Raw genomic sequence first — 115,343 nt, 5'->3', positions numbered from 1 at the left:
CACCCTCAACGGGGAGACTCTCGACAACCCCGCGGAGCGCTTCGACGGCGCTCGCGTCCAACTGCCGGCCCTCAAGGTCGGCGAAAACATCATCACCATCCGCGCGAACGGCGCCTACATGAACACGGGCGAAGGCCTGCACCGCATGGTCGACCCCGTCGACGACGAGGTGTACCTCTACACCCAGTTCGAGGTATCCGACGCACGCCGCATGTACGCGAACTTCGAGCAACCCGACCTCAAGGCCACGTTCGCCTTCACGATCACGGCCCCCGCCCACTGGCGAGTCATCTCGATCGCCCCGACTCCGCAGCCCGTCCCGGCCGGGGAGGATTCCGACGGTCAGCCGATCGCCACGTGGACCTTCGAAAAGACGCCGAAGATTTCGACCTACCTCACGGCGCTTATCGCCGGTAAATACGAGGGCTACGAGGGCACGATCAAGTCCCGCAGCGGCCGCGAAATTCCGGCTGGCGTGTACGCGCGCGCTTCGCTCGCCGAGTACCTCGACGGCGAAAACATTCTGAAAGTCACCCAACAGGGCTTTGACTTCTACGAAGAGAAGTTCGACTGCGACTACCAGTTCCCCACCTACGACCAGATCTTCGTACCCGAATACAACATGGGCGCGATGGAGCACCCGGGCGCCGTGACCTTCGTCGAGCGCTACGTGTTCCGCAGCGCGGTCTCGGACGCGATCCGCGAGCGCCGCGACCTCACGATCCTCCACGAGCTCGCGCACATGTGGTTCGGCGATCTCGTGACGATGAAGTGGTGGGACGATCTGTGGCTCAACGAGTCGTTCGCCGAATACGCCTCAACTCTCTCCTCGGCGGAGGCCACTCGCTGGACGAATGCGTGGACGACTTTCGCGGGATCAGAGAAGGCATGGGCCTACAACCAGGATCAGCTCCCCTCGACGCACCCGATCGTCGCCGACATGGTTGATTTCGATGCGGTCGAGACGAACTTCGATGGCATCACCTACGCGAAGGGCGCCTCGGTTCTGCGCCAGCTCGTCGCCTACGTGGGCGAGGACTCGTTCTTTGAGGGCCTGCGCGCCTACTTCAAGAAGTACGCCTGGCAGAACACGGAGCTGACCGATCTTCTCGACGAACTCGAAGCAACGAGTGGCCGCGACCTTCGCTCGTGGAGCAAGCTGTGGCTCGAGACCGCAGGCGTCAATACTCTCCGCCCGGAGATCGAGCGCGACGCGGACGGCACCATCACGTCGTTCGCGGTTCTGCAGTCGGCAGCTCAGGATTACCCGACGATCCGCCCGCACCGCCTCAAGATTGGCGGCTACAGCCTCGAGGGCGGCACCGTGAAGCGTACGGTGAGCGTTGAAACCGATATCGACGGTGAGCGCACCGAGATCGCCGAGCTCGCGGGCACGAAGGCGGATTTGTGGCTCATCAACGACGAGGACCTCACCTACGCGAAGGTCCGCCTCGACGATGACTCACTCGCCTTTGCTCTCGAACACCTCCGCGATATTGACGACGAGCTCGCGCGCACGCTCGTGTGGAGCGCGACATGGGACATGACGCGCGACGCGGAGCTCCCGAGCCGCCGTTACCTCGAGCTTCTGCTCAAGAACATCGACCGCGAGAAGGACTCTTCGGTTCTGCGCACGCTACTCGGGCGCCTCGACGCCGTGGGCACGCGGTACGCGGCACCGGCGGATCGCGAGGAGCGCGAGAAGAAGGTCGCCTCGGCACTGTGGGAGCTCACGCAAGGGGCCGACGGAGGCAGCGATCAGCAGCTCCAGTTCCTCGAGACGTACCTGCAGTTCGCCGGCAAGGCCGATCTCGACACCGTGAAGGGCCTCTTCGACGGCTCGGTCACGCTCAAGGACCGCGAGATCGACACCGACCTCAAGTGGCAGATCACCATCGCCCTCGCCGCTCTCGGCGCTATCGACGAAGCCGGAATCGACGAGGTGCTCGCGAGCGACGACACGCAAAATGGCCGCAAGAGCGCCCTCACGGCGAAGGCCGCGATCCCGACCGCCGAGGCGAAGGCAGATGCGTGGAAGAGGACCGTCGAGGAAGACACTCTCGCGAACGAGCACCTCTCCTCGGCTGTGATCGGCTTCAACCGCGCGAGCGAAGAACTCCGCGCGCCGTACATCGAGCCGTACTTCGAGATGATCGAAAAGGCATGGGCCTCGCGTTCGAGTGAGATCGCGAACCGCCTCATCCAGGGGTATTTCCCGAGCCAGTACCCGAGCGAAGAGATCGTCCGGAAGGCCGATGAATGGCTCGCTTCGCACGAAGACGCGATCTACGGCATGCGTCGTCCCGTCCTCGAAGGCCGCGATTCGGTGGCCCGCGCGGTGCGCGTGCAAAACGCCGATAAGTAGTCCGTTTACGGGGCTGCGCTGAGGGCGCGGCAACCGTCGGACATTCTGGGCGGCCTCACTGAACGGTGGGGCCGCCTTCTTCATGTGCATTCAAGGTTTCCCGCCTACGGTTGTGGCATGAGTCTTTTGGCAGATACGACGACCCAAGAAGCGCTTTCGCTTATGGATCGCATGGGTGAGTGGCTGCTCTCGAACGGAATCACGATTCTCGTGATTATCCTCGTCGCCATCATCGTGCGGTTCGTGGCGGGAGTGCTCATCAATCGAGTCTTCACGACCATGTACCAATCGGGCTCACGCATCTCTCGCATGACCAACGTGGTGGTGAAGAAGAATCCCGATGCGGGGATGGCCGCCGCGAATGAGGAACGGCGCAAGCAACGCGCGGATACGCTTTCGACCGCGTCGAAAAACGTCGCGGGTGTCGTCATCTGGTCGATCGCCTTCGTCATGATTCTCTCGCAAGTGGGCGTCAATATTGCGCCGATCATCGCCTCTCTCGGTGTTGCCGGACTCGCCGCCGGTATCGGCGCGCAGACGCTCATCAAGGACGTTCTCGCGGGCGTCATCATGTTGTTCGAGGATCTCGTGGCCGTCGGCGATTACGTCGACCTTGATTTCGCGGAAGGCACCGTCGAAAACGTTAACCTACGAGTGACCCAAGTGAGGGGGCTCAACGGCGTGCTGTGGACCGTTCGCAATGGCGAGATCATCACGCTCGGAAACTATTCGAGGGGGCTCGGCACCGCGTTTGTCGTGCTCGATATCGATTCGGCGGCGAATGATGAAAAGGTCACGGAGGCGATCCACGACGTATTTGACGCTCTCAAGGCCGATCAGAAGTGGGTGAAGCTCATTGTGGGCTCGCCCGAGGCGAGCGGCATTCTTTCGGTGGACGGCGCACGCTATCAGCGTCGAATCACGGCCGATACGCTTCCCGGCAAGCAGTGGGACGTTGAGCGTGAGATCCGCAAGCGCCTGCGTGTGGAGTTCGATCAGCGCGGCATCGAGTTTGCGCTGCCTCGCTTCCAGGAGTCGGCTTAACGCCCCTAGGCGCGCCTAAAGGCCAACGGTGCGTCCTTGATGCTCGCGAGGGCCGTGCGCAACTTTTCGGGCACGCGCACGGCCGTTCCGTTTGCCGCGTCAACAATCACAATCACTGTGCGTGCCTTCGCGTAGGGGCGAGTAGGCTCATCGGCCGTGAGAATCTCGTAATCGAGATCGAGGGAAGCGCCGCCGAGCTTCGAGACCCACGTGCGCACGATCACGCCATCGCGGCGGTAGCCAAGCTGGCGTGTGTACTCGATCGTGTGTGCCGCGACGAGCGTGTTAAAGGGCCCTCCAGGAGAGAGCTCCGGTAGAGCGGTGGGATAGGCGGGCGCTCCATTCGCGAGTTCGGTTTCCGACGGTTGCCAAAACGCCCGCGTGCGGGCTTCTTCGAGGAGCCGCAAGTACGCCGTGTTGTTGACGTGCCCGTACCCGTCGAGGTCACTCCACCTGACGGGTACGGGGATGTCGAGGTATGTCACGGACAGCCGGTCTCTACGAGGCCCTGTGATCGAACGTCCCATGAACACCGACGCTTTGAATCATGCTCGTGGTGGGCGCGGGTTCGCGGTGGCGGAAGGCAAGCGCAACGATGATCGCGCCCGCGAGCGTCAAGATGAGCGCGACCCACCACGAAAAGCCCGCCAACACGAGGGCTGGGAGCGTCGCGACGGTCGCGATGTCCACGAAGCCGATCGGGATGTAGGCAATGCCGTAGTAGTCGAGGGTCTTCGACTTCATGTCGGGATCGACGATGCGAAGGAGCGCCATGCCCATGCCCGCGGTGCCGGTGTTCCAGCCCCACGTGAAGATTCCCTGCTCGACCTTGTGGTCGGCGAAAAGTTTCTTGGAGACGAACACGTAGTAGGCGAGAACGAAAAGGATGCCGATCACGAGGAGAATGGCGAGCGGCTGCCAGTAGGAGGCGACGACCTTCGGGTCGATCGAAGCGACACCGAACGCGACGAGGAGGTCGGTCGACATGCCGCTTCCGCGCTCGAAGATTTTCCCTTCGAACACGTTCTCGGCTTTGAACGCCTTGAGGATGAACAGCACGACGTAGCCGAGGAGGAACGCGACGCTGAACGTGGGGACCGAGAGCCACTCGACCTGGCCGTTGACCCACGAGGTGAACATGTAGGCGAACGCCGCGATCATGAAGAGCAGGCCGAGGTGATAGGTGATCGGGTCAAGGCTCGTCGAGGAGACCGGGGAAACACCGATCGATTCTCGCTTGTCCTCGTCAATGATGCCGGTGCGAAGGTCTTGCGGGAGGTCGCTGAAGTCCTTGAGGTAGGCGGTGTTACCGCGCATCGATTCGACCTTAATGATCGCGATACCGCCCACGACCGAGACGATGATGCCGATGGTCGCGGAGGTCATGGCGAGTGAGCCGGACTCAGGCCACGCGCTTCCAAAGCCGTCAGCGATCGCCGCGGCCACACCGTGCCCGCCCATGAATCCGGCTGCGAGAAGCAGGCCGAAGCCGTCGGGCAGGTCTTTGAAGATGAGGGAGAGAATTCCGAGGGAAACGATCAACCCGAAACCCCACTGAAGGAGCGAGATTGCTTGGGAAACCGACCACATCGTGCGCACGGCTCGGAAGACGTTGCCGAGCCCCGCGATCTTCGAGGTGAATGGGAGCGCCGCGAAGACGACCGCGATGAGGATTGACGAGTAGACCGGAATTGAACTACTGAACGGAATGATGTTCAGGACGTTGGGGCCAAAAACAAGGCCGAGGAGGCCGGCAATGAGGCCGGCAGGCAAAAAGAGAGACTGGATGGGCTTGACCCACGCGCGCAGAAGCACGCCGATGAGGATCAAGAGGCCCATCCAGCCGAGGTCGGTAAAGACATCCCACGCGCTCATGGTTCACATCCTTTGACTCGTCTCGGGGATACAAGGAAACGAGTCACGGTACCACGGGCGAAGGCACCTGAGTCACGTTCAGGTAACGGGAAGCACCAAGTGGGACTTAGTCCGCGAGTTCACCCATCAGGCCCCAGCCATCACCGTCAATCTCCCTGGAGATGATTTCGGGGGTTTCGGTGAGAAGGGGGCGCATCGTCTCGAGCCCGGGCTGGAAGTGCGCGGAGTTGACGTGCTTCTCGCCGGCTTCGGCATCGCGGTACATCTCCACGAGGAGGAACTCGTTCTCGCGCTCTGTGCTGCGGTACCACTCGAAGAAGAGGCAGCCTTCTTCCCCGCGGCACGCGTTCGTGTATTCCGAAAGCTTGTCGAGGAAGGTTGCGGTTTCTTCGGGCTTGACCTGGTATTTCACGTTGATGAAGATCATGCCTCTACCGTAACGCTCGAACCTGCATGTGCACTTGCCGCGATTTCAGCAGGTGCGCGCGCCTTCATTGAGACCGCCGAGGATGTTCTCGACGACGTCCTTCGCAGCGGGCTCAATGCTCGCGACTATGCCGGCTTCGTCATCGCCGAGCTGTTCGAGGGTCGCAAATTGGGAGTCGAGGAGCGAGGCGGGCATGTACTCGTGGTGGCGGTGGGCGATGCGGCGCGCGATGAGATCGCGGTCTCCGGCGAGGTGGACGAACTGGAGGTCGGGAGCGTAGGAGCGGAGTTGATCGCGATAGCGGCGCTTGAGTGCCGAACAGACGATCGCGCACGTCACCCCCCTCTCGCGCTCATCCGCGATCGTCTGGCCGATGGCATCGAGCCACGGCGCACGATCCTCGTCCGTGAGCGGCGTGCCAGATGCCATTTTTTCCTTATTCGCGGCCGGGTGCAGGTCGTCCCCGTCAATGAACGAAAGGCCCAACCGTTCGGCGAGGGCTTTTCCGACGGTGGACTTCCCCGTTCCCTGCACGCCCATGATGATGAGCGGGGTTTGGCTCACGACAGGTCTCCTTTTGACAGTGCGGCGGCGAAAGTCTTCTTCCCACTCTAGAGGATCGACCGCGACGCTCACCTCTAGAATTGAGGGAACGAAAGGAGCATCATGCCATCCTCGAGCAACCACCACCTCACCCTCGCGATCGCCGTCGACCTTCCCGAAGAAGAATGCGCCTTCATCCACGAGCGCGAGCCCCGCGTCAAGGTCGTGCCCACGGGGCATCTCGCACGGCCTCGTCGTTACAACTCCGACTGGGTGGGCGATCCCGACTTCACGCGCTCCGAAAGCGAGGAGCGTCGATACCGCGAGATCCTCGAGAGTGCTGATGCCGTGATGGGAGTGCCCGACGATAGTCCCGAGACCCTCGCCGCTCTCGTGCGAGCCAATCCGAAGCTTCGCTGGGTCCACACGATGGCCGCGGGCGGAGGCGCGCAGGTCAAGGCCGCAAAGCTGAGCGCGGATGAGCTCGCGCGCGTAACGTTCACGACGTCAGCGGGCGTGCACGGTGGCACTCTTGCCGAGTTTGCGATCTTTGGCCTGCTTGCGGGCGCGCAGGATCTGCGCCGCCTTGAACGCAATCAACGTGCGCATGCGTGGCCAACGATTCGCGTACATCCGCGCCACCTGGATGAGATGAGGGTGCTCGTGCTCGGCCTCGGCGGCATCGGCAAAGCCGTGGCCTCGAGACTCAAAGCCTTCAACGCCGAAGTCTGGGGAACTTCCCGTTCGGGCCGCGACGTCGACAACGTTGATCGCATCGTGCCTCTCTCGCAGCTGCATGGCGCACTTGGCAAGGTCGACGCCGTCGTCGTGACACTCCCAGGAACTGACGAGACGCGCCACATGCTCAACCGCGACGCTTTTGCCGCGATGAAGAAAGGCACGATCCTTGCGAATGTTGGTCGCGGAAGCGTGATCGACGAAGAATCGCTCCTCGACGCTCTCGATAATGGCACGGTCGATTTCGCGGCGCTCGACGTGGTGGAGCGCGAGCCGCTACCGGATGAAAGCCCCCTGTGGGATCACGAGAGGGTTCTCATCAGCCCCCACTCCGCGGCCCTGAGCTCACAAGAAGGAAGGCGCATCGCCGCGCTCGTCGCCCGCAACGCAACGGCTCTCCTCGACGACGAGCCCCTCGCGAATGTCGTGGATACGCTCAATTTCTATTAGGAGGTCGTTCATGCGTTCTTCGTTAAGATGGGCGCATGTCGATTCCTGAGCCAGAAGCCGTAACCCGCAGCCTCCTCAACCTCTTTGAGATTCGGGAGGTCCAGGGCCCCGAAAGAACGTTCGAGGGCGCTTCTCTCCCCCAGCCCGGCGGGCACGTGTTTGGCGGGCAGATGATGGCGCAAGCGCTCATCGCCATGGCGCGCACCGTGCCGGAGGGCCGCCGCGTCCACTCGACGTACGCGACGTTCCTCGAGCCGGCCCGCGCGAACGAGCCGCTGCACTTCACGGTGCGCACCCTGCGCGACGGTGGCTCGTTCTCGAGCCGTGCCGTAGATGTCACACAGCGCGGAAACCTCGTGCTCATCGTGAATGGCTCGTTCCAGGAACGCCAAGAAGGTGTGCACCATGCGGACCAGGTGGCGTCGGAATCCTCCCCCGATTCCCTTCCGAGCACGCGCGACGAGTTGGGCCAGGTCAACCACCCACTCGCGCAGTTCATGGCGCACCAGCGCCCCGTGGATATCCGCAGCGCTACCGGCTCGCTATACTTCACGCCCGACCCTGAAAAGCGCGCAGAGCAGGCCGTGTGGATGCGCGCGCTCACGCCCACCGGGACCAGCGACGCCCTTACCCACGAAGCGTTCCTCACCTACGCGAGTGATTACACGCCCTTCGAGCCAACGATCCGCCGCCAGGGCCTCACGTGGCTCACGCCGGGTTTGCGCGTTGCGACCCTCAACCATTCAATGTGGTTCCACTCGGAGGTCAACGTCGACGAGTGGCTGCTGTACGTGCAGCGCTCCCCCGCGGCGACCGGCGGGCGTTCGCTCAGCGTCGGCCAGATCTACACGCGCGAAGGGAAGCTCGTGGCGACCGTGAATCAGGAGGGGATGTTCCGCATCCGCACGGAGGTGAAGGACAGTGACCACCCCGCCCTTTGACCCGAACGCACGCGTTGAAAAGGTCGCGACCGGCGCCTCGTGGGCGGAAGGACCGCTGTGGTACCCGCACGAGAAGGTCGTGCGCTTTAGCGACATCCCGAACAACCGCATCATCCAACTCGATCCCGCGACTGGCGACACGATCGTGTGGAAGAGCAATGTCAATTACACAAACGGGCGCGCCCACCATCCCGACCTGGGCGTCGTGGAATGCAATCACGGCACGCGCTCGGTCGACAAGGCACCGCTTGTGCCCTTCATGGACGCGGAAATGCTCATCGACTTTTTTGAAGGTGGGCGTCTGAACTCGCCAAATGACGTCGCCGTGCATCCGATCGAGCACACGATCTGGTTCACCGACCCGCCTTACGGAATCCTGAGCGAGGGCCAAGGCCAGCCAGGCGAAATGGAGTATGGGCGCTCATACGTGTTCAAGCTCGACCACCACGGCGACCTCGCCGCTGTCGTCACGGAGCTCAGCCGCCCGAACGGCATTGCCTTCAGCCGCGACGGCAAGCGCCTCTATGTCACGAACACCGCCGAAAATCCCGACAAGCCTGAGGAAAACGCGCCCGAATCGGTCACTGACGCCGAGGGCCGCCACCACATTTGGGTGTTCGACCTTGATACCGACAACAACGTCAAAAAAGGTAGCGGCCGCCCGTTCGCGTGCCCCGCTCTCGGGGTTCCCGATGGCATCGCCGTGGACGAGGAGGATCGCGTGTGGTCTTCTGGCGGGGATGGCGTGAGTGTTTTCGGGTCCGACGGTTCCCTGATCGCCCATGCGCCCGTTCCCGAAGTCGTGTCTAATCTCTGCTTCGGTGGCGAAGACGGGCAAGATCTGTTTATGACGGCGACAACGAGCCTCTATCGGCTGCGCACGAACACGCGCGAGCCGTGGAGCTTCGCCTAGATAACGACAGCTCTCGACGCAAGTACAAGGGAGGCAGCGCCACTGCGCTGCCTCCCTTCCCACGTAGAACTCGCCTACGGCGAATCGACGCCTCAGGCCATCGCGGCATTGCCCTCTTCTTGCGCCTTCTTCACGCCTTCTTCAGCGGAGAGATTGCCCGCGAAGATCTCCTGGAAGACGGGCATTACGGCATTAAGGCCGGCGAGAGACTTTGCGCCGGTATCCGCGGGGCCGGGGTTCTTCGCCGCTTCAATGAACTGCTCGACGTCGACGCCCTGCTCTTTCCAGAAGTCCACGAAGGACTGCTGCGCATCCACGTGGCCGGGGAACGAAATTCCCTGCTCGCCCAGGGGCAGCTGCCCCTCCTTCGAGCCGAGCCATTCGAGAAGCTTCACAACCGACTCCTGGTCCTCACGCTTCGCATTACCCGCGGCAACCACGCCGTGCACGAGCGACTTCGCACCCTTCGGGCCCGCCACCATGGGGGCTATAGCCCACTCGAAGGCGCCGTCGACCGAATCGTGGATCGTCTTGAGGCTAAACGGGCCGCTCTGGAAGAGGCCGAGCTTGCCCTGGATAAACAGGTCACGCGCGAAATCGCCGTTCGTATTGGTGTCAGCGGCCGAAGGCGCAACCTTGAGTTCGTTGACGAGCGCAGCGAGGTAGGAGAACACCTGGACACCCTGCTCTGAATCGAACGCGTACATATCGTTGGCATCCTGCCACTCGGCACCGTTCGAGCTCAGGAAGGGGCCAATGATGGACTGGCGATCGCACGCCGCATTGAAACCGAACACGCCATCCTTCGTGAGCGCGGTTGCGGCATCGCGAAGGGCATCCGAGCCGGCGGTGGGATCGAAGGCGAGAGTCGTGGGGTCCACGCCAGCGGCGTCGGTGAGGTTCTTGTTGTAGAAGAGGGCGATCGAGTCCCAGACCTGCGGAACACCCCACAGCGAGCCATCGCGGGTATACAGGTCAACGACAGCCTTCTCCCAGTCCTTCACGGACCCGCCGAACTTCTCCGAAATATCGACGAGCGCTCCGGCCTGCTGGAACTGTGTGAAGCTCGCGGAGTTCAGCCAGAACACATCGGGGGCGCTATCCGAAGCGCCGTCAGAGAGATCGAGAGGCAACTTCGTCCAGTAGTCATCCCACGGAACAACCTCGACCTCGACCTTGATCCCCGATTCCTCGGTGAACTTCTTGAGCGACTCCTCGTATGCCGCCTTCGCCGTGCTATCCCAAATGCGGAACTTAAGCGCCCCGGCGTCGGAACCCGAGCCCTTCTTCGCGGACGAGCCCGAATCTGACGGCGAGCACGCGGCGAGTGCCGCGGCCGCGGAGGCTACGAGTCCACCGGAGAGAACTGTGCGACGTGAAACCATGTGATGGCCTTTCTTCAACGGTCGTGCGGGCACCCTCGTGCCCTGCACATTGTTAACGCAAGAGCATACCGGATATTTATGGATGCCATAAGCGATGTTTATCGCAGTTCGGTTCCACCGATCGACTGCGCCACCTGCTTCTGGAACACGAGATACAGAAGGATGAGCGGAATCATCGCGAGCGTCGTTGCCGCCATGACCATCGTCCAATTGTTGTTGTACTGGGTACTGAGCGCCGAGGTCGCAACCGTAAGAGTCCGCCACGTGTCCCCCGTCGTGATAATGAGCGGCCACATGAAGGAGTTCCAGTGGGTCACCACGGTGATCACGATGAGCGTCACGATGATCGGACGGTTGAGGGGCACCACGAGGCTGCGAATCATCCGCAGATGCCCCGCGCCATCAACGCGCATCGCATCAAGCAGCTCCTGAGGGACGCTCCGGAAATTTTCACGGAGCAAGAACACGGCGTAGGGGCTGCCAAACACGAACGGCAACACGAGCGCCCAGAATGTATTGCGCAGCTCCATCTGCTGGAAGGCGAGGAACAGAGGCACGACAACCACGACCTGCGGAACAAGCAAGGTCGCAATAAACGCCCAGAACAACACGTCACGACCGGGAAATTGCAGATACGCAAACGCGTAGGCCGCGAGAATGGAAAAAACGATCTGCCCCACAAGGATCACCGCGACCATTTGCGCGGTCACGGCAAACGGGGTCACAAAGCTATGGGGACCCGTGAAAAGCGCCGAAAAGTTCTCGATCGTCGCGGGGTCCGGGAGATGAACGGGGCCCTGGCGGAGGAAGTCACCGGGGGCACGCAGCGCCGTCATGATCGACAGCGAAAACGGCGCGAGTGTAAGCACGGCAGCAACAATGAGGATCGTGTACGCCACGATCGCCGAAAGCACCGACTTTTTCTTCATAGACACCGCCCTCAGGACATGTCGTAGGTGATGCGGCTCGAGAAGAACCGCTGCTGAATAAACGAGAGCGCCGCGAGAATGACGAAGAGGATCACGGCAACGGCTCCAGCCCGCCCAAGCCGACCCGCACCAAACGCCTCGTTGTAGATGAGCGAAGCAATGACCTGGGTGCTATTGCCGGGCCCTCCCCCAGTCAACGAATACACGGTGTCGAACACCTGGAAGCTCGCGACCATCTGCGTGAGCGCCACGAAGAACGTCGTGGGATTCAAAAGTGGCAACGTGATCGCGAAAAACCTCCGAATCCTGCCCGCACCGTCAAGCTCAGCGGCTTCGTAAATCGACGGCGGGATCTTCTGGAGCCCGGCCTGGTAGAACAGCGCGTTATATCCGACGGCCTGCCACACCGCAACGAATGCCACGGCAGGAAGGGCGAGCGTGTGCGAACTCAACCATTCGATTCGAGTTCCAAGCAGCGCATTCAGGGCGCCATAGGTGGGCTGGTAAATCCACTTCCATACAACACCGATCGCAACCGGCGCGCACACCCACGGGATCACGACGATCACCCGGAACAGGGTTGACCCGGGGAACATCTTATTGAGCTGGATCGCGAGAAGTAGCCCGAGCGCGATCCCGAGAGGCACGCTCATGAGGGTGAAAAGGAGCGTGACAAACAAGGAGTTCCACAGGGCGTCACCCGTAAACAGGATCTCGTAGTTTTTGAGACCGATGAAGTCGTGCGAGCCAACAATCTCCCAGTTCGTCAGGGAAAGGCCGAAGGCCACAACGACCGGCAAGAGAATGAAGGCAAACACGCCTATCGCCGCGGGCAACACGAAAAGCCACGAAAGAATCGGGTGGCGAAGCCGCATCATCCGATCGACTCCTTCCACCCGATACTCTCTGACACCTTGAGGTCGATACTTATGCCCGACCTAACGACAAGCTATGCCAGCGTACACCCCATTCACTGTGCGACGCGCACTAGGCCAAGCTCAGCGGTGTGAGCAAGAACGCGATGCGACGGCACGACACGCACGGTGTAGCCCACAGACCCGAGCGTTTCGAGCGGGTGCTCGGCCGCATAGCGGCCGTCGACGCCCTGGGTCATGGGCGTCGCAGCAGCGTCGACAAGGTCATCGCCCTCATCCACCGAACCGACGATGAGTTGTACCTCGATGTCCTCAGCACGAATCGAACCAAGATCAACACTCGCGCTCACCGCGAGCACATCGCCCTCAACCGAGTCCTCGACGTCGTGGATACTCACGCCTCCCCAGCCCTGCGCGAGGCGCTGCTTGTATTCGGCGAACTCGTGCGAGAGGCCGGGCTCGCTCGCGAACTGCGCAACAGCCTTCGAGGCCGGCGCATAAAGCTCGTTGACGTAGTCGCGCACCATGCGGGTCGCGGTCACCTTCGGCGCGATCTCCACGAGGGAGTTGCGCACCATCTGGAGCCAGTTCGCGGGCACGCCGTTTTCATCTCGGTCGTAGAACAGCGGCACGATTCGGTTTTCGAGAATGTTGTAGAGGCTCTCCGCTTCGAGGCGGTCACGCTCGCCGCGGTCCTCGATATCGACGGTGCTGATCGTCCAGCCCGCGGCGTCGGTCGCCATTTCGTCCCACCAACCGTCGGAGGTCGAGAACGTCAGCCCACCGTTGAGCGCAACCTTCATGCCCGAAGTGCCCGAGGCCTCTTCGGGGCGAATCGGGTTGTTGAGCCACACATCCGAGCCGGAAACAAGATACTGAGCCATGCGAATGTCGTAATCCGCGAGGAACACGATGCGGTGGCGCACGCCGTGATCGTCCGCAAATTGCACGAGACGCTGCATGAACTCCTTGCCAGGGTAGTCCGCCGGGTGCGCCTTACCTGCCACGACGATCTGCACGGGACGCTCCTCGTTGAGGAGAATCGCGCGGAGGCGCTCAGGCTGGCTCAGCATGAGCGTGAGGCGCTTGTAGGTCGAGACGCGACGCGCAAAACCGATCGTGAGCACGTTCGGGTCGAGGACCGAATCCACCCAGCCGAGCTCTCCCGGGTGGGCACCGCGGCGAATCCACGAGCGGCGTACATCCTCGCGTGCGCGTTCCACGAGGTTCGTGCGGAGGGTGTTTCGCACCTCGAGCAGCGACTCATCACTCAGCGTACCGAGCGGAGACCAGTCGCTCAGCGCAGACAGGTCGATATCGCCGAACACGCTCTTATAGAGCGCATCCATGGGGCGCGAGATCCACGTGCGCCGGTGAACGCCGTTCGTGATCGATGTAATCGGCACCTCGCCCTCGTCGAAGCCCGGGTAGAGATCCTTGAACATTCGGCGGCTCGTCTCACCGTGGAGCTTGGCCACGCCGTTCGAGCGTTGCGAAAGACGAAAGCCCATGTGTGCCATGTTGAAGACGTTGCCGCCATCTTCAACGCCGAGCGCGAGGGCAGCCTCGACCGGAAGGTTCGGTACGAGGCGCGAGATCCCGTTGCCGTCAGCATCGAGGAAGTGGCGCAGCTGGCCAGCATCAAAGCGGTCGATACCGGCGGGCACGGGCGTGTGCGTCGTGAAAACAGAACCCGCGCGAGTCTGCGTGAGGGCGGCGTCAAAGCTCATTCCCTTGCCCATTAGCTGCCCGATGCGTTCGAGGCCGAGGAATCCCGCGTGACCCTCATTGAGGTGGAACACATCGCGCTCGCGGCGCCCCTCGAGCTCCACGAAGCGTTCAACCGCGCGTACGCCACCGATGCCGAGCACAATTTCCTGCTCGATGCGGTGAAAGTGGTCGCCACCGTAGAGGCGGTCGGTGATCTGGCGCGCGCCCTCGTCGTTGCCCTCGACATTCGTGTCGAGAAGAAGCAGCGAGATGCGGCCCACCTGGGCCTTCCACAGGGCGATCGTGACGATGCGCTCTCCGGGGAACGTGACATTCACGCACACCTGGTCGCCTTCGGCATCCGTCACGGGGGTGACGGCAAGTTCCTCGGTGACATTGTGCTTGTAGTTTTCCTGCTGCCAGCCCTCTCGGTTGAGCGACTGTGAGAAGTAGCCCCACTGGTAAAGCAAACCGATGCCGATAAGGTCAACGCCGAGATCGGATGCCGACTTGAGGTGGTCGCCCGCGAGGATGCCTAGGCCACCCGAATAGATCGGGAGGGTCGGCGAAATTCCAAACTCCATGGAGAAGTACGCGATCGCGGGAGAGCCCGGCGCATCCTTTTGGAACCAGCGCTCGGAGGTCATGTAGTTTTCGAGCTCCGCAAGGCGCGCGTCAAGAGCGGCGCGGAACTCGACATCCGCAGCGACCTCGCTGTAGCGGCGCGCGGGAACCATCCCGAGCTGCACAACGGGATTGCGGTTGCTCTCCTCAAATGCTTGCGGGTCGAGCGCTTCGAAAAGATCTCGGGTCTCGGGGTTCCAGGTCCACCGAAGGTTGTAGGCAAGGGTGCGAAGCCCCTCGAGCTCAGCGGGGAGTTCGGACGTGACGGACAGGGTACGTAGTGCCTTCATACCCCTTAAGGTAGCCGAGCCCACCGCTCACCATGCGCCTTCCGCATGAAATGTTCGTGCGGAGTTCGCTTAAGGTTCGCGGCGGGCTCGGGCTCTTTCGCAGGTTAGTCCCTCGTGAGGCGGCGGTGCGTCACGCGATGCGGGCGAGCTGCATCTTCACCAAGACGCTCAACCTTGTTCTTCTCGTACGACTCAAAGTTGCCCTCGAACCAGTACCAGTTCGCGGGATTCTCCTCGGTGCCCTCATAGGCGAGGATGTGGGTGGCAACGCGGTCGAGGAACCAGCGATCGTGGGAGACCACAACGGCACAGCCGGGGAAGTTGAGGAGTGCGTTCTCGAGCGAACTCAGGGTTTGCACATCGAGATCGTTCGTCGGCTCGTCGAGGAGCAGGAGGTTGCCGCCCTGCTTGAGTGTGAGCGCGAGGTTCAAACGGTTGCGCTCGCCACCCGAAAGCACACCGGCCTTCTTTTGCTGATCCGGGCCCTTGAAGCCGAACTGCGACACGTAGGCACGCGAGGGAATTTCAACCTTGCCCACTTCAATAAAGTCGAGGCCATCGCTCACGACCTCCCAGAGGTTTTTCTCCGGGTCAATGTTCTCGCGGTTCTGGTCAACGTAGCTGATCTTGACGGTCTCGCCGACCTTAAGCTCACCTTCGTCGAGGGGCTCAAGGCCCACGAGAGTCTTGAACAGCGTGGTTTTACCGACGCCGTTGGGGCCGATCACACCGACGATGCCGTTCGGCGGGAGCGAGAAGCTCAGGCCGTCGATGAGCGTGCGATCACCGAAACCCTTCTTGAGGTTTTTCGCGTCGATCACGACGTTGCCGAGACGCGGACCCGGCGGGATCGTGATCTCTTCGAAGTCAAGCTTGCGCATCGACTCGGCTTCCTTCGCCATCTCCTCGTAGCGAGCAAGACGCGCCTTCGACTTCGCCTGGCGACCCTTCGCGCTCGAGCGCACCCATTCAAGTTCTTCCTTGAGGCGCTTTTGGAGTTTCTGATCCTTCTTGCCCTGGACCTCGAGGCGCTCCTGCTTCTTCTGAAGGTAGGTCGAGTAGTTGCCCTCGTACGGGTAGAGGTGGCCGCGGTCAACCTCGGCGATCCACTCGGCAACGTGGTCGAGGAAGTAGCGATCGTGGGTAATCGCGATGACGGCACCCTCGTAGCTCTGGAGATGCTTCTCGAGCCACAGCACCGATTCGGCATCGAGGTGGTTCGTGGGCTCGTCAAGGAGGAGAAGATCGGGCTTCTGGAGGAGAAGCTTGCACAGCGCAACACGGCGACGTTCGCCACCGGAAAGGTGGGTCACGGGCTCATCACCGGGCGGGCAGCGCAGAGCATCCATTGCCTGCTCGAGCTGCGAGTCGAGATCCCAGCCGTTCGCGGCATCGATTTCGGTCTGGAGGGTGCCCATCTCGGCCATGAGCGCGTCGAAATCCGCATCGGGTTCACCCATGAGCTCGCCGATCTCGTTGAAACGCTGGACCTTCGCGTAGAGGTCGCCCATGCCTTCCTGGACGTTCTCGAGAACGGTCTTCTCTTCGTTGAGCGGCGGCTCCTGCAGGAGGATGCCCACGCTGTAGCCAGGGCTCAGGCGCGCCTCACCGTTGCTCGGCTCATCAAGGCCCGCCATGATCTTGAGAATCGTCGACTTGCCGGCGCCGTTCGGGCCGACCATACCGATCTTGGCGCCCGGGAAGAAGCTCATGGTGACGTCGTCAAGGATGACCTTGTCGCCCACCTGCTTGCGCGCCTTGTACATGGTGTAGATGAACTCTGCCAATGTCTCTCCATTTGATTCGTGGGTTGTCTCCCCGCTGCCATCGACTTCGAGCCTGAAGCGGCGGGCACAATGGTTTTAGTCTAGCTTCGGCACCTGCACCTCAACCGAGCGGGACCCCGCGCTCCGCGAGAACCTCTCGTGCGATTTCCCAGCCCGGCCGGGCATCCGGTTCCGACGCCACCGTGCGGTCATTGCGCGGCCAGTAGTGGGCATCGATCCCGAGCGCGTGGGCGGCATCGACGTTCGCCTGCAGATCATCGAAAAAGATCACGTTGCCGGGCCTTGCCACCCCGCCTGTCTCGTGAGCGATCGCATCGAGCAGGATTTCGAAGATCTCCCGCTCGGGTTTTTGCACTCTTTCTTCGGCGCTAATGATCGCGAATTCGAATGCCTCGAACCACTCTTGTTTTCGCAAATACTCGCCGAACGGAGCATTCGTGTTCGAGAGGATCGCGAGTCGAACCTCGTTGCGTGCGAGATCGTGAATGAGTTCGCGGCTGCCCTGGGCAATTTCGCCCCAGTAACGGTCGTCGAGATCGGCGAGGTCGGCGATCTCGTCTGCCGTCGGTTCACCTATTGCTCCGGCCTCGCACACCGCGCGCCAGTAGTCCTCGAGCGTGATCGCGCCCCCGTCGAGCTTTTTCCGCTCACCCCAGTAAACCTGGCGCACGGCCTCGTAGTCGCCTCCCACCTCGCGGTGGATCACGGGGACGGGATCGTGATGCGAGGCCAGCACACCGCCGAAATCGAACACCACAGTGAGCTGGCTGACCGGGTCCTGCACTCGACGCCTCGCACGTGCCATGCTTTCTCCTCTGTTCCGTAGTGTCGCAATCGGGTCAATCGCGTGCTCGCGGCCTAGCCGCAGGTTGGAAGGCCCTTAATCGAGCCCGTATCCGCGATCTGTTTCACGGCCTCGATCGCCTCATCGAGGCAGTCAACACGAACAACCTGGAGACCATCGGGGATATGCCCCGTGACATCCTCGCAGTTCAATCCGGGAGCGAGGAAGTACTCGGCACCGTCGGACTTTGCTCCCACCATTTTCTGGCGAATCCCACCGATCGGGCCCACCGTTCCCTGTTCATTTATCGTACCCGTGCCAGCGATCTTCTTGCCACCCGTGAGGTCGCCCGGGGTCATCTCGTCGTAAATCGCGAGGGCGAAGATCATTCCTGCGCTCGGGCCGCCAATCCCGTCGAGCGCGAAGTTGACCTTGACCGGGAACTCGAAGCCGCGCGCGAGCACAATCCCGAGGAGCGCCCGCTCCCCCTCGTAGCGGGGAGTGAGGGCGAACGACTTTTCCTTACCATCGCGCCGCACGGTGACCTTCACTTTTTCACCGCGCGGGGTGGATCCGATCGTCTCCCCCGCCTCCGCGACGTTTTCCACCTTTTGACCGTTGGCCTCAAGCAGAACGTCGCCGGGTTTCAGGTGGTTCGCGGCGCCACCATCGCTGCGCACACCCGCAACGATCGTCGTCGTCGAGTACGAAACGCCCTGTTTCGCAAGCGCCGCCGCGATCGCCTCCTGCTGCGAGCCGTTCATCTCGACAGTATTCATGAGCGAGTTGTCCTCGGCGTCGGTGTCGTCGGGGTAAAGCGCCTCGACGGGGACAATCGAGCGGTCTCGATCAAACCACGCCGCCATGACCCCCGCGAGCGGAATGTCGTAACCGGGTGAGCCCTGGACCGACACGGTCGTCATCCGTAGTTCCCCCTCGCTCGGAGCATCATCGCGGCTTTCGACGCTTATGATGTCCTTCCCGTCGTACTTTCCGAGCACGTTGAGCGAGGGCCCGGGAGATTCGACAACGTATGGCGCGGGGAGCACGGCCGCGACTACGGTGAGAACCGCGAGCGCGAGGGCCGAGAGAGTCACCGTCCACAGGCGACGCTTGTACAGGCGCGGATTCGTGACGCTCGGGGGCACAACCGTGAGTTTCTCGAGGGCATTTTTCACACGAGCATTGTTCCAAAGTTTCGCTCCTCATGCTTGGGAAAACCTTCGCGGGAAGCGAAACGCCTACCTCCGTGGCCCCGCGCTCGATACGCTTGGAGAATCCGTGACCGGCGGCTCCAACCGCCTCAATCGACAGGAGCGCGCATGAGCGACGAGTCCAACGAAGAGAACCTCCGCAAGTTTCTCGAGGAGATTTTCCAGGGGCAGATCCCCCCGGGCGCACTCGAGGGCCTCGATCTTTCCGAGCTTGCACAAAGCGCTGGACTTCCGAGCGACCCAGCGATGCTGCGCATGGCGGCGATTCAAATGCAGTCGCTCTTTGCCGCTGGAGGCGATGGTCCCGTGAATTGGAAGCTCGGTCATGACCTGGCGCGCCAGGTCGCCTCGGGAAATGTCACGATCCTGCCCACGGGGGCGCTCCCGCAGATCGGTGGTACCTCGATCGGCACAGCCGGCGACCCGAACGTGAGCGAGGCTGACGAGCATGCCCTACGCGAAGCCGGAAACGTCGCCGCGATGTGGCTTGCCGAGAAGACCGATTTCGCGGTCGTGAGCGACGCTGTCGAGTGCTGGAGCCGCGGCACGTGGGTCAACCGCACGCTACCGCGTTGGCAAAAGATCGTGGAACCCGTCGCGCAATACATGGCCGAAGCGATTGGTGACGCGTTCACGAAGCAGCTCGGAGAGCTCGGCGGGCTCGAACAGCTTGGCGGTTCCGGGCCGCTCGGCGCCATGGGCGGGGCCCTCGGCGACCCGAGCTCCATGATGAAGAAAATGGGCGGCACAATGTTCGGCCTCCAGTTCGGCCATGCAATCGGCTCGATCGCGCGCGAAGCGATCGGCGTCACCGATCTTTCGCTCCCCCTGTGGACGTTCTACGCGCCCGTGATCGTGCCCGCGAACCTCACCGACGTTCTCGAGGGCACCGATCTCGATGTCGATGCGGCGCGCATCTTTTTCACCGCGCGTGAGATCGCTCATCAGAGCCTCTTCAAGAGCGCGCCGTGGCTGCCCGAGCACCTCTTCACCGCGATCGAGGGCTATGCGCGAGGCATCACCCTCGACATGGGGGCGCTTGAGGAGAAAATCCGCGACTTCGACGTCAGCAATCCCGCGGCGATGAGCGCGACGAACCCCGAAGAAATATTCACGTTCACGCGCTCCGAGGATCAGGAGCGCGCTCTCACCGAACTGACCACAACCCTCGCACTCATTGAATCGTGGGTTGATCTCGTCGTCACCGAGGCTCTGCGCGAGAGGATCCCCCGCCTTGACGCGATGCGTGAACTCGTGCAGCGTCGACGCGCAACGGGCGGTAGCGCCTTGGACACCCTCACGAATCTCGTGGGCATCGAACTGCACCCGCGCTCGGTCAAGGAAGCGTATGCGTGGTGGGAGTCGGTGCTCGCCACCGAGGGCATGGAAGGCCGCGAGAAGGTGTGGGCCCACCCGGATCTTCTTCCGAGCCCCGAGGTGCTTAGCGGGCGCCCACAGGCACCTCAGGCGCCTGTGCCCACGGAGGATTCCGACGGTGACGGGCTTCCCGATCTTCCCGAGTTTGGCGCGATGAACTCTGCTTCGCCCGATTTCGATGAGGAACTTCGCAAGCTTCTCGACGGCGAGTTCGATGGCCCAAGCGAGGAACCCGGAGACACTCCCGACGACGAGGGGAAGCCGGGCGAGGATCAGTGAGTCTTCCCGGATCCTTCCTCGCGGAGCTCGAGGCATGTGCCCCCTCTCGCGAGAAACAGCGATTCGTTGCGCTCGCCGCCTCGTGCGATAACGCACACCTCAGGTCGAGCGGCCCCGTGCACTTCACCGCGAGCGGCATCGTTATCGACGCCTCAGGTCAGTTTGTCGCGCTCCACCACCACCGCAAGGTCGGCGCCTGGCTCCAATTCGGCGGACACATCGAAAAGGACGAAGAGAGCTTTGAGACCGCCGCGCGCCGAGAAGTCGCCGAGGAGTCAGGGCTGATCGACTTCGAGACCGTGGGCGCCGCCCCGTTCATTCTTCACGCGCATGCCCTCAACAGGAATTTCGCGGTGTGCAGCGAACACTGGGACGTGCAATATCTCATGCGCGCGGCCGTCACCCCCACCGGGCCCACGGATGCTCTGACCTTAAGCGAGGAGAGCCACGACGTGCGATGGTGGAGGCTCGAGGACCTCCCAAGAGGCGTCGTGCCAGACCTCATCCCCACGCTCGAAAAGCTCCGCACGTAAACCGGCCGCAAACTACGACGGCTGCGCGAACGAGTAGCCCTCGAGGAAGCCATTGGCGCGCTCAAGCTCGGGATAGGCAGCCTCGAGCCGGCGAAAGGCGTGCGAGTGGTTCGGCTCAAGCAGGTGAGCGAGTTCGTGCACAAGAACGGATTCGATCACGTACTCCGGCATGCCCTTCAGGACATGGGAGAGGCGAATCGATCGATCAGCGCTCGTGCATGAGCCCCAGCGCTTACCCTGATTCGTCACCCATCGCACGCTCGAGGGCCGCGGAACACTCGGCACATACTTTTCTCTCAGCACGAGGGCGAGTGCCATGAGGTCCTCGTCACTCGCGGCCGAGGGCTCGGCACGTTTTCCGTACTTTGCGTACATCTCTCGCGCCCATTTGCGTGTTTCGCGTGCCGACAGTCTCGCGGGGACGAGCAGCTCGAACACTCCACCCTTGCGACGTGCGGTGATGGTTTTTTGGCGACGGGTGGAGCGCACGACCTCGATGGGCTCGGGAATGCCATCGAGGTGGAGCTGTTCGCGTTCGGAGCGTCGGCGGGGCACGCAGCGAGTGTAGTGCCCACGAGCTTGACAAGCACACGAGGGTTGTGGATAAGGCGCATGAACCGGGGACGTAAGTCCTATTTGCGTCACACTCTTGAGGCCTGCAACACATGTTGCAAAAAATTAATATTCCCAATCGAAACTCGATAAAGCAGCTGGTCAAGGCATGGACGAGATCCCCGCATCGAATTATCCACACACACTTTCCACACAGGTTTTAGGGGTGTCCACAACAATGGACCAGTTATCCACAGTCACTCCCCGTCACCGCTTTGACCGAGGGCGCGCATCCCACTACATTCAATGAAGTAGCGATCCCCCGGGAAAACAAACGCTCGTGGGCGGGGAAGGCCCGCGTGCGTTAAGCGCCCCTGGGGGATCGCCCCTTTTTTGCACGCGCACCACCTCAAAAACCCTCCCCCACTACCACTAGTTGCGAACCATTCCCAAAAACGCCTCTGACGTGGGGTTTCTTCGTCTCACACTCGGAGTGTTGAGTTCTCAAGCACTCAAAAATGCCTATACAGTGGCGAGGAACAAAGAGTTCACCACAATCCCTAGGAGCAACCATGGCTGACGAAACCTACACGGGCGAGTTCTACTGCGTGAAGTGCCGCGCGAAGCACGAAGCAACCGGCACCATCCAGGTCAACGACAAGGGCCGCCGTGCGGCGAAGGCTGAGTGCCCCAAGTGCGGCACGAAGCTCAACCGCTTCCTCCCCAGCAAGTGAGTGCTCGCGGGTGCATGAGCTCCCGCTTCACATTCGCATGAAAGAACCGGCGCCACGGGTGGCGCCGGTTCTTCTTTGCCTCTCTAGCGTTCCTCAGAGATGATCGCGAGGACTTCCTCGCCGAACTGCATGAGCTTCGCTTGCCCTACGCCGGGAACCTGGTGAAGCTCCTCGGGAGTCGCTGGTGCCCGATCCGCGATCGCGAGGAGGGTCGAATCGGTGAACACCGCAAAGGCGGGACGCTTGAGCTCGCTCGCGCGCTCGCGCCGCCAGACACGCAGCTTCCCAAAGAGCTCGGCACTTTCCGCTCCCCCGCATCCCGCGTGGCGCCCGACCTTCTGCTCACCCGGTGAGGTGAGTGTCTCGCCGCAGCCCTTGCACGCCGTGAACACGCGAGCGCCGCGTCTCCCGGTCGTGCGCTTCGTGGCCGTCCGCTCAGCCGCGCCTTCATCACGGTGGTCGAAAGCCCCCGCAATAAACCGTGAGGCCTTCCTCGAAGCCTTCGCCCCCTCGCCGCGTGCCGCGGCCCACGTCACCGTGAGCACATCGCGCGCACGCGTCATCGCGACATAGAACAAGCGCCGCTCTTCCTCTATCTCCTTGTCCGTTTTTGCGTAAGAGATGGGGAACGTGCCTTCGCTTGCCCCCACCACGAACACTACCGGCCACTCAAGCCCCTTCGCGGCGTGCACGGTCGCGATGGTCACGGCCTCACTCACGGGGGCACTTTGCGCCTCGCGGCGCTCCTCGAGCTCGGCAACGACGTCCCTGAGGCTTGCACCCTCGCGCTCCGCTATCGAATCGGCGACCTGCACGAGTGCATTGAGGGATGCCCACCTCTCGAACACCGCGCCTCGCGCCTCGGGGGCCTTGTCGGTCCAACCGCGTGAGGAGAGCACATCGCGCACAACGCGCCCCACGTCTGGGTCATTGCCGCCGCCTGCACCGAGAGCAGCGCGAAGTGCGCTCATCGCCTCGTGAACTTCGCGCCGTTCGAAGAATTTCTGACCTCCGCGCACCTGATAGGCAACGCCTTCGCGGTCGAGGGCATCTTCAAAGCGTTCACTGTGGGCGTTGACGCGCAAGAGAATCGCGATTTCGCTCGCGCTTTTGCCACCGCGAATCAGCTCGGCAATCGACCTCGCGACCTCGCGCGCCTCGGCGGTTTCATCGGGATAGCCCACAACGAGGGGCCGGGTGGCGTCGGACCGCTGAGCCCGAAGTTCCACGTGCGATTCCCTGCCCTCCTTCGCCCTCGCGAGCACGGCGTTCGCGACCTGCACGATCTGCGGGCTCGAGCGGTAGTTGCGCTCGAGACAGATCACGCTCGCGCGCGGGAACTCTTTCGTGAAGTCGAGCAGGTAGCTCGAGTCGGCGCCCGCATAGGAATAAATCGTTTGCGCGGCATCGCCCACGACACACACGTCGCTCGCATTGCCGAGCCACGCGCGAAGCAGCCGGAATTGCAGGGGCGAAATGTCCTGGTATTCATCGACCGTGAAGTGGCGATACTGGGAGCGCACGGCGTGAGCCATCTGCGGATGCTCCTGGATCATCGAGGCGGTGAGCAGCAAAACGTCCGCGAAGTCGATGAGGTGCAGCTCGGTCTTGAGGTCCTCGTACTGGGTCATGATCCGCGCAAGGGTGCGAGGCTCGAATCCCGCAACCCCCGCGCGCGAAAGGCGCGCCGCCGCGAGCGGATACTCCTCGGGAAGGATCATCGACGATTTCGCCCATTCCAGCTCTGCGGAGATGTCGCGAAGCGCGGCAGGATCCACGCGCATGTGCAGGCGCCCCATGGCCTGGGCCAAGAGTGGGAGGGTCCGATCCACGAGATCGGGTGCGGGGCCTCCGACGGTGGACGGCCAAAAGTAGGTGAGCTGTCTGAGCGCCGCGGAGTGGAACGTGCGCGCCTGGACGGCCGGCACACCGAGGTCGCGAAGACGCGAGCGCATCTCGGCCGCAGCCTTGGTGGTGTAGGTGAGCGCAAGGACGTGGTTCGGCGCATACCCGCCGCTCGCGATCGCGTACGCGATGCGGTGAGTGATCGCGCGGGTCTTGCCGGTTCCTGCGCCCGCGAGGACGCACAGGGGCGCCCCGATCGATTGAGCGACCTGGCGCTGTTCGGGATCGAGCCCCTCGAGGATGCGGTCGGCGCCGCTCATCGATGCGGTGTTCACAAAAGCCTTCCCTTCCTCCAGGCCTCGATCATCGAGCGGGCGATAGAGGTGGGGGGAGGCAAGCGCAACTCTCCCTTCTCCAGGGCCTTCGCGAGTTCCTCGCGCGTGAACCACCGGGCACTCGCGAGCTCCTCGCGCTGAAGGGTGATGTCGGTGTCGGCATCCTCCGCAAGGCGTGAGGTGAAGGCGATCATGATCGAGCGCGGGAACGGCCACGGCTGGGAGCCAAAATATTCGAGGTCGCTTACAACGAGGCCTGTCTCTTCGTGAACCTCACGCTTGAGAGCATCTTCTAGATCCTCTCCGGGCTCCACAAAGCCTGCGAGCGCTGAGACCATTCCCCCTGTAAAGCGATGATTTTTCGCGAGGAGCACGCGGTCACGCGTATCGCGCACGAGGGTGATGACCGCGGGATCGGTGCGGGGGAAGTTCTCGTGCCCGCTCTCGCACGTCAGGGACCAGCCGTGGCGAGTTGCCTTGACAGAAGAACCGCAGCGCGCGCAAGCCCGCGCGTCGCGATGCCACGTGAGCATCCCCACCGCGCTGAGAGCTAAGCTTCGCTCGCGCTTGGTGAGCGCGGGCGCGATCTCGCGGAGGCTTCGCATGCGTATGTCGTTGTGAAGTTCGACGCGAGCACCACCCGTGACACCGGTGAAACTCTCCGCGTCAAGCGCCCAAACCTCACAGCCCTTCCAGGGGCCAAGGAACACTGTGCCCGTGCATTCAAGAGTCCTCAATTTCCACCCCCCATTTGCGCTTTCGTGAACGGCCACCTCGTCACCCTTCACCACGATCGCGCGCCGCTCGATTTTTGCCTCCGAAGGAGCGGGGATCCCTCGCGCATCGCCCGGGGCCGAAAAGTCGGACGTGAGGTACGTGTGAGGAAGAATCATGGGCGATTGCATGTGTCCCACAGTATCCAAAGAGCGCGCAATGGTTACGGTTAGGGGGTGAGACGAAATTCCTATGCACTGGCCGCCCTTGCCACGGCCGGGATTCCCGGTGTGATCCCCGTGGCCACTTCCGCGACGACACTCGAGGGCGAGGAGATCGACACCGCACTCGTACGCGATACCCAGGATCGCCTGTGGGTTGTGAGCGCACCCTCGACCCCCACAGCTGGTGCGCGTCTCGCGAAGGAAATCGGTGTTCTCGAGGCGCTTTCGCGCACCGAGCTTGCTCCCTATCTTCAGGCACCGCAGGGCTTTGCGTCGATTCCCGAGGGCGGCCGCGCAGCCATCGCACTCGCGCTAGAAGGAACTTCACTGCACCTCGATGAGGTCAGCCACGATCATGTGCTTGCCGCAAACCTCGGCCGTACGGTCGCGCTGATCCACAACACGCCGAAAGCCGCATGCCAGGCCTCGGGCGTCGAGGAATACACAGCGGAGGAGGTGCGCGCGAACTACCGCGCGAGCGTTGAACGCGCGCTCGCGGAGCACCCGATCCCTTCTGCGGTGGCACAGCGCTGGAGCCACCTCCTTGCCGACGACGCACTGTGGCAGTTCACGCCGCGCTTCACCCATGGTGCTCTCAACGAGGACACCACCCTCGCCGTGGGCGCAGAGATCTCTGGCTTTACGGGCTGGGAGAACGCACAGGTTGCCGACCCGGCTCGCGACCTCACATGGATGCTTCACGGCCTCGATCCCGAAGCTTTCGAGGCGTTCTTCACGGCGTATTGCGCGAACCTCGATGTGCGACCCGATGCACGCCTCGAGGAGCGCACACAGCTCGTAGGCGAGTTCGCCGTGCTCGAGTGGCTGCTTTCGGGCAGTGACACGGATGATCAATCGATCGTCGCGGAAGCCCTCGAGATGCTGCGTGAGGTTGACGATGACCTCGCGGAACTCGCACGCCGCGAGGCCGAGCACGAATTTGACGAGCTCGACTCACACGACCCCAAGGCCACGCCTGAGCTCTAAGCGCCCCTACCCAAGCTGCGAGAACATCTCCCCCAGACGTTCCTCGCTCGGGTGCTCCCTGATGTCGATCGTGCGCTCGGCGGCGACGTAGTGAAACTTCGTCTCGATTCTCTCGAGCGGCAGGCCCGTTTTCTGGTGCCATGCGAGGCGATACACGGTGAGCTGAAGCGCCTTGCGCGCGAGTTCCTCGCCCGAGGGCACGCGGCCGGTTTTCCAGTCCACGATCCATACGCCCTCGCCGCGGGGATTCGGGTAGACCGCATCGATCACGCCTGAAAGGAACACTCCGTCGAGCGCGAGTGAGACGGGCACTTCGAGCACGAGCGGGGTCATGCCCGCAAAAATCGAGCGATCGAACTTCGCCCTCAGGTCTCGCAAACTCTCGCGTGTGTCGTCGTCATCTCGATCAAGGACGAGGTCGTCCACATCGAGCAGGGCGCCATGGGCGTGCGTGTCTTCAACCCACGCGTGAAAGCGTGTGCCGAGACGCGCGCTCGTGGAGGGCTTGCGGGGCATGGGTCGCACGAGGTCACGCACGCGCTCCTCGACATTCCCACCCGAGAGCGTCACGAGATCAGAGGGGCTCAGGCGCGACGGCAGGTGCACGCTTCGAGATTCCTGCTCGGCGCGCAGATTCGCGATCACGTGCCGGGTGGCCTCGGTGAAAAGAGCGAGGTCGGGTTCCACGCGGGCTTTTGCAAGGCCGTCTGCCCCGCTCGCGCGGGCGATTCTGACGGCTGCCTTCGCCTCCTCGACGTCCTTTTCGCGCGCGTGTGCCTCGGCGGGCCACAGTGCGAGCCGGGGCGCGGATTCGAGCGGGTTCTCGGTGCCGATCTCACCTTCGAAACGCAAAACGTTTACACCGCCAAGGGCGCTGATGTCGTCGACGAAACGCGAGGCGCGGCGCGGCTTTGAGGCGCCCTCAACCCAGGCGGAATGGGTAAGAAGCGCGCTTTTCCTGGCGCGCGTGAGCGCGACGTACATGAGACGGCGCTCTTCACGGAGGCTCTCAGCGCCACTTTCGAGGCGGAACTCTTCAAGCTTCTCGTCGAGCTCCACCTGGGTGGCGGCTTCGGCCCAGCGCAGCTCGGCAAGGATTTCTTCGTCGCCGCGGAGCTCAACGGGGATGGTCGCGAGCGTAAGTTCATTGATCCATCCCGGCTCGCGCGGTGCGGGGTACTCCCCTGGATTCTCGGGCTTCACTGCGCTCTGGCGCGTGTAGGAGGGGAAGCTCCCTTCGGTGAGCGAGGCGATGGCGACGTGATCCCATTCGAGTCCTTTCGCCGCGTGCACGGTCGAGATGACGACGGCGTTCGGATCGCTTGCGCGTGTGGGGGCGGCCTCGAGCCCACGCTCCTCGGTTTCGGAAACGTCGAGGTGCGCGAGGAAGGCCGCAAGACTCGGGGCGCTCGCGGTGCGGGCATAGCTCGCCGCGTGCGCGCGCAGTCGCTCAATGTTCGCGAGCGCGTGTTCTTCATCGCGCTGCGGATCCGATTCGAGCGCGATATCGACACCGAGGGCACGCACCGCGACCGTCACAAGATCCGGAATATCAAGCCCCTGCGCAGCGCGAACCTCCCTCACGATGCGGGCAAGCTGGGCGAGCCTTTCACGTGCACGCTCACTCAGGCGCTGCCCCGAGGGACTCACGAAATCGCGAGGAGGTGGCGACGTCACGGCATCGACGAGGGTGAACGCCGCCGCCGGGTCGGTACGCGCCATGTTTCCGCCCTCGCTTCGCTCGAGCACACGGCGCCACGCGCCAAGTACAGCGATATCGGCGGGTGCGATGCGAAAACGAGGCCCCTCGAGAAGTTCCATGAGGGCATCGGAGCGCGAAGCGTCGCTCGCGACCTCGAGAAGCGCCCGAACATCGCTCACCTCGCGCTGCGCGAGCAAGGAATCGCCACCTGCCACGGTCACACTTAAGCCCGCGGATTCGAGGGCCGATTGCAGAACCGGGATCCGTGAGCGCGAACGCACGAGAACGGCGGCACTCGGGGGCGCTTCGTTGAGACCTTCGGTTTCGGATTCGTGGGCGGCGCGCAAGCTCGAGATCCACTCGGCTATTGCACGGGCCTCATCGAATTCGGTCGCGTGTGCGGCAACGGTGATCGCGCCGGGGCCCGCACCGGGACGCGGGGCAAGCGTCGGAACCGCTACCCCCGCCGTACTGCCCGAGAGCGGACTGCTGATCGCGTTCGCCCCCGCGAGCAGGGCCGCGTCATTGCGCCAGGACGTGCTGAGCGTGTACTGCCGCACAGGCTCCTCTTCGCTTCCCCAGCGCTCGACGAAAGCGGAGAGGGAGGCCGCCGAGGCTCCACGCCATCCGTAGATCGCCTGATTTGGGTCGCCCACGGCACACGTCGCGTGCCCCGCGCCGAAGAGAGTCGCAAGCAGCTGAAGCTGGGCGACGGAAGTGTCTTGAAACTCGTCGAGGAGCACGACCCGATGCTGCGCACGCGCATCCTCGCGCACCTGTGCACTCGCCTCGGCGATCGCCGCGGCGTGGCTCACCTGGTCGGAAAAGTCGATCGCACCACGCTCGCGTTTCTCGCGCGCAAACGCCTCGAGGAGCGGCACGAGGGCCCTGCGCTGCTCGAGTATGCGCCACAGGCGCCTGACGCTCGTGGGCGCAGTACGCTTTTTCCCACCCTCGCCCTGGAGCGGGAGGTTCATCGTCTCAATCTCGATCTCGCGCAGGTACTCGTCGAGGTCGCGCGCGGTGCGTAGGTGATCGCTGAGCGCACCCGAAAGTGAAAGCACGGCGCTCGCGACCGTGCCGCTCGAGTGCTCGAAGGGGAGCTCGCCCTGCCACGATTCGACGAGGTCGTAGGCAATCTGCCACGCGGCTGCGGGCGGAAGCACGGTGAAGTCCGGGTCGATGCCGATCCGAAGCGCGTGCTCGTGTACGAGATCGAGTGCAAATCCGTTATAGGTCGCGACTCGCGGCGATTGACCGCCAAGATGTACGGTGCTCGCCGCGAGCGTCGGCGGCGGCTCGATCCCCGCCGATTTCATCGCCGAGGCGAGGCTCGAGAGCCTTCGGTTGATTCGTTCGGCAAGCTCGTGCGCGGCCTTCTTCGTGAAGGTCAACCCGAGCACGTGGCGCGGTTCAACGAGACCGTTGGCGATGAGCCACACGACTCTCGCGGACATCGTCTCAGTTTTCCCGCTTCCCGCACCCGCGACGACGAGAGCCGGAGCAAGCGGCGATTCGATGACCGCGACCTGCTCGGGGGTCGGTTCGGGCTGGCCGAGAAGGTGCGCAACGTCGCGCGCACCAAAGCGCACTTTCGTCACATCTCCTCCCGGAAGAGCGGGCATGAACGCTTTACGGGACACACCGTGCAGTGGGGGTTGCGCACGAGGTGAACTCGCGCGGAGCGCAAGCGCGCATCGATATCCCGCACGAGGTTGTCGAACCACTCGGGCTCATCCCCCTCGCCTAGCGCAGGCTGGTGGCGCACCGCGCTCGACTTCGCGTCCGTGCCGAGGTAGACGAGGCTCGCCCCATTGACGCTCTCTTCGCTCTCCGTGTGCCGAAGCGCGTACTGGTAGGCGGCAAGTTGCGGGTCGCGCTCGGCATCCGTTTTCGACTTCGCGGTTTTCCCCGTCTTGTAGTCCACGACTCGAAGCCCGCCCGCCTCACGTTCGATGCGGTCGATCGACCCGCGAATCTCCACACTCTCGCCGAGCGCGACCGCGAAGCGCTTCTCGACCGCCGCGACGTCCGGATGCGCGCTTTGATACGCGCCGAGCTTCTCGAGCATGCGGATGATGCGCGCGCGTTCGGCCCGAGTGCGCCAGTTCTGCTCATCAACTTTGCCCGCGGGGTAAGACTTCTCGAATGCGGCGACGAGCTCGGCCGCTCCCGTTTTCGGATGGGCCTCGGCGAGCGCGTGAATCAAAGTTCCAACCTCCTGGGCTGGACCGACGGAGGTGCGGGCGCCCGCACTCTCGAGGAGAAACGCGCGCGAACACTGCGAAGCGGTCGCGAGGCTCGACGGAGAAAGGGCGAGAGTGCCGTCAGCGGGCAATGCGGGATCGGTGCGCGTGAGCTCCTGGTAGTACCAGGTTTCGGGGCTTGCGCACTCGACACCTTCGCGCTCGAGGGCCGTGAGGAGCTCGGCGACGTGGGACCGCTTCGCCTGTTCGTTCGGCCCGTTCGGTTCGGAAGGAAATTCCCGCGCGAGTGCGGCAACAAGCTGGCGGGCTTCGGGAAAGGGCCCGGGACTCGCGCTCTCGAGGGCCGACGCCACCCATCCGCTCGGCACACCTCCGATATGCGCGGCGTTTTCGAGAACCCGGAAAAGGCCCGAGGGAGCGCTCTCGTCATTGTCGACAGCCGTCACGAGCACTCGGCTCCGTGCCCGTGAGAGCGCTGCGACTGCGAGGCGGATCTCGTCGTTGAGGTTCATGCTGCGCCGGATCGCGCGAAGCTCCGCGCGACTCGTTGCGAGGCCCGGGTGATCAAGGTGGAGTGCGAGATCGGCGGCTCCGAGGAGTCCCGAGCGAAGGCGGAGGTTCGGCCAGACTCCCTCGTTGAGGCACGCGAGGATCACGGTGTCGAAGCTCTCCCCCGCCGCAGCCGCGGGGGTAAGCACACGAACGACACCGCTCACCCTCCCGCGTGCGCTGAGCGAATCCTCGGGCACGGCCTGGGACTCGATGTGGGCCATGAATACGACGATGTCGTCGCCGCCGCGGCGTTCTTCGTAGCGGTCGGCAGCCGTGAAAAGCGCCCCGAGAGCATCGAGACGCGCGTTCGCGAGTTTCGCGCGTGAGCGGGCTTGAACGCTTGACGCCGGAGCGATCGCCTCGCCCTGCCAGCGCTTAGCGAGATGCGAGGCTTCCCACGCGGCCCACAGGAGGGGAAGGATCCCGGTTTCGCGAGCTGCATCGATGGCCTCGCGCATTCGGCGCAGCCGCCGAAGTGGGGACGTCAATGCTCGAAGGTAGCGATCCCTCCCCCTCGTGGCACCGCCATTCTCGTCGGTCGCACCCGGCAACGGCACATCGGAGTTGTCGATGATGTCGAGGATCGCTCGATCGCCGGACGTGCCCGTACCGTGCGCGAGCGCCCAGCGCCGCAGTTCACGCAGCATGCCGTCGTCGATCCCGCCCCAGGGTCCGCGAAGAATCTCCACGAGACGTTCGGTTCGGAGCTGCTCGATTCCGAGCCCCCACGCGAGGATGGTGAAGAGATCGCGGATGACGGGCTCGTCGCGCAGCGCCGTGGCGCGCAAGGGCGCCGCGGCCTCGATTCCCACGCGCGTGAGACGCTCCGCGAGTGCGCGTGCCGTCGAGGCGGAGCGGCACACAACGGCAATATCGTCGCGCGGTACCTCATGCACGGCCCCCAAAAGCCTGATCGCCGTCGCGATGTCGCGCGCCTCGGCTTCCTCGTTCGCCGCGAGTGCAAGAGCAAAGGTCTCAGTTTGGCCTTCCCCGATTTCCATTTTCCGCAGGGCACTCGGTGCTCCTTCGAGCGGCAAACGCGAGGCGAGCAAAGCAGCGATACGCGTGAGGGCGGGTTCCTGGCGAAAGCTGCGCTCGAGCGTGAGCGTTGCGCTTTCACGGCGGGCGAGCGCGGATGATCGGGCGACGCGTGAAGCAGCATCGGCCATGCCGCCTCGGAAGCCCTCGACCGTCATATCAGGACTCGAAGCCACGAGTACGCGAGAGGCACGCGCCGCGAGCGCCTCGACAATCCGCACGCCACTCGCGGTGAAATCTTGTGCATCGTCGACAGCGAGAAGCTCGATCTCTTCTCCCGTCTCCACCACTGCGCACGCGCGATCCACGAGTACGCCCGCATCAAACCGCGCGCCCGCATCGATCGACATGGAGCTCTCGAGCGCGAGCGAGTCGAGATACGATTCGAAAATCCCTGCCGCTGCCTGCCACTCTTTGCGCCCGTGCTCAACGCCGAGCGCGGCGAGATTCTCCGGGGTGAGACCTCGCTCGGTACAGCGGCTCACGAGGTCGCGAAGTTCCGCGCGAAAACCTGCGAGAGAAATAGCGGCGGGATCGATCGATTCCGGCCAACCCGCGGGAACCTCCGAAAGAAGGTTCTCAAGGAGCGCGTCCTGATCGGCGCCCGTAACGAGGGAAGGCTGCGCGAGCCCATTGCTGGCCGCCTCCTCGCTCACGAGCGCGAAAGCGTATGCGAGCGGCGTCATGACCGTGGGGAGTTCGAGCCGTCCCTCGGCGCCGGAACCGTGGGCCGCCATCGCCCGCCGCGAAAGTTCGTCACGAAGAAGTGCGGCGCGTTCCCTTGTAGGAGCAAGAAGAACGACGGAACGGGGCTCGGCGCCCGAGCGCATCGCTTCCCACGAGGCGTGGGCACACAGGGAGGACTTCCCGCTTCTCGGCGGGCCGTAGGCAAACGTCGGAATTCCCCGCCCCAGAAGTTCGAGCGCACGGGCTTGCGCCACGCCCGGGCGAACTCGCGAGAAATCCGCAAGTTTCGCGGGGGCAGAAAAAGGCGAGAGCCGCAAGCCCACGGGCTTTTCCTGCATCCTGTTCCCCTCGACGTTTCTCGTTTAGCCGCGCATTCGTGGAAAATAAATACCAACACGGGCGTAGGACATTTAAACTACCCTGATAGGAATTCCTTGCGTTGACCGCCAACGCATTTCCGAAGTACCAGGAGATCACATGCGCCGCCGACTCCCCCGAGCAGAACGCCGCGCCCAGCTTCTCGACGTTGCCACCTCCAGGTTCGGTGAGCGCGGTTACCACCCCACGTCGATGGACGATATCGCCGAGGCCGCCGGGGTTACGAAGCCCGTGCTCTACCAGCACTTCGACTCGAAAGAAGATCTCTACATCGCGGTGATTGAGCGGATCGGCGAGGTTCTTCGCGAGCGCATCGATGATTTCGCCTTCGAGGGCGCCTCGACCAAGGACCGCGTGCGGGAGGGCATCGAGGTGTTCTTCGAAGTTTTCGACACACGCTCGAGCATGCTCAAGCTCTTTTTCGGAAGCGAGTATGTGACCGAACGCGTCCAGGAAGAAGTCACCCGTGCAACCTCACGGGCAGCCGAATCGGTCGGTGCACTCCTCGCCCGTGCTCGCGACCTTTCTCCCGAAGAGGCCGTCGTCGTCGGGCGCACATTCGTCACTTCGGTGCAAGCCATTGCGCGCGAAGCCGACGGCGCCTCGAATGAGCGCCGTGAGCTCATGCTCGCTTCTCTCGCAAATCTGCTCACGGGTGGGATCCGCGCATTCGAGCCGCGCGATGAGGAACTCACGAAGAACCCCGAGTAGGCGCTCTAAGCGAACGCTCCACGATTTTTCGGTCGTGGCCGATACACTTGAACGCGTGCGCGCGGCGCGAACAGGCTGCCGAGCGCCTCTGACCTTTTGCCGTACCCCCGATCCTCGCATCGTTATCGCCGAGGCTCGTGCGGCGTGTGCGGCTCGCAAACCGTGCGCCCAGTGCGCACATGAGAAAAGGACATCCCATGGAAATTCGCATTGGCGTTACGCATTCGTCTCGCGAGCTTTCGCTCGAAACCGACATGAGCGCCGAGGATCTCTCCGCACTCGTGGAGAAGGCCATCGCTGAGAGCTCACTCCTCACGGTCAAGGACACCAAGGGGCGCACGGTTCTCGTGCCAGGCGAGCGCATCAACTACGTCGAGTATTCGACCGAAGAGCCGCGCCGCGTCGGTTTCCTGGGCTGAAGGAAAGTAGAACCGCAACGTGACTGACAACCAGACTTTCGCCGACTTCGGCGTGAGTGAGGACATCGTCTCCTCACTCGCCGACAACGGCATTACGACCCCCTTCCCAATCCAGGCCATGACCCTTCCGATTGCCCTCAAGGGCAGGGACATCATCGGCCAAGCGAAGACCGGCACGGGTAAAACCCTTGGCTTCGGTATCCCCGCCCTCGAATCGGTGAAGCGCGACATCCCCGAGACCGACTCGGCCTTTGGCAAGGCGCAGGCCCTCATTGTCGTCCCGACTCGCGAGCTCGCCGTACAGGTGAGCAGCGACCTTCAGACCGCAGGTAAGCGCGGAGGAGCGCGCGTACTCACCGTCTACGGAGGTCGCTCGTACGAGCCGCAGATCGAGGCGCTCAATAAGGGCGTTGACATTGTCGTGGGCACTCCCGGCCGCCTGATCGACCTCATGCGTCAGAAGTATCTCGATCTCTCGCACGTGAAGGTCGCGGTGCTCGACGAAGCTGATGAAATGCTCGATCTTGGCTTCCTTGAGGACGTTGAGAAGATCCTCAAGGCAGTCCCCGCAAAGCGCCAGACCATGCTCTTTTCGGCCACGATGCCCGCGCAGATCATGGCGCTCGCGCGTCGTTTCATGACGCATCCCACGCATATCCGCGCCCACGATCCAGGCGATACGGCCCGCACGAAAGCCGACATCACGCAGGTCGTGTACCGGGCGCATCAGCTCGACAAAATCGAGGTTCTCGCGCGCATCCTCCAGGCCGAGGGCCGCGGGCTCACGATCGTGTTCACGCGCACGAAGCGCGAAGCCGACCGCACGGCACACGATCTCGAAGCACGTGGTTTTGCCGCCGCTCCCCTGCACGGTGATCTCGGCCAGGGCGCGCGCGAGCAGGCGCTGCGCGCTTTTCGCACGGGCAAGGTCGATGTCCTCATCGCGACCGACGTCGCAGCGCGCGGAATCGACGTTGACGACGTCACCCACGTCATCAACTACACCGCTCCTGAAGACGACAAGACCTTCCTGCACCGCACCGGTCGCACCGGCCGCGCTGGCAAGCGCGGTACGGCCGTGACGTTCGTCGACTGGGAGGATCTCGCCCGCTGGGCGCTCATTGCACGCCAGCTAGGCCTCGAATCGACCGAGGCGCGCGAAACCTACTCCACCTCGCCTCATCTTTTCAGTGACCTCAACATCCCCGAGGGCGCGAAGGGCACGCTCCCAAAGGAAAAGCGCACGCGTGCCGGCCTCGATGCCGAAGAGATCGAAGATCTCGGCGGCCCTGATCCGCGTAGCCATCGTGGCGCTCACGGTCGCCGCAAGAGCCGCGGTGAAGGTCGCGGGCGCGGCGGTAGCCGTCGCGGTGACCGCGGTCGCGGAAACAAGGACACAGCCGAGCACGGCGCGAAGGCCGAGGGCGAAAAGACGCCGCGCAAACGCCGTCGCCGCTCGCGCACACGCCGCATCAACGGCCAGGTCGTCGAGCGCAAGAACGACTAGAGGGCAACGCGACTTTCGCGTTTAACCGCAGTTCGCGATCTCGGCGCGTTTACTCGCGAGCCACGCCGTAAACTCGCTCGGGTCGAGCGCGGCCTTCTCACGAGCTTCGGGGAGGGCCGCGCGCACCGCTTCGGTGTGAGGCACGATCGAAGCGGGTGCCGATTCGATGTGATTGAGGTCGATTTCACCGTCGGTCGCAAGGTTTAAGAACGCAAGGTAGGCCGCAAGGTTCTCTTCGCTCGCCTCGGTCAAGGAGCCGCACGGTGAAATGAACTGGCTCATGCCAAGCGCCGCCGCGGTTTGCACAAGACTGGGCCTGTTCGAGGGCAGCGCCTCGCGATCGCTCGGATCGACGAGGAGCGTCGCCGTCGACACATCGGATTCGACGAATCGATGCGTGCCCACGACGCTCGGGATCATGTCGCTCGGCAAAAGCTCAACTCCGGGAGCAAGCTGCGCTTGGAGCCTCGTGAGCGAGGTCGCGAAGGGATGAGGTGTGCACACCTTGGGCTTCTCCCCCGCGCAGCTCGCTTCAAACGCAGTCTCAACGGGCTGTACGCGGCCGTCGTTGGAGATCCCTCCCGCGAGCGCAAGCACCGCCACGAGCACGCCTCCGCTCGCCCACGTGAGTGAGCGTTCGCCAATCGCGGGCACGATGATGCCCACGCCGAGCCAGAGGAGCGCCCGCAGCGCCGCGCTCGTGAGGGTGGGCTCGTAGAAAAACCACGGCGTATCGACGTAACCGCCGAGGATCGGAAGGGCAGCCGAAGCTCCAAACAGAAGCGTCCACCAGGCGATCAGGTAGGCGATGACCCCCGCGAAAAGGATCGCGAGCGTGTTCTTAATGAGAAGGGCGAGCACGGCTCCGCCGAGAGCAAGGCTCGACACGAAAGCCCACGTTCCGATACCCCACAGCAACCACAAAAGCACGTTGATCGCGCTCGCATCGCCCACGCCCCACCACGCAAAGCTCAGCGCGAACACCACGAGAGTCGGAACGAAGGTAAAAACCGCACCCCACAGGATCGATGCGATCACGACGGCTGGCGAGATTGGCCGAGACACGCGTCCCGTTCCCCGCTCGAGCCAGTTGCGCTTTTCTTGCGCCTCTTCCGCTGCTCGCTCGGCAAGGCTCCGCCAGGCAAATACGAGTGCCCCGGCGACGCTCGCGATGAGGCACGCGATGTTTTGTGTGGCAACAAAGGCACTCGGTCCCCAGCCGATCCACACGTTCGATGTCACCGCAAGAGCGAGCGCGATAAGCGCAAAAGTCACGGCTACCGTGGGGACCGAAACCGAGGGTTTGCCGATGATCACCCGCACCATTTCACGAACATCATCGGTGCGCTGAGCCCGCTGAGAGCCTGCCATCGCCACTCACAGCCTTGCCGACGTTGCCTCGAGAATGCGCTCAAGGCTCTCTTCGCTCGTCGTGTTTTCGCCGAGACGATTGGGTTTGCCGCTCCCGTGATAGTCGCTTCCACCCGTGACGATAAGGCCCCTCTCGTGCGCGATTTCCACAAGCGCCGCGCGTTCGGCCTCGCCGTGCTCGCGATGGAATACCTCGAAGCCATCGAGTCCGGATTCGACGAGCTCTTGGCAGGCGTCGGAACTGAGCCCCTTACCGCGCTTAACTGTCATGAGGTGTGCACCCACCGCAAGGGCTCCGGAGGCGTGGATTCCGGCAATCGCCTCGGCAGCTTCGAGTGCACGGTAGGGCACGTAGTAGGGCGAGTGGGGTGCGAGCATGGTCTCAAAGGCTTCGGCGCGTCCCGTCACTACGCCTGCGCGTGTGAGGGCATCGGCAATGTGGGGTCGTCCGACGCTTGCCACGCTCACGCCGCGGCCACTCGCGATCTCGAGCACGGCCTCCCACGTGATGGGGAAATCTTCGCCGAGGCGTTCAACGATGTGCTGGGCTCGCTTTTCACGCGAGTCGCGAACTTCGTTGAGCTTGAGTGCAAAATCAGAACCCGGCGCGGGTGTATTCCCGAGAGCGAGGATGTGGATGCTGCGCCCGTGGTGTTTTGCGGAAACTTCCATTCCAGGAAGGAGCCCGAGTCCCGCGCTCGATGCTGCCTCGCGTGCTTCGGCGATGCCGCGGTCGGTGTCGTGGTCCGTGAGGGCGACGATATCGAGACCGGCGAGGCGTGCCTGTTCGATGAGCGCGGTCGGTGTTTCCGTGCCATCGGAAACCGCGGAGTGGGTATGAAGGTCAGTTGCGCGCATCGTTCTTCCTCTCACACCTCTCGCTGAGCGGCCCGGGTGGCTCTTAGTGCTCCCCCGTGAGAATATCGGAGGGTGAGTGAGATCAAGAATTCAAAGTCCAGCGCCGCTGAAACCACCGACGATCTGAAGTCGAGGGGCGATACCCGCAGCCAGCGCCCCACGAGCCAGGCTTTCCTCGACTTCCTCACCCAAGGATGGGATGAGACGAGGCCACCGTCAGGCCGCCGCGCTGTTGCCGACTACACACCCGCGAGGCGCGATTGTCTCGTGGAGACGATGCCCGCAACCCGCATGGTGCTGCCCGCAGGTGGTCTCAAGGTGCGCAGCAATGACTGCGACTACCAGTTCCGCCCCCACACGGCGTTCGCGTACTACTCGGGCCTTCGTACCGATGAGGAGCCCGATTCGGTGTTCGTCGTTGAGCCCGATGCCGACAATCCTGGCAAAAGCCGCGCGACCTACTTCTTCAAGCCACGGTCGGGCCCCGAAACAAACGAGTTCTTCGCTGATTCGCGCTATGGCGAGATGTGGGTGGGGCGCCGCCCCACCCTCGAGGAAGTTGAAGAGCAAATCGGCGTGCCGTGTCGCCACATCGACGATCTTCGCGACGCGCTCGCGAAAGATCTCGGCGATAAACTCGACCTCGCCGTGATCGAGGGCGTCGATGAGCGCATCGACTCGCTCGTCGCCGAGCTGCGCGAGCAGAACGGTCTCGAAGGCGGCGAGAAGGCTCACACCGTCAATAGCTTCCTTGAGCAAAGCGCATCCGAGTCGCGCGTCGTGAAAGACGCGTGGGAGATCGAGCAGATGCGTCACGCCGTCGCAACGACCATCAAGGGATTCCACGAAGTCGTGAGGAACTTCCCCGAGGCGATCGCACACGAGCGCGGTGAGCGCGTCGTGGAGACGGTTTTCAACCGCACGGCACGCGCCGACGGCAATGGCGTGGGTTACGACACGATCGCGGCCTCGGGGCCGAATGCGTGCACACTCCACTGGGTGCGCAATAACGGCGCAGTCAAGGAAGGCGACCTGATCCTCATCGACGCGGGCTGCGAGGTCGACTCGCTTTATACCGCGGATGTCACGCGCACCCTGCCCGTAACCGGCACGTTCACCGAGCCGCAAAAGAAGGTCTATCAGGCCGTCCTCGATGCCGCCGACGCTGTCTTCGCCGTCGCGAAGCCAGGCATGAAATTCCGTGATCTCCACGCAACCGCGATGGAGGTCATCGCGGATCGCCTCGACAAGTGGGGACTCCTTCCCGTGAGCGCCGAGGAATCCCTGAGGCCCGAGGGGCAGTATCATCGCCGCTGGATGGTGCACGGCACGAGCCACCACCTCGGCATGGACGTCCACGATTGTGCGCAAGCGCGACGCGAGATGTATCTCGATGCGACGCTCGAGGAAGGCATGATTTTCACGATCGAGCCCGGCCTCTATTTCAAGGAGAACGATCTTCTCGTTCCCGAGGAGCTGCGCGGAATCGGTGTGCGTATTGAAGACGACGTGCTCGTGACGAAGGACGGCGTCGAGAACCTCTCGCAAGATCTCCCTCGCGAGATCGACAAGATCGAGGCCTGGATGGCGGAGTTGCTCAAGTGAGCACGCACGAGCGCTTTTTCGCCGCGCGCCTTGCCGGCACGGGTTTGTTCGACCCGCTCGGCGACCGCATCGGCAAGGTCCGCGACGTCGTTCTGGTGCCGCAGGAAACACAAACCGCACGCGCAGTTGGTCTCGTGGTCGAGGTTCCGGGCAAGAAACGCATCTTCTTGCCCATCACGAAGGTCACCTCGATCTCGACCGGCCAGGTGATTTCCGACGGCTCCCTCAACATGCGTCGATTCGAGATGCGCAAGAGCGAGATCCTCGCGGTCGGCGATCTTCTCGATCGCAAAGTGGGCCTCGTTGACGGCACGGGCGAGGCGTTCGTCGAGGATGTCGCGCTCGAGCAGGATCAGATCTCCCAGGAATGGGAGATCACGAAGCTGTACGTGCGCCGCTCGAAGGCGAAAAACGCGCTCTCGAAGCTCGTGGGGCGAAACGAAACGTTCACGGTGGGCATCGACGACGTGCGCGGTCTCTTCGGCACGCAGGCCGAGCAGTCCGCACAGATTCTGCTCGCGTCATATTCGGATCTCAAGCCCGCTGATCTCGCGGATCTCATCCAGGAGATGGAGCCGAAGCGCCGCGCCGACATCGTGCGCGACCTCTCAAACGAGCGCCTCGGCTGGGTTCTTGAGGAGCTGCCCGAGGACACGCGCGTCGAACTCATGCAGGGTCTCGAGTCGGAGCGCGCCGCGGACATCCTCGACGCGATGGACCCTGACGACGCTGCTGACTTGCTCCAGGAGCTCCCCGAGCCGATGGGGCAGGATTTGCTGACGCGCATGGAGCCGGAGGAAGCCGAGGACGTTCGTCGCCTCCTCGCGTACGACGAATACACTGCGGGCGGCCTCATGACGACCGAGCCGCTCATCGTCGCGCCCGAGACCCCGGTCGCACACTGCCTCGCCCTCATTTCCCGCGAAGAGATCTCCCCCGCGCTCGCGTCCATGGTGTACGTGTGCCGCCAGCCGCTCGAGACTCCCACGGGCACACTCCTCGGCGGCGTGCACTTCCAGCACTTGCTTCGCGAGCGCCCGGAGCGCCCCGTGGGTGAGATCATCGACCAGGATCAGGTGACGATGGCCCCTACGAGCCATCTCCATGACGTCACGCGTGAGATGGCGACGTACAATCTTGTGTCGCTTCCCGTGGTGGACCAGGACTCCCGGCTTTTGGGATCCGTCACCGTCGATGACGTTCTCGACCACGTTCTTCCCGAGGATTGGCGCGAGAGCGACGAGCCCGTCGCGACGACGACCGGACAGATTGACCTCACGGGGATCGCGAAGGCCATTTCGGATCAGGAGGGGTGAAAGCGATGGCACGCAGCAAGAAGAAGCGCCCCCAGCTCGACGACCCGGCTCGCACAAAGCGCGGTCTTTTCCGCGTGTTTTCGAGGCGCCGCCCGAAGGACGAAAACAACGACGGTTTCGGCCGCATGGCCGAGGCGATCGCACGGTTCATGGGCACTCCCGCTTTTCTCGTGGGGATGACGATCTTTTGTGGCGTGTGGCTCGGCTGGAACACATTCATGCCCGAATCGATCCAGTTCGACCCCCGCGCGCTTAACTTCACGCTTCTCACGCTGATCCTCTCGCTCCAGGCGTCCTACGCCGCTCCCCTCCTGCTCCTTTCTGATAACCGCCAGGCCGACCGCGACCGCGTTCAGGCCGAACAGGACCGCCAGTCGAACGAAAAGGCACACGCGACCACCGAGTTCATCACCCGTGAGATCGCGAGCCTGCGAATCGCGATGGCGGATGTCGCCACCCGCGACTACGTGCGCGGCGAGCTTCGCGACCTGCTCGAAGAGATCCAGGCCGGCGACGACGACCCGGCATCGGACACTGATATCGGCGACGGAACCGACCCCATCGAGCCTTCGCCCGACCATTCTCATTTGCGCTCGCTCATCCGCGAGGACATCCGCGCCGTACTTCGCGAGGAGCTCGCGCAGATGAGCGCCGAATCCGGTAAGTGAGTCGCGGTGGCCGCTGATCTCACGTCTCAGGTTCATTCGGCGCTCACGCGCGTCATCGACCCGGATCTTGGCCGCCCCATCACCGACGTCGGCATGGTCGAGTCGGTCGAGGTCACGGCAGAAGGCGTAGCGCTCATCCACCTCGTGATGACAGTCGAGGGCTGCCCCATGCGCTCGCGCATCGAGAAGGATGCCGCTGAGGCTGCCTCTCGCGTTCCGGGCCTCACGGAGGTGCGAGTCACCTCGGGTACGATGAGCGAGGAGCAGCGCCGCGCTCTTGTCGAGGAACTGCGGGCGCAGCGCCGCGAGGTGCCGTTCAATAAGCCCGGCTCCCTCACGCGGGTCATAGCGGTCAGCTCGGGCAAGGGTGGCGTCGGAAAATCCACCGTGACGGCGAACCTTGCCCTTGCCCTCTCGCGCCTCGGTTACAGCGTGGGCGTACTTGACGCGGATATTCACGGTTTTTCGATGCCCGGCATGTTCGGCGTCACGACGCAGCCGACGCGCGTCAACGACCTCCTCATGCCGCCGATCGCCCACGGCGTCAAGGTCATGTCGATCGGCGTTTTCGTGCCCGAGCATCAGGCGGTTGTGTGGCGCGGCCCGAAAATGCACCGCGCGATCGAGCAGTTCGCGACGGATGTATTCTGGGGCGATCTCGATTTTCTCCTGCTTGATCTCCCGCCAGGCACGGGCGACGTCGCCATTTCCGTCGCGCAAGTATTGCCCACTGCGGAGCTTCTCGTCGTCACAACTCCCGACTCGGCCGCGAGCGGTGTCGCCTCGCGCATCGGCTCACTGGCGCGCTCCACGGAGCAGAAAATTATCGGAGTCGTCGAGAACATGAGCTGGCTCAGCGTCGAGGGCGGCGAACGCCTCGAGATCTTCGGGGCGGGCGGCGGCGAGCGAGTCGCGTCCCAACTGAGCGACGATCAGGGCTCGGAAGTTCCGCTGCTCGGTCAGGTTCCACTTTCGCAAAACGTGCGAGAGGGGTCCGACGCTGGCGAGCCACTCACCGCTTCCGAATCCTCAAGCGAGGCGTACGAAGCGTTCATGCACATCGCCGAGAAACTCGCGAAGCCGCGAGGTCTTGCGGGCCGAAAGCTCCCGCTTTCCCTCGCGTAAAAGTGCGCAATTCCTCTGAGACCTGCGGCACCGAGCTATGTGGCCTCGGGGTCAAACGGAGTGCCGTCGGGCACCTTCGCATCCGCATTGCTCGCGCTCGACTTACTACTCGAAGAGCCCTTGGCTGCAGCGCCCACGCTTGCGACCGCGGCAGACGTGGCGCTCGTGGAGCTCTTCACGGCATCGCGGAAATCGTTCACGTCATCTTCGAGGCCGGTCGAATCCCACGCCTCGCGGATGATCTTGCGAGGATCGTATTGGCGCGGATCGTACTTCTTGAGGTCGTCGACCGCGATGCCCATTTCGTCTTCGATCGAAGCGCGCGATTCATCCGCCCATTTGCGCAGGTCACGCACCCAGTGGATGACCTTGCGTGTGTATTCGGGGAGTCGCTGCGGACCAATAAGAATGACGAAGAGCAGGGCGATGATGAGGAGTTCCCATCCTCCGAAGGTGAGGAAGACCTCTTGACCCATCGCCGTGCCTACCTTGTCTCGTTTCGGTCCCCTAAATGGTGCTCCGCCATTATTGCACGCACGAGTGGGAAACTCGCGCGGCCTGGCCTAAGCTGGAGTGCCACGAAATTCACGGCAAGAAAAAGGAGTGGGCATGGCAACGGGCAAGTTGGCGAGCTGGGCGCTCAGCGAGGAATTCCTCGACGAGGAGCGGCTCTTCGCCGTGCCCGACGTGTGTGAGCGGGCGCGCGAGCGCGGCAGCGCGATTGGTCTTCCACCGGTTCTCGCGGGATCGGCCGCACACGCGCGCAGCATCGTCGCCCTGCTCGGGGCGCGCGCGATCGTGCAGGTGGGAGCTGGTGCAGGTGCCCTCAGCCTCTACCTCGCGAGCGCAATGGGGTCCGACGCCACCCTCACGGCGATCGATCCCGAACCTGAAAACGTGCGGCTCGTGCGCAAAGCGTGCGCGGAAGCCAAGATCCCCGAGGCGCGCGTGCGCACGATTAATGCTCGGGCACTTGAGGTCTTTACGCGGCTCACGCGCGGCGCCTACGACATGATCGTCGTCAATGCGGACGAGCGGGATCTGGGTCTGCTCGTCGAGGCATCGCTCGAGGTTTTGCGCCCGGGTGGGGCGCTCCTCGTCATGAATGTCATGCACCACGATCGGCTCGGCGATTTTTCTGCACGTGATCCGCAGACGGCGCACATTAGGGAAGTCGTGGCCGCGCTCAAGGAGCGCGACGATCTCGTGCTGTCAATGTCGCCCGCGGGCGACGGGGTGCTCACTGCCGTGAGGAAAAGCTTCTCTGAACGGTGAGAGGGGATTGTGAGGGAATAACCCCCACAACCTCGATGCAATTCGGGGAGAGTTAGGCGGGAACGACCTTGTTGAGGGCATCGCGCAGATCGCGCGCTTCGTCTGCCGAGATCTCGACGACGAGACGACCGCCCCCCTCAAGCGGGACTCGCATGATGAGGCTCCGGCTCTCTTCGGCCACTTCGAGGGGGCCGTCGCCCGTACGAGGCTTCATCGCTGCCATGATCGTTCGCCCTTTCTTTGGCAATGGATCTACCGCTTCCATTCTCCCACTACCATTCATTTGTTCCTGGGAGAGCGTGAAACACGCGTTGTGAGCAGCTATTCCATTTCGCGCTTCAGAACCTCGAGGACCTCATCGGCGGTATCAACGATGTTGATGAGGTCCGTGTCGCCGGGAGAAATGTACCCGTATTCCTGCTGAACGGTCTGCTCGAGCCACGCCACAAGCCCGCTCCAGTACTCGCTGCCCACGAGGATGAGCGGGAACTTTTTGATCTTGTGAGTCTGGATAAGGCAAAGCGCTTCGAAGAGTTCATCAAAGGTTCCGAATCCCCCCGGGAACGCCACGAACGCCTGCGAGTACTTCACGAAGCATGTTTTGCGGGTGAAGAAGTACCGGAAATTTACGCCGAGCTCAACGTAGTCGTTCATCCCCTGCTCGAAGGGAAGCTCGATCCCGAGCCCCACGCTCGTGGTGCCCGCCTCAACCGCACCGTGATTGCCGGCCTCCATGATGCCCGGGCCGCCGCCCGTGATCACCGCGAGGCCCATCTCGCCTATGCGCTTCGCGACCTCGCGCGCGAGCTCGTAATGCGGGTGATCGGGCTTGGTGCGCGCGCTCCCGAAGAGCGCGACTGCCGGACCGAGCTCGGCGAGAGCTCCGAAGCCTTCAACGAATTCCGATTGGATGCGCATAACGCGCCACGGATCCGTGTGGACCCAGTCGCCTTTCTCGGCGTTCTGGAGGAGGCGCTGATCGGTGGTTTCGGCGGGGCGCTGCTTGCCGCGGAGGAACACGGGGCCCTTTCGGTAGTCGCTCAATGAACCGCGATGATGTTTTTTCATGATTTCCACGTTAGCGGAGGAACCGCTCAAGAGACTCGTAACACTTTGTGAGGGCAGCCGTCGGAATAAATTCCCCATCCGTGTGGGCGAGAAGAGGGTCGCCCGGCCCAAAATTCACCGCGGGGGTGCCGAGCGCGCTAAAGCGGGCAACATCTGTCCACCCTTGCTTCGCCTCCACGCTCACATCGTCGCCGAGGGCAGCGAGGAAGTCGCGCGCAGCGGGGCGCGTGAGACCGGGAAGGGCCCCGCCCGAAGAATCGGTGACCTCGATCTCGAGGTCAAGGCCTGCGAACACCTCTTCGACGTGTGCGAGAGCCTCGGCTTCAGTCACGTTCGGCGCGAAGCGGTAGTTCACGAGCATCGAAGCACGATCTGGGATGACGTTCGTCGCGATACCACCCTCGATCGCCACCGCGTTGAGACACTCGCGGTAGAGGAGCCCGTCGATCTCGACATCCTTTGGCACGTATTCGGCGAGCCGTGTGAGCGCTCCGACGAGACCATGAATCGCGTTCTTCCCGATCCACGCACGCCCAGAATGCGCGGCGACGCCCTGCGCCGTGAGCCGCACGCGCAGCGTGCCCTTGCAACCGGCCTCTACTCCCCCGTTGGAGGGTTCACCGAGAATCGCAAAATCCGCCTCGAGCAGCTCGGGCCGCTCGCGTGCGAGGCGAGTGAGCGAATTGAGGCTCGCATCGACCTCCTCATGATCGTAGAAGATCCACGTGAGGTCGTGGCGGGGATTATCGAGTGCACACGCAAGCGCGAGAAAAACAGCGACGCCGCCCTTCATATCGCACGCTCCGCGGCCGATGAGCCGTTCCTCACCCTCGACCACCTCAAGGCTCGAGGGAAGATTGTTCGCAACCGGAACGGTATCGAGATGGCCCGCGAGAATCACGCGCTCAGCGCGGCCCGCGTGTGTGCGCGCGATAACCGTGTCTCCGTCGCGGATGACCTCGAGGTGAGAAGCAGAGCGGAGGGTCGTCTCGACCCTGTCCGCAAGGAGCGACTCGTTCCCCGAGACAGACTCCGTATCGACGATTGCTCGGGTGAGTGCGGTGAGACCCGCATCGAGGGGAAGGATTGTTGTGTTCGCCATGTGCACAAGCGTAGAGGTTTTCGGCGTGCTCTAACGAAAAGCAAAGCAGTGCGCTATAGCCTTTGAGCCATGACAGAGAATACAAGCGCATGGGGCATCGGCCTCGCGACGATCGCGGCCAACGGCACGACCCTCGACACGTGGTACCCGGCTCCCGAGCTCGGAAGCGCCCCCGAGAACCTCGAAAGCCATCCCCTGACCGCGACGCTCGCGAAGGCCGCTCGCGAGGATGCCGCACGAGGCACTCGCCAGGAAGTCGTCACTCGCGCGATCTTTCTTGACGAACCGCCGCACGACGCACCCGATGCGTATTTGCGCCTGCACCTTCTTTCGCACCGCCTCGTGAAGCCCAACGAGCAGAATCTCGAGGGGCTGTTCGGTGCTCTCACCAACGTTGTGTGGACTTCAGAGGGTCCGTGCGCCGTTGACGGCTTCGAGGAGACGCGACTTCGCCTCATCAATGAGGGCCGCCGCCCGACCGTCTACTCGATCGACAAGTTCCCCCGCATGGTCGACTACGTCGTCCCCGAGGGCGTGCGCATCGGAGACGCCGGTCGTTTGCGTCTCGGCGCACACCTCGCAAGCGGTACGACTGTCATGCACGAAGGTTTCGTCAACTTCAATGCGGGCACCCTCGGAACGTCGATGATTGAAGGTCGAATCTCGCAGGGCGTTGTTGTGGGCGACGGCTCCGATATCGGAGGCGGCGCCTCCACCATGGGCACGCTTTCCGGCGGTGGAACGGAGCGCGTGCGCGTCGGCGAGCGCTCGCTCGTGGGGGCGGAAGCGGGCGTCGGCATCGCCCTCGGCGACGACTGCATCGTCGAAGCGGGGCTCTACGTTACGGCAGGAACGAAGGTCACGCTCATCGACGGTGAGGAGCGCTCGGTCGTCAAGGCCCGCGAACTCTCCGGAGTGCCGAGCCTCTTGTTCCGCCGCAACTCGCAATCGGGCGCAGTCGAAGCCGTCTCGCGATCGGACAAGCGGGTTGTGCTCAACTCCGATCTGCACGCGAACTAACGATGGCAAAACGCCAGGCGCTGTCCCGTGTGATCATCCCGTTCACGCTTCTCGCCGTCTTTCTCGCGGTCGTGGGCGGGAGTTTTGCCGCGCTCACATTCTTTGACGGCGGCCAGCGCACCGGACGATGCACGGCAAGTGGGTTCGAGACTGAGCGTTCGTATTCGACCGAGCAAACTCTCAACGCGGCGACGATCACCGCGATCTCAATCGATATGAGGCTCCCTCCACGCGCGGCGTCGATCGCCCTCGCGACGGCCTACCAGGAGTCGAAGCTCAAGAACATCGATTACGGCGACCGCGACTCTGTAGGCCTATTCCAGCAGCGCCCTTCGCAGGGGTGGGGCACCGAAGAGCAGATCATGGATCCGGTCTACGCCTCAACGGCCTTCTACGAGAAGCTCGCGAAGGTCAAAGGCTACGAGAAGATGGAGATCACGGTCGCGGCACAGAAAGTGCAGCGCTCGGCTTTCCCCGACGCCTACGGGGATCACGAATTGGAGGGGCGCCTCTTCGCCTCGGCCCTCACAGGCCAAAGCGGCCCCGAACTCGAGTGTGACCTCGCCCTCGCCGGAGGCCCCGCGCATCCCGAAAACGTGCGCAAGGCTCTCGCGCGCGAGTTCCCGCGTTTGACCGAGTCGGGCGAGGTCTCGAGCTCTCTCGGTTCGGCAGGGAAGGACTCGCCGGACGGAGCGGGGGCGACGACGGTGGTCATCCGCCCAGGCGATGAGCGGCGCGGCTGGGCGCTCGCCAACTGGGCCGTCGCTCACGCCGCGAGCGAAAACATCGTGGGCGTCGACTACAGGGAAAAGCGTTGGGATCGTTCGCGCCACGTGAGTAAAGATTCCTCGCAGTGGAGTTCCGATGCGACGGGCGGCGATAGCACCAACAACGACGCAGTCGTGATCTACTTCGCGAAGGGTGCGTGATTCGCGAGGCTTCGCCCGCGTGCGCGACTACTTCTTTTCCTCGCGCGCCTTGAGCTCCTCGTGGAGGTCGTGCAACAGCAGTTCCGACGTCCCTGTACGCTCCTCGAGCGGCACGTAATCTCGCTGCTCCTCACCCGTGTAGATCTGGCGTGGGCGCATAATCTTCGTGTCGGGATCCGCGATCGCTTCTCGCCACTGGGCGATCCAACCCGGAAGCCGGCCGATCGCGAACAGCACCGTAAACATGTGCGTGGGGAAGCCCATCGCCTTGTAGATGATGCCCGTGTAAAAGTCGATGTTCGGGTAGAGATTTCGTTCGATGAAGTAATCATCGCGAAGCGCGATTTCCTCGAGCTTCATCGCGAGCTCGAGGCGCTCGTCGTGAACGCCGAGGCGTTCCAACACCGTGTCGGCGATCCCCTTCACGAACTTCGCGCGCGGATCATAGTTTTTATACACGCGGTGCCCGAAGCCCATGAGCCTGGTCGAGTCATCCTTGCTCTTGACTTTCTCCATGAACACGCGTGGATCCTGACCGGTTTTGCGCAGGTCATCGAGCATATGCATGACGCGCGTGTTCGCGCCGCCGTGCGCGGGCCCCGAAAGCGCGGCGACCCCGGCCGAAATTGACGAGAACAGATCCGCACCGGCCGACCCCACGAGCCGCACTGCCGTTGCCGAGCAGTTCTGCTCGTGGTCGGCGTGGAGAATGAAGAGCTGCTCGAGCGCGCGCACCACGACGGGGTCGGCCACGAAATCCTCGACGGGGAACGCAAACATGAGCCGCAGGAAATTCTGCACGAGGCTCAGCGAGTTATCGGGATACATGAGCGGCTGACCGTTCGCGACGCGGTGCGCGTAGGCCGCCATCGTGGGCATCTTCGCAAGCAAGCGCATGGTCGAGATTCGCACCTGCTCGGGGTCATTCGGGTCGAGCGAATCCTGGTAGAAAGTCGACAGAGCGCTCACGCCCGCCTGCAGCACCGCCATGGGCGCGGCGTCACGCGGGAGCGCGATGAACACGCGCTTGAGGTTCTCATCAAGCAGGGTGCGTTGCTCGATCGAGTGCACAAACTGATCGAGCTGCCCCTTCGTGGGGAGCTCACCGAAGATGAGGAGGAACGCGACCTCGAGGTAGCTCGAGTGCTCAGCGAGCTGTTCGATCGGGTAGCCGCGGTGGCGGAGAATCCCCGCTTCGCCGTCGATGAGCGTAATCGCCGAGGCCGTGGGCGCCGTGTTCATGAACCCCGGGTCGAACGTGACCGCGCCCGTTTCCTCGCGAAGGCCCGCAATTGACACGCCGACGTTCCCCTCGGTCGGTTCGACGATCGGCAGGTCAAGGTTCCGGTCATTGACGCTGAAGTGTGCGGTCATCGTGATCCTTTCGTGTCTCTCGCGGCGCTTCTAGCGTGCCTCGCGCAGCCTCGCGGCGGCACTAGCGATACGTTCGTCGGTCGCGGTGAGGGACACGCGCACGTGGCGCGCGCCCGCCTCGCCGTAAAAGCTACCGGGGGCGGCGAGGATTCCCAATTCTGCGAGGCGCGCAATGCTCTCTTCGCTCGCCTCACCGAACGTCGTCCACAGGTAAAGGCCTGCCTCGGAGTGTTCGATCTTCCCTCCGAACGCCTCGAGAGCAGGGGCGAGGGTTTCACGGCGAGCGCGGTAGATTTCGCGCTGGTGGGAGGCCGACGCCTCCTCGCCGAGCGCCGCCACCATAGCGTTTTGGATGGGACCGGGCATCATGAGTCCGGCGTGCTTGCGAACCTGAAGGAGCTCCCCCACGAGGGCCGGATCGCCCGCGACGAAGGCCGCGCGGTAGCCCGCGAGGTTCGACTGTTTCGAGAGCGAGTACGCGCACAGGAGCCCGGTGAGATCGCCGTCGTTGACGCGGGGGTCGAGGATCGAGGGGGACTCGTCGACCTCCCACGTGAGCGGCGCATAGCACTCGTCGGAGGCGACGATGATGTCGCGCTCGCGCGCCCACGACACGAGCGCACGCATCTCCGAGACGCGAAGAACGGCCCCGGTGGGGTTCGAAGGCGAATTGAGCCACAGGAGCCGCACGTTCGCGAGGCTAGCGTCGGAAACTCCCTCGCCTTCGCCCGCGAGCGCACGCACGTCGAGCGGCACGGGGGTAGCCCCCGCGAGTCGCGCGCCAAGATCGTAGGTCGGGTAGGCGATGTGCGGGAACGCGACCGCGTCGCCCGCACCGATGCCGAGCTGGAACGGGAGGTGCGCGACGAGTTCCTTCGAGCCGATGGTCGGAAGCACGCCGCTCACGTCAAAGGTGGAAGGAGCACCGCGGTGCGTGCGGCAAAACTCGGCGATCGCTTCGCGCAGCTCGCACGTGCCGGCAACCGTCGGATATCCGTGGGCATCGGAAGCCGCGCCCAGCGCTTCTCGCGCGACGACCGGAGTTTCATCGACGGGAGTGCCAACGGAGAGATCGACGATCCCACCAGGGTGGCTCTCGGCCTTCGCACGCGCCGAGGCAAGCGAATCCCAGGGGAAGGCGGGCAGGGACGAAACGAGGGAAGTGCGCGTATTCACTCCCTCATCTTACGGTGCCTCAGCCCTCGAGCGGATTCTCCTGCGGCGGAAGCTTCGCAATGACCTCGTGATCGAACGGCTGCGGGCCGAGCTTCGCGGCACCGCCCGGGCTTCCGAGCTCGTCGAAGAACTCGACGTTCGCGCGGTAGTACTCGCTCCACTGATCGGGGAGGTCGTCTTCGTAGTAGATCGCTTCGACGGGGCACACGGGCTCGCACGCGCCGCAATCGACGCATTCGTCGGGTTGGATGTAGAGCGAGCGCTCGCCTTCGTAGATGCAGTCCACGGGGCATTCGTCGACGCATGCGCGGTCTTTGACATCCACGCACGGGAGGGCGATGACGTAGGTCATGGCTTCACTGTCCTTTCTTCGCGCTTGGTCGCGCGCGCGATGTTTCTGATTTGAATGATCCACACGAGCGCGGCGCCCACGAGGGGCACGATCACGCCGAGGAACTGCGCTACCCAGCCCTGCCACTGTGCTTCGCCGGCGATCTGCGCGGGAACGAGGAGGCCGCCCCCGAGTGACGTGCCCGAAAAGTACATGGCGACAATGGTAAACGCGAGGGCATCGATGAACAGTGCGAGCTTGCGCCCGCTGAGAGCTATCAACCCGCCGGTCGCGATCGCCTGGAAGGCGAGACCGAAAATAAGACCCCAGGGAATCTGCACGCCGCCGACGGTCGAGCGCATACGGTGCGTCCCAATCACCACGAGGCCGCCGAGCACCCCCGCGATCGCTCCGACGACAATTTCCGTCGTGCGCGAAGCCGGCTTGGTGCCATCGACAAAGATGCCACCACCGTTCGGGTCCTTCGAGTTCATGGATTAGTCCCCAGCTCAGGAGTTGCGGGCGCGTGCGCGCGCACGGGCACGCTCGGTGGGATCGAGGACAACCTTGCGGATGCGCACGATCTCGGGCGTGACCTCGACGCACTCGTCCTCAGCGGCGAACTCGAGCGACTCTTCGAGGGTGAGCTTGCGCGGCGGGATGAGGTTCTCGAACGCGTCCGCGGTCGCGGAGCGCATGTTCGTGAGCTTCTTTTCCTTCGTGATGTTGACGTCCATCTCCTCGTTACGGGAGTTTTCGCCAACGACCTGGCCCTGGTACACCTCGGAGGTCGGCTCGACGAAGAAGGAGCCGCGCTCTTGGAGGTTGATCATCGCGTAGGGGGTCACGGCACCCGCGCGGTCAGCAACGAGCGAGCCGGTGTTGCGGAACTCGATCGGGCCTACCCACGGTTCGAAGCCGTCGGCGATCGACGAAGCGATGCCCGTTCCGCGCGTTTCGGTCATGAAGCGCGAGCGGAACCCGATGAGGCCGCGTGCGGGCACGAGGAACTCCATGCGCACCCAGCCGGAGCCGTGGTTGTTCATCGTTTCCATGCGGCCCTTTCGCGACGCCATGAGCTGCGTGACGGTGCCGAGGTACTCTTCGGGAACGTCGATTGTCATGCGTTCGATGGGCTCGCACTTCACGCCGTCGATCTCGCGCGTGAGCACTTGGGGTTTGCCGACGGTCAGCTCGAAGCCCTCGCGGCGCATTTGCTCGACGAGGATTGCGAGCGCAAGCTCGCCTCGACCCTGAACCTCCCACGCATCGGGGCGATCGGTGGGCAGAACTTTGAGGGACACGTTGCCCACGAGCTCGGCGTCGAGTCGATCCTTGACCTGGCGGGCGGTGAGTTTGTGCCCCTTGACCTTGCCGGCGATCGGCGAGGTGTTAATGCCAATCGTCATCGAGATCGCCGGATCATCCACGGTGATGAGTGGGAGCGGGCGCGGATCTTCGAGGTCGGTGAGGGTCTCGCCGATCATGATCTCGGGGATGCCCGCAACGGCGACGATGTCGCCCGGGCGCGCAGTACGGGTCATCGGCTCGCGCGAGAGGCCCTTGGTCTCAAGGAGTTCGGTGACCTTGACGCTCTTAATATCGCCGTGGCGGGTTGCCCACGCAACTTGCTGCCCCTTCTTGAGCTCACCATTTTCAATGCGCAAAAGCGCGAGGCGCCCGAGGAAGGGCGAGGCGTCAAGGTTCGTGACGTGCGCCTGGAGAGGCATCTCGTCGTCGTATTCGGGCGCGGGGATCGACTCGAGGATCGTCTTGAAGAGGGGCTCGACGGTTTCGGAGTCGGGAAGCTCACCATCGGCGGGCTTGTTCACGCTCGCGCGCCCGGCTTTACCCGAGGCGTAGATGACGGGAACGTCAAGAAGCGCATCGAAATCGATGTCAGCGTTGTCCTGGGAGAGGTCTTCCGCAAGGCCGAGGAGGAGGTCGGTCGTCTCATTAACGACCGCGTCGATGCGGGCGTCGGGGCGATCAACCTTGTTGACGACGATAATGACGGGAAGGTTCGCGGCGAGCGCCTTGCGCAGCACGAAGCGGGTCTGCGGGAGCGGCCCTTCCGAGGCGTCTACGAGGAGCACGACCCCATCGACCATAGAAAGGCCGCGCTCCACTTCGCCGCCGAAGTCGGCGTGGCCCGGGGTATCGATCACGTTAATCGTGATGCCTTCGGGGTGCCCGATTTCCGCGGCCGTGGGGCCCGAATAGTGGATCGCGGTGTTCTTCGCGAGGATCGTAATGCCCTTTTCGCGCTCGAGATCGCCGGAGTCCATCGCACGCTCGTCTACCTTGTCGCGTTCACCGAACGCGCCGCCCTGGCGGAGCATGGCATCCACGAGGGTCGTTTTGCCGTGATCAACGTGCGCAACAATCGCGACGTTTCGAAGGTCGGAGCGGTACTGAATGGTCATGGGAGCCTTATCTGTTCGGGATCGGCGGAAGTCTCGTGAGGTGTGGGGGTCCGACGCTTGCCTGGCCCACGCGCGCCCGATTCATGGTAGCGCGTCCTCGCCTATGAGCTACCGCGTGCGGGCTCTCACGTGACGAATAGAAATCTGCCTCACAGACTGAAGGATCACAATGGAATCATGAGCGAAAATACCAACCCTGCACCTGCCCCCGTTGATCCCACGACCACTGAGGCCTGGCAGCGCCTCGAAGAACATGACGGCATGCTCGGTAAGGGCCTGCGCGAGACGTTCGAGGAAAACCCCGATCGCGCGAAGAACCTGAGTTTTGAGGCGGCGGACCTCTTCGTCGATCTTTCCAAGAACCTCGTATCCGAAGACACCGTCGGACTTCTTCTCGATCTCGCCAAAGAAACAGGCGTAACCGAGCGCCGCGACGCGATGTTCGCGGGCGAGCACATCAACACGACCGAGGACCGCGCGGTTTTGCACACGGCCCTGCGCAGGCCGAAGGGTGCCACACCCGCGCTCGAGGTTGACGGCCAAAATGTTGACGGCGACGTCCGCGAGGTCCTCGATCGCATCTACGCCTTCGCGAACAAGGTGCGCAGCGGCGAGTGGACCGGCGTCACGGGCAAGAAGATCGAAACCGTCGTCAACGTTGGTATCGGCGGCTCCGATCTGGGCCCGGTCATGGTGTACGAGGCACTGCGCCCGCTCGCCGACGCTGGTATCGAGGCACGCTTCATTTCGAATATCGACCCGACCGATGTGGGCGAGACGACCCGCGATCTCGATCCCGAAACGACCCTCGTGATCGTCGCGTCCAAGACCTTCACCACTCTCGAAACCATCACGAACGCGAAGCTCGTGCGCGCGTGGCTGCTCGAGGGCCTTCACGCTGCCGGCGTCGCCGAATCGAGCGATGCCGAGGCCGTTGCGAAGCACTTCGTTGCCGTCTCTACCGCGCTCGACAAGGTCGAGGAGTTCGGCATCGACCCGGCAAACGCCTTTGGCTTCTGGAACTGGGTCGGCGGCCGCTACTCGGTTGATTCGGCAATCGGGACCATTCTCGCGGTCGTGTTCGGCCCCGAGGCTTTCGAGGAGTTCCTCGGCGGCTTCCACGCGATGGATGAGCACTTCCGCACGGCTGCTCCCGAGCAGAACGTGCCGCTCCTCATGGGCCTGCTCAACATCTGGAACGTCAACTTCCTCGGCGCCGAAACCCACGCTGTTCTCCCCTACAGCCAGTTCCTCCACCGTTTCCCCGCCTACCTCCAGCAACTCACGATGGAGTCCAACGGCAAAGCCGTGCGCTACGACGGTTCCCCCGTGACCGTCGAGACCGGCGAGATCTTCTGGGGCGAGCCGGGAACCAACGGCCAGCATGCTTTTTATCAGCTCATCCACCAGGGCACGCGCCTCATCCCTGCGGATTTCATCGCGTTCGCGAACCCGACCTACGCGCTCAAGGACGGCGAGACCGATGTCCACGAGCTTTTCCTCGCGAACTTCTTCGCCCAAACGAAGGCGCTCGCCTTCGGCAAGACCGCCGAAGAAGTCGAAGCGGAGGGAACGAGGGGATCTCTCGTGCCGGCACGCGTTTTCGCGGGTGACCGTCCGACCACCTCGATCATGGCGAGCGCGCTCACTCCGAGCGTTCTGGGCCAGCTGATCGCCCTCTACGAGCACATCACGTTTGTGCAGGGTGCCGTGTGGGGCATTAACAGCTTCGACCAGTGGGGCGTCGAACTCGGCAAGCAGCTCGCGAAGCAGCTCACGAACGCCGTCGCTGGCGACGAAGCGGTTCTCGCCGAGCAGGATGCCTCGACGCGCCAGCTCATCGAGTACTACCGCGCCCACCGTGCCTGAACCCTTCTCATATAAAAATGGGGCCCCGCCGAAGCGGAGCCCCATTTTTGCGTCCGAAAACTACTCAGTTGAAGACCATGCCACCGTCGATGATGAGAGCCTGACCCGTCATGTAGTTCGAATCGGGGCCCGCAAGGTAGGAGACGCACGCGGCGACGTCCTCGGGTTCCGAGAGACGGCCGAGCGTGATGTTCTTCGAGAACTGCTCGAGGCCCCACTCGAACGGCTTGCCGTTTTCGTCGGCGACCTGCTGGGCGATCCCCATCATCATGGGGGTCTTGACGATGCCCGGGCAGAAGGCATTCACGGTAATGCCGTACTTCGCGAGATCCTTGGCGGCGGTCTGGGTGATGCCGCGGATCGCGAACTTCGTGCCGCCGTACACGGCGAGGTCGGGGTTGCCCACCTGGCCGGCCTGCGAGGAGGCGTTGATGATCTTGCCGCCTGTTTCCTTCATGTGCTTGAGCGCGGCCTGAATGCCCCACAGCGTGCCACCGACGTTGACGTCGAACACCTTGCGGTACACGTCCTCGGTGATTCCCTCGATTGGGGTCGAGGGGCCAAGGCCCGCGTTGTTCACGACAACGTCGAGGCGACCGAACTTTTCAACGGTGCTATCAACAGCGGCGTGCACGTTGTCGCGGCTCGATACGTCGACCTTGATTGCGATCGCGTCGTCACCAAGCTCGGCTGCAGCCTTCGAAGCCGCCTCCTCGTTGAAGTCCGCGAGAGCCACGCGGAAACCATCCTCGTGCAGGCGCTTGGCGATAGCGAGGCCAATGCCCTGCGCTGCGCCCGTAATAAATGCAACTTTCTTTTCAGCGTTCATGGGGATTCTCCTTTTCTTTCGCTGATGCCTTCTCGAGGTTATGCCTCTGGTCTGGATAGGGCCATAGAGGCTTTACCACCGAGACGCGTCATAGGGGCGCATTTCACCTCGTGGTCTCGTCCTAGGGTCCCGTGCCACATTAATTAGGATGGACGTGGCGAAAGGCACAACCGAAAGAGAGTGACATGAAGGTCGGCATTCTGACTTCTGGCGGCGACTGCCCAGGGCTCAACGCGGTGATCCGCGGAGCCGTGCTCAAGGGGGACTCGATCTACGAGGATGAGTTCGTGGGGTATCTCGACGGTTGGAAGGGCGTGCGCGACGACGAGTTCATTCCCATCCCCCGCCGACTCGTGCGAGGCATTGGTCGCCAGGGCGGCACGATCCTCGGCACTTCGCGCGTCAATCCGTTCCACGAGGACGGCGGCGGTGCGGACGGCGTGCGGAAAGTCCTCGAGGACCACGAGGTCGATGCCCTCATTGCCATCGGAGGCGACGGCACGCTTTACACCGCCAATCGTCTCGCCGAAGCCGGGATCCCCGTTGTGGGCGTTCCAAAGACGGTCGACAACGATCTTGATGCGACCGACTACACCTTCGGGTTCAACACCGCGGTCGACATCGCGACGGAAAACCTCGACCGATTGCGCATGACGGGCAACAGCCACCACCGCTGCATGGTCGCCGAGGTGATGGGCCGCAGCGTCGGCTGGATCGCGCTCCACTCGGGTATGGCCGCGGGCGCACACGTCATTTGCATTCCCGAATTCCCCCTCTCGATCGAGGAAATCTGCGAGTACGTCGCGCAGCGTGCCGCACGCTCCAAGCGCCGCTCCCCTCTCGTCGTGGTCGCCGAGGGCTATGTCCCGAAAGATGCACCAGCGGACTTCATGGACTACGAAATGGATGAATTCGGGCGACCAATCCTCGGCGGTGTTGCGCAGCGTCTCGCTCCATACATCGAAGAGGCCACGGGAATCGAAACCCGCGCAACCGTGCTCGGGCATATCCAGCGCGGTGGCGAGCCCAACGCGTACGACCGCGTTCTGGCCACCCGTTTCGGTATGGCAGCGATCGATCTCGTCCATGAAGGGGGCTTCGGCCGCATGGTGTCGCTTCGAGGGACGGACATTGTCAATGAGCCCCTTACCGAAGCGATCGATTCGGTCAAGCGCGTGCCGAAGTCTCGCTGGGACGAGGTGCGCGTCCTCTTCGGCTAGACACACCGGGAGCTTGCACCCACGGTTAGCTTTTTGATAATTTTTCTCAATATGCTGACCGCGCTCACCCTCACGACAATCGCCGGGCTCGCGACGATTCTCGGCTCCCTCATAGCCCTGAGCGAGCGCGCCCGAGAACCGAAAGCCCTCGGCGCCGCTCTTGCCTTCGCCGCGGGCGCGATGCTCACCGTGAGCGTACTCGAGCTCCTCCCCCACTCCTTTGACGAACTCGGGGCGACCCCTGCACTCACGTATGCCGCCGTGGGGCTCGTGATCGTCGGAGTGCTCGACTTCAGCTCGCGCGTGTGGGAGCAGCGCTCGGCCAAGGCAGCTCGAGAAGCCGGGCAGGCGTCGGACCCCGCCTCCACACGCGCGCTTGTGCGCACAGGTCTCTTCACGGCCCTCGCCCTCACCGCGCACAACATCCCAGAGGGCTTCGCAACGTTTTCGAGCGCCCTCCAGGGTGTCGAATTCGCACTCCCGCTCGCTGCCGCGATTGCGCTGCACAACATTCCCGAGGGCGTCGCCGTTGCCGCACCCATACTCCACGCAACCGGCTCACGCACAAAAGCAATTGCCGCGACCGCGCTTTCGGGCCTTTCCGAACCCATCGGCGCGCTCGCGCTCTACGGGATCCTCACTCTCACGGGTAAAGCCGCGAATCTCGAATGGGCGAACCCCCTGATTGCGGGCGTCATGATCGCGATCAGCGTGGTCGAACTCCTTCCGCTCGCCTACACCCACATACGGTTCAAAGGCACCCTCGGGTGGTGCGCGATAGGGGGACTCATCATGGCGACGAGCCTCTGGGCACTCGGCGGCTGAGCACCGCCCGCTCGCTTCCCCTCCTCCTGGTACGTTTGAGAGGTTCAAGCCCGTAACCGCGAGGAGATGCCGATGTCCACCATCATGTACACCATCACCGACGAAGCCCCCATGCTCGCGACAGCGTCGCTCTTGCCGATCGTGCGCGGCTTCACCTCAAAGGCGGGCGTTGACGTCGCGACACGCGACATTTCTCTCGCGGGGCGCATCCTCGCGGCCTTCGCGGACCTCTTTCCCGAAGACCAGCGCGAAAGCGACGCGCTCGCAGAGCTTGGTGCTCTCGCGCGAACCGCCGAGGCGAACATCATCAAGCTCCCGAATATTTCGGCTTCGGTCCCGCAGCTCAAGGCCGCAATCGCCGAGCTCCACGCGCGCGGCTACAACCTCCCCGACTATCCCGAGTCCCCCTCGAGCGACGAGGAGCACGAGATCCGTGCTCGCTACGACGCCGTCAAGGGCTCTGCCGTGAACCCAGTACTGCGCGAAGGCAACTCCGATCGCCGCGCTCCGCAAGCCGTCAAAAACTTCGCAAAGGCGCACCCGCACCGCATGGGCGAGTGGAGTAGCGAATCGCGCACCCGAGTCGCGACGATGAGCGAGGGCGACTTCCGCTCGAGCGAACAAAGCTTCGTTGCGGGGGGAGACAAGACGTTCCACATCGTTCACGTCGCAACCGATGGCACCGAGACCATCCTTAAAGACCAGGTGAAAGCAACGGACGGCGACATCATCGACGCGAGCGTCATGAGCGCCCGCGCTCTCGACGCCTTCCTCGCCACCCACATCGATGAGGCCCGCGAAAGCGGCGTTCTCTTCTCGCTCCACCTCAAGGCCACGATGATGAAGGTGAGCGACCCCGTCATTTTCGGTCACGCCGTGCGCGCATTCTTCCCGGAGGTCTTCGCACGTTTCGGGGCAGAACTCGAGTCAGCCGGTCTCTGGGCGAACAATGGCCTCGGCGCGGTGCTCGCGGGGCTCGACGCGCTCGATGCCGATACCGCCGAGTCGATCCGCGCACTTGTGGCCGAGCGCCTCGCAAGCGGCCCCGATCTCGCGATGGTCGACTCGGACCGCGGCATCACCAACCTCCACGTCCCAAGCGATGTGATCGTCGATGCGAGCATGCCGGCGATGATCCGCACGAGCGGAAAGATGTGGGGGGCCGACGGTGCCACGCACGACACCCTGGCCGTGATTCCCGATAGCTCCTATGCCCCCATCTACCAGGCCGTGATCGACGACTGCCGCCGTAACGGCGCCCTCGACCCCGCGACCATGGGGACCGTGCCGAATGTGGGCCTCATGGCACAAAAAGCCGAGGAATATGGCAGCCACGACAAGACTTTCATCGCTCCCGCAGCAGGGCGCATCGAGATCCGCTCGACGTGCGGGTGCAGCGATGCGGCGCTCACGTCGCACGAAGTCGAAGCTGGCGACATTTTCCGCGCGTGCCACACGAAGGATGCGCCCGTGCGCGATTGGGTCGCTCTCGCCGTGCGCCGCGCACGCCTGAGCGATACTCCTGCATTCTTCTGGCTCGACCCCGAACGCGCACACGACCGAGAAGTTGCCGCAAAGGTCGAGCGCTACCTCGCCGAGGAAAAAACGAATGGTCTGGACATTCGAGTGCTGAGCCCCGTCGCGGCAATGTCGGAAACCCTTTCGCGCGCCCGGGCAGGGCTCGACACGATCTCGGTCACGGGTAACGTTCTTCGTGATTACCTCACGGATCTGTTCCCGATCATGGAGCTCGGCACGAGCGCAAAAATGCTCTCGGTCGTGCCGCTTATGGCGGGCGGTGGCCTGTTCGAAACGGGTGCTGGTGGCTCCGCGCCAAAGCACGTGCAGCAGCTCGTGAGCGAGAACTACCTGCGGTGGGACTCGCTCGGGGAATTCCTCGCCCTCGCCGAGTCACTCAGGCACCTCGCGCGCCACGATGACAATCGAGACGCTGAGATCCTCGCCGATGCTCTCGACCGCGCGACCGAGACTCTCCTGAACGAGGGAAAGTCGCCCGAGCGCCGCCTCGGAGGCATCGACAACCGCGGCTCGCATTTCTTCCTGGCGCTCTATTGGGCGCGTGAGATCGCATCGCAAGCGCAGTCCCCCGCGCTCGCCGAGGCGTTCGCCCCCGTCGCGCGCGAGCTCGACGAGTCCGCGGAGCAAATCGAGCGCGAGCTTCGTGAGGTCCAGGGAACGCCTGCTGACCTCGGCGGCTACTACCGTCCTGATAACGCCAAGACATCGGCGGTCATGCGCCCCTCGGCGACGTTCAACGCGATCATCGACGGGCTCGCCGCGCGCGAGGTTTGACCCGGGCTTGCCCCGGCTCTAAAACCGCAGGTCCGTCTCGACACCCATCGTGCGTGCGACCGGCAAGTGGAAGTGGTCGCTTGCACGCGCCTGATTCTTGAACATCACGCGGAAAAACTTCTTCGCGACGAGAGTCGTGAAAGACGCGGGTGCGAGCACGAGGTTCGCGCGCGCCGTGACAAACCACGTGCTCTTGAGGCGCTGATTGCTCCAGCGCTCGGTCGCATCTTCACACGAAGCAAGGAGCCGCATCGCCTTCGGCACGTCGAGGTGTTCCTTGAAACCGAAGTGCAGATGCACACACTCAACCCCGTCGGGCACACCCGGAACGTCAACTACCTGGATTCTCTCCTGCGCGCTCACGCGCGGGACCGGTTCGGTCGTCACCTCAGCGATCACCACGCGCGAATGGAGTGCGCGGTTCACGCGCGTTTGCGTAAGGAGCGCGAGCGGCGGAGTCGTCACGTCCTGGTGAAGGTAAACGACGGTTCCCGGAAGCTTCTGAAGCTGCTTCTTTTCGGTGCGCGATACGAACTCTTCCCACGTGCCGCTCAGGTCTTTGCGACGCTCGCGAAGCCTGTCAGCGCCGGTACGCCACACGTGCATCGTCGCAATGCACAACACGGAAACGGCGAGCGGGATCCAACCACCCGTGAGCACCTTCGCGGCATTCGCTGCGAACAGGAAGATTTCGGCACTCGCAAACATTGCGCACACGAGGATCGCCTTCCACAGCACCCACTCTTTCACGTGGCGGAAGTAGAGGAAAAGAAGCGAGGTCGAAAGCAGAAAGGAGCCCGAAACGGCGATGCCGTACGCGCTCGAGAGCCCCTGCGAGGAGCGGAAGGCAAGGATGAGCACGAGCGCCCCCACGCACAGTAACCAGTTCACACCGGGCACATACACCTGCCCCTTGTGTTCGCTCGTGTACCTATGCGTGAGGCGCGGAAGAAGCCCCAACCGCTGGGCCTGCATCGACACGCTGAACGCCCCCGCAATCACGGCCTGTGAGGCGATGATCGTCGCGAGAGTCGCGAGGATGACGACTGGAAACTGCAGGGAGTGAGGCACAAGATCGTAGAACGGGTGGCTCGCGCTGCGTTCGCGCAAAACCAGGGCCCCTTGCCCCAGATAGTTAAGTGCGAGGCACGGGAAGACGAGCGCAAACCATGCCCTCGCGATCGGCCCTCGCCCAAAGTGCCCCATATCCGCATACAGGGCCTCTGCTCCCGTCACCGTCAGCACAACAGCGCCTAGCGCGAAGAACGCCAAGAGCGGTTCCGTCACGATGAAGCCTAGAGCATGATGCGGGGAAAGCGCCCCGAGGATTTCCGGAGTCTTCACGATCGACAGCACGCCGAAGGCCGCGATCACAAGGAACCACACGATCATGACGGGCCCGAACGCGCGGCCCACAACGCCCGTTCCCCACCGCTGAATGCTGAACAAGGCAAGCACGAGCCCAAGGGCGATGGGCACGACGAGCGGGCCCATTGCGGGCGAAGCTTCCTCGAGCCCCTCGACCGCCGACAGGATCGAGATGGCCGGGGTGATGAGCGAATCGCCGTAAAACAAACCCGCCGCACACATACCGAGCACCATCACCACGCCGAGCAGACCTCGCGAACGCGCGCTCGACAGGACGGATGTCAGAAGCGCCGTGAGCGAGAGCTCGCCACCCTCGCCGTCATTGTCGGCGCGAAGTAGCACACCTATGTACTTGATGGTGACCGTGAAGGTCACTGCCCATAGCACGAGGGACAACGCGCCAAAAATATGCTGGGGATCGGGGGGAAGCGGGTGGCCGTCAGCCTCTGTGAAAAGCGCTTGGAATGCGTAAATCGGGGAAGTGCCGATGTCGCCGAAGACAACGCCGACGGCGGCGACGGACAGTGCAAAAATTCCTTGTGAACGGGCGTGAGTTGTCATCACGACCGACGAGTCTAGCCCGGCCCTATGCGTCAAGGAACCGTTAAGGCTGTCTCGTGGCTCACGAATCCGTAAGGCCGTACAGTCACCTGAGCTTTCACAAAAAACGCCCCGGCGAGGCCGGGGCGTTTTCATCAGAGTCGTGACATCACAGTGCCGCGAGAGCCGCCTCGTAATCGGGCTCATCATCGACACTCGGCACGAGCTGCGAGTGCACAACCTTCCCGTTTTCGTCGGCAACAAGAACGGCACGGGCAAACAGGCCGGCGAAGTCACCGTCGGAAAGAACCACGCCGTAATCCTTACCGAAGCTCGAGCGGAAGGCCGAGAATGTGTGGACATCATCCAGGCCCTCGGCGCCACAGAAGCGCTCCTGCGCGAACGGAAGGTCCACCGACACACCGATCACAACGGTGTTGTCGAGCGAGGACGCCTGCTTGTTAAACGTGCGGAGCTGAGCCTGGCACGTGGGGGTATCCACCGAAGGGAAGATGTTCAGCACGATGCGCTTACCGGCAAAATCGTCGAGAGTGACGTCGGCAAGATCGGCATTCGCGAGGATGAATGCGGGAAGCTGATCGCCAACCTTGGGGAGTTCCCCGCTCGTCGACACGGTTGCGCCTTCAATGGTCACGTCTGCCATCGTCAATCCTTCTTTCATCGCTTGATGCGGCCGCGTTCTGCGGCCCTGGTACGTCTCGTACAGTAGAGCCGGCAACTGACCGTTGCCAGAAAACCGCCCGGTCAGGCGAGGCGCTTACTTCTTTTCTTCCTGCATGCGCTTGATGGCCTTCTTCACGTCGAAATCGGCCTTCGGGTATGCGGGAGCGATCCGCTCGAGCGCATCGGTCAGCAGCTGCTGAACGGCGAGCCGCGCGTACCACTTGCGATCGGCGGGCACGACGTGCCACGGAGCCCACGGCGTGTGCGTTTCGCGAATCGCCGCGTCGTAGGCATCCATGTACTCGTCCCAATGCTCGCGCTCATCGAGATCACCCGTGTTGAACTTCCAGTGCTTGTCCTCACGCTCGAGACGCTCGTAGAGGCGCTCCCACTGCTCCTCCTTGGAGATGTGGAGCATGACCTTCACGACTTCGTAGCCGCGCTCCTCCACAAGCTGCTTCTCGAACCGGTTGATGTCGCTGTAGCGCTTCGCGAGAGTTTTTTCGTCGGCCCAGCCGTGGACACGATGAATGAGCACGTCTTCGTAGTGCGAGCGATCGAAAACGCCGATGAAGCCGGGCTCGGGAAGCGCGCGCCGAATACGCCACAGGAAGTGGCGGTTCTTTTCCGTTGCCGTCGGAGCCTTGAAGCCCTTGATCCGCACACCCTGCGGATCAACGGCGCCGACGACGTGCCGCACAATGCCGCCCTTTCCGGCCGTGTCCATGCCCTGGATCACGAGGAGCACACGGCGGCCATTTTCTTGGTCGCGGTGCTCGGCCCACAGTCGCTCCTGGAGCTCGCTCAAGTACGCGGTGCGGGCGGCGAGGATCGCTTTGCCGTCCTGCTTATCGCCGTCAAACTCGAGCCGCGCCTTCGTCGAGAGGTCGCGCACGGAGGTGAAGCCCTCGAGATCGGGGGCGAGCTCGTGCCCACGCGGGCGAGCATCGACGAAGGTGCCGTCTTCAACGATGTCGAGGGCCGCATCACTCACCTTGAGGTGCTTCTTCGCCTCGTCAAGAACGATCTTGTCGCGCTGCTCGAGCACGGGCGCCTTCGCCTTCTGCTGCGTATTCTTATCGCGCTTCTTGCTCGTGGAGTTCTTCTTATCCTTCTTTGCCATCCCCACAGTCTAGGGAACGGCGTGGCACGTTCCTAGCGGGGACCTCATTCCGAGGCGCGCCTGTGCGTGAGAGCAATGAAGCGCGTCACGATAAGGGCACCGAGGGCGATCGCGGCCGTCGACACCCAGACCGCGGCGCGGAGCCCGGCGCTGTCCACGATGAGACCACCGATAATCGCGCCTCCCCCGATAGAAATGTTGAATGCCGCGCTATTGAGGGCTGTGCCCGCCTCAACTCGATCCCCCGCCTCGGCGTTCACGAGCGACTGGATCGACACCGAGGCCATGCCACCGAAGAAGCCCCACACGGCGATGATCACGAGGGCATTCGTGGGCGCGGACATGACGGTCGCGACGAGCGTGAGCGCGAGCGCTGAACCGACGGCAAGGACGAGAACGGCAAGCGCGGCCGAACGCTTGATGAGGGGCCCGGCCGCGAAGTTGCCGATGAGGCCCAGCGTTCCGTAAAGAAGGAGGTACATGCTGATTCGTTCCACATCAACGTGCGCGAAGTCCTGGAGGATCGGGCTCACGTAGCTGTACGAGATGAACTGCCCCGTGACAATAATGAGCGTCAGCACGAATGCGTAACGGACGCCGCGGATCCGCACGGCTCCAAGCGTCGAGCGTACGGTTTCGACCGAGGCCGATTGCACGGGGCGCACCATGACGATCATGACAATGCCAACGATGAGCGCGAGAATTCCCGTCGCGGCAAAGGCTCCGCGCCAGCCAAATACCGTTCCCAGCCACGTCGCGAGCGGGAGACCGAGCACGAGCGCGCTCCCGTTTCCAGCAAAGGCGATTGTCATCGCGGTCGTGCGGTCCTTCTTTTTCACCTGGCCAGTCGCAACGAGAGGAAGTACGGGCCAGTTCATGCCGATCGCGATGCCGGTGAAGAGGCGAGAAGCAAGAAACAGCGGCCACGAGGTTGAAAAGAAAGAGACGGCGCAGCTCACCACGACGGAAAGGAGCGCGAGAAGCAGCACGGTTTTACGGTTCAGGGGTCGGGTCACGCTTGGCACGAGCAGGGCCACAACGCCCGCGATCACGCCGGGGAGGGTCACGGCAAGTCCGACGGTCCCTCGGCTCACACCGAGGTCATTGGAAATAAGTGTGAGCACGCCGATCGGGAGTTCTTCGATCGTGATGAGGGTAAAAATGCCGAGGGCAAGCGCGACGACGGCGATCCAGTTCGAGCGTTCGTTCTCATTGCTCGGCGCTGCTTCAGGAAGGCTCGAAGGATCCGCCTCGGGATTGATGGCGGGAATCGAGCCTGTCACAGTAGGAGGAACTGCCGACACGGCACACTCCTTCTTTATTGTGCGGCAGACACGCGCGGTGCCTGGGCTCACGGATCTTGACCCGCGCAGCGACCATCACTCTAGGAAATAGGGCACGGGGCCTCCAAGTTCTGGTGGCAGGATTCACCGGGTACGTGCCCATAAGATGTACCCGCCCCACACACGTGTTTTGAGAGGACTGCTTCATGGCCGTTGGAATCGCCGCGCTTCTTGACGACGTCGCCGCTCTCGCGCGCATGGCCGCCGCCAACGCGGACGATGTCGCCGCCGCCTCCATGAAGGTGAGTGCAAAGGCCGCGGGAGTCGTCGTCGACGACGCCGCCGTTGCTCCGCAATACGTACGCGGCGTCAACCCCAAGAGGGAGCTACCGATCATCTGGAAGATCACGAAGGGCTCCTTGCTCAACAAGGCGATCATCCTTGTTTTTGCACTTCTCCTTTCGCAGTTCGCACCGTGGATTCTCACGCCGCTGCTCATGCTCGGCGGAACCTACCTGTGCTTCGAAGGAGCCCACAAGATTTGGGAGCTGGTGACCGGCAATAAGGCCGCGAAGGAAGCGGAGCCCGCCGTCGTGCAGGGAGAAGAAGCCGAGAAGAAAGTCGTGTCGGGCGCCGTGCGCACCGACTTTATTCTCTCCGCGGAAATCATGGTCATTTCGCTGAATGAGGTCGCTGATCAACCTCTCCTCGATCGCGCACTCATCCTCGTGGTCGTCGCGATTCTCATCACGCTCGCTGTCTACGGCGTCGTGGGTCTCCTCGTGAAAATGGACGACGTAGGCCTCGCCCTCACAAAGCGCGATTCGCAGGGCGTGAAGGCCTTTGGCGCGTGGCTCGTGAAGGCCATGCCCGTCGTCATGACCATCATCAGCTACATCGGCATGTTCGCAATGCTGTGGGTCGGCGGGCACATCATGCTCACGGGACTCGATGAACTCGGCCTCCACGCGCCCTACGGTTTCGTTCATCACCTCGCCGAGGGCGTTGAGGGCGTAGCCGGCGTGGGTGGCGTACTCGCATGGCTCGTCGACACGCTGTGCGCGCTCGTGTTCGGGCTCGCGTGGGGCGCGATCATCGCAGCACTGTGGGCTCTCACGCCGTGGGGCAAAAAGACACACTAGGGGCCTGGCAGCCGTCGGAACCCCAATGACGACGGTTGGCCGCTCCCCTATTTTTCTTGAGCGGTCACCGGGGGTTCGGCCGACCACGGGAAGACGATCCAATCGGAGGTGTGCTTCCACACGAAGTGGGGCTCAACGACGGAAGTCGGCTTGGAATACAGCACTGCCGAGCGGGCTTCGGCGCCTTGGGCCTCGAGGAGCTCGAGCACGAGGGCAAGCGTGCGACCCGAGTCGGCGACGTCATCGACAACGAGCAGGCGCTTTCCTTCAATCGCCTCCGTGTCAAGAAGCGGGGCAAGTAGGACCGGATCGGGAAGGGTCTCGTGAACATCGGTGTAGAACTCGACGTTGATGGCGTCGGCAAGCTTAAGACCGAGTGCGTACGCGAGTGAACCCGCGGGAAGAAGGCCGCCACGCGCAACGGCAATGATGATTTCGGGTTCGAAATCCGAATCCACAACAGCTTGCGCGAGCTCTCGACTCGCGGTGCCGAAGGTGTCCCACGTGAGGACCTCCTTGACCTGCAGATCGCTCGAATCGGCGTGGTAGGCCCCAGTCACGGTGTCCTCATTTCCCCGGCATCTCCGGATCACACCGGAGCTGGCCCGGTGGCGTGTTCACTTTCGTCTCCCCCGTCCGCCCCACGGGGCCAACCGGTCGTGGCTCCATAGTAAGGGCGACACGAAAGGCGATGCACGGTCAGAATTGGTCGTCTCCTACCGCCTCCCACTCCCCTCACACCCTCACGCCCTTAGCCGCGCCTTGCTTCCCTCGCCGCAGCCACTCCTTCCGCGGCGCCTCTCTTATTCGCTCCTTGCCTCTCTCCCCCTTTGCTCCATCACCCGCCAGAGCCACCGTGATGCACCTCACTCTGTTGTTTTTCGGGCTAGTTTTATCCACACTCGTATAGGCGGTTTCGGTTTCTGATTTTTCTTTAGGCGGGGGTTTGTGTGGTGGCTGGTGCTCCACAACCCGTTTTTATCCACAAGTATTTCGGTTTTTCCACACGCAGGAATTATGTGGTTGCTGGTTTTCCACATTCTCTGGGCTGGTAGTGGGGTTCTTTTCGGGTGGGCGAGTTTAAATGTCTCACCCTTCTTTTAGGCTCGAGACATCAATGAACAACACAAACTCTGGTCTCAAGAAGTTCACTGTTGAGGGGAAGGGGGAATCAAAAGCGATGAGCGCACCAACACTCGAAAACAATGTCGCCACCGCGCGCGCAGCCAACGTGGCCAGCGAGGCTGTCAGCGGTGAGCAGTTTGATGCGGTCACCACCCGCACAGATGTTTTGAACCTTCTTCTCGCTCGTTCTGAGGGGTGGCAGGCTTCACTTTCGGGCATGCTGGAAGCCTTCCCCACCGCACCCGTCACGCCTTCTTCCGGTACTTCTCGTGATGCCAGGTCAGCCCACCCAGCAACAACGCCTGCGCGTGTTCTTGATGGACAGGATTTGCTTACGCGTTTGGATGTGTTGGAGTCGCTCACGCGGATTGCGGAGCTGACTGAAGCGGTCAAAGCGCATATTCTGACCGAGCTTGATGAGACCGACGGCATCGGCCACCTCAACGGCAAAGAGGACACTGCCGGCACCAAAAACGTGGAAGATGCTGCTGGTCTTGATCCCTCTGATGGTCTGGATTCGCTCAGTGATAAGGACCGGGCACGGGTGTTTGCGGCGCGGCGTGCTCTCGCGCATGAGGTGTCGTTGATCCTCAAACAATCCCCCTACGCGACAAGTGTCGAGATTGCTCGCGCACGGATGCTCACGAAGAACTTGCCGATGCTCCTGGCGAACCTTGAAGCGGGCCGGATCTCGATCAACGAAACCCACGCGATCACGACCAGTCTTCGTGATGCCACCAGCATCCACGCCCAACAACTAGACCACCCGATCGCCAAAGAACTGGAGCGTTCCCCACACGCCGGGAAAACACACTGGCGCGCCTTCACCAGTAGCGCACTACTCTCTCTCGACCCGGCGACTGCGCTGGAGCGGGAAAAGAAAGCATTCACCAAACGCCGCCTCACCCTGAGAACCCTGCGTAACGGGATGAGCAGCCTCACCCTCACCATGCGCACCCTCGACGCCAAAAGAATCCACGACCTACTCAACACCCACGCCGCCCACGCCCACAACACTCTCCGCCAGCACGAGATCACCACCGCCAAAAAAGAAGCCGACAACCACGCCCAACACACCACCACCAAACTCCACACGCTTCTCGCACAAGGCGACTTCACCCTCCACCACCTCACCGAAACCCACACCCCTGAAACCACCACCCGGTTCAACCACCAACACGGCACCGCCCCCTACAAGGCCACACGCCCCACTTCTCTCGCACAATTCGAGCTGGAAGAGGCCGACAATGCCGCCCGCAGCAAAGCCAAAGACTTCCTCACCAAGCTCGAGCAGGAAAAACTCCGCCTCACAATCACGAACAACAGTGACGGTTCACCAGAGGTGCGCGTGGTTGCGCGTGGTGGGGCGTGGCGGCGCCACTACCAACCACCAGCACACACCACACACAACCTCGCCATCGACGCCCTCGTCGAAACCCTCCTCAACACGAGACCCGACCACCCCGCCACATACTTCGCACCCCCCACCAAAGCACCAGGCGTCACCACAGATCCCTGGACACCACTCCCCCAACCACACGAACCAGAAGACGAAAAAACGAAACGAAGCAGACAAGCCAACGAAACAGCACCACCACCCAATACCCCACAAACCGAAGAAGCCACACACAACACAGAAACCGCAACCGGCAAAACACAAGGAACTTCTTTGGGTGTTCGGGGGTCAAGTCGTGCCCGAAGGTTCGAGATCGGGCTGCTCGTGCCCGTCAACCCCGACGTCTCCAGCGGCTATATTCCCGAGGCCGGGCTCATCACCGCCAAAACCGGCTTCGACTACCTCAACGAACTGTTCGACAACGACGTCCTCGTCAAATACAAACGAATCTTCACCAGTGCCGCGACAGGGGAAGTCCTCGCCATGGACTCCCGCTCCAGACTCTTCCCCAAAGCACTCGCCGAACTCATACGACTCAGGGACCGCACCTGCCGCGGCCCCTACTGCGACGCACCCATCACCACCATCGACCACATCCACCGCCACGCCCAAGGCGGCCCCACAACCATCGACAACGCCCAAGGCCTCTGCACCCGATGCAACCTCGCCAAAGAAGCCCTCACCGTCACCCACACCAACAAAACAAACACCAACACCAACACCAACACCAACCCACACCACCCCGACACAACAACCACCACCTGGACCACCCCCACCGGCCGCACCTACACCAGCACCACCCCCAGATACGACACATAGAAGAACCCGCGAACAAACAACACGCCCCCGATCAGAAGGGGAGGAGAAAACGCAAGCAATGCGCCTTCGATCGCGCATTCGGAAGATCTGGCGAATGCATGGGCCGGAGCTAAGGGCTTCGAGCTTGCGCTTCTACCGCAGCGGTGGCTCTCCTGGCTACGCCTGACGCGCTTTCGGGGCGGCGAACAGCACTAGGGGCAGCTTAGAATCGGGTCATGGCCATGCATGAGGTAAAGGTTCTCGTCCCCGAGGAAAGGCTCGCCGATTTCTACGCGCGTTTTGGCGCGTGGCTTGCCGGAAGCGGCGCAGCACTCGCCGGAAGCGACGCGGAATTTGATGAGGAAGACTCCGCCGAAAAAGGCAAGTCAACTGCGAAGAGCTGGGGTGCACGCACGGATTCAGGTTCGGAGAGCCGCACAGATTCCAGAACGGGAACCCGGCCGACCACAGTCGCGGAAGTAGCCGGCACGCACGTACGAGCCAGAAACGATTCCGAATCAGCCGAACGCTCACCTCAGGAACGCTTCGCAGGGAACAATGGGGGCCGCGGCATGGAGGCGGCGCGGCAAGCGTCGGACCGAGTCGGTTCGCAGGATGATGACTTGCTCGACGGCGCAATCGAATGGTGGCGTTCCCTCAAACGCAACGAGCGGGACATTTTTACCCTGTTCATGGATGCCGCGCCACAAACAATGGGTGCGGCAGAAATCGTGACCAAACTTGGCCTCAAGAGCGAGCGAGTTATACCCGGAGTTCTCGCGTGGCCGCGCCGCAAGGCAGCCCGCGCGGGTTTCCCGCTCGCGTGGAAATTTGAGCACGACCCCGACGGCAAGGCTCGCTACGGGCTTCGCAACATGCCGGAAGTGTCGATGAGCGCGATCGAATATGCGGCGCTTATGCGCGAGGCGAAACGAACCGTAGAAGGTTGAGATCGGAAGCGCGGGTAGAACCCGCCTTGAGCTAGAGCTACCTCGGGTCTTCCCTCGCTCTCATCATGAACCCATGGGACAAAATGAGCCCGAAGGTCATCGCTGCGAGTATGAGCAGAGCCGTGGAAAAGTCTTGGGCGACGCCAACGACGACAACCGTGTTGGGGCGCGTCGTCAGCTGCACCATTCCTGCAACAGCGCGGAAAAGGTAGATACCGGGCACGAGAGAAACGATCGCGGCGAAGCCTACGCCCGCGAACGACAAACGCTTGCGGTAGGCGACAACGCTAAGTATGAGCCCCGCAACGACACAGGCCGCGAGATCGGCGTTGATCACATTCACGCCGCACACCACCATGAGGATCCAGCGTCCGGCGTGGATAAAACCACCCACAAGAATCGGCCACGCCGCTTGCGTCAGCGGCATGGAAAAATACACGCTGAAGGCCATTGCTGCAAGGGCTGCGGCGAGCGCATCGACCCAGAGCATCGGGGTGCGTGCGCCGGCCGTTACGGGCAAGTCGCTCCCCACTAAAAGGAGGCCCACGACCAGCCCGCCGCTGATGGCCGCAAGGATAATTCCGCCATACACAATCCGGTGCCACCCCACCGTGACGTTCTTGCCCGTGACATCGAGTGCCCCGTTGATGAGGTGCGGACCGGGCACGAGAATCATCGCGGGACACACCGCGACGAGGCGAGCCGCCGAGGCAATTCCGAGATGGTCTGCCACGCCTCCGAGAATCCCCGCGAGCATCGCCGCCGCAAGCGCCTGCCCGGGAACCGCAATGCCGTGGGAGCCCAGCCACCGTCGAAGCGCGCCTCCGACACCCGCGGCAACCGCGATGAGCACATAGGAAAGAGGGCTGCGCGCACCGTAGATCAGGGCGAGTGCCCACGCGCCGACGATGCATGCGAGAACGAAGCGCCACAGAGGCGCGTGCGAAATCGCCGCGGCCACGTCGAGACGAGAGTTGAGGCGCTCAAGCTCGCCATCGTCAATGTCGCCGCTGCTCGGCAGCGAGTCGATGGCTCGAAGCGTCGCGTTGACTCGCGCCATGTTGATGGCCTCGGGTCGCACATGCACGGTCGTGTGAGCGTGACCGTCGTGGTCGACAAGCACCACGCGGTTCCATTCCACGAGGCACCGCACCGGCGAACCGAGTCGCGCACTGAGCGACTCGACAGTCGAAATTGCTTCCGAGGTGAGGTGCCCGAACCCGACGAGGGTCCCCGCGGTCGTCGCGAGAGCCCGCATTCGCTCATCTCGCATGGGTGCCTCTCTTCGCGTGCAACTTGCGCGCCAGCTCCGTGCCAGGGCAGGGCGCACTTGCGCGATTAAGAATAGCGTTCTGCTCGGGGCGCTTAGTCCTGGGAGGGGGCCGACGAACGCTTAGCAGCATTGCGCTCTCCATCACAATAAGGAAACCCCGGCGAAAGAAATCGGAGACGCCTACGGAACCAATTCGGGCAGTCCAATACGGATGCGAAAAGATGGGCATTTTCGCGATGCGCGACATGCTCGAGCACCAGGTCGAACTGATCGCGGCTTTCGACATCAATCCTTCGGTGGATGGAGGAGGCATTGCCGAAGTGATAGGGGGCCACCCAAAGCATTGAGGTGGGTGATTCGCTCAATTTCGACAGCGCAAAACGGGAGCGCGTGACGCTTTCCTGATTGGCCACCGGGGCTTCGAATTGGCGTAACCCTCCCGTTTCGTGATCGTGCGACAGTGATTGAGCATTCGACCACGACCTCCAAACAGCCCGCAGGATGTTTACATGTCAACCGACGTCGCTCAGCCCGCACGCCAATTCCTGGGTCCCGACCGCAACTGGCATCTCGCCTTCGGCGTTCTCACGCTCGGTACCCTCATCCTCTGTATCTACTGGGCGCTCGGCTACACCGAGACCGGTGCTTGGGGCATTCTGATCACGACGATCATTGTTGGCCTCTTCATGGCGTTCAACATCGGCGGTAACGACGTCGCCAATTCGTTCGGCACGTCCGTGGGTGCGGGAACGCTCAGCATGAAGCAGGCACTCATGGTTGCCGCGATCTTCGAAGTTAGCGGCGCCGTGATCGCGGGTGGCGATGTCACCGAGACTGTGCGAAGTGGCATCGTTGACCTCGACGCCTTCTCGGTTCAACCAATCGATTTTGCCTTCATCATGATGTCGGCACTCCTTGGCGCGGCTCTGTGGCTCCTCGTGGCGACGAAGATGGGCTGGCCAGTCTCGACGACCCACTCGATCGTCGGCGGCATCGTTGGCGCCGCCGTGACGCTGGGACTCGTCACGGGCACCGGTGGTTTCGACATGGTGCAGTGGGGCGAGATCGGCAAGATCGCGCTGTCCTGGGTCGCGTCGCCTCTCCTCGGCGGGATCGTCGCCTACATTCTCTTCGGGGCGATCAAGCGCTACATCCTCGTGTACAACGAAGAAGCCGATGAAAAGCTCCGCCAGCTCAAGATCGACCGCGCCGCGCACCGTGAAAAACACAAGAAGGCATTCGAACGCCTCACGGAGATCCAGCAGATCGCCTACACGAACGCCATGGCGCGCGATGCCTCTACGATTCAGTCGGACCCCAACTACGACGTTGAGGATCTCGATTCGGATTACTACCGCGAGCTCCACAAAATCGAGGAGCGCGCCGAGCACATCAACGCCCACCGCGCCCTCGACACGTGGGTTCCTCTCCTTGCGGCTGCGGGCTCGATCGTGATCTCTTCTATGCTCCTCTTCAAAGGCCTAAAGAACCTGCACCTCGACATCGATAGCGCGGGCAACATCCTCATCATGGCGATGGTGGGTGCTGCCGTGTGGATGGCCGTGTTCATTTTCGCGAAAACCCTCAAGAACGAAGATCTCTCCCGCTCGACCTTCCTCCTTTTCTCGTGGATGCAGGTGTTCACCGCCTCAGCGTTCGCCTTCAGCCACGGATCGAACGACATCGCGAACGCCGTTGGCCCGTTTGCCGCGGTCCTCGACGTTCTCAAGACCGGCTCAATCTCCGCCGACGCAACGGTGCCCGCAGCTCTCATGCTGAGCGCCGGCATAGGCCTGATCTGTGGCCTGTGGTTCATCGGCCGCAACGTCATCAAGACCGTCGGTACGGGCCTCACAAAGATGCACCCCGCGTCCGGCTTCGCCGCCGAACTTTCCGCCGCGGGCGTTGTGATGGGGGCGTCGATGATTGGTATTCCGGTCTCCTCGACTCACATCCTGATCGGCGCAATCCTCGGCATCGGTCTCGTGAACAAGGCGGCGAATTGGAATCTCATGAAGCCGATTGCCCTCGCCTCAGTCACCGCGCTTCCCGCCGCGGCTGCGATCGGAACCGTGGGCATCATGCTCCTGCGCGCCGTATTCGGCTAAACGTCCTTTTGAAATACGGGCTTTTGAAAAACGGGGTCGTGGTGCACTACCTCACCCACCACGAAATCGATATCGCCCACGCGCTCCCATCCGTGCTTGGTGTAAAAGCGCTGCGCCCGGTTGTTGTCGGCATTCGCGTTGAGCCATAGTCCCTCCACGCCGCGTTCACGAGCACGTTCTTCGGCGGCTTCGAGGAGTGCCGCCGCGATACCTTTGCCGTGCATCTCGGGAACGGTGTAGCACTTGGAGAGGAGTCCCGCCTGCTGGAGCGTCACACCGAGGTGCGGGGCGGGGGCGCCATCTGGCCCGAAGAGCAGGAGCGCGTAACCAACAAGCTCTTTTCCGACGGTTGCCACGAGCACATCGTGCTCCGGGTGATCGATGTGCGCAGCAAAATGTTCGGGGGTGAGGTTCTCGCGAACATAGGCGTCGATGTGGGCCTGAGCAAGCGTCGGAGGAGAAGCCAAAGGGAAGGTGAGGGCAGCAAGTTCGCTAACGGCGAACGCTTCTTGAGGGTGGGCAGCTCGAACTTTGAAGTCCATTCCTCCATTGTTTCTCACTCGAACCTGAAAATCGCACGCATGCCTCTTTCAGGCTCGGAACACTATGTTCAGCGCGCGGCAAGGTTCCTTCCACGCGACGGTCAGCCAACGTGGAAAAAGCCTCAAGGTACTCATGGAAAGTTGGATCTCGCTTGGGGCACAGGGCTCCGAGCGCTCCATAAGAGACGCTCACGAGCTTCCCACAGTGTCTCGAAAGTCTGAACAAGACAAAGCTCGAGGAAAGGACGAAAGCCATGAACCTCCGCGATCAGATCGATACTCTCCAGAAGGCCACCGTTATCGACCGTGACGGCAACAAGATCGGCTCGGTCGGCCAGGTCTACCTCCACAACAGCACCGGCGAGCCCTCGTGGGTCACCGTCAACACGGGCCTCTTCGGCTCGAACGAGACCTTCATTCCCCTCGACGAAGCTCAGCTCAGCGGCGACGAGATCACCGTCCCCTACGAGAAGGACTTCGTGAAGGACGCGCCGAACATCAGCGAGGACGGCGAGCTCACCCCCGAGCAGGAAAACGAACTGTACCGCTACTACGGCGTGAAGGATCCGGGCTACGGCACCGAGACCACCGGCGACGCGGGCGAGGCTCGCGACGATCGCGACCTCAACCAGCAGGGCCCCGCAGATAACGCGGCGGGCAACGAGAGCGCAGCAGGCGTCGGAACCGCCGGTGTTGCCACCGCCGGTACCGCTGGTGTTGCCGGAGCCGCCGGTAACGAGCGCGAGGGCGTTGCCGCTGATGCGGATCGCCGCGAGGCTGCCGACGTCAACGGCGAGCAGAAGATCACCCTCCACGAGGAGCAGGTCAACGTTGGCACCGAGAAGGTCGAGACCGGCCGCGTGCGCCTTCGCAAGCACGTCGTGACCGACACCAAGACCGTTGAGGTTCCCGTTGAGCGCGAAGAGTTCGTGGTCGAGCGCACCCCCGCGACCGGCACCGCAACCGACGCTCCCCTCGGCGAGGACGAGGTCGAGGTGTCGATCTCCGAAGAGCGTCCCGTCGTGAACAAGGAGACCGTTGCGACCGAGGATGTCCGCGTGGGCACCCGCACCGTTCAGGACACCGAGAAGGTTGCGACCGACGTTTCGCGCGAAGAGGTTGCCGTCGACGGCGTTGACGCCGAGGGCAACCGCAAGGGCGACACCATCTGAGTAGCTTTCAGGAGCTAGGGCTCGAAGAAGCCCCCGCCTGCTCGCGTATCTGCGAGAAGGCGGGGGCTTCACTATTTCCGACGGTAGGCTTGCGTCCATGGATTTCGTGACCTACGCGATCGATGACGTGCCCACGCGTGAAGAGCTTGTTTCGCTTTACGATTCCGTCGGTTGGACGGTCTACACTCGCACCCCTGACCGGCTCGAAGCAGCGATTGATGCCTCTCTTCGGATCGTCACCGCGAGAGTTGGTGATGAGCTCGTGGGGCTCGCCCGCATCGTCGGCGACGGACTTACCATCGTCTATCTCCAAGACATTCTCGTGAGGCCAAGTCACCACCGCCGTGGAATCGGGCGCGAGCTCTTCTCGCGCGCGTTTGAGCCCTATGGCGACGTACGACAAAAAGTACTCATGACCGGCTGCGGGCAAGCCACACGCTCGTTTTACGAAGCCATGGGCTTCACTGAAACCCGCGACCTCGGCGACCTCAGCGAACAGGTGCGTGTTTTCGTGAGCTTCAGCTGATCGGGCGCTCGATATGGGCGGCCTTGCTCGCCAAGAAGTCGATGTACTTCGGGTCTTCGTCGGAAAAAATCTCCGGTCCCGCCCCCATGTACGCACGCATGAGTTCATCCGCCGCTCGCGGCTCGTTGCCAAGCTCGAATTGCGCCTGGCCAAGACGCAAGTGAATGAACGGGTTTCCAATCGCCTCAGGGCAGTGCATGCACGTCGTGAGCGCCGCGTGCGCAGTTTCGAAATCCCCGCGGAGCACGTGCGCATCGCCGATGCTCGCAAGCAGCCACGTCGCTTGCGGCCACTGTGTTTTTGGCTCCGGGAGCATTGTCCAGGCAAGATCGAAAAACTCCACCGCGCCAAGGTAATCCTCAGCATCCATGCGTTCGTTTCCCTTTTCGGCGAGAGCGTCGATGTCTTCTTCCCAACTCATGGTTTCCCCTTCCGTGTGGAGTTGCGGGGCCAGCGTTGCAGGAAAGGCTGGGCGTAGTTCGGGGTGACGAACGCGCAAGGCGTGCGTCCTTAGGCGAACATGAACTCCTCGGCACCTTGGCGGTAAGGGCATGGTGATGCCCTCGCTCCGAATCCTCGCCAGCGTCACCTCTGACTACTTGAGCGGGCCTGCCGCGCGCTACCGCGAAAGATTTCTGATAACGCTTCTCATGTAGTGTGGGCGTATGAGCTCTCCCACCGATATTTGGTCCGCAAGCGACTACGCCCCGACCGCCGCACGCCTGCAGCCCGTCTCTGCCCTCGTTGCCACCCGACTGGCTCAATTCGTGGAAAGCCCCGCGATCGTCGCTGACATCGGTTCCGGGCACGGCGAAGGTGTCGCGGAGCTCCTCAGCCGCGGCTACTCCGTGACCGCCATTGAGCCGACCGCACGGATCCGCACGATCGGGCAGCGGCGCGCACCTGGGGCCACATGGCTTGGCACCCAAGGGGAGGCAACCGGGCTAGAGGATTCCGCCTACGAGGCGTTGACAAGCACGTTTGGCTCCATGTTTTGCGATCCCGTAGCTGGACCCGAAGAGTGGGCTCGGATCCTTCGTCCTGGCGGAACCCTTGTGATGGCCACGTGGAATCTCAAAGGTTTTCTCGCGACGATGACCGACGCGATGTCGGAAGCCGTGAGCCCCGGCTCCTCGACGCAAACCCCACCCCACATGGCCTGGGGCGTCGACGATGTAGCGCACGAGCGTTTGTCGCCGTGGTTCGACCACATCAGCATCGAACACCTCGACCTGGAGTGGTCATTCGAAAGCGTCGAAGAGGGTATGCAGCTTTACCGAGAAGGAAGCCCCACGCACGCTTGGATGGCTGACAATGCCGGTGCCCGCCGAGAGGCTCTTTGGACCGCGCTGCGCGATCACCTCGAGGCCCACGCCGATGCTTCCGGGCGGATCGACTCCACTACCGGTTACGCACTTGTCACTGCCCAGCGTCGACGTGACACGAGTCGATAGCGACCGAGGCATTAAAGCAGAATCCCACGGCGCACCGTTGGGCATTTACCTACCTGCGATTAACAGGCAGAAGCAACGACACACAAGTACGATGCGGACTATGCGTGACGCAACCTTTGCTATCCGCCAGGTAACCTTCGACTGCGACGATCCCTCTAAGCTCGCTGAATTCTGGGCGTCCGCCACAGGATGCGCTATCGCCGCCGACTACGGAGACTTCGTTTTGCTCGACTCTACTCCGGCACTCGGCTTTCAGCGCGTTGAAGATCCCACTCCCGGTAAAAACCGCGTGCATCTCGACGGCGGCGGGGTTGAACGCGAAGCTTTAGTAGAGCGCCTCAAGAAGCTAGGCGCCACCGAACTCGGCAGTCATGAAGCACCGGGTCTCGTGTGGACCGTTATGCAGGATCCGGAAGGCAACGAGTTCTGTGTGGGCGGCCCCACCCCTGGTTAGACCCAGATCGGAACTGTTCAACACTTCCTTGTTTCAGATCGCAGTCCACTGCGTGCATACCGAACCTGGGATCAGCATCTCACCGCCTCGAGCCGTCGGATTTGAACGACTCACGGGGCGGCGCCGGCTTCTTCACAGTCGATGTTTGCGAGCAAGCGGAAGCACCACCGGCCCACGCGGATCCTCGAGGTCCACGCGGCATTTGATTCGGTAGGTCTCCTCCACGTTCTCCTCAGTGATCACCTCGGCAGGAGGCCCCGCGGCAACCAATCGTCCTTGGTTCAACATAAGCACGTGATCGGCGTAGGCAGCTGCCTGGGGCAGATCGTGCAGAACGGCCATGACCGTACGACCTTCATCGACCAGGTCGGAGCATAGATCGAGAAGTAAGTACTGCGCCGAGAGGTCCAGAAATGTGGTCGGCTCATCCAGAAGGATGACTGGGGTGTCCTGGGCAAGGACCATCGCCAACCAAACACGCTGCCGCTGGCCACCAGACAGCTCGTGCACGTACCGGCCGACGAGGTCGGCAACTCCGGCGCGTTCAACCGCCCGGTTAATGGCCTCACTGTCACCGGGTGCACTGCTACGGAGAAACGAATGGTAGGGGTGGCGGCCACGCGCCACGAGTTCGCCCACGCGCAGACCACGTGGGGCCACGGTGGTCTGCGGCAAAAGACTGCAGGTGCGGGCCAGCTGTCGACGCCCCATACGGGCAACATCGTGGCCGAGCACCGTAACACTACCCTCGTCGGCCGGCCGCACCTGGGCCACAGCGCGCAACAAGGTCGACTTGCCACACCCGTTAGGGCCGATGACGACGCTGAAGCTTCCCTTCGGCACCGTGGCACTAAGGCGGTCGACAGCGGTCAGGCCACCGAAGCGAATGGTGAGCTCGTTCATGTCGATTGCCGAACTGGTCATAGTGTGCCCTCCCGGATTTGTGAGATGAGAACCGCGCCAAGGAAAAGCCCGCCGATCAGGGCTGTGAGTACACCCACGGGAAGCCCGGCCAGGAATGCCACGTGTCGAACGGCGAGATCAGCCAGGCACACCGTCGTCGCGCCGACTAACGCAGCGGATCCCATCGCCGGCCGCCCGGTCAATCCACGAGCCAAATGAGGGGCAGTGAGCGCCACGAAGGCGAGCGGGCCTGCTGCTGCCACCGCGCCCACAGTCAGCAGAATTCCCACTAATAGCGCGAAAGAACGCGTCTTGGCCGGGCGCGATCCGAGACCGTGAGCCGCATCGTCGCCAAGGCTGATGAGATCGAGGTCAACACGCAGCCCCAGCGCCACCGGCCCCAGCGGGAGGAGCACTGACCAGACGACCAGAGCATCACCCCAGGTTCGCGCGGTCAGCGACCCGGTGAGTGCGGCCGCGAGAGCCATGGCCTCGGACTGGCGCGAGAAAACCAAGACAAACTGCGTCAACGCGGTGGAGGCCGCTGCAATACCGATCCCTGCGACGATCACCGCGCCGGGATTACGGAAGCCTGTTGTCGTGGCCCACGGGATGATGAGGCCGGCCGCAAGGGCACCACCCAGCGCGCCCAGACTGGTCGGAACATTGAGCGCACTCGCCACCGCCATCCCAGCTCCAGCTGCGGTGGTAATCCCAATGACATCGGGAGTGACGAGTGGATTCGCAGTAGCGCGCTGAAATAATGCTCCTGCCAGTCCCAGCGCCGCACCCGCCCCGACCGCCACGGCAAGGCGCGGCCCGCGCAGTGTCGTCAGAGCGAGGCTCCCGCGTCCGGTGAGGAGATCGAGCAAAGCTTGCGGTTGACGTGTAATGGGAGTGCCGAGCCTGCCAACGGCCAGCGTCCACGCGCAGGATGCCACTAGAGCCACCACCAGAATCACCACCGCGAGGACATGCCGGGTACGGCTGCGCTGGGCGAGACGGGCGGCGCGGTCCTGATTCGCGGCGAGGGAGGTAGGGGCCGCGTTCACAGCACGCCTCGTGAGCGGCGGACTACTGCGAGCAGCAAAGGCGCACCCAAGAGTGCGGTCACGACTCCAACAGGTACCTCAGCAGGACGCAGGACCAGGCGTCCAATCACATCAGCCAGCAGCATGAGTACCGGCCCAATCAGACAACACAACCCGATGAGCGCACGCGCCGAGCCTTGAGCGAATCGTCGGGCCAAGTGCGGTGCAGCGAGACCGACGAAGACGATAGGGCCAGTAATCGCTGTCGCGGCCGCGGTCATCAGAGCCACCGCGGTAAGAGTGAGAGCGCGCACACGTGCGGGATGGTGTCCCAGGCCCGCGGCAACTTCGTCGCCAAGAGCCACGGCATCCAGCCCACGTCCCACGGCGAAGAGCCCCGCGCCCGCGACTGCGATCACCACCACGGGCCACCAATCGAGGAAGTCGCCTACCGCCAGCGATCCCGCTGACCAATAGCGCAACGCGTCAAAGGCTGCCTTGTGGCGTAGGCTCACGGCCTGCGAGTAGGCAACGGCGACGGCTGTCGTCACCGCCCCGGCGAGTACCAACCTGGTGGCATCGGTGCCACGCCCGAAACTGCCAAGTACCATCACTGCAACCGTGGCCGCCGCTGCTCCGGCGAAGGCTCCCCCGACGAGCTGGAGGCCAGCGAGCCCGGGGATCGACGTGACGGTAACGATTCCAGCTGCTGCACCACTTGTCAGCCCCAGAACCCCCGGATCCCCGAGGGGATTACGAGTGACTGTCTGGATCGCGGCGCCAGAACTGGCGAGGGCAGCGCCCGCAACCAGCCCGCACAAGGTGCGTGGGACACGTGCTGCCAGCACCTCCCGCACGTGGGGATCGCCGCCACTGTGGATGGCTTCCGCCAGGTCACGGAGTCCGATGGCTTTACTGCCCAGAGCAAGACTGAGCACACAGGTGATACCGAGCACCACCGCCACGAGAGCGGTGGCGACCAGAGTACGTCGACGAGCCAGCAAGAGTTAGTCCGTCACCTTCGCGACGGCCTGGTCGATGAGATCAGTGAGACGTGGAAGGCTCCACGGCACGGTGAGCGGGTTGATCATGCTGATCGCTGTGACGAGCTGCGGGTCAGTCGGGGCCACCACGCTGTCACGCTTGATGGCAGGGATGGACGAGTAGAGCCGCTGCGAGGTGGCCTGTTTCTTGGTCGCGGCATCCAAATGAAAGGTGAAGATGAGGTCAGAATCCTTGAGCTTATCGGCATTCTCGAGGCTGATGAGCGCCCAATCGGACCCATCGTTGGCCGTGATGGTATCGACAATTGGGTCGACCGTCAGGCCGAGCATGCTGATCAAGGCCACGCGTTGTTCCGTGGGACGAAAAATGCCAAGCGTTCCCTGGCCTTCAGTGTAGATGTAACTGAAGGTCGTGCCTTCCCAATGTGGGTGCTGAGCAGCAGTGTCGGCGAGGGTTTTCTTGAGGTCGCTAATGACTTTGTCGCCGTCGCTGGGGCGCCCCAGCGCCTTGGCCACCATGCGGATCTCGCCGTCCCAAGTAGTGGTCCAGGCGGATTTCTCGTAGGCGACAGTCGGGCAGAACGCGGTCAGTTGGTCATACTGTTTCTGGGTGAGCCCTGACCATGGAGCGAGGATCAGGTCGGGCTCGAGCTCCGCAATGGCCTCGACGTCGAGTTGCTCACCGCCGGCGAATAGAGCTGGAAGGGGCCGTCCTGCCTTCTCGAAGGCTTCTCGGTTCCAGGGTAGATGTCCATCCTTGTCAGCTCCCCAGGCATAGGTTTCAACGCCAACCGGGTAGACCCCCATACTGATGAGGGCCTCAGTGGCGCCCTGCCCGATGGTGACAATTCGCTGAGGCGCCTGCTTGATGGTCGTGGATCCCAAGGCATGGCGAATCACAACGGGGAAACTGCCCGCCGACGCGGTTTCGGTGGACGTTGACCCAGCACTCGAACGGTTACTGCCGCAACCGGTGACGGCAGACAGCGAGAAGGCTCCGGCCAGGGCGAGCAGCCCGCGACGAGGCATGCTGAGACGCTGATCTGAGGGGTACATTTCTGATGTTCCTTTAGGGGTTATGCGAGACCGACGCGGTCGCGCCGGGATGGTTAGGATTCGGCGTGCCCTTGACGCCAGTAGCTCATGAAGGCCACCCGATCGCGGGGGCAGCCGCGTTCGCGTACGAGGAAGCGGCGCATACGTTGCACAGCCCCTTTTTCGCCTGCCAACCAGGCGAAATGCTCGCCGTCGGCCTCTCTGACGGGTTCCTCCCACAGGACTCCCGCGACATCGTCAAGGTCACCAACAGTGACACTTTTAGGCGCTTCGGGCGGCCATGTCAGCGTGTGAAGTTCACGTTCGAGCAGACTGCCTGGCGCTTCACCTTCGCGGCACAGCACTCTAACGTCGACCCCGGGCGGGGCAGTGAGAGGCCAAGTATCCTCGAGAGTCGGCATCTCAACCACAATGGTGCCGACGGCATCTGGGGCCAGGGAGGCAGCGATGTTCGCTATCGCCGGTGCCGCGGTTTCGTCGCCAACCACCAGGACTTTCTTGGCACTGCCCGGACGCCAAGCCAAGCCGATGGTGTCAATCCCCTCGACCTCGGCGCGGGGGACGGCAACGACAAGCCGATCGCCAACAGCCACGGTTTCGATCCAACGACCCGCAGGGCCGCTGATACCGTGACGCACCACATCGACGTCGAGCTCAGCCCTGTCTGGACGCATGGCGCGTGCCGTGTACGTCCTCAGGGACGGCTGATCAAGTGGCGGTAAAGACACGAGGCCGGCATACCAGTCCGGGGTACGTGGGATGTCCTCCAGTGCATCACCGCGGTATCGGGGCAGCACCAGCTTGATCCGACGGTCGAGGCAAAGTGGAGCAGCCTTCCTAAGCCCTTCTCCACTCAGGGTGACTCGACGCATCGAGGGACACAGGTCGCACACGGCGTCGACGCGAACGTCAACCGCGGTATATGGGGGCTCTGACTCCATGCCGAAAACCGTACCACAATTAAGCAAGACTAACCTTACTTAATTCGTTCACACCCGGCATTTCCGTGGCGATCATCGTTGCGTCAGCCGTCGGAAACCGGACTCGATATCCGCCCCCGGTGGTTTGATCCAGACGGCTCGCCTCAATCGAGCGAGCTGCATGGGAGGCGTTAAGCCAAAACCGCAGCGCAACATGTTTGGGAGTTACTGACTTACGCGCCGTTCACCTGGGGCGGTTAGTTGGCTCACCGGCAACAAAGTCCGCGAACTCAACGGCTACTTTCTACGTCTCTACCGAGTACTGCTGTAGGTAGTTATCGACGGCACGCTACTCACGCCGCACGAGCTCCCCCATGCCCCTCCCCTAAGAAGGAGGCGTCGACGAAGGCGGACCGTATTGCACTGCTACCTGCCGCTCAGCCCATCAGCCCAAGCCGCACCGCACTCCTGTACGCCATATAAAAACCAACGATTGCCGCGATCCACAGCAGTGTCACCTTGGCTTCGTACTCCAGCCGGCCAATGGCACGCTCCAGCCGCGGAAAAATAGCGGGCCCCGCGACGCCCGCGATGACGCTCATCAGAATCGCTGGCAAGATCATGACGGCGCAGTAACCCACAATCAGTGCAATCTTGCTGGACACCCCCACTGACATGGACTGGATAATCCCCATCGCACCCAAATAGGGCAACATCGTGGCCGCCTCTACAACGGCGGCTCCCAACGCCAACGCCACCATACCGCCCACAGTCAGCGAAACACCCCGAGCGAGGCGAAATGCCCGACCCTCCCGGACATCGGCGTCAGGAAGCGCAGCGGCAGAGGTAATAGTTGCGGCAGCGGTGCCTGGTTTTGCTTCAGAGGCAGGCCCCCGTTCAGGTGCACTCAATTCTTCATGCCACGTGGCAGCGGCGTCGACACTCGCCACAGACGACTGCTCGACCGGTTCAGACCCCTTGGCTGCTTGCTTTTTAGGGTTTGGGGCGGCCACCCCAAAAAGGAAAAGCCCCACACCTAAAACAAGAGTCACCCATCGGAACCAATCGGCCTCGGCGACTCCAGAAAAACGCTGCACTACCGCTTCAAAACCGAACAGCAAAGCAATGCCGAGACCGCAGTAGGCTCCACCAATCGTCGTGAGATATGCACCCAACAGGCCGAAACGGACTCGACGCCACACAAAAATGAGAGCAATAGGAATGCAAGAGTTCCTACGCTCAAGCTATCGACGAGCGCGAGACCAGCGAGGGCTAGAAAGTCTGACATGACGTTCTCCAATGGTCAGGTACGGAAATCGCGGCCATGGGAATGCTCTCCTCAGCTTGCGGAACGATGAAGGAGACTCCACATCCATACATTTGTACGAACTTTTCGATTGATACGATCGTATGGAACGTTTCAGTGAGATGCAACCAGGCAACGAACGGCTGGCAGCACTTGGGTCACGCAAGATTGGAGACTCATGCCCGTTGACCCCAACATCCCCTTCACCGGCACAGCGGCACTGATCGCCGACGCTGCTATTCGAGTGATGGTCAACCAGGGCCTCGATGCCTTGAGTGTTCGCAATGTCGCGGCAGAGGCGGGGGTCGCACCCGGGACTGTCCAGTATCAGATGGGAACGCGGGACGACATCATCGCGAAAGCATTCATGCGGTCTATTCAGCGGCAGGAGTCGCGGGCGCTCCGAGAGACCGACGCGACAGACTTTCACGCGGTCATCCGCAGCCGCCTAGCCGAGCTCCTGCCGATTGGTCCTGTCCAGCGTGAAGACGCTGCAGTGTGGGTTATCGTGGGCGCCGCCGCTTCCACACGCGAATGGCTAGCCGACTTATACGACGCCGAAGTGGAACGCTTCCGAGCACGTGTAAGCAACGGGCTTGCGGCAGCTGAACGGCATGAGAGCTTGAGCAGCCGACTATCGCCTGAACAAGGAGCTCGCTTGGTCACGGCACTCGTCAACGGGCTCACGATCGACTACCTCAACGGCCCGAAAAACTCGACTCAGCAGTTGCTGGCAGACCTCGATGCGGGACTCGCGCTGATCGTGGAGCCTTCCCGGTCTCAGGTCTAGAACGACAGGAAGGCCACGCGCCGCCCGCGACTGCCATTGGCAAGGCGCCGCCGACCAGGGCGCAGCTTGCTAGGTAGAGTAGCGACCATGACCCACTCCACGTCCGAGCCCCCGGCACCACGCACTACGGCACCTGCGGGTCACGATCCCATGATCCGAGTGCGCGATGCGCACCTTCACAACCTGAAACACATCGACGTCGACCTGCCCCGGGATACGCTCGTGGCGATCACCGGCGTATCGGGTTCGGGCAAGTCGAGCCTGGCCTTCGGCACCATCCATGGGGAGGCGCAGCGTCGCTACTTGGAGTCCGTCGCGCCCTTCGCACGACGTCTCATCGGTGGCGCGGTCAACCCGCGCGTCGGGTCGGTTACGGGCCTGCCTCCGACGGTGGCCCTACAGCAGTCCACCTCCCTGGGTGGGGCACGCTCCTCGGTGGGCACGATTTCGAATATCTCGAATAGTGTTCGGCTGCTCTTTTCCCGCTCCGGCAGCTACCCGGACGGCATGCGCGAGCGGCTGGAATACGGCAGGCTCCACTCCGACGCTTTCTCCCCTAACACCACCACCGGCATGTGTCCCGAGTGCCAGGGCACCCGGACCATACACCGGCCGACGGAAGAGTCGATGGTGCCGGATCCCAGCCTGTCTATCCGGGACGGCGCGATCGCGGCATGGCCGGGAGCGTGGTTGGGCAAGAACTTCCGGGACATCCTTGGTGCCCTCGGCTATCCGCTCGACGTTCCGTGGCGGGACATTCCGCAAGAGGATCGCAACTGGATCCTGTTCACTGACGAACAGCCGGTGGTCACCGTCCACCCGGTTCGGGACGAAAACGCCGTACATCTGTCATATCAAGGCAGATGGCGCTCGGTCGCCACCTACCTCACTGACTCTCTGGCGGAGACGGGATCGGATAAGACCCGCCGCCGAGTGCTCTCTTTCATGAATTCATCGATATGCCCGGTGTGCGAGGGCCGCGGTTTCCAGCCGGACACCTTGAAGGTCACCTACGCCGGCTACGCCATCGACGAATTCAACGACTTGGCATTGAAGGACCTGCTGAGTGTGCTGGAAGACCGCCTCGATCACTTGGCGGGGATCGCGAAACAGCAGTGGAACGAGCACGACGAGGCCGAAGAGCTACTGCTAGATCAGGTGCTGCCCACGGTGCGCGCAGCGATCGAGCTGGGGCTGGGGCACCTGAGCCTCTCCCGTCCAGCACGCAGCTTGTCCGCGGGTGAGCACCAGCGCCTGCGGCTGGCCTCCCAGTTGAACTCGAACTTGTTCGGCACGACTTATGTGCTGGATGAGCCTTCGGCAGGCCTGCACGTCGTGGAGCGGAAGGCGGTCTCCGAGCTGCTGCAACGCTTCATCGACGCGGGCAATTCGGTGCTTCTCGTGGAGCACGATATGTCGCTGGTGGCGAAATGCGATTGGATCGTCGATATCGGCCCTCGCGCCGGTGAACGCGGTGGGGAGCTGGTGTTCTCCGGCCCCACTGACCAGTTCCGCGCCAACGCCGAGCAGCTGGACTCGCCCACCGCTACTGCCCTCAACGAGGACTTCCCCGAGCTGACGGACGCCCCGGCCGGAAGTGGTGAATCCATCGCCCTTCGCGGCGTGCACGCGCGTGCCTTCGACGGGGCCGATGTGGACTTCCCGCTAGGGGCACTCACCGCAGTCACGGGGGTATCCGGTTCCGGCAAATCCACCCTGGTCACCGGGGTGCTGGCCGACGTGGCATCCCGCGCGGCTAAGCAGGTGGTCGGCGCCGACGAGGTCTCGGACGAGGATCCGGATGCTGACATCACGGCAGGCTCCGACCCGACCCGGGATTTCCGGGTGGAGAGCGCAACGGGGATCGATAGCATCCGTCGTTTGGTTCACATCACCCAGAAGCCGATCGGGCGTACGGTGCGCTCCACCGTCGCGACCTACACGGGTCTTTTCGATCATGTTCGCAGGCTGTTTGCTGACACACCTGAGGCAAACAGGCGGGGCATGTCGGTGTCGGACTTTTCCTATAACACGAAAAAGGGCCGCTGCCCGGAGTGCGATGGCGCGGGCAGCATCGAGGTTGAGCTGGTGTTCCTGCCCGGCACGTACACCACCTGCCCAGCCTGCCACGGAAAGCGCTACAAGCCGGAGATCCTTGAGGTGCAGTGGGGCGGCCGCAGCATCGCCGATATCTTGGCACTCACCGTGGACGAGGCGCTCGAGGTCTTCGTCGAGGAGCCGAGGATTCTGCGCACCGTCGAATTTCTGCACGCACTCGGCCTGGGCTACCTGCGGCTGGGACAGGGATCCCCGGAACTCTCGGGCGGGGAGGCGCAGCGCATCAAGCTCGCCACCGAAATGCAACGCGGCACCAGCCGCAAGCACAGCCTGTACCTCTTGGACGAGCCGACGACAGGGCTCCATCCGGCGGACGTTGATCTTTTGCTCGCCCAGCTGCGTCGCCTGGTCGACGACGGCGCCACGGTGGTCGTCATTGAGCACGACCTCCGGGTGGTCGCGCAGGCTGACCACGTCATCGACGTCGGCCCGGGAGCAGGCGACGAGGGCGGCAAGATCCTCGCCACCGGGACGCCGGCAGCAGTCGCTCAGCAGGGTATGCATCCGGATTCACGCTCGGTGACGGCCCAGGTTTTGGCCGAACGAGCCGGCTTGAACTGAGCCTGAGAATCTCAACCTCAAGGGCGTAGCCGCCCAATCATGACGGTGCGAGCACTCGAGTTCTGCTTCCGTAGACCACCGGCGAGTCGCGGGTATCGTCGCAATCGAAATCCAGTAGTCGAGCTATGCGGCCTGTCGTCTGAGGCGGTATCAGTCCCAACGCATGAGCGCGTCGTTATCAGGACGGTCTCCATCTTTCTTAGAGGCCGAGATCGACTAATCCACGTATAGACCCGACCAACCAGACACGCAGCTGGGCAATGACGCCACATCTCTCGCGCTCTCTCTCGAGGACAAGACCAACCGTTGCAGCATCGAGCGAGATATGGAGATCCATAGCACGTCTTCAATAGTGCTATACGTCGAACCGGAACTCGACACCAACGCCGTCTCCACGACTCGGGGGACACCCCCAACAATCAATGCTGCCCTGCCGGCAGACCAGGGCGGCCGTGTGAGTATCGGACAATAATGCGTAGTCCTCCAAGGGTCTGGACACAGGAGCTTTCCCTTCCTCAGTTTTGCGACCAGAGGGAGAAAAAACATCCACCCCGGTGCACCCGCTGCGGTGACAACGACCCATCGCCCACAGCAGGTGGCAATCGTCACGGTTATCCCTCTTTTTCAGATGCCTGTCCTCGGGATCAGAAAAAGACGGGGACCTGTCATAGGGCGGTGAGCATCTGCTGCATCTGGGCGATCTCGGCCTCCTGGTCGTTGATAATTTGTTCGGCCAGGGTGATCGCATGGGGATTCTGGCCGTCAGCAACCTCGTAACGGGCCATGTCGACCGCACCTTCGTGGTGGACGGTCATCTGCTCCAGGTATAGACGGGCAGCCTCGGTGCCCTGGGCCTCCTCAAGGGCTGTCATGTCCTCCTGGCTCATCATCCCGCTCATGCCACCCATCTCGCCGTGATCCATGCCACCCATCTCGCCGTGATCCATTCCACCCATCTCGTCCATGGTCCCCATGCCCCCAGAGTCGGTGACCGGCTGCTGGCCCCAGGCTTCGAGCATGGCGTTCATCCGGTCAATCTCCGGTCCCTGGGCGTCAATAACCCCCTGGGCAAACTCCACGGCCTGGGCGGGGATACCCTCCTTGGCCAGGAGCATCTCACTCATCTCCACGGCCTGCTGGTGATGAAGGATCATCATCTGGGCAAACATGATGTCCGCGTCGTTGTGATCGGCGGAGATCTCCCCGTCCGCCTCAGTCGTCGCCGTGGTGGTCTCGGTCGTCTCAGCGGTAGTCGTCGCAGTGCTGGTGGCCGAGATGGTGGCGTCGGTGTTGCCTGACTCGGTGGCCTCACCGCAGGCGGCCAGCGCCAGGGTGGAGGCCACGGCGAGAGCGGAAAGAACAAGGGGGCGCTTCATGGTGGAGCCGTTCAGGGTCATATGGGGGCAGTGGAGAGAAGTGGTGGATCAGTGGACGGCACCGGATGCCGGAGTAGGCGTGGTGTGTTCCTCCTTCGACTCGGTCGGAGCCAGGTGAGCCGGATCCAGATCAATGCGGCGCAACAGCTGGGCGTTCAGGGCCACCACGATGGTCGAGGCAGACATCAAGATCGCGCCCACGGCCGGGGACAGCACGAATCCGATCGGGGCGAGCACTCCAGCGGCCAGCGGCACGGCGAGGATGTTGTAGCCAGAGGCCCAGATAAGGTTCTGGATCATCTTGCGGTAGCTGGCCTGGGACAGCTCAATCATCGACAGCACTGCCCGCGGGTCATCACTGGCGAGGACCACCCCGGCAGATTCCAAGGCCACATCCGTGCCGGCACCGATGGCGATACCGACCTCCGCGCGGGTCAGGGCGGGGGCGTCATTGACACCGTCACCGACCATGGCCACGCTCAAACCCCGGTCCTGCAGCTGCGTGACCTTGGCGTCTTTGTCCTGGGGCAGGACCTCGGCGAAGACCTCATCAATGCCTAAGTCCTGACCGACAGCGTGGGCCACCTGCTGGGCGTCGCCGGTGATCATCGCGACCTTCACCCCGCGGTCCTGCAGGGCTTTCACGGCGGCGCGGGATTCGGGGCGGATCTTGTCCTCGACGGCCACCGCACCGATGATCTGACCGTCGCGGACAATATGGAGCACACCGGCCCCACGCCCGGCCCAGGCGCTGGTGGTGTCGGTGAGCTCGGCCGGGGTGGTGAGGTTGAACTCGCGCAGCATGTTCGGCCCGCCCACGAGGATCTCAGCGCCATCGACAGTGGCCCGGACCCCCCGGCCGGAGGCGGCGCTGAAACCAGTTGCACGGATTTGCCGACGGGAGGCCTCGGGATGGGCGGCCGCGGCCGCCGCGATGGCGCGGGCCACGGGGTGCTCGCTGTCGGCCTCCGCGGCGGCGGCCAGGGCCAGCAGCTCGCCCTCAGTGACGCCGACAGCTGCCGCGACACCGGTGACCGCGTGCGCACCCTCGGTCAGGGTGCCGGTTTTGTCGAAGAGCACCACGTCGATGGTGCGCATCCGCTCGAGCGCCATCCGATCCTTGATGAGCACCCCGGATTTCGCGGCCCGCTCGCTGGAGATCGCAATGACCAGCGGAATCGCCAGGCCCAGGGCGTGCGGACAGGCGATGACCAGCACCGTGACCGTGCGCACCACGGCATCGTCCGGGCTGCCGATGATCGTCCACACCACCGCGGTGATCAGAGCGGAGATCAGCGCGAACCAGAACAACAACGCCGCCGCCCGATCCGCCAGGGCCTGGGCCCGGGAGGAGGACTCCTGGGCGTCGGCAACCATGCGTTGGATCCCGGCCAGGGCGGTGTCCCCGCCGGTAGCCTCCACCCGGATGCGGACGGTGTTGTCGGTGGCCACGGTACCGGCGACCACCTTGTCGCCTGTGTCGCGGAAGACGGGACGGGATTCGCCCGTGATCATCGCCTCATCGAATTCGGCGGCTCCGTCGAGGATGGTTCCGTCGGCCGGCACCCGGGCACCGGCCCTCACCAACACGACGTCGTCGACGACCAGCTCGGAGATGGCCACGGTGCGGGTGGTCCCGTCGATGACTTTCTCGGCCTCATCCGGCAGCAGGGCAGCCAGCGCGTCAAGTGCGGAGGACGCGGCCCCGAGAGCGCGCATCTCCAGCCAGTGGCCCAGCAGCATGATGGTCACCAGCAGGGCCAGCTCCCACCAGAAGTCCAGGTCAAAACCGCCCAGCCCGAGAGTGGTGCCCCAGGAGGCGACAAACGCCACGGTGATAGCCATGGCGATCAGGAGCATCATCCCGGGTTGGCGGGATTTCAGTTCTTTCCATCCGCCCTTAAGGAAAGGCGTTCCGCCGTAGATGAAGATGATCGTGCCCAGCACCGGGGGGATCCAGGTGGATCCGGGGAATGCCGGGAGGTGGTAGCCGAGCAGGTGGGCGACCATTGGGCTGAAAATAACGACGGGAATGGACAGAATCAGCGACCACCAGAAGCGGTCCCGAAACATTGCGGTGCTGTGTCCGGCATGTTCGCCGTGACCATGAACGTGGTGGTCTTCGTTCAGGGCGGAGTGCGGGTGATCGTGGGGCATCGTCTGGCCATGGATGTCGGCATCTGCGTGGTGTTCGTGGCTGGCATGATCCGGGTGGTAGGCGTGGTCTGTTTCCGGAGCGGGGTGCTTGTCGGAATGGTGGGGAGTGCTCATGACGTTCCTTCCGCTCAACCCGGTCGGGTCGAGATGATGGGTAAAACTGCTCAGGACAAGACTGTGTAGCCGGCCTCCTCGATGGCCCGGCGAACCATCTCCGGAGGTACGACACCGGTGACCGTGACGGTGGAAACACCACCAGCAGCGAGATCAATTTGGACGTCGTCGACCTGGGGGAGGGCCTGAAGGGCCTGGGTCACGCTTTTCGCGCAGTGTCCGCAGGTCAGGCCGGTGACCTGGTAGCTCGGGGAGGACCCTCCTGCTGACGAGTCGCTGGCGGCAGGGATGGAGGCGGTGTCGGCACGTGAGGCAGGTCCGCAACAGCTGCAGCCGTGGGAGGCCATCGGCAAGAGGCGGGGCGGGGAGGTGATCATGGGAAAGCTCCTACGGGTCGGTGGGATGCGGTAACGCTCGCTAGCGTATACCCCCCTGGGGTATATTTTCAATGGATGGAGGGCACGGCCCTCACGCGGGGCAGGGTGTGATCACCGAGCAGCCTCCTCACTGTCGGGAGGGGACAGCGGGAGGCGGAGGGCAAACACCGCTCCGCGACCGGGTCCGGGGGAGGTGGCGGTGAGAGTGCCGCCGTGGGCCTCGATCAATGCCTTGGAGATGGTCAGACCGATACCGGACCCGCCGTTGTCCCGGCTGCGGGCGGCATCCCCCCGGTAGAAGCGTTCGAAGATGTGTCCGAGCTGGCCAGGTGGGATACCCTCGCCGTCATCGGCGACGTGGATGAGCGCGGTGGAGGCCCCCTGTCGGTGGACGCTAATCCGGACCTGCCCGCCGGCCGGGGTATGCCGTAGCGCGTTCGACAGGAGATTGCTCATCACCTGGCCGAAGCGTTGCCGGTCCACGAGCACCCAGGCGGTGTCCGTAATGGTCTCGACCTGTAAATCGACGCCTTTGTCAGCATAAGCTTTCCCCGCGGCAGCAGCGGCGGTATGGAGCAGATCCCCGAGCTCTTCCTCCGCCAGGTCCAAATCGATCCGGTGTTCCTGGGCCCGGGAGACATCGTCGATGTCTTCCATCAACCGGGTCAGGCGGGTGAGTTGGTCAGCCATGATCGTGTGGGTGGCATTATTCCAGTCCACGACCCCGTCCTGGAGACCATCGAGGTAGACCGTGAGCACCGATAAGGGGGTGCCCATTTCGTGGGCCAGATCAGAGAGCATCTGGCGGCGGACCTGTTCGGTGTGTTCCAGCCGGTCGGCCATGGTGTTGAAGGCATGCGCCAGGGTGGCGACCTCGGGGCCTGCTTCTCCGGCGGGCACGCGGATACGGGAGTTACCGGCCGCCAGGCTGGTAGCGGCGCGGGTGAGATCCTGCAGGGGGGTGCGCAGACGACGCGATAACCACAGGCTGGCCAGCAGGGCGCTGATCAAGGCGGTGGGCAGGGCGACGGCCAGGGTGATCAGGTTGGCGTCCCGGTAGGCCTGCTCGGCATGGAACAGCTCTAGCGAGGGGTCCTCCGGGCCGGTCATCAACATATGATCATGGAACAGGGTCGGGCCCACCATCGTGGCCACGACCGCGGCCACCAGCAGGCTAATCACCACGACCAACACCTGGGCGGCCAGGAAGCGGAAGGTCAGGCCGGGCCCGTGATTCATGGCTGCCCCACCCGGTAGCCCACGCCACGCACGGTGTCGATAAACCCCCGGCCCCGGGTGTCGGTGCCGAGCTTGCGACGCAAGTTGCCGATGTGGACATCGACGATGCGTTCATCACCGACCCACGTGGTGTCCCAGACCTCGGTGACCAGGTCGTGGCGGGTCAGCACCTGGCCGGGGCGCAGGGCCAGGGCAACCAGCAGCTCGAACTCCGTGCGGGTGAGCTCCACGGTCGTCTCCCCCACCCGCACCCGATGGGCGACGGGGTCAAGGATGAGGTCACCAACGATCAAGGGGGTGGTCACCTGCGGTGGGGTGATGCTGGTGCGCGGGCGGCGCAGCACCGCATGCACCCGGGTCACCAGTTCCCGGATGCTAAAAGGTTTAGTGATGTAGTCGTCCGCCCCCAGGGTTAAACCGCTGATCTTGTCGTCCTCGCTGCCACGCGCGGTGAGCATGAGGATGTAGCAGTCCGAGAAGGTGCGGATCCGTCGGCACACTTCCAGGCCGTCGAGTTCGGGCAGCCCCAGATCCAGCACCACAACATCGGGGGAAAAGCGACGGGCCTCGTCCACGGCCTGGGTGCCGGTGTACGCCTGGCGGGTATCGAAACCGGCCCGGATGAGGTAGGAGGCCACCATCTGAGCCAGGGGTTGTTCATCATCGACGACCAGCACCCGCCTCGGGGGCGTGGCGGTGGTCGGTGTGCGGTCAGCCATAGACCCCAGCATCGCTCTGGCCAGGAGGGAATACCACCCTCGCTCAGCGTCCGGCGGGGAAATCTTCATCAAATCTTCAAACATCACCCCTCGACCGCCGTCACCCCTGTGCCCCACCCCGGGCCGGCGGCATCGCCTCCCCTGGTCGGTTCAGCAGGCGCCACCAGGGATTTCACTGCCTGCACCGCATACCCGGGGCGGGTAGAAGGACATCGCCCACGGCCGTGGGGTGGTGTCCCTGTGGTGACCCAGCCCACCGAATTCACCCCCTTTTCGCCCTGTTATAAGGCTGTGAGCAGGGTTTTTGATTTCTAGTTCGTCAGGCACCCGTGCAAGATAAAGGTATGGCATCGACCTTGAGGCGGTGTCTTCTCACGGTCTTACCACGATCCAAGGAGATTGACGTGAAAAAACGAGCAGCAATCGCAACCGTCGCCCTTGCCCTCGCCCTCACGGGGTGTTCGGTCGCCGACCCGGAACCCACCGCCGACGGGACGGTCTCCCAGGATGCATTCCTGACTACCCATGGCCTGGCCGACATGGACGCGGTGGAGATCATTGATCACCTCGACCGGCAGAAAGTCACTGAGCGTCCCACGGATCTGATCGCCTCAGTGCGTGCCGATGAACTGCTGCTCTCGAGCGATGACCAGGAAGTCGTGGTCGATCTTCCCGACAATCAGACGTATGTCTCGATCGCACCCTATCTCACCTCCACTCACGACTGCTTCTACCACAGCCTCACGACCTGCCAGGGGGAACTCGCCAATGAGGATATCCAGGTCACGATCACCGATGAGGCGACCGGTGAGGTGCTGGTGGACGAGGCGACAACCACCTTCGACAACGGGTTTATTGGCTTCTGGCTTCCCGATGATGTCACCGGCCTGATTGAGGTCAGCTACCAGGGGCGTACCGGCACCACGGAGTTTTCCACCACTGACGATGGTGCCACCTGTGTCACAGACCTGCGCCTGACGTGATGGCTCAGTAGGGTCCTCACCTGCGCCTGTCTCCGGTGTCACTGAAATCATGCGCCAAGGACGGTTAAATCCTGACGAACGCGTTTTCCCGACGACAGTTTCTGCTCGGCGGGCTCGTTCTCGCCGGCACCGGGGCCGTGGCCGCCTGCACCAGCGACCCTGGACCCGCTGCCTCGGCACCAGGTCCCTCCCTTCGCCCCACTCCCACCCCCACTGCGCTCGGTGAGCCGACGGTGTGCCCGGCATGACCCAGGACCCCATTGAACCTGGCGAGTCTTTCTCCTATGTTTTTGAAGTCCCCCACGGTGGCACTTACTTCTACCATTCCCACACCGGCCTGCAACTTGATCGCGGCCTCCACGCCCCACTGATCATCCGTGACCCGCAAGACGCTGAGGACCAGGACGTCGAGTGGACCATCGTGCTCGACGACTGGGTCGATGGCATTCAGGGCACTCCCGACGATGAGCTCGACAAGCTCACCGGAATGGGTTCGGGCGACCATAACGGGAGGATGGGAATGGGAGGTCACGGCCAGATGATGCACGGCACCCCGGACCGGGTACTGGGCGGGGATGCCGGCGATGTGATGTATCCGCACTACCTCATCAACGGACGTATCCCCCGTGCTCATCGGACCTTCGAAGCTCGACCGGGCGACAAGGCCCGCCTGCGGTTTATCAACTCCGGCGGTGACACCATCTTCAAGGTGGCCCTCGGTGATCACCGCATGACCGTCACCCACACCGACGGCTTCCCTGTCCAGCCCTGGGAGACCGAATCGATCTACCTGTCGATGGGCGAGCGTGTCGACGTCGAGGTCATCCTCGGCGACGGCATCTTCCCGCTCACGGCTTTGGCGGTGGGTAAGGACGACCGCGCCTTCGCCGTCATCCGCACCGCTGGCGGTCAGGCCCCCCGCCCCGATGTCGACTTCCCCGAGTTGTCATCCACCGGACTGCTTCTGTCCTCCCTAAAGCCAGCAGACCGTGCACTCCTGCCCGAGGGCACACCAGACCGAGAAGTCAGTATTGACCTGGGCGGGCAGATGATGCCGTATGAATGGAGCATTCTCACCGACGGCCAATCCTCCTCCGCGACCGTACAGGAGAGCCAGCGCCTGCGGATGGTCATGCGCAACAGGACCATGATGCCCCATCCCATGCATATCCACGGCCACACGTGGGCGCTGCCCGGCAGCGGCGGGCTACGCAAGGACACCGTCCTTCTCCGCCACGGTGAAACCATGATCGCCGACCTGATTGCTGACAACCCCGGGGAGTGGGCATTTCACTGCCATAACGCCTATCACATGGAAACCGGGATGCTCAGCTCGCTTCGCTACGAGTAACCCCCACAGCAGGGTTGAGCGCCGAGGTGGGCAGAGTCACTGCAGACCACCCACTGGGCAGCACGATGACCTTCCTCGGTGTTGTGGTCTTCCGGGACAACCAGAACACCGTCTTCTTCCCCACCGCCCCGGAATATGGAGATCTAATCCATGCCGAGCACACACCCGCAGAGCCGCCATCGCGGTTGCCGCGGTGCTCATCGCCGTGACCCTGGTGGCCTGTTTCTCAGGCGACGGCGAAACGCCGTCGCCGTGGGGGCACCTTCCAGTTCCACTCACCAGGAGGCCAAACCGAGATTATCTACGCAGAGAAGGAACGTGCCCCGCTGCCGGACTTCTCCGACCGGTCGCTGATGGAGGAGGGTCTACCTGTCACCGGTGATGGACCTGTTCGACCGTTCAATCGTTGCCCACACCGTGGCTACATCGCCGACGACAGCGTTGACCGCCGAATCCTTAGCTCAGGCGATTAAAACGTGTGCGCCTGAACCTGGGTGAATGATGCACACCGATCAACCTAGCCCCTTTTCGCTCGACTTCACCGCGTGCCACGGCCGCCTTGATACGCGCGAATATCCGGCCTCCGTCAGTACTGAGGTCCGCATCACCATTCGCGGTAACAAGCTTCAACCCGTGCTCTTCCGCTCTGTCGATCTACTCTTCGAGCTGCGAGGGCTGTCGTGTTAGACGATCCAAGTCCTAGCAAATAATCGCGTCTAGCTCGCCTCGCTTAAGACTAGCGACCATCGCGTCGTAGTCGGGACGTTCCACGTCTTTCTTAGAGGCCGAGATCGACTGATCCACATAGGTGTGTACGACCGTCCAGCCACGCTGCTTTGCAATGGCTCTACAGTCTTCTCGCTGACGCTCGATGGCAAGACCGTTCATTGCAGCATCGAGCGAGATGCGAAGGTAAATGGCAGCACGTGTTGTCACACAACTAGCACTAGCTCGCCTTAGGTTACGTTGAACTTGAACTCGACGACATCCCCGCCATCAACTTGTTCGAGGGTTGCAATCCCGGAACGTACCACCGGACTCTCCTGGAGATTCAATCCGAACGAGACGAGCAACTGAGGAACTTCCCCGAAACTACATTCCACTAAATCGTTACACGCTCCTTGATGAGCGAGCCGCAGATTATCGACTCCATCAAGCCACTCAGGTGTAAGACCGAAGTCAATCAGACCCATTTTGAACGGAATGCGGTGCGCGAGCTGTATCGGTTTCTCACTATCAGAGCCACAAATGCTACATACCTCCCCGTCTCGTGCGATGACCTCATTCCGTAACTTTTGAGGGTAGCGAACCGCTGCCCTCCGACGATATGTCTCCCATTCTTCAACCGATAACCAGGCTCTTCCGTCGAACCCTTCGGGGTTGACCAGCCTAGAGCGTTGTGCCACTGCGTCCTCCAATGCAACCTTGGTATTACTACTCTCGACCGATTATCCCTTATTAGAGTCGCCCCCGAATTCGGTCACAGTCTGCATGAAACGGTGTTTGATAAGCCGTGAGTCCTTACCGCCCTAGCTACACGCTGAACTTAAACTCCGCTGAGCGCCGAAAGAAAGCAGCCTCCCCCTAGCCGAGAAACCTTTTCCGTATTACGATTACTTGCATGAAAACTATCGACGGGAAGCCAGTCAGCGAAGAGCAAATCGATGCGTGGGTAACCGAAGCTGAGCAAGGCTACGACGTAGAGACACTTCGTCGACGGGGAAGGAAACCTCGAAACGAAGATGCTGCGAAGGTGATCTCCATTCGGCTTTCCCCTGGCGAGTTATCAGACCTCGACGAATATGCCGCTACAAACGGATGGTCACGGTCTCAGGCAATCCGCGAAGCGCTAAAGAATGCCATTTAGAAATGGACGTACGCCGGAGCGCCACGAAACATGGCATCAAGCCAGACGACTCAGTTACTGCCGCGACTTCAGGCTGTGTTTTTAAGACCCCGCTCGACGAGGAACATCCTCAAAGGGAGCTGCGCCTCGGGTTCGACGGCTCAATGAGACTACTCGAAATCGTCGTACTCATCTGGGATGATGACACCGAAACGATCATTCACTCTATGAAGGCGCGCAAACAGTACCGCGCCTTGCTCGACTAATCACAAATAGCTCCAAAGAAACCCGGCGTTCTTACTGGATGCAACGATCATGCGCTCGCCAGGGTATTGCGAGTGTCAGATCCCATCCTCACAATGGAAACCATGAGCGACGCCAAATTCACGATCCGCCAGATCACTTTCGACTGCCACGATCCCTCAAAGCTCGCCGAGTTTTGGTCCGCCGCAACCGGTTGCAAAATCGCCGCGGATTACGGCGATTTCGTGATGGTTGATTCCACGCCAGCGCTAGGGTTTCAGCGCGTTGACGATCCCACGCCTGGCAAGAACCGCATGCATATCGACGTTGGCGGGCCGGAGCGCGAATCCTTAGTAGAGCGCCTCAAAGGCTTGGGCGCCACCGAACTCGGCACCCACGAAGCACCGGGATTGGTGTGGACCATCATGCAGGACCCAGAGGGCAACGAGTTCTGTGTGGGCAGCCCCGAGGCCTAGCTACACATTGAACCGGAACTCGACGGTATGTAGTTGCAAAGTTACTTTCTCGAGAACCTCGCCGCCCACGTCGCTCCCGCGTTGGGTGGCAGCCGAACCACAAAGGATCAGTCATCTGCTATCCCATCGAGTAATTCCTGCAGGTCGCAGGACCTTCGCGTAACTGTCAGTTCAGTGCATTTTGAATAGTTCAGCACCTGTTGTATTGTTTAGCACATGCTGACTATTGCTTCGCGCCTCGACGTCATGAACCGGCTCGGCCGGGCCATGGCTGATCCGACGCGCTCCCGAATCCTGATGACCCTACTCGACGGTCCGGGCTACCCGGCCGAGATTTCGCAAAGCTTGGATCTGACCCGCTCGAACGTCTCGAACCACCTGTCCTGCCTACGCGATTGCGGCATCGTCGTCGCTGAGCCGGAGGGCCGTAAGACCCGCTACGAAATTGCCGACCCGCATCTCGCGGCAGCGCTCAACGGGCTGGTCAACGCGACGCTGGCCGTCGACGAAAACGCCCCATGCATCGACACTGAGTGCTCGGTGCCCGGCTGCGGCGAGAAAGGAACGGACGCATGAGTTCAGCATGTGGATGCGAACACGAACCCGCCACGGAGATCGAAGAGCTCGATCGGCCATGGTGGAAGGACCCCGAGCTACTGCTACCGATCTTCTCCGGCGTAGCCCTCATTACAGGACTGGCGCTGGACTGGTCCGACTTGGAGACGCCCGCAACGGTTCTGTATTGGCTTGGCCTGGCGTTGGGCGCGTACACGTTCGCACCTGGAGCGATCCGGAACCTTGTCACGAAGCGCAAGCTCGGCATTGGATTGCTGATGACGATCAGCGCGGTCGGCGCGGTGATCCTTGGTTTCGTCGGAGAGGCCGCGGCGCTGGCGTTCCTGTACTCGATCGCCGAGGCGCTTGAAGACAAGGCGATGGACCGGGCCCAAGGCGGACTGCGGGCACTGTTGAAGCTGGTACCGCAGACCGCGACCGTGCTGCGCGACGGTACGACGGCCGAGGTCGCTGCGAAGGATCTTGAGGTTGGCGAGCTTATGGTCGTACGCCCCGGGGAGCGGATCGCCACGGACGGCATCATTCGGTCTGGACGCTCCAGCCTTGACACCTCAGCGATCACCGGAGAATCCATTCCGGAGGAGGTTGCGCCCGGCGACGAGGTACCCGCGGGAGCGATCAACTCCGCCGGTGTGCTGGAGGTCGAGACGACCGCAGCTGGAACGGACAACTCGCTGACCACACTCGTCGACCTCGTCGAGCAGGCGCAGGCGGAGAAGGGTGACCGCGCCCGGATCGCCGACCGAATTGCCCAACCCCTAGTGCCCGGGGTGATGATCCTGGCGGTGCTGGTCGGTGTGATCGGCTCGGTGCTCGGTGACCCCGAGACGTGGATCACCCGTGCACTGGTGGTCCTGGTCGCGGCGTCGCCATGCGCGCTGGCAATCTCCGTGCCGCTGACGGTCGTGGCCGCGATCGGCGCAGCCAGCCAGTTCGGAGTGGTCATCAAGTCTGGCGCGGCGTTCGAGAGACTCGGCGGCATCCGTCACCTGGCAGTGGACAAAACCGGAACCCTTACCCGCAACCAGCCTGAGGTTACCGGAGTGATCCCGGCAGACGGATTCGATCGGACGCAGGTGCTTTCCTTCGCGGCGGCAGTTGAGCAGCAATCGACGCACCCCCTTGCCGCGGCGATCGCGGCAGCGGTGCCCGAAGCGCCCACCGCCTCGGACATCAGCGAGGAAGCTGGGCATGGCATCGGCGGCACCGTCGAAGGTCGACGGGTACTTGTGGGCAGCCCCCGATGGATCGACGCCGGGCCACTGAAAGCGGACGTTGAGCGCATGGAGTCCGAGGGCCAGACCTGCGTCCTGGTCACCGTCGATGACGCTCTCGCCGGGGCGATCGGGGTCCGCGACGAGTTGCGGCCCGAGGTGCCCGAAGCCGTGCAGGCCCTGCACGCCAACGGCGTGGAAGTAAGCATGCTCACCGGCGACAACACTCGCACCGCCCGGGCGCTGGCTGAAATCGCCGGAATCGACGACGTGCGCGCTGAGCTGCGCCCGGAGGACAAGGCAAGCATCGTCGCCGAGTTCTCCTCTAAGACGCCGACAGCGATGATCGGCGACGGCATCAACGACGCGCCGGCACTGGCGGGCGCTACGGTGGGCATAGCGATGGGAGCGACTGGCTCTGACGCCGCGATCGAGTCCGCTGACGTCGCCTTCACCGGCCACGACCTCCGGCTAATCCCGAAGGCGCTGCAGCACGCCCGCCGAGGCAGCAGGATCATCAACCAAAACATCGTGCTGTCTCTGGCCATCATCATCGTGTTGATGCCGCTGGCGATCAGCGGCGTGCTGGGCCTGGCCGCCGTCGTGTTGGTTCACGAGGTCGCCGAAGTCATCGTGATTTTGAACGGCCTGCGGGCTGCACGAGCGACACGCTGAGACTGTGACCGGCAAGTCTTATAAGGGTTAAACCACGCGCCGAGCGCACACACGCGTTGGACCAGGCGAGTCATTCGAGTTCACCACCTGGTCCTTCTCGATGCGTGCAGGCACGGGAACTGTGGGTGAACCTAATAGTTCAACGGCCCGATATCGCTTGCAGATTCTTCACACGAGGTAGCGGAACGGACCGAGGCCGAACGAAAACCGGAGTTAGAGACAGCGCTCTTCAACCTACCCCCCAGTAACGCGAAACGTCATTAACGCCTCGCGTTACACGTTAAACCGGAACTCCACGGAGTGTCGTCGATAAATAACTATTCGATGCGCAAAGTACAACGAAATACCGCTAGAAACAGACAACATATGGGGGTGCACAGAAACACATATAGGTTCTGCGGAAAACCTATAGGGTGCGTCGCTAAAAACCGCTGTGCGCGAAAAACATAAAGGGTTTACGGACCCGGTCCCAGACCCCTCAATACTCTGAGCCGGAAGAATGGAAAGTGGAAGGTTGATGTATCCCCACTATTTATTTTTTCCGTTTTTCGGAGTACATCGGGAGCTACAACTGCGGACCAGCTCTGTGTGAACTAGATGAGAAGGCGCAGCAGCGAATCATCGACGCTGGACAGTTGGTGCTGCGGGCACGCGAGCGGCACCCCCAGCGGTCACTCGCGGAGCACTACAACCCGTTATCGATGGACCCAATTCTGCTCAAGGCCCACAACAACTTGGACCGGGAAGTCGATAAGGCTTTCGATGTGGCACGCAAACTCACCAACGAGCGCCAGCGCCAGGAGCTAATGTTCGCCAGCTACGGGGAGTTGGCGAGGGGCTATGTCTCCTCGCTTTCATCAAAATCGAAACCACCAGCAGGGTCGTTCCCCGTGCGGGTGATTTTGATCGGTCCCGCTGCTGGGTGTAGAACCCTGTCGCTGGCAACGCCGGGAACTATGACTGTGCCCGACGAGAACACGTCACTGCCATAACGCGGCTCACGGTAGACGAACATGGGTCGTTCACTACTACTGGTGGATTTCGGTTTTGGTGGTGGGGGGATTACCGCCGCCGGCCTCGATTTTTCCGTTGAGGAGGGCGTTGACTACTTCCCGATTGTGAAATGGGCCGATGGCGCGGTGAAGAGGAACCAGTCACCTGGAAGAGATCGATCCAGTCGCTGGTGTGCAATCTGGGAGGTAGGGTTGCGGGGTCGATTCCTCGCGAGCGCAACCATGATTGTGTCTCTGAACGTGATGAAAACAACCCTGCCCTTCGGAGAATTTCCCCTATCCCGCGTCCCCGGGCGGTGAAAACGGTGTGCACCATCGCCTGAAAGGCTTTGCGTTGCTCTATCGGGATCTTCGGGTCACCCACCCGGCGGATCACTAAGATCCCCCCGTCAACGTTTGGCTGTGGCCGGAAAGCAGACCTTGGTACTCGGGAACCAAGGTGAAACGTGAACCATGGGGACCACTGAGCTGTCATCATCGTGCTTGCACCTACCCCGGCCCGGCGGCGAGCGACTTCCCACTGCATGAGGAGTACAGCGGCAGTCCATGCCGGCGCATGCAACAACTTTCGAAGAATGGCAGTGGTGAGGTGAAAGGGAATGTTTCCCACAATGACGCAGGGAGTGGCGGGTAACGGGAAGTTGAGGAAATCATCATGGACCACTTCGACCGACGCCGAGGCGGTCTTTTTTGTGAGTTTGGCAGCTAGTTTTGCGTCTACCTCAACTGCCGTTATTGCCCTCCCCAAGTGGGATATCGGGTGAGTGAGGGCACCGCTTCCTGGCCCGATCTCAATGATGGGGCCGGAGGTTTGTTTTACAAGATCGACGATGGAGTTGATGATCTTGTGGTCTGTGAGAAAATTTTGGCCATGTTCGTGACGGCCGTATCCGTATGTAGACATCAGGTGTGCTCCGTGGAGTTGAAACGGAGCCGGGCATGGCAAATGGCCGCCCGGCTAAAGGACCGGAGCGGTTTCTAACCTGCGGGAGGGAGAAAACCGCCTTAGCGGCTGGTGAGCGGCCGCATGAAAACGGAACCTGAAATCAACATGGGCCTATCGTATCCAATTAATTTCGCAGGGTCCAATACGGTGAGAAAGAAGACAACCGCACCGCAACAGTGCAAGACCTCTCTGGATTGGAATTTAATTGAACATGGGTTTGGGGTACGACGCGCCCTACTCGGAGTGGCACGGACACTACGGCTGCGCGCCCACACACAACAGTAAAGAGCTCGGCAATGCACAGACACGTAACGAGAGCGCCACAAATGTATGTACGTTTAAGTTACAGCATCGACACTGACGCTCCACATGGAGGGACGGCCGCAGCCCTGCAGCAAGCACACGGCAGGGTGTCTGCTTCGGGCGACGTGAAATTACGCAGAAAAATACGAAACACATCACCGCAGGTCACGGTAGGTATTTGCGGGTCATTTCGTAATCTCGTAAACGAAAAGAACAAAACTACGAAACACAAAAACATACGTTGAGCAGCGTAAATGGTTTTCGTTTCGTAATTTTTCCACTTTTTGAAGAAAATCTAAATAAGAAGAGACACCTTGATTGCGATTGTGTCCCGTGTCACATAGCTGCAACCCCTGCAGCGTGCCCTCAACGAGGACGCTCTGTGTCGTAGACATGTGCCTGCAATGCGTGTCTGTGTCTCTCTCTTAAAAGGTTTGGGTCGAAATACCGCAAAATTACGAAACATCCCCGAAATGTGACGTGTCTATGCAGGTCACAGCGTTATCGCGTGTTTCGTAGTTTTGTTCTTTTCGTTTGCGGAAATCACGAAACCGCAGGTAGAGCGTTTCGTAATTTTTTCGTATTTTGATCGGCAAATTACGAAACGAGGTCAAAACTACGAAACGAGCGCGCTACAGACGTGTCACAGGTCATAAAAAGGCGCGCCCCTTGCGTGTCACCGTGACGCAGCATCCCGGCCGTGTCACATAGCTACAACCCCTGCAGCGTGCCCTCAATGAGGACGGTCTATGTCGTAGACATGTGCCCGTAATGTGTGTCTGTGTCTCTCCCTTAAAAGGTTTGGGTCGAAATGCCGCAAAATTACGAAACATCCCCGAAATGTGACGTGTCTGTGCAGGTCACAGCGTTATCGCGTGTTTCGTAATTTGGTTTTCCGATTTTCGTAGTTCTACGAAACCGCAGGTAGAGCGTTTCGTAATTTTTTCGTATTTTGATCGGCAAATTACGAAACGAGGTCAAAACTACGAAACGAGCACACTATAGACGTGTCACAGGTCACAAAAAGGCGCGCCCCTTGCGTGTCACCATGCCGCCACACAACAGCTGCCCCACCACAACACCCCAGCCGTGCCACGTGGCGTGTAGAAACGTGCTCGGTTCGATTCGTAAAGATTAGGTCGCAGGCTATTGTGCGCGACGCATAAGTTCCGTACGATGGCCCCCAGACCGTATGTGGCGTTTTAATTCGTTTTTGGTTTAGCCAGCCGCATACGGGGGATAACCCCGAGGATAATTCATAAAGAGACAGCCTCTCGACCGTGATAGGCGCGGTTCCTCCGACGAGATAGACCGGTCGGCAACGGCATTGCCAACCACAAAAGCGGTCAGGTAGGGAGTAAGCGCTCCCGTAAAGCGATGGGACGGCAGACCACCGTTCTAGCGAGTTGAGCACGGCACTCCAAGCCGCCTGAATAGCAAGCCGGTAAAGCACCCCGCTCCGGGACAGATCAATCTGCCCAGGAGCGTTTTTCTATGTCCGAAAAGGACACGACTACCGCCGTCGCGCCACGCTTTTACACGCTGCAGGAACTCGCCGATCTCGGCGTCGGCTCCGAGTCCACGTTGCGAAAAGCTATTAAAGAGGGCCGTCTTTCATTCCACCGTTTCGGCACCGCCTATCGGATTCGCCAAGACGATCTCGACGCCTACCTCGCGGCCGCACGCCGCCCTGCCCCGCAGCTATTCGACGGCTTCGTCGATGCCGTCGTGAATGCAGCGCCCCAACTGACAGATGAGCAGCGCCAGCAGCTCGTCACGGTGCTGGGCGGTGTGAAGCACTAATGCGGACAAACCCGCCTACGACGAGATCCCGCCGCTTAGCTCAGCTAGTCAGGCTGGGTCTTGAACTGAGTGCGAGGGCTGATGGGTGATGGCCGTGCTACTACACACGCGCGCTCCACCGTCGTGCCCCGAGTCCAAATAAACAGTTCATTCAACCAAGGAGAACAAACCATGTCTTTCAGAGACGATTACGCAGCAGCGCTGCGCGATGATCAGCAAGCAAAAGATACCGTGAACGAGGCGCGCCGTGCACACAAAGCGACAAAGGAGCGCCTTGCGCAGTTGCGCAAGTATGCCGAAGAGTTCGAGGTGAATCTCGACGGTGACAAGTCCGCCAGCACCGAAGGGGACGGTGACAAGTCCGCCAGCACCGAAGGGGACAGCGATACACCTGAGAACGGTGACGGCGACACGCCTGAGAGCACCGAGGGCAGTAAGCCGAAGCGGCATCTAGAAGTTGTACCCGACTAACCCTTTAGCCGTACACGCAATCACCTCATGTGTGTACGGCCACGCGGCGTGACGACGTACAGCCGTCACGTTTGATGTCGCCACACACCCCGCTCGCAAGGGCGGGGTTTTCGCGTGTGTGCGGGTGGCTGCGGCACCGCTACACGTGACACTGTCACGATGCTTGCGCCGGTATCGGCGACGGGGCATATACACGTCTGCCCCGTCGCCTGGATCATCCGCCACATGGCTGGCGGTATGTCGCGCTGCTGTTATGCGCGGTTCTGGCCGGCATAGTCTTGTGTGGACTTGAAATATGCCGAAGACGGGGCCGTGGGTGCAGCAAAGACAGCAGCGTGGACAGAGCAGATTTCAGCAGCTGTGCTGCTGAAGATGCAACCGCGACGGCAGATGGTATGCGGCGCATGCCGCATAATGGACGCGTCGTGAGATACGCCAATATCCATCTCGGCAGGCTTGCCGTGATGGAGCGTTTCGTGATGACCCAAACACGACACATCGATGCTGGCATATCCGAATGTATATCAACGGGATATATCGGATTGCCGGCAGTGTCGTGATGCAGAGCGTGGGTCATCACACAAGGTGCAGCGCCAGCTGCACTATTGGGCACCTTGACCGGAGCGCAGCGGAGGGAAAGGTAGACCCAGCCAGACCGAGCGAGCGAGGTCTGAGTCTGGGGCTATAAGGGGCGGCGCGCCAGCGCCGGGCACCGGGTTATGCGAGCGCCAGCGAGTAGTAATACCCGGTGCAGTGCCTCGGCTATGCCGAGCGCCGGAGCGCAGCGGAGGCGTCGCACCCCCTTATGCCCTTTTCCCCCTTCTACCCCTATAACGACAAACATATAGGGGTTTTGACACAGAAGGGGGCTGCGACCTGCGTGTTTCGGGTTGTGACACGGTCTTCGACCCTTACCCGAAACGGCCCGTTGATGCGCGAAGCGCACATGGTGCCTACGCAAAACCTGCAGGTCGCCACGCTGTGCGCACCACATGCGGCGTCAGCCACTGTATGTCGGTCTTAAAGTAAGGGCCGATGACGGGTGGAAACGCCGCTTGCGGCGTCTTCCCGCGTCATCGAGACACCTGCAGCGAGCTTGCGAGCGCAAGGTGTCTAACCGCACGGCAAGACCGACATCGCCTACGTGGTGCGCACAGCCACACCCTGCACCGTGACACCGCCGTTAGGCGGTTATTGCAGGGTGGTGAAAATCCCGCAGCGAGCCATCCGCCGCCAGGCGGTGTTGATGCTGCTGCGGGGGTTGAACCACGGGCCTGATTAATACACTCCATATCTGCCCGTGCCATAAGCACAGTATCGGTGCAGACGCATCACGCTCGCGGCGGAGATATGCGCGCAAGCGCATGTAATGAGCACCGCCAGCGACGTGTGTTTCGCGAGCGCGTCGCGCTGCAGCAGATCCAGCGGCAGCGGTTGATGCACATGTGTAGCGCCGCGACTCGATTGGTTCATCTTTGTGGCAGCGGCTGTACGGCCCTGTGGCGGCCGTAGACGCCTCGGATGGACGGAGTGCGCGTGCAGAAGAACAGTTTCAAGACGTCGCTGTTCGTCGTGTATCTGCCGAAGTCGATGTGCAAGGAGATCCCCGACTACTACACCAGTGAGGTGGACGGGCGCGAAGTGAAACGTCCGCGCTATGTCGCCCGCGACTACGAAGAAGCAAAGAAGTACCCCGAAGAGTCAATGCGTTGGCTCGCCGAGAACTTCATTCCCGGCGGTATCGACACAGTCGCCGGCGGGGACATGAACTTCGACGAATCGACGCCACACATCCAGTTTCAGGCGGACACCCTCTCCCCTCATCCGGACAAGCCCGGTACGCTGCGTTGCCGCCCCGGCATCGCGTACAACACTGACACCTCAGTGCGGTACAAAGACGGCCCGAAGAAGGGCAAGCAGATATCGGGCCAACAGAAGTTCATCGACGCGCAACGGGGCCTGCGCGAACACATGCACTCGCTCGGCTATCCGGTGGAACTAGAAGTCTCCGAACGTCATGACGAGTCACTCAACCTCGACCGCTACACCGAGCAACAAGACCGGGAGCGCGATCTCGCCAAGCGCGAGGATGATGTGGAAGTCAAGAAGCGATCCGTGCAGCGCGACATGAACGCAATTGATCGTGACCGCGAGCAGGCTGCTAAGGAACTTGAACAGGCGCAAGAAGCCCGCGAAGCAGCCCAGCGCGTACAGGAGAATGCTGAAGCACAGGCTCGCGAGGTTGCCGAGCGTGTGCTCAAGGAAGCACGCGAGAAGGCCGAGCAAGAAGCCGAAGAGATCCGCAGCGAAGCACGCAAGGATGCTGAGCAGGAGTTGGGCCTGGCCGAAGCGCAAGCAGACGAGCTGCTCGAACGAGCCGAAGAGACTGCACGGGCCAAGGCGAGCGCGATTACAGCCGCAGCTCGCAGCGAAGCAGAGACGATCACTCGCAAGACCGACGAGGCCCATAAGCAGGCTGAGCGCGACGCCGAGACGATCCGCAGCAAAGCACGAGATGAGGCCACGAGCATCCGCGACGAGGCCACACGCGACGCTGCAGTAACGCGCAAGGATGCCCGCGAGGACGCTGATCAGATCCGCCGCAACGCGCACACGGACGCCGAAGATGAAGCCGCCATCATCATCGAAGAAGCGGTGAAGTCAGGACAACAGTTGGAGCACTTGGATAAGAAGTTCCTGGTGCAAGAACTGCATCGCAGCCCAGAGTTGCTTGAGCGTTACACGCTGTTCAGGCAGTCGCAGACCTCAGGCAAGAAGGGCGGGGCGCAGCAGCGTGCACGCGAGCGCATCGAGAAGCGCCGCCGCCATCAGCAACAGCAGCGTGACCGTGATGGCGGTGATTAGTTGTAGCACTGCTCTCCCCCGCCCTGTACGGCCTTCTGCGGGCCTAACAGGGGGCCGTCGGCGTCGTAGGTCATTGGCGGCGGGTAAACGGCTGATATTCAGCGAAAATCGAAGAAATCTCGGCTAGGCGGGGCCGGTGTCACTACGTTGCGCAGTGAATTGGCCTGTTGAGTGGCGGAGATATTGCGCAGCACGTCGGCCGGGACAATGGCGCGTGTGCTGCGCAGAAGAGATGTCCGTAGAAGGGCCGACAGAATGTCGTTGTCATTCTGTTGCGTAGTAAAGGTGTCAATAGGAGGGCCTGACCCCCGGAAAGTGGACACGTCGGGGGTTATCTATGCTGCTTGGGTCAGTGTAGCTGATGTGAGTGCTTCGAAGTCATCGGGGGCTAGAAGGTTGCACCAGGAGTGTCGTCTGCGCGTGTTGTAGCGCATGCTCATAGGCATCGATGATGGCCGCATCGGTGAGGCGTTGTCCAGCAGCACGGAGCCGGTGTCCGGTCTTTAAAGCATGGCGGAACGCCGTTTCATCACGGGCCGCGCACCCTTGACTAATCCAAAGGACACGGACGCCGTCGATCAGTTCTGGGTCATATTGATCAAGTCCTGCGCCTATTTCGTTTTCAACATCTTCTGCAAGAGCTTTGAAGGCTTGGGCTTCTTCTCGACGAGCCTTCACTGCATTGATGAGTTCACGACCAGAGCTAAATTGCTGACGCATGTTTTTACCGTACTGAGGGTGTCCAGCCATCTCACGCACCTGCCTTAGAAAGTCCTGGAGGCGAATGACGCGATCGTGTTGGTGATACCAGCGATATGCCTCTACTGACTTACCAGTATAAAAAGGACTACGACTAAAACGGTGCGCAAAGTGCGGGTCATGTGCGAGAAGAGCGCCTAACTCCTGGCTCGTAGCTTTTAGCAGCTCCATATTGCTGGAATGCTTATTTTTGCCGGTATACACCGGGTCAATCAGCCAAATAAACTGAGCTTTACCACTTAGCGGATTAATCCCGGCCCATGCTGGCCCAATGCCTCGCTGGACAAGGGCGAAGATAACGCTTTTAACATAAGCATTGAGATGAACTGGATGGCCTCCAGATTCTCCGGGCTGGTCAACATCAATAACCATAACCGCAGAATATTGCTTATTCGTCAGCATGACGTATTCACATCGACCGAGTTTCTCCGAATCAGTGCGATAAAGTCTCGGAACGCTGCGCTTCTTACCGGTTTCTTCATCTACCACGACACGGTAAGCACTTTGAAAGTCACGGCTGATAGAACCGTGTAGCGCATCACGCCCAAGATGCTGGAGAAGTTTTTCCCGGTCAAGCTGACTTGCCGGAGTATCATCTAGACCTGCGCAATCCTGGCGCACTCTAGATGGCGTACCAACACGCGCACCGGTCAAAGTGCCCGGAGAGGAATCATTAGATAGAATCATGCACATGCTTTCCCCCAGCTACTACTGGGTGATAAGCGAAGGTCACTTGGTTGCCGCCGAGTGGCCTTCTTTCGTCTTTAGTATCTCTCAACTGTAAAACACATGACTGTCATTTTGTGCGAGACACACATAAAGATATGTTTTACCTGCAGTAACAGTGTTTGAAATATATTGCAACAAATGCTAAAACCGCAGAGTATCCTGCATAGATACAAGACATCGACTATGGATCATAGGGGTTAGCGGTACTCATGTGTACTGCCGTCCAAATCAAAGGCTTGGTTGTCACCGAGGCAACCAGGACTACTCCAAGCACCACAGCCTCCAGGACTACAGATAACCAAAGAGCCTTTAAAGAGAAACCACATAGATAAACCCCAGTACTTTCTTCCTCACTGCCAATGCTCACTGGAGTGAACAATCCCTTGTGACTTTTGTCGAAGCTCCGCACAATGGTTATAGGCTGCTTCCCCCCGAACGGCCACTATGTATAAGTTCTAGCCCTGCCTCTCGCCCCTCAGGCAGGGCTAGAACTCGTTAATGATTTCTGAGTCAATCGAATACGAACACTTCAGAGTACTAAGAGTGCAACTCCTACGGTAATCATCCGTTCTCGCCACGTAACTACTAGATGAGGGCACCCCTACCGGTAATCACTAATACAGGGTGCCTATCGTGATGATTACTTTGACTGCTGCTCGTCCTTGGCGGCGACAATCATGTGCGCTAGCACCTCCAGGAACTTATTGAGGTTGCCTGGATCTGCCGTGATGGTTTCGAAGACTTCCTGAGACTCCCGGGCCGCCTGCACGAGTGCGCCGAACCCTTTGTTTTTAAAAGCGTCAGTGCCAGCAACCTGTGAGGGGTTATTTTTCCTGACTAATGCCTGCACAGGGGCTGCTAACTGTCTCCGGCGTAACTGAGCACTCCAGCTGGGATTCGTCTGTTCCACTCACCAATCTCGAACGCCTGCGAATCCAGTTGACATGGCCGGCTTCGTACCATGAGCACCAGCGACTGATCGGTGTTTGGTGGTGTCCGGCCCGTACCGGTCGTCACTGCCTTCGCCGACGTGGCAAGGAAGTCCACGGTTCTCATTAGACCGGGACCACTACTCTCCGACGCGCAGCGACACCGTCCAGCGGGTCGCCCCGCAGCATCGTTTCGCCACGAGGCGCATGTCGGACGCTCCAGCCATCGTCTGCAGCACGCGTGCGATGTGGCTCATACGACCACCCCCTTCTTGCGGAATACCTGCCAGGGGTATACTGTTGACTTGTACAGGTACCCGGTAGGGGTACTACAGAGACACAAGGAGGATACATAATGGCTTCGAACAATTACCAGGTGACGGGCATGACCTGCGGGCACTGCGAGATGTCGGTCCGCGAGGAAGTCGGTGAGATCCCCGGCGTCCAGGACATCCAGGTCAGCGCGCAGACCGGCAAGCTTAACGTCACCGCCGAGGGCGAGATTGACGATGCCAAGGTCCTCGCGGCGGTCGAGGAGGCCGGCTACTCGGCGGTGCGTGTCTGATGAAGGCCGGAGGACGGCTTGCGCTCTACGGGGCCGGGCTGGTGGTGGCGTTCGGCGGGGCCTTCGGCCTTGCCGGCGCCGTCATTCCTGACAGCTTCGTAGCAGCATGGGCAGAAGGAAGTGACGTGAACACACACGGTGAAGGACACGGCGGCGCTGCGCAAGAAACTGCGGAGCCCACTCTGAACGGGGTCTCCGCAAGCGCGGACGGCTTCGTACTTTCCCCAGTCCAGGCTCCCACGGCTGCAGGCGAGGATGGAGACCTGAGTTTCCAGATCCTCGACGAGTCCGGCGAAGCGGTGACCGAGTACACTACCGCGCACGAGAAGGACCTGCATCTGATCGCCGTTCGCACCGATGGTACTGGTTTCCAGCACGTGCACCCCGAGCTTGACACGAGCACAGGCACTTGGTCGGTGCCGTGGACCTGGGACGAGGCGGGCACCTACCGCGTGTACGCCGACTTCACACCCGAGGGCGAGGGAGCCGAAGGGATCACCCTGACTCGCGCCGTCGAGGTGGCGGGCGACTTCGCCCCTGTTGAGACCGAGTCACAGACCACCGACGAGGTCGACGGATACACCGTCTCCCTGAATGGCGACCTTACCGCCGGCACCTCAAGCGAGCTCACCATCTCGGTCGAGCGCGACGGTCAGCCGGTGACCACGCTGGAGCCCTACCTGGGCGCGTTTGGCCACCTGGTGGCGCTGCGCGAAGGCGACCTCGCCTACTTGCACGTCCACGCCGAGGGCGACGAGCCCCAGGCCAGGGACACGGCCGGACCCGAGATCGGATTCGCAGCGGAGGCCCCGACCGCCGACCGTTACCTGCTCTACCTGGACTTCCAGGTCGATGGGCAGGTGCACACCGCCGAGTTCGTGATCGACGCCGAGCATGGTGACGGCTCGCAGACAGACGATTCGCATACCGGCGGCCACTGACCCGCAGGGCCTGGCGTCGCACGAGAGATGAAGAGAGAAGGAAGAGGATGAGTACATTAGCGCCCCCCATCGGTGGGCCGGACATCGAGCTGGAGATCGGCGGGATGACCTGCGCCTCCTGTGCGAACCGGATCGAGAAGAAGCTGAACAAGCTCGAGGGCGTCGCGGCCACGGTCAACTACGCCACCGAGAAGGCCAAGGTCACCGTGCCTGCCGGCTACGATCCGGGCCTGCTGGTCGCCGAGGTCGAGAAGACCGGCTACACGGCTGCGCTGCCCAAGCCCAAGGGCACCACGGCGAACACGTCGGAGACCGAGGCCGGGGAGGAGGAAGACACTGAGCTCACCTCGCTGCGCCATCGGCTAGTCGGCGCCATTGTGCTCACGGTTCCCGTGATCGCCATGGCCATGATCCCCGCACTGCAGTTCGTATATTGGCAGTGGGCCTCACTCGCGCTTGCCGCCCCGGTGATCATCTGGGCAGCCTGGCCGTTCCATAAGGCCGCATGGACGAACCTCAAGCACGGTACCGCGACGATGGACACACTCATCTCGATGGGCACCTCGGTCGCACTGCTGTGGTCCGTCTACGCACTATTCTTCGGAACCGCTGGCACACCCGGGATGACGCACCCGTTCGAGTTCACGATCGCTCCCTCGGATGGCGCGGCGAACATCTATCTCGAAGTTGGCGCGGGCGTGACGATGTTCATCCTCGCCGGCCGCTACTTCGAGAAGCGCTCCAAACGCCAGGCCGGGGCCGCGCTGCGCGCCCTCCTGGAGCTCGGCGCGAAGGAAGTCGCCGTGCTCCGCGACGGCGTTGAGGTGAAGATCCCCACCTCTGACCTCCAGGTCGGCGACGAGTTCATCGTTCGTCCGGGTGAGAAGATCGCCACCGACGGCATCGTGGTCTCCGGCTCCTCCGCGGTGGACGCCTCCATGCTCACCGGCGAGTCCGTACCGGTCGAGGTCCGCGAGGGCGACTCGGTCACCGGTGCCACCGTCAACGCGGGCGGCCGCCTTGTCGTGCGGGCGACCCGTGTCGGTTCGGACACGCAGCTTGCGCAGATGGCGAAGCTCGTCGAGGATGCGCAGACTGGCAAGGCCGAGGTGCAGCGTCTGGCTGACACGATCTCCGGCGTGTTCGTGCCGATCGTCATCGTCGTCGCGTTCATCACCCTCGGCGCCTGGCTGGGAGCCGGATTCCCCGTCGCCGCCGCGTTCACCGCAGCGGTCGCCGTGCTCGTTATCGCCTGCCCCTGCGCGCTGGGACTCGCGACTCCGACCGCGCTGCTGGTCGGCACCGGCCGCGGGGCGCAGATGGGCATCCTCATCAAGGGCCCAGAGGTGCTGGAGTCCACCCGCAAGGTCGATACCGTCGTGCTCGACAAGACCGGTACCGTCACCAGCGGCAAGATGACCCTGACAGATGTGATCACCGAATCCGGTGTGGACCGTGCCGAGCTGCTGCGCTTCGCGGGTGCGTTGGAGGACTCCTCGGAGCACCCGATCGCGCAGGCGATCGCCAAGGGCGCCACCCAGGAAGTCGGCCAGTTGCCCACGCCCGAGGACTTCGCCAATGTTGAAGGCAAGGGCGTGCAGGGCATCGTCGAGGGCACCCCGGTCGTCGTCGGACGCGAGTCGCTGCTGGCCGACTGGTCACAGAAGCTCTCTCCGGAGGTCGCACGGGCGAAGGCTCAAGCTGAGGGTGAAGGCAAGACGGTCGTCGCGATCGGCTGGGACGGTGCTGCGCGCGGCATCCTCGTCGTCGCCGACACCGTCAAGCCCACGAGCGCGGAGGCGATCCGCGGGCTCAAGGAGATCGGCCTGACCCCGGTGCTGCTCACCGGTGACAATGAGGCCGTGGCCCGCCAGATCGCCGCCGAGGTCGGCATCGAGGAGGTCATCGCCGAGGTGCTGCCCAAGGACAAGGTCGACGTCGTCACCCGTCTCCAGGGCGAGGGCAAGATCGTCGCGATGGTCGGCGACGGCGTCAACGACGCCCCCGCGCTCGCGCAGGCCGATCTGGGCCTGGCGATGGGCACCGGCACGGACGTCGCGATCGAGGCCTCCGACATCACCCTGGTCCGCGGCGACCTGCGGGCCGCGGTCGACGCGATCCGTCTGTCTCGGAAGACACTTTCGACGATCAAGACCAACCTGTTCTGGGCATTCGCCTATAACACCGCCGCGATCCCAGTCGCAGCGCTGGGCATGCTCAACCCCATGCTCGCAGGCGCGGCGATGGCGTTCTCCAGCGTCTTCGTCGTCGGCAACAGCCTCCGCCTGCGCGGGTTCAAGAGCGTCGCCACGAAGTGACGAACGAGAACCCACCCATCCATACCAATCCGATACAGAACCCACCCATCCATACGAATCCGATACAGAAGGAACACCAGAAAATGAGCAACTGCTGTAGCACGAACGAGACTAACCCCGCCGCCGAGAACGGTGGACGCGAGAACCTGCTCGGCGGGGGCGCCGATGACATGACCACCTGCCCGGTCATGGTCGGCACCCCGGTCAGCAAGAAGACCGCCGAGGCCGCCGGCCTCTACCGCGACTTCAAGGGCGAGCGCTACTACTTCTGCTGCGCCGGCTGCGGCCCCGCATTTGATTCGGACCCCGCCAAATACGCCGCCAACATTGCGTAATCCACCAGCGTGGGGGGG

Annotated in this window: 97 protein-coding genes and 2 pseudogenes (1 of these 99 running past the window's edge); 48 read left to right on the top strand and 51 right to left on the bottom strand. The window is 62.4% G+C overall.

The window, feature by feature from the left end:
- Both pepN and M3B90_RS03945 read left to right on the top strand, forming a co-directional pair.
- Nucleotides 1–2,365 carry the 3' portion of an aminopeptidase N gene (pepN, locus tag M3B90_RS03950; RefSeq protein ID WP_259888731.1) on the top strand. It extends 191 nt beyond the left edge of the window, so the window shows 2,365 of its 2,556 coding nt (coding positions 192–2,556); the start codon falls outside the window, past its left edge; it ends in the stop codon at nt 2,363–2,365.
- 117 nt (nt 2,366–2,482) lie between these two features.
- Nucleotides 2,483–3,409, top strand: a complete 927-nt coding sequence (locus M3B90_RS03945) for a mechanosensitive ion channel family protein (protein WP_259888730.1) — start codon at nt 2,483–2,485, stop codon at nt 3,407–3,409.
- Nucleotides 3,410–3,414: 5 nt separating this feature from the next.
- Here M3B90_RS03945 and M3B90_RS03940 read toward each other — a convergent pair whose 3' ends face one another.
- The 4 genes from M3B90_RS03940 to M3B90_RS03925 all read right to left on the bottom strand — a co-directional run bounded on the left by M3B90_RS03940 (nt 3,415) and on the right by M3B90_RS03925 (nt 6,275).
- A complete protein-coding gene (locus M3B90_RS03940; protein ID WP_259888729.1) occupies nt 3,415–3,894 on the bottom strand; it encodes a thioesterase family protein in 480 nt (159 codons plus the stop codon).
- A gap of 13 nt (nt 3,895–3,907) precedes the next feature.
- Complete coding sequence (locus M3B90_RS03935; RefSeq protein WP_259888728.1) at nt 3,908–5,284, bottom strand: sodium/glutamate symporter; 1,377 nt, start codon at nt 5,282–5,284, stop codon at nt 3,908–3,910.
- Between the two features lie 106 nt (nt 5,285–5,390).
- Nucleotides 5,391–5,711, bottom strand: a complete 321-nt coding sequence (locus M3B90_RS03930; RefSeq protein ID WP_259888727.1) for a putative quinol monooxygenase — start codon at nt 5,709–5,711, stop codon at nt 5,391–5,393.
- A gap of 45 nt (nt 5,712–5,756) precedes the next feature.
- On the bottom strand, nt 5,757–6,275 hold the full coding sequence (locus M3B90_RS03925) for a gluconokinase (protein WP_259888726.1): 519 nt from the start codon (nt 6,273–6,275) through the stop codon (nt 5,757–5,759).
- 102 nt (nt 6,276–6,377) lie between these two features.
- On the opposite strand from M3B90_RS03925, the gene M3B90_RS03920 reads away from it, so the two are divergent.
- Genes M3B90_RS03920 through M3B90_RS03910 form a run of 3 tightly spaced genes read left to right on the top strand, consistent with a single transcriptional unit; the run spans nt 6,378 to nt 9,296 of the window.
- Complete coding sequence (locus M3B90_RS03920) at nt 6,378–7,442, top strand: D-2-hydroxyacid dehydrogenase (protein ID WP_259888725.1); 1,065 nt, start codon at nt 6,378–6,380, stop codon at nt 7,440–7,442.
- Nucleotides 7,443–7,477: 35 nt separating this feature from the next.
- Entirely contained in the window at nt 7,478–8,383 is a 906-nt protein-coding gene (locus M3B90_RS03915) for an acyl-CoA thioesterase II (protein WP_259888724.1), read from the top strand.
- Nucleotides 8,364–9,296, top strand: coding sequence for an SMP-30/gluconolactonase/LRE family protein (locus M3B90_RS03910; RefSeq protein WP_259888723.1), 933 nt, complete (start codon nt 8,364–8,366; stop codon nt 9,294–9,296). Before M3B90_RS03915 ends, M3B90_RS03910 begins: the two co-directional genes overlap by 20 nt.
- Nucleotides 9,297–9,388: 92 nt before the next feature.
- Here M3B90_RS03910 and M3B90_RS03905 read toward each other — a convergent pair whose 3' ends face one another.
- The 7 genes from M3B90_RS03905 to M3B90_RS03875 all read right to left on the bottom strand — a co-directional run bounded on the left by M3B90_RS03905 (nt 9,389) and on the right by M3B90_RS03875 (nt 18,858).
- Nucleotides 9,389–10,681, bottom strand: a complete 1,293-nt coding sequence (locus tag M3B90_RS03905; RefSeq protein ID WP_259888722.1) for a sugar ABC transporter substrate-binding protein — start codon at nt 10,679–10,681, stop codon at nt 9,389–9,391.
- Nucleotides 10,682–10,779: 98 nt separating this feature from the next.
- Nucleotides 10,780–11,610, bottom strand: coding sequence for a carbohydrate ABC transporter permease (locus M3B90_RS03900; RefSeq protein WP_259888721.1), 831 nt, complete (start codon nt 11,608–11,610; stop codon nt 10,780–10,782).
- Nucleotides 11,611–11,621: 11 nt separating this feature from the next.
- Nucleotides 11,622–12,488 (bottom strand): carbohydrate ABC transporter permease, encoded by an 867-nt coding sequence (locus M3B90_RS03895; RefSeq protein WP_259888720.1) that lies wholly within the window; start codon nt 12,486–12,488, stop codon nt 11,622–11,624.
- A gap of 92 nt (nt 12,489–12,580) precedes the next feature.
- Nucleotides 12,581–15,109 (bottom strand): alpha-glucan family phosphorylase, encoded by a 2,529-nt coding sequence (gene glgP / locus M3B90_RS03890; RefSeq protein ID WP_259888719.1) that lies wholly within the window; start codon nt 15,107–15,109, stop codon nt 12,581–12,583.
- Nucleotides 15,110–15,213: 104 nt separating this feature from the next.
- Nucleotides 15,214–16,896, bottom strand: coding sequence for an energy-dependent translational throttle protein EttA (gene ettA / locus M3B90_RS03885; protein ID WP_259888718.1), 1,683 nt, complete (start codon nt 16,894–16,896; stop codon nt 15,214–15,216).
- Between the two features lie 100 nt (nt 16,897–16,996).
- Entirely contained in the window at nt 16,997–17,701 is a 705-nt protein-coding gene (locus M3B90_RS03880; RefSeq protein WP_259888717.1) for an HAD family hydrolase, read from the bottom strand.
- A gap of 53 nt (nt 17,702–17,754) precedes the next feature.
- Nucleotides 17,755–18,858 (bottom strand): PDZ domain-containing protein, encoded by a 1,104-nt coding sequence (locus M3B90_RS03875; protein ID WP_259888716.1) that lies wholly within the window; start codon nt 18,856–18,858, stop codon nt 17,755–17,757.
- Between the two features lie 144 nt (nt 18,859–19,002).
- Here M3B90_RS03875 and M3B90_RS03870 point away from each other — a divergent pair, with 144 nt between their 5' ends.
- Both M3B90_RS03870 and M3B90_RS03865 read left to right on the top strand, forming a co-directional pair.
- Nucleotides 19,003–20,550: a zinc-dependent metalloprotease gene (locus M3B90_RS03870; RefSeq protein ID WP_259888715.1), complete on the top strand. Its 1,548-nt coding sequence runs from the start codon at nt 19,003–19,005 to the stop codon at nt 20,548–20,550.
- Entirely contained in the window at nt 20,547–21,083 is a 537-nt protein-coding gene (locus M3B90_RS03865) for an NUDIX hydrolase (RefSeq protein ID WP_259888714.1), read from the top strand. Before M3B90_RS03870 ends, M3B90_RS03865 begins: the two co-directional genes overlap by 4 nt.
- 12 nt (nt 21,084–21,095) lie before the next feature.
- Here M3B90_RS03865 and M3B90_RS03860 read toward each other — a convergent pair whose 3' ends face one another.
- Nucleotides 21,096–21,638, bottom strand: coding sequence for a M48 family metallopeptidase (locus M3B90_RS03860; RefSeq protein ID WP_259888713.1), 543 nt, complete (start codon nt 21,636–21,638; stop codon nt 21,096–21,098).
- A 569-nt stretch (nt 21,639–22,207) separates the two neighbouring features.
- Here M3B90_RS03860 and M3B90_RS03855 point away from each other — a divergent pair.
- Nucleotides 22,208–22,369, top strand: coding sequence for a DUF5679 domain-containing protein (locus M3B90_RS03855; protein WP_167337145.1), 162 nt, complete (start codon nt 22,208–22,210; stop codon nt 22,367–22,369).
- 83 nt (nt 22,370–22,452) lie between these two features.
- Here M3B90_RS03855 and M3B90_RS03850 read toward each other — a convergent pair whose 3' ends face one another.
- Nucleotides 22,453–24,549 carry an ATP-dependent DNA helicase UvrD2 gene (locus M3B90_RS03850; protein WP_259888712.1) on the bottom strand — a complete coding sequence of 699 codons (2,097 nt, stop codon included), beginning with the start codon at nt 24,547–24,549 and terminating at the stop codon, nt 22,453–22,455.
- Nucleotides 24,546–25,454 carry an NAD(+) diphosphatase gene (gene nudC, locus M3B90_RS03845; RefSeq protein WP_311199935.1) on the bottom strand — a complete coding sequence of 303 codons (909 nt, stop codon included), beginning with the start codon at nt 25,452–25,454 and terminating at the stop codon, nt 24,546–24,548. Before nudC ends, M3B90_RS03850 begins: the two co-directional genes overlap by 4 nt.
- A 45-nt stretch (nt 25,455–25,499) precedes the next feature.
- Here nudC and M3B90_RS03840 point away from each other — a divergent pair, with 45 nt between their 5' ends.
- Entirely contained in the window at nt 25,500–26,474 is a 975-nt protein-coding gene (locus tag M3B90_RS03840) for a phosphotransferase (protein WP_259888711.1), read from the top strand.
- Between the two features lie 6 nt (nt 26,475–26,480).
- Here the strand turns inward: M3B90_RS03840 and M3B90_RS03835 are convergent, their stop codons facing one another.
- Nucleotides 26,481–29,777 (bottom strand): ATP-dependent DNA helicase, encoded by a 3,297-nt coding sequence (locus tag M3B90_RS03835; RefSeq protein WP_259888710.1) that lies wholly within the window; start codon nt 29,775–29,777, stop codon nt 26,481–26,483.
- The gene (locus tag M3B90_RS03830) at nt 29,774–32,998 is read right to left on the bottom strand and encodes a UrvD/REP family ATP-dependent DNA helicase (protein ID WP_259888709.1); all 3,225 of its coding nucleotides are present in this window, start codon (nt 32,996–32,998) and stop codon (nt 29,774–29,776) included. The genes M3B90_RS03835 and M3B90_RS03830 overlap by 4 nt, the downstream gene beginning before the upstream one ends.
- 139 nt (nt 32,999–33,137) lie before the next feature.
- Here M3B90_RS03830 and M3B90_RS03825 point away from each other — a divergent pair, with 139 nt between their 5' ends.
- The 3 genes from M3B90_RS03825 (at nt 33,138) to M3B90_RS03815 (ending at nt 35,675) form a co-directional block, all read left to right on the top strand.
- Nucleotides 33,138–33,749 carry a TetR/AcrR family transcriptional regulator gene (locus M3B90_RS03825; protein WP_259888708.1) on the top strand — a complete coding sequence of 204 codons (612 nt, stop codon included), beginning with the start codon at nt 33,138–33,140 and terminating at the stop codon, nt 33,747–33,749.
- 197 nt (nt 33,750–33,946) lie between these two features.
- The gene (locus M3B90_RS03820; RefSeq protein WP_259888707.1) at nt 33,947–34,168 is read left to right on the top strand and encodes a DUF3107 domain-containing protein; all 222 of its coding nucleotides are present in this window, start codon (nt 33,947–33,949) and stop codon (nt 34,166–34,168) included.
- Nucleotides 34,169–34,187: 19 nt separating this feature from the next.
- Nucleotides 34,188–35,675, top strand: coding sequence for a DEAD/DEAH box helicase (locus M3B90_RS03815; protein WP_259888706.1), 1,488 nt, complete (start codon nt 34,188–34,190; stop codon nt 35,673–35,675).
- 21 nt (nt 35,676–35,696) lie between these two features.
- Here the strand turns inward: M3B90_RS03815 and M3B90_RS03810 are convergent, their stop codons facing one another.
- Together M3B90_RS03810 and M3B90_RS03805 are read right to left on the bottom strand one after the other, a co-directional pair.
- Entirely contained in the window at nt 35,697–37,046 is a 1,350-nt protein-coding gene (locus M3B90_RS03810) for a hypothetical protein (protein ID WP_259888705.1), read from the bottom strand.
- Between the two features lie 6 nt (nt 37,047–37,052).
- The gene (locus tag M3B90_RS03805) at nt 37,053–37,904 is read right to left on the bottom strand and encodes a PHP domain-containing protein (protein WP_259888704.1); all 852 of its coding nucleotides are present in this window, start codon (nt 37,902–37,904) and stop codon (nt 37,053–37,055) included.
- 72 nt (nt 37,905–37,976) lie between these two features.
- On the opposite strand from M3B90_RS03805, the gene M3B90_RS03800 reads away from it, so the two are divergent.
- Genes M3B90_RS03800 through M3B90_RS03785 form a run of 4 tightly spaced genes read left to right on the top strand, consistent with a single transcriptional unit; the run spans nt 37,977 to nt 42,618 of the window.
- A complete protein-coding gene (locus M3B90_RS03800; protein ID WP_259888703.1) occupies nt 37,977–39,509 on the top strand; it encodes an aminopeptidase P family protein in 1,533 nt (510 codons plus the stop codon).
- The gene (locus M3B90_RS03795; protein WP_259888702.1) at nt 39,506–40,825 is read left to right on the top strand and encodes a magnesium transporter MgtE N-terminal domain-containing protein; all 1,320 of its coding nucleotides are present in this window, start codon (nt 39,506–39,508) and stop codon (nt 40,823–40,825) included. Before M3B90_RS03800 ends, M3B90_RS03795 begins: the two co-directional genes overlap by 4 nt.
- 5 nt (nt 40,826–40,830) lie before the next feature.
- A complete protein-coding gene (locus M3B90_RS03790) occupies nt 40,831–41,493 on the top strand; it encodes a DUF1003 domain-containing protein (protein WP_259888701.1) in 663 nt (220 codons plus the stop codon).
- 6 nt (nt 41,494–41,499) lie between these two features.
- A complete protein-coding gene (locus tag M3B90_RS03785) occupies nt 41,500–42,618 on the top strand; it encodes an Mrp/NBP35 family ATP-binding protein (RefSeq protein WP_259888700.1) in 1,119 nt (372 codons plus the stop codon).
- A gap of 35 nt (nt 42,619–42,653) precedes the next feature.
- Here the strand turns inward: M3B90_RS03785 and M3B90_RS03780 are convergent, their stop codons facing one another.
- A complete protein-coding gene (locus tag M3B90_RS03780) occupies nt 42,654–43,094 on the bottom strand; it encodes a twin-arginine translocase TatA/TatE family subunit (protein WP_259888699.1) in 441 nt (146 codons plus the stop codon).
- Between the two features lie 133 nt (nt 43,095–43,227).
- Between M3B90_RS03780 and M3B90_RS03775 the strand changes: the two genes are divergently transcribed.
- Nucleotides 43,228–43,893, top strand: a complete 666-nt coding sequence (locus M3B90_RS03775) for an O-methyltransferase (RefSeq protein ID WP_259888698.1) — start codon at nt 43,228–43,230, stop codon at nt 43,891–43,893.
- 52 nt (nt 43,894–43,945) lie between these two features.
- Here the strand turns inward: M3B90_RS03775 and M3B90_RS03770 are convergent, their stop codons facing one another.
- The 3 genes from M3B90_RS03770 to dapE form a co-directional block, all read right to left on the bottom strand.
- Nucleotides 43,946–44,116, bottom strand: coding sequence for a DUF3117 domain-containing protein (locus tag M3B90_RS03770; protein WP_083476037.1), 171 nt, complete (start codon nt 44,114–44,116; stop codon nt 43,946–43,948).
- A gap of 98 nt (nt 44,117–44,214) precedes the next feature.
- Nucleotides 44,215–44,961, bottom strand: a complete 747-nt coding sequence (locus tag M3B90_RS03765) for a TIGR00730 family Rossman fold protein (protein ID WP_259888697.1) — start codon at nt 44,959–44,961, stop codon at nt 44,215–44,217.
- 10 nt (nt 44,962–44,971) lie between these two features.
- Entirely contained in the window at nt 44,972–46,063 is a 1,092-nt protein-coding gene (gene dapE, locus M3B90_RS03760; protein WP_259888696.1) for a succinyl-diaminopimelate desuccinylase, read from the bottom strand.
- Nucleotides 46,064–46,132: 69 nt separating this feature from the next.
- Here dapE and dapD point away from each other — a divergent pair, with 69 nt between their 5' ends.
- Together dapD and M3B90_RS03750 are read left to right on the top strand one after the other, a co-directional pair.
- Nucleotides 46,133–47,083 carry a 2,3,4,5-tetrahydropyridine-2,6-dicarboxylate N-succinyltransferase gene (gene dapD / locus M3B90_RS03755; protein ID WP_259888695.1) on the top strand — a complete coding sequence of 317 codons (951 nt, stop codon included), beginning with the start codon at nt 46,133–46,135 and terminating at the stop codon, nt 47,081–47,083.
- 2 nt (nt 47,084–47,085) lie between these two features.
- Nucleotides 47,086–48,012, top strand: a complete 927-nt coding sequence (locus M3B90_RS03750; protein ID WP_259888694.1) for a hypothetical protein — start codon at nt 47,086–47,088, stop codon at nt 48,010–48,012.
- A gap of 27 nt (nt 48,013–48,039) precedes the next feature.
- On the opposite strand, the gene M3B90_RS03745 is transcribed toward M3B90_RS03750, so the two are convergent.
- Genes M3B90_RS03745 through typA form a run of 5 tightly spaced genes read right to left on the bottom strand, consistent with a single transcriptional unit; the run spans nt 48,040 to nt 53,319 of the window.
- The gene (locus tag M3B90_RS03745; RefSeq protein ID WP_259888693.1) at nt 48,040–49,386 is read right to left on the bottom strand and encodes a citrate synthase; all 1,347 of its coding nucleotides are present in this window, start codon (nt 49,384–49,386) and stop codon (nt 48,040–48,042) included.
- Between the two features lie 30 nt (nt 49,387–49,416).
- Nucleotides 49,417–50,562 (bottom strand): succinyldiaminopimelate transaminase, encoded by a 1,146-nt coding sequence (gene dapC / locus M3B90_RS03740; RefSeq protein ID WP_259888692.1) that lies wholly within the window; start codon nt 50,560–50,562, stop codon nt 49,417–49,419.
- Nucleotides 50,563–50,581: 19 nt separating this feature from the next.
- Nucleotides 50,582–50,914: a ferredoxin gene (gene fdxA, locus M3B90_RS03735; RefSeq protein WP_055089530.1), complete on the bottom strand. Its 333-nt coding sequence runs from the start codon at nt 50,912–50,914 to the stop codon at nt 50,582–50,584.
- The gene (locus tag M3B90_RS03730) at nt 50,911–51,387 is read right to left on the bottom strand and encodes a hypothetical protein (RefSeq protein WP_259888691.1); all 477 of its coding nucleotides are present in this window, start codon (nt 51,385–51,387) and stop codon (nt 50,911–50,913) included. Before M3B90_RS03730 ends, fdxA begins: the two co-directional genes overlap by 4 nt.
- Nucleotides 51,388–51,402: 15 nt before the next feature.
- Complete coding sequence (gene typA / locus M3B90_RS03725; protein WP_259888690.1) at nt 51,403–53,319, bottom strand: translational GTPase TypA; 1,917 nt, start codon at nt 53,317–53,319, stop codon at nt 51,403–51,405.
- Nucleotides 53,320–53,496: 177 nt separating this feature from the next.
- On the opposite strand from typA, the gene pgi reads away from it, so the two are divergent.
- Nucleotides 53,497–55,188: a glucose-6-phosphate isomerase gene (pgi, locus tag M3B90_RS03720; protein ID WP_259888689.1), complete on the top strand. Its 1,692-nt coding sequence runs from the start codon at nt 53,497–53,499 to the stop codon at nt 55,186–55,188.
- 64 nt (nt 55,189–55,252) lie between these two features.
- Here pgi and M3B90_RS03715 read toward each other — a convergent pair whose 3' ends face one another.
- Nucleotides 55,253–56,017 (bottom strand): (S)-acetoin forming diacetyl reductase, encoded by a 765-nt coding sequence (locus M3B90_RS03715; RefSeq protein ID WP_259888688.1) that lies wholly within the window; start codon nt 56,015–56,017, stop codon nt 55,253–55,255.
- Between the two features lie 185 nt (nt 56,018–56,202).
- On the opposite strand from M3B90_RS03715, the gene M3B90_RS03710 reads away from it, so the two are divergent.
- The 3 genes from M3B90_RS03710 to M3B90_RS03700 all read left to right on the top strand — a co-directional run bounded on the left by M3B90_RS03710 (nt 56,203) and on the right by M3B90_RS03700 (nt 60,375).
- Complete coding sequence (locus M3B90_RS03710; protein WP_259888687.1) at nt 56,203–57,237, top strand: 6-phosphofructokinase; 1,035 nt, start codon at nt 56,203–56,205, stop codon at nt 57,235–57,237.
- Between the two features lie 51 nt (nt 57,238–57,288).
- Complete coding sequence (locus M3B90_RS03705; RefSeq protein WP_259888686.1) at nt 57,289–58,062, top strand: ZIP family metal transporter; 774 nt, start codon at nt 57,289–57,291, stop codon at nt 58,060–58,062.
- A 72-nt stretch (nt 58,063–58,134) separates the two neighbouring features.
- Nucleotides 58,135–60,375, top strand: a complete 2,241-nt coding sequence (locus tag M3B90_RS03700; RefSeq protein ID WP_259888685.1) for an NADP-dependent isocitrate dehydrogenase — start codon at nt 58,135–58,137, stop codon at nt 60,373–60,375.
- Nucleotides 60,376–60,393: 18 nt separating this feature from the next.
- On the opposite strand, the gene M3B90_RS03695 is transcribed toward M3B90_RS03700, so the two are convergent.
- From M3B90_RS03695 to M3B90_RS03680, 4 genes are all read right to left on the bottom strand, one after another.
- Nucleotides 60,394–62,304, bottom strand: a complete 1,911-nt coding sequence (locus tag M3B90_RS03695; protein WP_259888737.1) for a potassium transporter Kup — start codon at nt 62,302–62,304, stop codon at nt 60,394–60,396.
- Between the two features lie 148 nt (nt 62,305–62,452).
- The gene (gene tpx, locus M3B90_RS03690) at nt 62,453–62,947 is read right to left on the bottom strand and encodes a thiol peroxidase (RefSeq protein WP_259888684.1); all 495 of its coding nucleotides are present in this window, start codon (nt 62,945–62,947) and stop codon (nt 62,453–62,455) included.
- A 114-nt stretch (nt 62,948–63,061) separates the two neighbouring features.
- Nucleotides 63,062–64,090 carry a PPK2 family polyphosphate kinase gene (locus M3B90_RS03685; RefSeq protein WP_259888683.1) on the bottom strand — a complete coding sequence of 343 codons (1,029 nt, stop codon included), beginning with the start codon at nt 64,088–64,090 and terminating at the stop codon, nt 63,062–63,064.
- 44 nt (nt 64,091–64,134) lie between these two features.
- Nucleotides 64,135–65,394 carry an MFS transporter gene (locus M3B90_RS03680; RefSeq protein WP_259888682.1) on the bottom strand — a complete coding sequence of 420 codons (1,260 nt, stop codon included), beginning with the start codon at nt 65,392–65,394 and terminating at the stop codon, nt 64,135–64,137.
- A gap of 185 nt (nt 65,395–65,579) precedes the next feature.
- Between M3B90_RS03680 and M3B90_RS03675 the strand changes: the two genes are divergently transcribed.
- A complete protein-coding gene (locus M3B90_RS03675; protein ID WP_259888681.1) occupies nt 65,580–66,515 on the top strand; it encodes a DUF808 domain-containing protein in 936 nt (311 codons plus the stop codon).
- 47 nt (nt 66,516–66,562) lie between these two features.
- On the opposite strand, the gene M3B90_RS03670 is transcribed toward M3B90_RS03675, so the two are convergent.
- Complete coding sequence (locus tag M3B90_RS03670; RefSeq protein ID WP_055089517.1) at nt 66,563–67,075, bottom strand: phosphoribosyltransferase; 513 nt, start codon at nt 67,073–67,075, stop codon at nt 66,563–66,565.
- A 557-nt stretch (nt 67,076–67,632) separates the two neighbouring features.
- Between M3B90_RS03670 and M3B90_RS03665 the strand changes: the two genes are divergently transcribed.
- Nucleotides 67,633–69,855, top strand: coding sequence for an HNH endonuclease (locus M3B90_RS03665; protein WP_259888680.1), 2,223 nt, complete (start codon nt 67,633–67,635; stop codon nt 69,853–69,855).
- A 215-nt stretch (nt 69,856–70,070) separates the two neighbouring features.
- A complete protein-coding gene (locus M3B90_RS03660; protein WP_259888679.1) occupies nt 70,071–70,784 on the top strand; it encodes a hypothetical protein in 714 nt (237 codons plus the stop codon).
- Between the two features lie 37 nt (nt 70,785–70,821).
- Here M3B90_RS03660 and M3B90_RS03655 read toward each other — a convergent pair whose 3' ends face one another.
- Nucleotides 70,822–72,057, bottom strand: a complete 1,236-nt coding sequence (locus tag M3B90_RS03655; protein WP_259888678.1) for a threonine/serine exporter family protein — start codon at nt 72,055–72,057, stop codon at nt 70,822–70,824.
- Nucleotides 72,058–72,278: 221 nt separating this feature from the next.
- On the opposite strand from M3B90_RS03655, the gene M3B90_RS03650 reads away from it, so the two are divergent.
- Nucleotides 72,279–72,404, top strand: coding sequence for a hypothetical protein (locus M3B90_RS03650; protein WP_259888677.1), 126 nt, complete (start codon nt 72,279–72,281; stop codon nt 72,402–72,404).
- A 162-nt stretch (nt 72,405–72,566) separates the two neighbouring features.
- Nucleotides 72,567–74,165: an inorganic phosphate transporter gene (locus M3B90_RS03645; RefSeq protein WP_259888676.1), complete on the top strand. Its 1,599-nt coding sequence runs from the start codon at nt 72,567–72,569 to the stop codon at nt 74,163–74,165.
- Here the strand turns inward: M3B90_RS03645 and M3B90_RS03640 are convergent.
- A complete protein-coding gene (locus M3B90_RS03640) occupies nt 74,162–74,707 on the bottom strand; it encodes a GNAT family N-acetyltransferase (RefSeq protein ID WP_259888675.1) in 546 nt (181 codons plus the stop codon). The two genes, M3B90_RS03645 and M3B90_RS03640, sit on opposite strands and share 4 nt — an antisense overlap.
- 254 nt (nt 74,708–74,961) lie before the next feature.
- On the opposite strand from M3B90_RS03640, the gene M3B90_RS03635 reads away from it, so the two are divergent.
- A complete protein-coding gene (locus M3B90_RS03635) occupies nt 74,962–75,879 on the top strand; it encodes a PRC and DUF2382 domain-containing protein (RefSeq protein WP_259888674.1) in 918 nt (305 codons plus the stop codon).
- A gap of 97 nt (nt 75,880–75,976) precedes the next feature.
- Nucleotides 75,977–76,405: a GNAT family N-acetyltransferase gene (locus M3B90_RS03630; protein WP_065247476.1), complete on the top strand. Its 429-nt coding sequence runs from the start codon at nt 75,977–75,979 to the stop codon at nt 76,403–76,405.
- On the opposite strand, the gene M3B90_RS03625 is transcribed toward M3B90_RS03630, so the two are convergent.
- Nucleotides 76,398–76,826: a M48 family metallopeptidase gene (locus M3B90_RS03625; RefSeq protein ID WP_065247475.1), complete on the bottom strand. Its 429-nt coding sequence runs from the start codon at nt 76,824–76,826 to the stop codon at nt 76,398–76,400. The genes M3B90_RS03630 and M3B90_RS03625 overlap by 8 nt on opposite strands.
- Nucleotides 76,827–77,070: 244 nt before the next feature.
- On the opposite strand from M3B90_RS03625, the gene M3B90_RS03620 reads away from it, so the two are divergent.
- Entirely contained in the window at nt 77,071–77,859 is a 789-nt protein-coding gene (locus M3B90_RS03620) for a class I SAM-dependent methyltransferase (protein ID WP_259888673.1), read from the top strand.
- A 100-nt stretch (nt 77,860–77,959) separates the two neighbouring features.
- Nucleotides 77,960–78,313 carry a VOC family protein gene (locus M3B90_RS03615; protein WP_259888672.1) on the top strand — a complete coding sequence of 118 codons (354 nt, stop codon included), beginning with the start codon at nt 77,960–77,962 and terminating at the stop codon, nt 78,311–78,313.
- Nucleotides 78,314–78,445: 132 nt separating this feature from the next.
- Here the strand turns inward: M3B90_RS03615 and M3B90_RS03610 are convergent, their stop codons facing one another.
- The 6 genes from M3B90_RS03610 to M3B90_RS03585 form a co-directional block, all read right to left on the bottom strand.
- Entirely contained in the window at nt 78,446–79,216 is a 771-nt protein-coding gene (locus M3B90_RS03610) for an ABC transporter ATP-binding protein (protein ID WP_259888671.1), read from the bottom strand.
- A 17-nt stretch (nt 79,217–79,233) separates the two neighbouring features.
- Nucleotides 79,234–80,268 carry an iron chelate uptake ABC transporter family permease subunit gene (locus M3B90_RS03605; RefSeq protein ID WP_259888670.1) on the bottom strand — a complete coding sequence of 345 codons (1,035 nt, stop codon included), beginning with the start codon at nt 80,266–80,268 and terminating at the stop codon, nt 79,234–79,236.
- Nucleotides 80,265–81,203, bottom strand: a complete 939-nt coding sequence (locus tag M3B90_RS03600) for an iron ABC transporter permease (RefSeq protein WP_167337134.1) — start codon at nt 81,201–81,203, stop codon at nt 80,265–80,267. Before M3B90_RS03600 ends, M3B90_RS03605 begins: the two co-directional genes overlap by 4 nt.
- A 51-nt stretch (nt 81,204–81,254) precedes the next feature.
- Entirely contained in the window at nt 81,255–82,307 is a 1,053-nt protein-coding gene (locus M3B90_RS03595; RefSeq protein ID WP_082738637.1) for an iron-siderophore ABC transporter substrate-binding protein, read from the bottom strand.
- Between the two features lie 53 nt (nt 82,308–82,360).
- Entirely contained in the window at nt 82,361–83,179 is an 819-nt protein-coding gene (locus M3B90_RS09660; RefSeq protein ID WP_396122449.1) for a siderophore-interacting protein, read from the bottom strand.
- Nucleotides 83,180–83,664: 485 nt separating this feature from the next.
- On the bottom strand, nt 83,665–84,402 hold the full coding sequence (locus M3B90_RS03585; protein WP_259888667.1) for a GAP family protein: 738 nt from the start codon (nt 84,400–84,402) through the stop codon (nt 83,665–83,667).
- 309 nt (nt 84,403–84,711) lie between these two features.
- On the opposite strand from M3B90_RS03585, the gene M3B90_RS03580 reads away from it, so the two are divergent.
- Both M3B90_RS03580 and M3B90_RS03575 read left to right on the top strand, forming a co-directional pair.
- Complete coding sequence (locus M3B90_RS03580; RefSeq protein ID WP_016664144.1) at nt 84,712–85,323, top strand: TetR/AcrR family transcriptional regulator; 612 nt, start codon at nt 84,712–84,714, stop codon at nt 85,321–85,323.
- A gap of 87 nt (nt 85,324–85,410) precedes the next feature.
- A complete protein-coding gene (locus M3B90_RS03575) occupies nt 85,411–88,002 on the top strand; it encodes an excinuclease ABC subunit A (RefSeq protein WP_396122447.1) in 2,592 nt (863 codons plus the stop codon).
- A gap of 665 nt (nt 88,003–88,667) precedes the next feature.
- Here M3B90_RS03575 and M3B90_RS03570 read toward each other — a convergent pair.
- The 5 genes from M3B90_RS03570 to M3B90_RS03550 form a co-directional block, all read right to left on the bottom strand.
- The gene (locus tag M3B90_RS03570; RefSeq protein ID WP_311199936.1) at nt 88,668–89,378 is read right to left on the bottom strand and encodes a DUF305 domain-containing protein; all 711 of its coding nucleotides are present in this window, start codon (nt 89,376–89,378) and stop codon (nt 88,668–88,670) included.
- A gap of 48 nt (nt 89,379–89,426) precedes the next feature.
- Entirely contained in the window at nt 89,427–91,649 is a 2,223-nt protein-coding gene (locus M3B90_RS03565) for a copper-translocating P-type ATPase (RefSeq protein WP_396122446.1), read from the bottom strand.
- A 50-nt stretch (nt 91,650–91,699) separates the two neighbouring features.
- Nucleotides 91,700–92,026: a heavy-metal-associated domain-containing protein gene (locus tag M3B90_RS03560; RefSeq protein ID WP_005276120.1), complete on the bottom strand. Its 327-nt coding sequence runs from the start codon at nt 92,024–92,026 to the stop codon at nt 91,700–91,702.
- Between the two features lie 111 nt (nt 92,027–92,137).
- Nucleotides 92,138–93,265 carry a cell wall metabolism sensor histidine kinase WalK gene (locus M3B90_RS03555; protein WP_259888665.1) on the bottom strand — a complete coding sequence of 376 codons (1,128 nt, stop codon included), beginning with the start codon at nt 93,263–93,265 and terminating at the stop codon, nt 92,138–92,140.
- Nucleotides 93,262–93,984: a response regulator transcription factor gene (locus tag M3B90_RS03550; RefSeq protein ID WP_259888734.1), complete on the bottom strand. Its 723-nt coding sequence runs from the start codon at nt 93,982–93,984 to the stop codon at nt 93,262–93,264. Before M3B90_RS03550 ends, M3B90_RS03555 begins: the two co-directional genes overlap by 4 nt.
- A gap of 404 nt (nt 93,985–94,388) precedes the next feature.
- Here M3B90_RS03550 and M3B90_RS03545 point away from each other — a divergent pair, with 404 nt between their 5' ends.
- Together M3B90_RS03545 and M3B90_RS03540 are read left to right on the top strand one after the other, a co-directional pair.
- Nucleotides 94,389–94,967: a CueP family metal-binding protein gene (locus tag M3B90_RS03545; RefSeq protein WP_259888664.1), complete on the top strand. Its 579-nt coding sequence runs from the start codon at nt 94,389–94,391 to the stop codon at nt 94,965–94,967.
- Between the two features lie 71 nt (nt 94,968–95,038).
- Nucleotides 95,039–96,318 (top strand): annotated as a pseudogene (locus tag M3B90_RS03540) (multicopper oxidase domain-containing protein).
- Between the two features lie 699 nt (nt 96,319–97,017).
- On the opposite strand, the gene M3B90_RS03535 reads toward M3B90_RS03540, so the two are convergent.
- Entirely contained in the window at nt 97,018–97,254 is a 237-nt protein-coding gene (locus tag M3B90_RS03535; protein WP_259888663.1) for a recombinase family protein, read from the bottom strand.
- Between the two features lie 685 nt (nt 97,255–97,939).
- On the opposite strand from M3B90_RS03535, the gene M3B90_RS03530 reads away from it, so the two are divergent.
- The 5 genes from M3B90_RS03530 (at nt 97,940) to M3B90_RS09630 (ending at nt 102,340) form a co-directional block, all read left to right on the top strand.
- Nucleotides 97,940–98,185 (top strand): ribbon-helix-helix domain-containing protein, encoded by a 246-nt coding sequence (locus tag M3B90_RS03530; protein ID WP_259888662.1) that lies wholly within the window; start codon nt 97,940–97,942, stop codon nt 98,183–98,185.
- 347 nt (nt 98,186–98,532) lie between these two features.
- Nucleotides 98,533–98,883: a VOC family protein gene (locus M3B90_RS03525; RefSeq protein ID WP_259888661.1), complete on the top strand. Its 351-nt coding sequence runs from the start codon at nt 98,533–98,535 to the stop codon at nt 98,881–98,883.
- 216 nt (nt 98,884–99,099) lie between these two features.
- Nucleotides 99,100–99,459, top strand: a complete 360-nt coding sequence (locus tag M3B90_RS03520; protein ID WP_259888660.1) for a helix-turn-helix transcriptional regulator — start codon at nt 99,100–99,102, stop codon at nt 99,457–99,459.
- Nucleotides 99,456–101,348: a cation-translocating P-type ATPase gene (locus M3B90_RS03515; RefSeq protein WP_259888659.1), complete on the top strand. Its 1,893-nt coding sequence runs from the start codon at nt 99,456–99,458 to the stop codon at nt 101,346–101,348. Before M3B90_RS03520 ends, M3B90_RS03515 begins: the two co-directional genes overlap by 4 nt.
- Nucleotides 101,349–101,986: 638 nt before the next feature.
- A complete protein-coding gene (locus M3B90_RS09630; RefSeq protein WP_311199933.1) occupies nt 101,987–102,340 on the top strand; it encodes a type IIL restriction-modification enzyme MmeI in 354 nt (117 codons plus the stop codon).
- Nucleotides 102,341–102,410: 70 nt separating this feature from the next.
- Here the strand turns inward: M3B90_RS09630 and erm are convergent, their stop codons facing one another.
- On the bottom strand, nt 102,411–103,265 hold the full coding sequence (gene erm / locus M3B90_RS03510) for a 23S ribosomal RNA methyltransferase Erm (protein ID WP_016456425.1): 855 nt from the start codon (nt 103,263–103,265) through the stop codon (nt 102,411–102,413).
- 1,839 nt (nt 103,266–105,104) lie between these two features.
- Here erm and M3B90_RS03505 point away from each other — a divergent pair.
- From M3B90_RS03505 to M3B90_RS03495, 3 genes are all read left to right on the top strand, one after another.
- Complete coding sequence (locus tag M3B90_RS03505) at nt 105,105–105,413, top strand: helix-turn-helix domain-containing protein (protein ID WP_024058948.1); 309 nt, start codon at nt 105,105–105,107, stop codon at nt 105,411–105,413.
- 171 nt (nt 105,414–105,584) lie between these two features.
- Nucleotides 105,585–105,884, top strand: a complete 300-nt coding sequence (locus M3B90_RS03500; protein WP_259888658.1) for a hypothetical protein — start codon at nt 105,585–105,587, stop codon at nt 105,882–105,884.
- Nucleotides 105,885–107,414: 1,530 nt separating this feature from the next.
- A complete protein-coding gene (locus tag M3B90_RS03495) occupies nt 107,415–108,749 on the top strand; it encodes a hypothetical protein (protein ID WP_259888657.1) in 1,335 nt (444 codons plus the stop codon).
- A 777-nt stretch (nt 108,750–109,526) separates the two neighbouring features.
- Here M3B90_RS03495 and M3B90_RS03490 read toward each other — a convergent pair.
- Nucleotides 109,527–110,195: pseudogene (locus M3B90_RS03490) on the bottom strand (replication initiation protein); the annotation flags it as partial.
- A 682-nt stretch (nt 110,196–110,877) separates the two neighbouring features.
- Nucleotides 110,878–111,147, bottom strand: coding sequence for a hypothetical protein (locus M3B90_RS03485; protein WP_136649424.1), 270 nt, complete (start codon nt 111,145–111,147; stop codon nt 110,878–110,880).
- 374 nt (nt 111,148–111,521) lie between these two features.
- Between M3B90_RS03485 and M3B90_RS03480 the strand changes: the two genes are divergently transcribed.
- From M3B90_RS03480 to M3B90_RS03465, 4 genes are all read left to right on the top strand, one after another.
- Nucleotides 111,522–111,731 carry a heavy-metal-associated domain-containing protein gene (locus tag M3B90_RS03480; protein WP_070478508.1) on the top strand — a complete coding sequence of 70 codons (210 nt, stop codon included), beginning with the start codon at nt 111,522–111,524 and terminating at the stop codon, nt 111,729–111,731.
- Nucleotides 111,732–111,856: 125 nt separating this feature from the next.
- Nucleotides 111,857–112,672 (top strand): hypothetical protein, encoded by an 816-nt coding sequence (locus M3B90_RS03475; RefSeq protein WP_083290899.1) that lies wholly within the window; start codon nt 111,857–111,859, stop codon nt 112,670–112,672.
- A 47-nt stretch (nt 112,673–112,719) separates the two neighbouring features.
- The gene (locus M3B90_RS03470; protein ID WP_070478511.1) at nt 112,720–114,990 is read left to right on the top strand and encodes a cation-translocating P-type ATPase; all 2,271 of its coding nucleotides are present in this window, start codon (nt 112,720–112,722) and stop codon (nt 114,988–114,990) included.
- An 83-nt stretch (nt 114,991–115,073) separates the two neighbouring features.
- A complete protein-coding gene (locus M3B90_RS03465) occupies nt 115,074–115,325 on the top strand; it encodes a YHS domain-containing protein (protein WP_259888656.1) in 252 nt (83 codons plus the stop codon).
- The last annotated feature ends 18 nt before the right edge of the window (nt 115,326–115,343 follow it).

It is taken from the genome of Dermabacter sp. p3-SID358, from assembly GCF_025147465.1.
GTDB lineage: Bacteria > Actinomycetota > Actinomycetes > Actinomycetales > Dermabacteraceae > Dermabacter.
Note: the sequence above shows the minus strand (reverse complement) of the source record. Positions and strands in the feature narration are given on the sequence as shown.

Bases quoted from the DNA above. Each gene is read 5' to 3' on its own strand.
- M3B90_RS03945 (WP_259888730.1), top strand. From the start codon at position 2,483: ATGAGTCTTTTGGCAGATACGACGACCCAAGAAGCGCTTTCGCTTATG.
- M3B90_RS03935 (WP_259888728.1), bottom strand. From the start codon at position 5,284: ATGAGCGCGTGGGATGTCTTTACCGACCTCGGCTGGATGGGCCTCTTG.
- M3B90_RS03930 (WP_259888727.1), bottom strand. From the start codon at position 5,711: ATGATCTTCATCAACGTGAAATACCAGGTCAAGCCCGAAGAAACCGCA.
- M3B90_RS03920 (WP_259888725.1), top strand. From the start codon at position 6,378: ATGCCATCCTCGAGCAACCACCACCTCACCCTCGCGATCGCCGTCGAC.
- M3B90_RS03915 (WP_259888724.1), top strand. From the start codon at position 7,478: ATGTCGATTCCTGAGCCAGAAGCCGTAACCCGCAGCCTCCTCAACCTC.
- M3B90_RS03905 (WP_259888722.1), bottom strand. From the start codon at position 10,681: ATGGTTTCACGTCGCACAGTTCTCTCCGGTGGACTCGTAGCCTCCGCG.
- M3B90_RS03900 (WP_259888721.1), bottom strand. From the start codon at position 11,610: ATGAAGAAAAAGTCGGTGCTTTCGGCGATCGTGGCGTACACGATCCTC.
- M3B90_RS03895 (WP_259888720.1), bottom strand. From the start codon at position 12,488: ATGATGCGGCTTCGCCACCCGATTCTTTCGTGGCTTTTCGTGTTGCCC.
- glgP (WP_259888719.1), bottom strand. From the start codon at position 15,109: ATGAAGGCACTACGTACCCTGTCCGTCACGTCCGAACTCCCCGCTGAG.
- M3B90_RS03880 (WP_259888717.1), bottom strand. From the start codon at position 17,701: ATGGCACGTGCGAGGCGTCGAGTGCAGGACCCGGTCAGCCAGCTCACT.
- M3B90_RS03870 (WP_259888715.1), top strand. From the start codon at position 19,003: ATGAGCGACGAGTCCAACGAAGAGAACCTCCGCAAGTTTCTCGAGGAG.
- M3B90_RS03855 (WP_167337145.1), top strand. From the start codon at position 22,208: ATGGCTGACGAAACCTACACGGGCGAGTTCTACTGCGTGAAGTGCCGC.
- nudC (WP_311199935.1), bottom strand. From the start codon at position 25,454: ATGCAATCGCCCATGATTCTTCCTCACACGTACCTCACGTCCGACTTT.
- M3B90_RS03830 (WP_259888709.1), bottom strand. From the start codon at position 32,998: ATGCAGGAAAAGCCCGTGGGCTTGCGGCTCTCGCCTTTTTCTGCCCCC.
- M3B90_RS03825 (WP_259888708.1), top strand. From the start codon at position 33,138: ATGCGCCGCCGACTCCCCCGAGCAGAACGCCGCGCCCAGCTTCTCGAC.
- M3B90_RS03820 (WP_259888707.1), top strand. From the start codon at position 33,947: ATGGAAATTCGCATTGGCGTTACGCATTCGTCTCGCGAGCTTTCGCTC.
- M3B90_RS03810 (WP_259888705.1), bottom strand. From the start codon at position 37,046: ATGGCAGGCTCTCAGCGGGCTCAGCGCACCGATGATGTTCGTGAAATG.
- M3B90_RS03805 (WP_259888704.1), bottom strand. From the start codon at position 37,904: ATGCGCGCAACTGACCTTCATACCCACTCCGCGGTTTCCGATGGCACG.
- M3B90_RS03790 (WP_259888701.1), top strand. From the start codon at position 40,831: ATGGCACGCAGCAAGAAGAAGCGCCCCCAGCTCGACGACCCGGCTCGC.
- M3B90_RS03780 (WP_259888699.1), bottom strand. From the start codon at position 43,094: ATGGGTCAAGAGGTCTTCCTCACCTTCGGAGGATGGGAACTCCTCATC.
- M3B90_RS03775 (WP_259888698.1), top strand. From the start codon at position 43,228: ATGGCAACGGGCAAGTTGGCGAGCTGGGCGCTCAGCGAGGAATTCCTC.
- M3B90_RS03770 (WP_083476037.1), bottom strand. From the start codon at position 44,116: ATGGCAGCGATGAAGCCTCGTACGGGCGACGGCCCCCTCGAAGTGGCC.
- M3B90_RS03765 (WP_259888697.1), bottom strand. From the start codon at position 44,961: ATGAAAAAACATCATCGCGGTTCATTGAGCGACTACCGAAAGGGCCCC.
- dapE (WP_259888696.1), bottom strand. From the start codon at position 46,063: ATGGCGAACACAACAATCCTTCCCCTCGATGCGGGTCTCACCGCACTC.
- dapD (WP_259888695.1), top strand. From the start codon at position 46,133: ATGACAGAGAATACAAGCGCATGGGGCATCGGCCTCGCGACGATCGCG.
- M3B90_RS03750 (WP_259888694.1), top strand. From the start codon at position 47,086: ATGGCAAAACGCCAGGCGCTGTCCCGTGTGATCATCCCGTTCACGCTT.
- M3B90_RS03745 (WP_259888693.1), bottom strand. From the start codon at position 49,386: ATGACCGCACACTTCAGCGTCAATGACCGGAACCTTGACCTGCCGATC.
- fdxA (WP_055089530.1), bottom strand. From the start codon at position 50,914: ATGACCTACGTCATCGCCCTCCCGTGCGTGGATGTCAAAGACCGCGCA.
- M3B90_RS03730 (WP_259888691.1), bottom strand. From the start codon at position 51,387: ATGAACTCGAAGGACCCGAACGGTGGTGGCATCTTTGTCGATGGCACC.
- typA (WP_259888690.1), bottom strand. From the start codon at position 53,319: ATGACCATTCAGTACCGCTCCGACCTTCGAAACGTCGCGATTGTTGCG.
- pgi (WP_259888689.1), top strand. From the start codon at position 53,497: ATGAGCGAAAATACCAACCCTGCACCTGCCCCCGTTGATCCCACGACC.
- M3B90_RS03715 (WP_259888688.1), bottom strand. From the start codon at position 56,017: ATGAACGCTGAAAAGAAAGTTGCATTTATTACGGGCGCAGCGCAGGGC.
- M3B90_RS03710 (WP_259888687.1), top strand. From the start codon at position 56,203: ATGAAGGTCGGCATTCTGACTTCTGGCGGCGACTGCCCAGGGCTCAAC.
- M3B90_RS03705 (WP_259888686.1), top strand. From the start codon at position 57,289: ATGCTGACCGCGCTCACCCTCACGACAATCGCCGGGCTCGCGACGATT.
- M3B90_RS03700 (WP_259888685.1), top strand. From the start codon at position 58,135: ATGTCCACCATCATGTACACCATCACCGACGAAGCCCCCATGCTCGCG.
- M3B90_RS03695 (WP_259888737.1), bottom strand. From the start codon at position 62,304: ATGACAACTCACGCCCGTTCACAAGGAATTTTTGCACTGTCCGTCGCC.
- tpx (WP_259888684.1), bottom strand. From the start codon at position 62,947: ATGGCAGACGTGACCATTGAAGGCGCAACCGTGTCGACGAGCGGGGAA.
- M3B90_RS03685 (WP_259888683.1), bottom strand. From the start codon at position 64,090: ATGGCAAAGAAGGATAAGAAGAACTCCACGAGCAAGAAGCGCGATAAG.
- M3B90_RS03675 (WP_259888681.1), top strand. From the start codon at position 65,580: ATGGCCGTTGGAATCGCCGCGCTTCTTGACGACGTCGCCGCTCTCGCG.
- M3B90_RS03665 (WP_259888680.1), top strand. From the start codon at position 67,633: ATGAACAACACAAACTCTGGTCTCAAGAAGTTCACTGTTGAGGGGAAG.
- M3B90_RS03660 (WP_259888679.1), top strand. From the start codon at position 70,071: ATGGCCATGCATGAGGTAAAGGTTCTCGTCCCCGAGGAAAGGCTCGCC.
- M3B90_RS03655 (WP_259888678.1), bottom strand. From the start codon at position 72,057: ATGCGAGATGAGCGAATGCGGGCTCTCGCGACGACCGCGGGGACCCTC.
- M3B90_RS03650 (WP_259888677.1), top strand. From the start codon at position 72,279: ATGGGCATTTTCGCGATGCGCGACATGCTCGAGCACCAGGTCGAACTG.
- M3B90_RS03645 (WP_259888676.1), top strand. From the start codon at position 72,567: ATGTCAACCGACGTCGCTCAGCCCGCACGCCAATTCCTGGGTCCCGAC.
- M3B90_RS03640 (WP_259888675.1), bottom strand. From the start codon at position 74,707: ATGGACTTCAAAGTTCGAGCTGCCCACCCTCAAGAAGCGTTCGCCGTT.
- M3B90_RS03635 (WP_259888674.1), top strand. From the start codon at position 74,962: ATGAACCTCCGCGATCAGATCGATACTCTCCAGAAGGCCACCGTTATC.
- M3B90_RS03630 (WP_065247476.1), top strand. From the start codon at position 75,977: ATGGATTTCGTGACCTACGCGATCGATGACGTGCCCACGCGTGAAGAG.
- M3B90_RS03625 (WP_065247475.1), bottom strand. From the start codon at position 76,826: ATGAGTTGGGAAGAAGACATCGACGCTCTCGCCGAAAAGGGAAACGAA.
- M3B90_RS03620 (WP_259888673.1), top strand. From the start codon at position 77,071: ATGAGCTCTCCCACCGATATTTGGTCCGCAAGCGACTACGCCCCGACC.
- M3B90_RS03615 (WP_259888672.1), top strand. From the start codon at position 77,960: ATGCGTGACGCAACCTTTGCTATCCGCCAGGTAACCTTCGACTGCGAC.
- M3B90_RS03610 (WP_259888671.1), bottom strand. From the start codon at position 79,216: ATGAACGAGCTCACCATTCGCTTCGGTGGCCTGACCGCTGTCGACCGC.
- M3B90_RS03595 (WP_082738637.1), bottom strand. From the start codon at position 82,307: ATGTACCCCTCAGATCAGCGTCTCAGCATGCCTCGTCGCGGGCTGCTC.
- M3B90_RS09660 (WP_396122449.1), bottom strand. From the start codon at position 83,179: ATGCGTCGAGTCACCCTGAGTGGAGAAGGGCTTAGGAAGGCTGCTCCA.
- M3B90_RS03580 (WP_016664144.1), top strand. From the start codon at position 84,712: ATGCCCGTTGACCCCAACATCCCCTTCACCGGCACAGCGGCACTGATC.
- M3B90_RS03575 (WP_396122447.1), top strand. From the start codon at position 85,411: ATGACCCACTCCACGTCCGAGCCCCCGGCACCACGCACTACGGCACCT.
- M3B90_RS03570 (WP_311199936.1), bottom strand. From the start codon at position 89,378: ATGAAGCGCCCCCTTGTTCTTTCCGCTCTCGCCGTGGCCTCCACCCTG.
- M3B90_RS03565 (WP_396122446.1), bottom strand. From the start codon at position 91,649: ATGAGCACTCCCCACCATTCCGACAAGCACCCCGCTCCGGAAACAGAC.
- M3B90_RS03560 (WP_005276120.1), bottom strand. From the start codon at position 92,026: ATGATCACCTCCCCGCCCCGCCTCTTGCCGATGGCCTCCCACGGCTGC.
- M3B90_RS03555 (WP_259888665.1), bottom strand. From the start codon at position 93,265: ATGAATCACGGGCCCGGCCTGACCTTCCGCTTCCTGGCCGCCCAGGTG.
- M3B90_RS03550 (WP_259888734.1), bottom strand. From the start codon at position 93,984: ATGGCTGACCGCACACCGACCACCGCCACGCCCCCGAGGCGGGTGCTG.
- M3B90_RS03530 (WP_259888662.1), top strand. From the start codon at position 97,940: ATGAAAACTATCGACGGGAAGCCAGTCAGCGAAGAGCAAATCGATGCG.
- M3B90_RS03525 (WP_259888661.1), top strand. From the start codon at position 98,533: ATGAGCGACGCCAAATTCACGATCCGCCAGATCACTTTCGACTGCCAC.
- M3B90_RS03520 (WP_259888660.1), top strand. From the start codon at position 99,100: ATGCTGACTATTGCTTCGCGCCTCGACGTCATGAACCGGCTCGGCCGG.
- M3B90_RS03515 (WP_259888659.1), top strand. From the start codon at position 99,456: ATGAGTTCAGCATGTGGATGCGAACACGAACCCGCCACGGAGATCGAA.
- erm (WP_016456425.1), bottom strand. From the start codon at position 103,265: ATGTCTACATACGGATACGGCCGTCACGAACATGGCCAAAATTTTCTC.
- M3B90_RS03505 (WP_024058948.1), top strand. From the start codon at position 105,105: ATGTCCGAAAAGGACACGACTACCGCCGTCGCGCCACGCTTTTACACG.
- M3B90_RS03500 (WP_259888658.1), top strand. From the start codon at position 105,585: ATGTCTTTCAGAGACGATTACGCAGCAGCGCTGCGCGATGATCAGCAA.
- M3B90_RS03480 (WP_070478508.1), top strand. From the start codon at position 111,522: ATGGCTTCGAACAATTACCAGGTGACGGGCATGACCTGCGGGCACTGC.
- M3B90_RS03470 (WP_070478511.1), top strand. From the start codon at position 112,720: ATGAGTACATTAGCGCCCCCCATCGGTGGGCCGGACATCGAGCTGGAG.
- M3B90_RS03465 (WP_259888656.1), top strand. From the start codon at position 115,074: ATGAGCAACTGCTGTAGCACGAACGAGACTAACCCCGCCGCCGAGAAC.